The 84,689-nt window shown below is 71.1% G+C and carries 80 protein-coding genes, 2 pseudogenes and 1 riboswitch; of the genes and pseudogenes, 32 read left to right on the forward strand and 50 right to left on the reverse strand.

Annotated features, from left to right (window positions below; all coding sequences use genetic code 11):
* Positions 1-82: 82 nt before the first annotated feature.
* From Ade02nite_RS44580 to Ade02nite_RS44605, 6 genes are all read right to left on the reverse strand, one after another.
* The gene (locus Ade02nite_RS44580) at positions 83-292 is read right to left on the reverse strand and encodes a helix-turn-helix domain-containing protein (RefSeq protein ID WP_203777398.1); all 210 of its coding nucleotides are present in this window, start codon (positions 290-292) and stop codon (positions 83-85) included.
* On the reverse strand, positions 292-768 hold the full coding sequence (locus Ade02nite_RS44585; protein ID WP_203777400.1) for a DUF2975 domain-containing protein: 477 nt from the start codon (positions 766-768) through the stop codon (positions 292-294). Before Ade02nite_RS44585 ends, Ade02nite_RS44580 begins: the two co-directional genes overlap by 1 nt.
* A 175-nt stretch (positions 769-943) precedes the next feature.
* Positions 944-2,116, reverse strand: coding sequence for an MFS transporter (locus Ade02nite_RS44590; protein ID WP_239169510.1), 1,173 nt, complete (start codon positions 2,114-2,116; stop codon positions 944-946).
* Between the two features lie 45 nt (positions 2,117-2,161).
* Entirely contained in the window at positions 2,162-3,595 is a 1,434-nt protein-coding gene (locus Ade02nite_RS50020; protein WP_275409998.1) for an aminotransferase class I/II-fold pyridoxal phosphate-dependent enzyme, read from the reverse strand.
* 18 nt (positions 3,596-3,613) lie between these two features.
* Positions 3,614-4,510, reverse strand: a complete 897-nt coding sequence (locus Ade02nite_RS44600; RefSeq protein WP_239169511.1) for an NAD-dependent epimerase/dehydratase family protein — start codon at positions 4,508-4,510, stop codon at positions 3,614-3,616.
* Between the two features lie 86 nt (positions 4,511-4,596).
* Entirely contained in the window at positions 4,597-6,588 is a 1,992-nt protein-coding gene (locus tag Ade02nite_RS44605; RefSeq protein WP_203777402.1) for a glycosyl hydrolase family 28-related protein, read from the reverse strand.
* Positions 6,589-6,792: 204 nt separating this feature from the next.
* Here Ade02nite_RS44605 and Ade02nite_RS44610 point away from each other — a divergent pair, with 204 nt between their 5' ends.
* The 4 genes from Ade02nite_RS44610 (at position 6,793) to Ade02nite_RS44625 (ending at position 10,913) form a co-directional block, all read left to right on the forward strand.
* Positions 6,793-8,004 carry a CehA/McbA family metallohydrolase gene (locus Ade02nite_RS44610; protein WP_203777404.1) on the forward strand — a complete coding sequence of 404 codons (1,212 nt, stop codon included), beginning with the start codon at positions 6,793-6,795 and terminating at the stop codon, positions 8,002-8,004.
* 41 nt (positions 8,005-8,045) lie between these two features.
* A complete protein-coding gene (locus Ade02nite_RS44615; protein ID WP_203777406.1) occupies positions 8,046-9,242 on the forward strand; it encodes a CehA/McbA family metallohydrolase in 1,197 nt (398 codons plus the stop codon).
* A gap of 37 nt (positions 9,243-9,279) precedes the next feature.
* A complete protein-coding gene (locus Ade02nite_RS44620; RefSeq protein ID WP_203777408.1) occupies positions 9,280-10,506 on the forward strand; it encodes an EAL and HDOD domain-containing protein in 1,227 nt (408 codons plus the stop codon).
* Between the two features lie 68 nt (positions 10,507-10,574).
* The gene (locus Ade02nite_RS44625) at positions 10,575-10,913 is read left to right on the forward strand and encodes an SDR family oxidoreductase (protein WP_203777410.1); all 339 of its coding nucleotides are present in this window, start codon (positions 10,575-10,577) and stop codon (positions 10,911-10,913) included.
* Here the strand turns inward: Ade02nite_RS44625 and Ade02nite_RS44630 are convergent.
* The 4 genes from Ade02nite_RS44630 to Ade02nite_RS44645 form a co-directional block, all read right to left on the reverse strand.
* Entirely contained in the window at positions 10,882-12,033 is a 1,152-nt protein-coding gene (locus Ade02nite_RS44630) for an RNA polymerase sigma factor (RefSeq protein WP_203777412.1), read from the reverse strand. The two genes, Ade02nite_RS44625 and Ade02nite_RS44630, sit on opposite strands and share 32 nt — an antisense overlap.
* Positions 12,034-12,036: 3 nt before the next feature.
* Positions 12,037-12,369: a YciI family protein gene (locus Ade02nite_RS44635; RefSeq protein ID WP_203777414.1), complete on the reverse strand. Its 333-nt coding sequence runs from the start codon at positions 12,367-12,369 to the stop codon at positions 12,037-12,039.
* A 67-nt stretch (positions 12,370-12,436) separates the two neighbouring features.
* On the reverse strand, positions 12,437-13,345 hold the full coding sequence (locus Ade02nite_RS44640) for a LacI family DNA-binding transcriptional regulator (RefSeq protein WP_203777416.1): 909 nt from the start codon (positions 13,343-13,345) through the stop codon (positions 12,437-12,439).
* A 73-nt stretch (positions 13,346-13,418) separates the two neighbouring features.
* Positions 13,419-14,381, reverse strand: a complete 963-nt coding sequence (locus tag Ade02nite_RS44645; RefSeq protein WP_203777418.1) for a HAMP domain-containing protein — start codon at positions 14,379-14,381, stop codon at positions 13,419-13,421.
* A gap of 159 nt (positions 14,382-14,540) precedes the next feature.
* Here Ade02nite_RS44645 and ahcY point away from each other — a divergent pair, with 159 nt between their 5' ends.
* The 6 genes from ahcY to Ade02nite_RS44675 are packed head-to-tail and all read left to right on the forward strand — an operon-like array spanning position 14,541 to position 21,181.
* Entirely contained in the window at positions 14,541-16,001 is a 1,461-nt protein-coding gene (gene ahcY / locus Ade02nite_RS44650) for an adenosylhomocysteinase (protein ID WP_239169512.1), read from the forward strand.
* A 50-nt stretch (positions 16,002-16,051) separates the two neighbouring features.
* Positions 16,052-17,680 carry a Na+/H+ antiporter gene (locus Ade02nite_RS44655; RefSeq protein ID WP_203777422.1) on the forward strand — a complete coding sequence of 543 codons (1,629 nt, stop codon included), beginning with the start codon at positions 16,052-16,054 and terminating at the stop codon, positions 17,678-17,680.
* Between the two features lie 45 nt (positions 17,681-17,725).
* Positions 17,726-18,328, forward strand: a complete 603-nt coding sequence (locus tag Ade02nite_RS50540) for a TetR/AcrR family transcriptional regulator (protein ID WP_203777424.1) — start codon at positions 17,726-17,728, stop codon at positions 18,326-18,328.
* On the forward strand, positions 18,325-19,218 hold the full coding sequence (locus Ade02nite_RS44665; protein WP_203777426.1) for an ABC transporter ATP-binding protein: 894 nt from the start codon (positions 18,325-18,327) through the stop codon (positions 19,216-19,218). The genes Ade02nite_RS50540 and Ade02nite_RS44665 overlap by 4 nt, the downstream gene beginning before the upstream one ends.
* A complete protein-coding gene (locus Ade02nite_RS44670; RefSeq protein WP_203777428.1) occupies positions 19,215-20,786 on the forward strand; it encodes an ABC transporter permease in 1,572 nt (523 codons plus the stop codon). The genes Ade02nite_RS44665 and Ade02nite_RS44670 overlap by 4 nt, the downstream gene beginning before the upstream one ends.
* A gap of 26 nt (positions 20,787-20,812) precedes the next feature.
* The gene (locus tag Ade02nite_RS44675; protein ID WP_203777430.1) at positions 20,813-21,181 is read left to right on the forward strand and encodes an NUDIX domain-containing protein; all 369 of its coding nucleotides are present in this window, start codon (positions 20,813-20,815) and stop codon (positions 21,179-21,181) included.
* Here the strand turns inward: Ade02nite_RS44675 and Ade02nite_RS44680 are convergent.
* The 3 genes from Ade02nite_RS44680 to Ade02nite_RS50030 form a co-directional block, all read right to left on the reverse strand.
* On the reverse strand, positions 21,167-21,562 hold the full coding sequence (locus Ade02nite_RS44680) for a VOC family protein (RefSeq protein WP_203777432.1): 396 nt from the start codon (positions 21,560-21,562) through the stop codon (positions 21,167-21,169). The genes Ade02nite_RS44675 and Ade02nite_RS44680 overlap by 15 nt on opposite strands.
* On the reverse strand, positions 21,559-21,900 hold the full coding sequence (locus Ade02nite_RS44685) for a nuclear transport factor 2 family protein (protein ID WP_203777434.1): 342 nt from the start codon (positions 21,898-21,900) through the stop codon (positions 21,559-21,561). The genes Ade02nite_RS44680 and Ade02nite_RS44685 overlap by 4 nt, the downstream gene beginning before the upstream one ends.
* 253 nt (positions 21,901-22,153) lie before the next feature.
* Complete coding sequence (locus Ade02nite_RS50030) at positions 22,154-22,312, reverse strand: hypothetical protein (RefSeq protein ID WP_239169514.1); 159 nt, start codon at positions 22,310-22,312, stop codon at positions 22,154-22,156.
* 1 nt (position 22,313) lies between these two features.
* Here Ade02nite_RS50030 and Ade02nite_RS44695 point away from each other — a divergent pair, with 1 nt between their 5' ends.
* Positions 22,314-22,625 carry a hypothetical protein gene (locus Ade02nite_RS44695; protein ID WP_203777436.1) on the forward strand — a complete coding sequence of 104 codons (312 nt, stop codon included), beginning with the start codon at positions 22,314-22,316 and terminating at the stop codon, positions 22,623-22,625.
* A 30-nt stretch (positions 22,626-22,655) separates the two neighbouring features.
* Here Ade02nite_RS44695 and Ade02nite_RS44700 read toward each other — a convergent pair whose 3' ends face one another.
* Both Ade02nite_RS44700 and Ade02nite_RS44705 read right to left on the reverse strand, forming a co-directional pair.
* Complete coding sequence (locus tag Ade02nite_RS44700; protein ID WP_203777438.1) at positions 22,656-22,856, reverse strand: hypothetical protein; 201 nt, start codon at positions 22,854-22,856, stop codon at positions 22,656-22,658.
* 33 nt (positions 22,857-22,889) lie between these two features.
* The gene (locus Ade02nite_RS44705; protein WP_203777440.1) at positions 22,890-23,561 is read right to left on the reverse strand and encodes an SDR family NAD(P)-dependent oxidoreductase; all 672 of its coding nucleotides are present in this window, start codon (positions 23,559-23,561) and stop codon (positions 22,890-22,892) included.
* Positions 23,562-23,631: 70 nt separating this feature from the next.
* Here Ade02nite_RS44705 and Ade02nite_RS44710 point away from each other — a divergent pair, with 70 nt between their 5' ends.
* The gene (locus tag Ade02nite_RS44710) at positions 23,632-24,483 is read left to right on the forward strand and encodes a LysR family transcriptional regulator (protein WP_203777442.1); all 852 of its coding nucleotides are present in this window, start codon (positions 23,632-23,634) and stop codon (positions 24,481-24,483) included.
* Here the strand turns inward: Ade02nite_RS44710 and Ade02nite_RS44715 are convergent.
* Entirely contained in the window at positions 24,434-25,765 is a 1,332-nt protein-coding gene (locus Ade02nite_RS44715; protein WP_203777444.1) for a M20/M25/M40 family metallo-hydrolase, read from the reverse strand. The genes Ade02nite_RS44710 and Ade02nite_RS44715 overlap by 50 nt on opposite strands.
* Positions 25,766-25,769: 4 nt before the next feature.
* Positions 25,770-27,683 carry an APC family permease gene (locus Ade02nite_RS44720; RefSeq protein ID WP_438871021.1) on the reverse strand — a complete coding sequence of 638 codons (1,914 nt, stop codon included), beginning with the start codon at positions 27,681-27,683 and terminating at the stop codon, positions 25,770-25,772.
* 143 nt (positions 27,684-27,826) lie between these two features.
* On the opposite strand from Ade02nite_RS44720, the gene Ade02nite_RS44725 reads away from it, so the two are divergent.
* Entirely contained in the window at positions 27,827-28,495 is a 669-nt protein-coding gene (locus Ade02nite_RS44725; RefSeq protein ID WP_239169515.1) for a LamG-like jellyroll fold domain-containing protein, read from the forward strand.
* 60 nt (positions 28,496-28,555) lie between these two features.
* Here the strand turns inward: Ade02nite_RS44725 and Ade02nite_RS50035 are convergent, their stop codons facing one another.
* Together Ade02nite_RS50035 and Ade02nite_RS44735 are read right to left on the reverse strand one after the other, a co-directional pair.
* The gene (locus Ade02nite_RS50035; RefSeq protein WP_239169516.1) at positions 28,556-28,783 is read right to left on the reverse strand and encodes a hypothetical protein; all 228 of its coding nucleotides are present in this window, start codon (positions 28,781-28,783) and stop codon (positions 28,556-28,558) included.
* Between the two features lie 219 nt (positions 28,784-29,002).
* A complete protein-coding gene (locus Ade02nite_RS44735) occupies positions 29,003-29,782 on the reverse strand; it encodes an inositol monophosphatase family protein (protein WP_203777448.1) in 780 nt (259 codons plus the stop codon).
* A 112-nt stretch (positions 29,783-29,894) separates the two neighbouring features.
* Between Ade02nite_RS44735 and Ade02nite_RS44740 the strand changes: the two genes are divergently transcribed.
* Positions 29,895-31,802 carry an MDR family MFS transporter gene (locus Ade02nite_RS44740; protein ID WP_239169517.1) on the forward strand — a complete coding sequence of 636 codons (1,908 nt, stop codon included), beginning with the start codon at positions 29,895-29,897 and terminating at the stop codon, positions 31,800-31,802.
* Between the two features lie 54 nt (positions 31,803-31,856).
* Here the strand turns inward: Ade02nite_RS44740 and Ade02nite_RS44745 are convergent, their stop codons facing one another.
* From Ade02nite_RS44745 to Ade02nite_RS44780, 8 genes are all read right to left on the reverse strand, one after another.
* The gene (locus tag Ade02nite_RS44745) at positions 31,857-32,843 is read right to left on the reverse strand and encodes a hypothetical protein (protein ID WP_203777450.1); all 987 of its coding nucleotides are present in this window, start codon (positions 32,841-32,843) and stop codon (positions 31,857-31,859) included.
* Positions 32,844-32,845: 2 nt separating this feature from the next.
* Positions 32,846-33,355: a SigE family RNA polymerase sigma factor gene (locus Ade02nite_RS44750; protein WP_203777452.1), complete on the reverse strand. Its 510-nt coding sequence runs from the start codon at positions 33,353-33,355 to the stop codon at positions 32,846-32,848.
* Between the two features lie 74 nt (positions 33,356-33,429).
* Positions 33,430-33,990 (reverse strand): DUF1707 SHOCT-like domain-containing protein, encoded by a 561-nt coding sequence (locus Ade02nite_RS44755; RefSeq protein WP_239169518.1) that lies wholly within the window; start codon positions 33,988-33,990, stop codon positions 33,430-33,432.
* Positions 33,991-34,072: 82 nt separating this feature from the next.
* Positions 34,073-34,642, reverse strand: coding sequence for a LutC/YkgG family protein (locus Ade02nite_RS44760; RefSeq protein ID WP_203777454.1), 570 nt, complete (start codon positions 34,640-34,642; stop codon positions 34,073-34,075).
* Positions 34,639-36,069 carry a lactate utilization protein B gene (locus Ade02nite_RS44765; RefSeq protein WP_203777456.1) on the reverse strand — a complete coding sequence of 477 codons (1,431 nt, stop codon included), beginning with the start codon at positions 36,067-36,069 and terminating at the stop codon, positions 34,639-34,641. The genes Ade02nite_RS44760 and Ade02nite_RS44765 overlap by 4 nt, the downstream gene beginning before the upstream one ends.
* The gene (locus Ade02nite_RS44770) at positions 36,066-36,806 is read right to left on the reverse strand and encodes a (Fe-S)-binding protein (protein ID WP_203777458.1); all 741 of its coding nucleotides are present in this window, start codon (positions 36,804-36,806) and stop codon (positions 36,066-36,068) included. Before Ade02nite_RS44770 ends, Ade02nite_RS44765 begins: the two co-directional genes overlap by 4 nt.
* A gap of 11 nt (positions 36,807-36,817) precedes the next feature.
* Positions 36,818-38,170 (reverse strand): rhamnulokinase, encoded by a 1,353-nt coding sequence (locus Ade02nite_RS44775; RefSeq protein WP_203777460.1) that lies wholly within the window; start codon positions 38,168-38,170, stop codon positions 36,818-36,820.
* A gap of 5 nt (positions 38,171-38,175) precedes the next feature.
* Positions 38,176-40,206: a bifunctional aldolase/short-chain dehydrogenase gene (locus tag Ade02nite_RS44780; protein WP_203777462.1), complete on the reverse strand. Its 2,031-nt coding sequence runs from the start codon at positions 40,204-40,206 to the stop codon at positions 38,176-38,178.
* A 383-nt stretch (positions 40,207-40,589) separates the two neighbouring features.
* Here Ade02nite_RS44780 and Ade02nite_RS44785 point away from each other — a divergent pair, with 383 nt between their 5' ends.
* Positions 40,590-41,366: a polysaccharide deacetylase family protein gene (locus Ade02nite_RS44785; RefSeq protein WP_203777464.1), complete on the forward strand. Its 777-nt coding sequence runs from the start codon at positions 40,590-40,592 to the stop codon at positions 41,364-41,366.
* Between the two features lie 1,046 nt (positions 41,367-42,412).
* Here Ade02nite_RS44785 and Ade02nite_RS44790 read toward each other — a convergent pair.
* Positions 42,413-43,447, reverse strand: a complete 1,035-nt coding sequence (locus tag Ade02nite_RS44790) for a LacI family DNA-binding transcriptional regulator (RefSeq protein ID WP_203777466.1) — start codon at positions 43,445-43,447, stop codon at positions 42,413-42,415.
* Positions 43,448-43,707: 260 nt separating this feature from the next.
* Between Ade02nite_RS44790 and Ade02nite_RS44795 the strand changes: the two genes are divergently transcribed.
* Genes Ade02nite_RS44795 through Ade02nite_RS44825 form a run of 7 tightly spaced genes read left to right on the forward strand, consistent with a single transcriptional unit; the run spans position 43,708 to position 50,192 of the window.
* Complete coding sequence (locus tag Ade02nite_RS44795) at positions 43,708-45,249, forward strand: sugar ABC transporter ATP-binding protein (RefSeq protein ID WP_203777468.1); 1,542 nt, start codon at positions 43,708-43,710, stop codon at positions 45,247-45,249.
* The gene (locus tag Ade02nite_RS44800) at positions 45,246-46,268 is read left to right on the forward strand and encodes an ABC transporter permease (RefSeq protein ID WP_203777470.1); all 1,023 of its coding nucleotides are present in this window, start codon (positions 45,246-45,248) and stop codon (positions 46,266-46,268) included. Before Ade02nite_RS44795 ends, Ade02nite_RS44800 begins: the two co-directional genes overlap by 4 nt.
* On the forward strand, positions 46,261-47,295 hold the full coding sequence (locus Ade02nite_RS44805; protein WP_203777472.1) for an ABC transporter permease: 1,035 nt from the start codon (positions 46,261-46,263) through the stop codon (positions 47,293-47,295). Before Ade02nite_RS44800 ends, Ade02nite_RS44805 begins: the two co-directional genes overlap by 8 nt.
* Positions 47,296-47,323: 28 nt before the next feature.
* Positions 47,324-48,397, forward strand: coding sequence for a rhamnose ABC transporter substrate-binding protein (rhaS, locus tag Ade02nite_RS44810; RefSeq protein WP_239169519.1), 1,074 nt, complete (start codon positions 47,324-47,326; stop codon positions 48,395-48,397).
* Between the two features lie 14 nt (positions 48,398-48,411).
* Entirely contained in the window at positions 48,412-48,747 is a 336-nt protein-coding gene (locus Ade02nite_RS44815; RefSeq protein WP_203777477.1) for an L-rhamnose mutarotase, read from the forward strand.
* The gene (gene rhaI, locus Ade02nite_RS44820; protein ID WP_203777479.1) at positions 48,740-49,906 is read left to right on the forward strand and encodes an L-rhamnose isomerase; all 1,167 of its coding nucleotides are present in this window, start codon (positions 48,740-48,742) and stop codon (positions 49,904-49,906) included. The genes Ade02nite_RS44815 and rhaI overlap by 8 nt, the downstream gene beginning before the upstream one ends.
* Positions 49,907-49,964: 58 nt before the next feature.
* A complete protein-coding gene (locus Ade02nite_RS44825; RefSeq protein ID WP_203777481.1) occupies positions 49,965-50,192 on the forward strand; it encodes a hypothetical protein in 228 nt (75 codons plus the stop codon).
* Positions 50,193-50,196: 4 nt separating this feature from the next.
* Here the strand turns inward: Ade02nite_RS44825 and Ade02nite_RS44830 are convergent, their stop codons facing one another.
* The 6 genes from Ade02nite_RS44830 to Ade02nite_RS44855 all read right to left on the reverse strand — a co-directional run bounded on the left by Ade02nite_RS44830 (position 50,197) and on the right by Ade02nite_RS44855 (position 55,329).
* The gene (locus Ade02nite_RS44830) at positions 50,197-50,640 is read right to left on the reverse strand and encodes a hypothetical protein (RefSeq protein ID WP_203777483.1); all 444 of its coding nucleotides are present in this window, start codon (positions 50,638-50,640) and stop codon (positions 50,197-50,199) included.
* A gap of 561 nt (positions 50,641-51,201) precedes the next feature.
* The gene (locus Ade02nite_RS44835) at positions 51,202-51,513 is read right to left on the reverse strand and encodes a hypothetical protein (RefSeq protein WP_203777485.1); all 312 of its coding nucleotides are present in this window, start codon (positions 51,511-51,513) and stop codon (positions 51,202-51,204) included.
* Positions 51,514-51,560: 47 nt separating this feature from the next.
* Entirely contained in the window at positions 51,561-52,502 is a 942-nt protein-coding gene (locus tag Ade02nite_RS44840; protein ID WP_203777487.1) for a hypothetical protein, read from the reverse strand.
* 7 nt (positions 52,503-52,509) lie between these two features.
* On the reverse strand, positions 52,510-53,280 hold the full coding sequence (locus Ade02nite_RS44845; protein ID WP_203777489.1) for an ATP-binding cassette domain-containing protein: 771 nt from the start codon (positions 53,278-53,280) through the stop codon (positions 52,510-52,512).
* Positions 53,277-54,293: an ABC transporter permease gene (locus Ade02nite_RS44850; protein ID WP_203777491.1), complete on the reverse strand. Its 1,017-nt coding sequence runs from the start codon at positions 54,291-54,293 to the stop codon at positions 53,277-53,279. The genes Ade02nite_RS44845 and Ade02nite_RS44850 overlap by 4 nt, the downstream gene beginning before the upstream one ends.
* A gap of 1 nt (position 54,294) precedes the next feature.
* Complete coding sequence (locus tag Ade02nite_RS44855; protein WP_203777493.1) at positions 54,295-55,329, reverse strand: substrate-binding domain-containing protein; 1,035 nt, start codon at positions 55,327-55,329, stop codon at positions 54,295-54,297.
* A gap of 130 nt (positions 55,330-55,459) precedes the next feature.
* Between Ade02nite_RS44855 and Ade02nite_RS44860 the strand changes: the two genes are divergently transcribed.
* From Ade02nite_RS44860 to Ade02nite_RS50655, 4 genes and pseudogenes are all read left to right on the forward strand, one after another.
* The gene (locus Ade02nite_RS44860) at positions 55,460-56,194 is read left to right on the forward strand and encodes a substrate-binding domain-containing protein (RefSeq protein WP_203777495.1); all 735 of its coding nucleotides are present in this window, start codon (positions 55,460-55,462) and stop codon (positions 56,192-56,194) included.
* 38 nt (positions 56,195-56,232) lie between these two features.
* Positions 56,233-57,039 (forward strand): SDR family NAD(P)-dependent oxidoreductase, encoded by an 807-nt coding sequence (locus Ade02nite_RS44865; protein ID WP_203777497.1) that lies wholly within the window; start codon positions 56,233-56,235, stop codon positions 57,037-57,039.
* On the forward strand, positions 57,026-57,661 hold the full coding sequence (locus Ade02nite_RS44870) for a TetR family transcriptional regulator (RefSeq protein WP_203777499.1): 636 nt from the start codon (positions 57,026-57,028) through the stop codon (positions 57,659-57,661). The genes Ade02nite_RS44865 and Ade02nite_RS44870 overlap by 14 nt, the downstream gene beginning before the upstream one ends.
* A 45-nt stretch (positions 57,662-57,706) precedes the next feature.
* Positions 57,707-58,412: pseudogene (locus Ade02nite_RS50655) on the forward strand (ATP-binding protein); the annotation flags it as partial.
* Positions 58,413-58,463: 51 nt separating this feature from the next.
* Here Ade02nite_RS50655 and Ade02nite_RS44880 read toward each other — a convergent pair.
* A complete protein-coding gene (locus tag Ade02nite_RS44880; RefSeq protein WP_203777502.1) occupies positions 58,464-60,638 on the reverse strand; it encodes a discoidin domain-containing protein in 2,175 nt (724 codons plus the stop codon).
* 358 nt (positions 60,639-60,996) lie between these two features.
* On the opposite strand from Ade02nite_RS44880, the gene Ade02nite_RS44885 reads away from it, so the two are divergent.
* On the forward strand, positions 60,997-61,500 hold the full coding sequence (locus Ade02nite_RS44885; protein WP_203777504.1) for a metallophosphoesterase family protein: 504 nt from the start codon (positions 60,997-60,999) through the stop codon (positions 61,498-61,500).
* On the opposite strand, the gene Ade02nite_RS44890 is transcribed toward Ade02nite_RS44885, so the two are convergent.
* Entirely contained in the window at positions 61,445-64,531 is a 3,087-nt protein-coding gene (locus Ade02nite_RS44890) for an AAA domain-containing protein (protein ID WP_203777506.1), read from the reverse strand. The genes Ade02nite_RS44885 and Ade02nite_RS44890 overlap by 56 nt on opposite strands.
* Positions 64,532-64,599: 68 nt before the next feature.
* On the opposite strand from Ade02nite_RS44890, the gene Ade02nite_RS44895 reads away from it, so the two are divergent.
* A complete protein-coding gene (locus Ade02nite_RS44895; RefSeq protein ID WP_203777508.1) occupies positions 64,600-65,100 on the forward strand; it encodes a DUF2199 domain-containing protein in 501 nt (166 codons plus the stop codon).
* A 12-nt stretch (positions 65,101-65,112) separates the two neighbouring features.
* Here the strand turns inward: Ade02nite_RS44895 and Ade02nite_RS44900 are convergent, their stop codons facing one another.
* Both Ade02nite_RS44900 and Ade02nite_RS44905 read right to left on the reverse strand, forming a co-directional pair.
* A complete protein-coding gene (locus Ade02nite_RS44900; RefSeq protein ID WP_239169521.1) occupies positions 65,113-66,204 on the reverse strand; it encodes an L-dopachrome tautomerase-related protein in 1,092 nt (363 codons plus the stop codon).
* 89 nt (positions 66,205-66,293) lie between these two features.
* Positions 66,294-67,718 carry a glycine hydroxymethyltransferase gene (locus tag Ade02nite_RS44905; protein ID WP_203777510.1) on the reverse strand — a complete coding sequence of 475 codons (1,425 nt, stop codon included), beginning with the start codon at positions 67,716-67,718 and terminating at the stop codon, positions 66,294-66,296.
* A 20-nt stretch (positions 67,719-67,738) separates the two neighbouring features.
* A riboswitch (ZMP/ZTP riboswitch) is annotated at positions 67,739-67,822 on the reverse strand.
* 139 nt (positions 67,823-67,961) lie between these two features.
* Between Ade02nite_RS44905 and Ade02nite_RS44910 the strand changes: the two genes are divergently transcribed.
* Positions 67,962-68,702, forward strand: coding sequence for an SAM-dependent methyltransferase (locus Ade02nite_RS44910; protein ID WP_203777512.1), 741 nt, complete (start codon positions 67,962-67,964; stop codon positions 68,700-68,702).
* 118 nt (positions 68,703-68,820) lie between these two features.
* Positions 68,821-70,368: a cation:proton antiporter gene (locus Ade02nite_RS44915; protein WP_203777514.1), complete on the forward strand. Its 1,548-nt coding sequence runs from the start codon at positions 68,821-68,823 to the stop codon at positions 70,366-70,368.
* Here Ade02nite_RS44915 and Ade02nite_RS44920 read toward each other — a convergent pair.
* Genes Ade02nite_RS44920 through Ade02nite_RS44955 form a run of 8 tightly spaced genes read right to left on the reverse strand, consistent with a single transcriptional unit; the run spans position 70,340 to position 80,004 of the window.
* Complete coding sequence (locus Ade02nite_RS44920; protein ID WP_203777516.1) at positions 70,340-72,529, reverse strand: glycoside hydrolase family 43 protein; 2,190 nt, start codon at positions 72,527-72,529, stop codon at positions 70,340-70,342. The two genes, Ade02nite_RS44915 and Ade02nite_RS44920, sit on opposite strands and share 29 nt — an antisense overlap.
* 45 nt (positions 72,530-72,574) lie before the next feature.
* Positions 72,575-73,489, reverse strand: a complete 915-nt coding sequence (locus Ade02nite_RS44925) for a formylglycine-generating enzyme family protein (RefSeq protein WP_203777518.1) — start codon at positions 73,487-73,489, stop codon at positions 72,575-72,577.
* Positions 73,486-74,886: a sulfatase family protein gene (locus Ade02nite_RS44930; RefSeq protein ID WP_203777520.1), complete on the reverse strand. Its 1,401-nt coding sequence runs from the start codon at positions 74,884-74,886 to the stop codon at positions 73,486-73,488. Before Ade02nite_RS44930 ends, Ade02nite_RS44925 begins: the two co-directional genes overlap by 4 nt.
* Positions 74,883-76,349 (reverse strand): sulfatase family protein, encoded by a 1,467-nt coding sequence (locus tag Ade02nite_RS44935; RefSeq protein ID WP_203777521.1) that lies wholly within the window; start codon positions 76,347-76,349, stop codon positions 74,883-74,885. The genes Ade02nite_RS44930 and Ade02nite_RS44935 overlap by 4 nt, the downstream gene beginning before the upstream one ends.
* Positions 76,346-77,323, reverse strand: coding sequence for an aliphatic sulfonate ABC transporter substrate-binding protein (locus Ade02nite_RS44940; protein WP_203777523.1), 978 nt, complete (start codon positions 77,321-77,323; stop codon positions 76,346-76,348). The genes Ade02nite_RS44935 and Ade02nite_RS44940 overlap by 4 nt, the downstream gene beginning before the upstream one ends.
* Positions 77,320-78,075: an ABC transporter ATP-binding protein gene (locus Ade02nite_RS44945; protein ID WP_203777525.1), complete on the reverse strand. Its 756-nt coding sequence runs from the start codon at positions 78,073-78,075 to the stop codon at positions 77,320-77,322. The genes Ade02nite_RS44940 and Ade02nite_RS44945 overlap by 4 nt, the downstream gene beginning before the upstream one ends.
* Entirely contained in the window at positions 78,072-78,878 is an 807-nt protein-coding gene (locus Ade02nite_RS44950; protein ID WP_203777527.1) for an ABC transporter permease, read from the reverse strand. Before Ade02nite_RS44950 ends, Ade02nite_RS44945 begins: the two co-directional genes overlap by 4 nt.
* Before the next feature lie 37 nt (positions 78,879-78,915).
* Positions 78,916-80,004 (reverse strand): ROK family transcriptional regulator, encoded by a 1,089-nt coding sequence (locus Ade02nite_RS44955; protein WP_203777549.1) that lies wholly within the window; start codon positions 80,002-80,004, stop codon positions 78,916-78,918.
* A 230-nt stretch (positions 80,005-80,234) separates the two neighbouring features.
* Between Ade02nite_RS44955 and Ade02nite_RS44960 the strand changes: the two genes are divergently transcribed.
* Positions 80,235-81,125 carry an intradiol ring-cleavage dioxygenase gene (locus Ade02nite_RS44960; protein ID WP_203777528.1) on the forward strand — a complete coding sequence of 297 codons (891 nt, stop codon included), beginning with the start codon at positions 80,235-80,237 and terminating at the stop codon, positions 81,123-81,125.
* 222 nt (positions 81,126-81,347) lie between these two features.
* Here Ade02nite_RS44960 and Ade02nite_RS44965 read toward each other — a convergent pair whose 3' ends face one another.
* The 4 genes from Ade02nite_RS44965 to Ade02nite_RS44980 all read right to left on the reverse strand — a co-directional run bounded on the left by Ade02nite_RS44965 (position 81,348) and on the right by Ade02nite_RS44980 (position 84,204).
* Positions 81,348-82,577, reverse strand: a complete 1,230-nt coding sequence (locus Ade02nite_RS44965) for an SLC13 family permease (RefSeq protein ID WP_203777530.1) — start codon at positions 82,575-82,577, stop codon at positions 81,348-81,350.
* Between the two features lie 9 nt (positions 82,578-82,586).
* Complete coding sequence (locus Ade02nite_RS44970) at positions 82,587-82,898, reverse strand: STAS domain-containing protein (protein ID WP_203777532.1); 312 nt, start codon at positions 82,896-82,898, stop codon at positions 82,587-82,589.
* Positions 82,899-82,926: 28 nt separating this feature from the next.
* The gene (locus tag Ade02nite_RS44975; RefSeq protein WP_203777534.1) at positions 82,927-83,343 is read right to left on the reverse strand and encodes an ATP-binding protein; all 417 of its coding nucleotides are present in this window, start codon (positions 83,341-83,343) and stop codon (positions 82,927-82,929) included.
* A gap of 69 nt (positions 83,344-83,412) precedes the next feature.
* Positions 83,413-84,204 (reverse strand): SDR family NAD(P)-dependent oxidoreductase, encoded by a 792-nt coding sequence (locus Ade02nite_RS44980; protein ID WP_203777536.1) that lies wholly within the window; start codon positions 84,202-84,204, stop codon positions 83,413-83,415.
* A gap of 266 nt (positions 84,205-84,470) precedes the next feature.
* Here Ade02nite_RS44980 and Ade02nite_RS44985 point away from each other — a divergent pair.
* A pseudogene (locus tag Ade02nite_RS44985) lies at positions 84,471-84,689 on the forward strand (RNA polymerase sigma factor SigF); the annotation flags it as partial.

Consider the following 84,689-nt stretch of genomic DNA (forward strand, 5'->3'; position numbering starts at 1 on the left):
AGCGCGAACATCAGCGCAGGCCACGCCGGCGCGGAAGTGGGGCCGGGCCGGCTCGGGGCGCGACCGGCGGCGGGCTTTGGGGCTATTCGTCGTCGGTGTATTCGAGTAGGTCGCCTGGCTGGCAGCCCAGGACTCGGCACATGGCTTCCAAGGTGCTGAAGCGGACTGCCTTCGCTCGGCCGTTCTTGAGGACGGCTACGTTGGCGGGGGTCAGGCCTACCTTTTCGGCGAACTCGCCGACGCTCATTTTGCGTTTGGCCAGTTCTACGTCTATGCGGACCACGATGGGCATCAGATGACTGCTTCCATGTCGGTTCGCAGCGTAGTGGCCTGGCGCAGAAGGGCGCGCAGCACGGCCACCAAGAGGCCGATCACGGTGACGCCGACGGTGGCGAGGAAGAGCAGCAGGGGCAGGCCGGGGTCCTGGGCCTTGAAGCCTACGAAGAGGAAGACGCCTACCAAGGTCACCCAGCCGGCGCCGATGGCGTAGAGGATCACGTCTACCCAGATCAGGGACGCGGGGGTGAAGATGCGGTCCTTCTTGACCATGGTGAGCAGTTTCCAGATCGCCACGAGGACGGCCTGGACGCAGAGCACCCAGAAGATCGTGACGATCGTGGCGGGCCATCGGAGGTAGGCGCCGGAAGGGTCCTCCCGGGCCATGTGCGCGAACTGGCCCGGGAGGGAGAAGGTCTGGAAGAAGATCAGCACGGCGAAGAGGAGGGCGAGGAAGACACGGAGAGGCGCGACGGCCCGCTGCTCGAACATGCATCGAGTTTCGCGCGAAAACTATCGAAAATCAATAGGTGACGTGAAGGGTTGGGGGCGTCAAGGGGACTGGGAGGCGACAGAGGGCTGGGGCGACAGAGGGCTGGGGCGACAGAGGGCTGGGGCTGCAGAGGGGCGGGGAGGGGCAAGGAGGCTGGGGACGGCGGCAAGAGGCTCAGGCTTGGGCGGCGGCCGGGTGGCGGGTCGAGCGGAGGCCCGTGGCCCACACGGCCAGGCCGATCAGGGCCAAGGTGGCTCCGAGGACGCAGGCGCCCGTCCAGCCGTAGCGGTTGTGCAGGGCGCCGGTCAGGGCCGAGGCGATGGCGCCGCCCGAGAACACCGTGGTCATGAAGACCGTGTTGATGCGGGCTCGGGCGTTCTCGCGCAGCGCGTAGATCTCGTGCTGGCTCATCACCTGGTGGGCCTGGACGGCGAAGTCGAGCAGGATGCCTGCCAGCGCAAGCACGATCACGCTGCCGTGGCCGACCGCCGCGAGGACGAGCATCAGGGCCGCGAGCAGGAGGGCCCCGCCGCTGGCCGCCTTGCCGTGGCCCCGGTCGGCCAGCTTGCCGGCTACGGGGGCGGCCAGCGCGCCGCCCGCGCCGATCAGGGCGAAGACCGCGATGGCACCCTGGCTGAAGCCGTGCTCGTCGATGAGCTCGTAGCCGATCGCCGTCCAGAAGGCCGTGAACGCGCCGAACATGGTGGCCTGGCTCAGGGCTCGGCGGCGCAGGGCCGGCTCCTCGCGCACCAGCGTGCCGACCGAGCGCAGCAGGGATCCGTAGCCGGCCGTGTGGTCCGCGGGACGCACCGGGAGCATGCGGCGCAGGACCAGCGCGAGGACCACCATCAGGCCCGCCGAGATGAAGTAGATCGCGCGCCAGCCCCACACCTCGGCGACCAGGCTCGAGAACGTGCGGGCCAGCAGGATGCCGAGCAGCAGGCCGCTCATCACCTTGCCCACCAGCGCCCCGCGCTGCTCCGGCGGGGCCAGGTGGGCCGCGAGCGGCACCAGGATCTGCGCCACCACCGAGGTCACCCCGACCAGGACCGAGACGATCAAAAAGATGCTGTACGCCGGGGAGAGCGCCGCCAGCAGCAGCGCGAGCGCCGTTCCGGCCAGCATGCGCGTGGTCAGCTTGCGGTTCTCGACGAGGTCGCCGAGGGGCAGCAGGAAGAGCAGCCCGGCCGCGTACCCGATCTGGGTGAGGGTCACCACGACGGTGGCCGCGCCCTGGCTCACGTGGAACGAGCCGGCGATCAGGTCGAGGAGGGGCTGCGAGTAGTAGAGGTTGGCCACGGTGAGACCGCAGGCCACGGCCAGAACGAAAACGAGGGAACGTCGCACGTCCCTAGAGCTACCCGCTCCGTGTTGCGGCGAGGCGGTTCCGCTCTAGTGAGGACCGTCTCGCACGACCCGAAAAGTTGCCAATTCCGGATCGGCGGCGTCGGGGATTACCATGCCGGCCGCCAGCCCGGCCCGCAGGTAGCGCACCACGGCCTCGTTGAAGCGCTCGCCCGGCAGGATCGCCGGGACGCCCGGCGGGTACGGGCTGATCATCTCGGCGGCGATGCGGCCGACCGGGTCGGCGACCTGCTCGGTCTCGGCGAAGAACGCGTCCCGCGGGTTCATCACCTGGTCGAGGTCGAGCTCGTGCAGCGGGGGCACGTCCGGCGCGGGCCGGTCGGGCTTGGGCGGGTTCACCACCAGCTGCTCGAAGGCGACGGCGAGCCGGTCCAGGGCGACCGCCGTGTCGGAGTAGGTCAGCGAGCAGATCACCCGGCGGGAGTCGCCGAGCTGCACGGCCAGCCGGTGGTTCTGCTCCATCCAGTCCTTGACCTGATAGCCGGTGAGGCCGAGGGCGGAGACGTCGACGGAGAGCTTCATCGGGTCCCACTCGGCGACGCTGTCGTGCCCGATGATCGTCTCGTCCATCACCGCCAGGCTGGGCAGCTTGGACAGCCGGGCGCGCAGGTGGTTGACCCGCTGGAGGGCGTCGTCCAGCAGCTGCCGGCCGTCGGCGACCATGCGGCGGCGGAAGCCGTCGATCGAGCCGTAGAGCAGGGCGGACGGGCTGGTCGTCGTGATCAGATCGAGGCGCAGCCGCAGGTCGACGGGGTTGACCCGGTCGCCGCAGAGCTGGATCACCGATGCCTGGCTGAGGCCGCCGTCGGCCTTGTGCAGGCTCTGGATGACGATGTCCGCGCCCGCCTGGATCGCCGCGGTGGGCAGATCGGGATGGAACGGGAAGTGGGCGCCCCACGCCTCGTCGACCAGCAGCGGGATGCCGCGCTTGTGGCAGATGCGGGCGATGCCGCGCACGTCGGCGCCCGTGCCGTACTCGGTCGGCGTGATCATCAGGACGGCGGAGACGTCCGGTTCGCGTTTCAGCGCCGCGGCGACGTCGTCCGCGCTCGCCGGGTGGGCGATCTGGTTCTCCTCGTCCCAGCGCGGGCGCAGCCAGACCGGCTCGGCGCCGGCCAGGATCAGCGAGGCCACCACCGACTTGTGCACGTTGCGGTCGACCAGCACCTTTCTGCCGGGGCCGGTGACGGTCAGCATCGCCGTGTGGATCGAGATGCTCGAACCGCACGTCGTGAAGATCGCCTGCTTCGCGCCGACCGCGTCGGCGAACAGGTCCTCGGCCTCCGAGACCGCGCTCTTCGCGAAGATGACGTCCGCTTCGAAGGCCCCGCGCGAGAGCACCGAGGCGGTGCGGTCGTCGATGCCGAGCCCGAAACGGTGGCCGGGGAGCGCGAAGGAGTACTGGTCGTTGCGCCGGAACTGCTCAATCGCGTCCAGAACCGGTGTTCGCCGCTGATCCATGCGGCGCGCGTTCCCCGATCAGCGATCCTTAAACGGGTGGGCGGCGACGAACGCGGCGATGTACGTGTCGAGCCGGTGCTCGGGGCGCCAGCCCAGCTCGGCGGCCTTGGTGTTGTCGGCCTGACCGCGGACGCGCTCGCCGCGCAGGGCCGGGACCAGCTCGTACGGCGCGCCGAACATCTCCGCCACCTCGATGATCGGCCATTCGCGGCCGGCGCCGAGCAGGTATCCGTCGCCGCTGCCCTTCTGGGCCACCAGGACGATGCCGCGCACGATGTCGTCGATGTGGGTGAAGTCGCGGGTCTGCGTGCCCGGCGACACCACCGGCAGCGGCTCGCCGCGCAGGTAGCGGTCCTCGAAGATGCCGATCACCGTCGCGTACTTGCCGCTGGTGATCTGGCCGGGGCCGTACACGTTGTAGAAGTAGGTGATGGCGTAGTCGAGGCCGAACCAGTCCGCGTAGTTCTTGATGTACTCGATGTTCTTGGCCTTGGTCCACGCGTACGGGTTGAGGTTTTCGTCCTGGCCGTCGTTGCCGAACTTCGAGCTCGAGCCCGCGTAGATCAGCTTGGCGCCGGCGGCCGAGGCGAACTTGACCACCTCCTTGGTCCCGTGGAGGTTGAACTCCCAGGTCAGGTCGTGGTCGTCGAACGACTGGACGATGCGCGAGTATTCGCCGAGGTGGAAGACGATCTCGGGGTGCGGCAGGCCGCGCTCGGCCCAGATCTTCGCGAGGTCGACGGTCGAGCCGTCGAGGTAGGTCACCCGGGGATCGTTGACGTGATTTTCCGGCACGCCGGTGAAGTAATTGTCGAGGGACACGATCGTGGCCGCGGGGAAGTCGGTCAGCAGGGACTTGATCAGAGCGGACCCGACAAATCCGGCACCACCGGTGACCAGCAACGTTTGACTCAAAACTTCCTCCGTCCGGGCTTCGAGGCGAGGCTACCAAGCAAAGACCGCCCCGCCCGAATCGATCGAGCGGGGCGGTGATCCAAGTGTTACCAGGGAGAAGGTGCCGGTGGCGCCACCACCGGCGGGCGATCGTCGCAGGTGATGGTGTTCGGCAGCATCCACGGGGCCAGCCAGCCGCCGTCGTTGCCGCCGAGGTCCGACAGCGAGAACTCCGAGCCCGCCGGCGTGAAGTGGAACGTGCCGCAGTTGTTGACCCCGACCGCGCCGACGTTGCGGGCGTCCACGTTCTCGAAGGTCGCGCCGCCGGCGACGCGGGCGCTGAGCACGCTCGTACCCGTACCGTCGACCCTGATGTCCTTGAAGTGGACGTTGGTGATCGAGTAGAGGTCCTTCACCGGCCAGTCGGCGACCAGCATGATCGCGTTGTAGGTGCTGTCCAGGAAGTGGTCGCCGGTCACCCGGATGTCGGCGTCGATGTCGCGCTCCAGCGCGTACAGCCAGATGGCGCCCAGGCCGATGTTCCAGTTCAGCTCGTACGTGCCGGCGCGCACCGTGGTGTTGTCGGTGATCCGCAGCGAGCCGGTGAACGGCTCGGCCCCGAACCGCGACCCGGCGTGGATGGCGCTGCCCTCGCGGATCGGGTCGGCGACCAGGTTGTTCGACACCGTGATGTCGTCGCCGCCGTAGATGGCGATGCCGTTGGCCAGCGTCGGCGTCTGCACCGTGTTGTGGTCGAACGTGTTGCCGGAGTTCGTCACCTTCTCGGCCCACATCGCCAGCGCGTCGTCGCCGGTGTTGCGGACGAAGTTGTTGCGCACCAGCGAGCCGGTGACGCCGGTGTGGAAGTTCAGGCCGTCGGCGATCTGGTCGACGATGATGTTGTTGGTGACCTTGGTGTTGGCCATCGGGCCGTCGAACCAGAGGCCCACCTTGGTGTGGTGGATGTAGAGGCCGTCGATCGTCGAGTCGCTCATCGCGCCGCCGACGCCGTTGACCTGGTCGGTGTCGATGCGCTCGCGGACGTCGCCCTCGATCGCGAAGCCGGACAGGTGCACGTTGCGGCTGCCGCCGTCCTTCGCGTCCTTGCCGTAGAAGCCGACGCCGGTGTGCACCGAGCCGTCCGGCGCGGGTGCCGGCAGCGCGACCTCGCGGCCCCTGATGATCGTGTACCAGTTGCCGGCGCCCTCGATCGTCACGTCGTCGACGATGAGGTGCCGGTTGACCTGGAAGACGCCCGGCGGCACGTACACCTTGAGCTTGGCCTTGCGGGCGAAGGCGATGGCCCGGTCGAACGCGGGCGCGGAGTCGCGACGGCCGGTCGGGTCGGCGCCGAAGGCGAGGACGTTCGCCGCGACGAGGCTGACCTTCGGCGGGGCGACCAGCTCGGAGTCGAGCAGGTCGATGACGGTCCACGCGGCCTTGTCCGAGGCGGTCAGGCGTACCCGCTCGCCGGCCTTGACGGTCTTGCCGAGCAGGAGGCGCTGCTCGTCGTAGAAGTGCATGGGCCGGAACGGCTTGGCGATCGCCGGCGCCGGCGTGGTGGCGGCCGGCACGCAGGCGCACTCGGTGATCCACCAGTCGGGGTGCAGCAGGTCGGCGTTGGGGTCGTTGGTGAACTGATATTGGTTGTAGAGCCACGAGTACCGCGAGGTCAGCGTCATCGTGCGGGCGAGGCCGCCGGCTCGTACGGCCAGCGGCGCGGTGATGCCGCCGCCGGTCGGCGCGTCCGGCAGGCTGTAGCGGACGGTGATCGCGTTGGCCGCCTTGGGCAGGGTGAACTCGACCCACTGACCCGGGGTGAGCCGCACGGCGGAGCGGCCGGACGCCTCGGCGGGCAGCGTGTAGGCCGTGCGGTCGGGGCCGATGACGGTGCCGGTGGTGCGGGCCTTCTCGGCCTCCTGCTCGACGAAGGCGACACTGGCGCCGCGGCCGGCCACGAGGGCGGGGTCGAGGCCGGCGCGGGTGACCACGGGAGCCGGTGACGCGGGAGCCGCTTGGGCGGCGCCTGCGCTGAGGACGGTGCCCAGGGCTGCGGCGGCTGCGATGGCCCAGCCGCCGCGTCTCAGTTCCAGGAACATCGACGGACTCTTCTCTGCTGAGAGGGAGCGATGCCGGTGACCCTAGGTCGGGTGTGACGCAGTCCACAAGGTCCTGTCGGCTCTTTTCGGCACATTGCTCATTGCTTGCATGAGTCGAGTCTCTTCTTGCGATGCGTGATCACCTGCGGCGTGGGAACGGGCGAACCCGAGCGCGGGTCGATCGTGTCTTGGCATGCTGCACGCATGTCATCGGACGAACACCCCCATAACCACCATTTCGCCCGACGCTCCCTGCTGGCCGCCGCCGGCGGGATGCTCATGCTCGCGGCCACCCCGGGCAGCGCCCGGGCCACGGCCACCGGCCTGCACGCCGAACGCCGCAGCCGCGGCGCCGCCCGCCGCTCCCGGATCAGCCACCGCACCAGGCTGGTCCACGCCGACCTGCACAACCACACCCTCATGTCGGACGGCTTCGGCGACCCGGAGGCCGCGTTCGACTCGATGCGCTGGGCCGGGCTCGACGTGGCGGCGCTGACCGACCACTCCACGCTGTTCGGCATCGGCGGGCTGAACGACAAGGAGTGGGCCCGCACCGGCGAGCTGGCCGACAAGGCGAACGAGCCCGGCGTCTACACGGCGCTGCGCGGCTTCGAGTGGTCCGACTCGGCGATGGGCCACATCAACGTCTGGTACACCGACGACTACATCGAGCCCAGCGTGACCGGCAGCGTGCACAAACTCTACGACTGGATCGCCGGGCGGGCCGGGGTCAGCGGGTTCAACCATCCCGGGCGTCAGGTGCTGCGGTTCGACGAGTTCGCGTACCACGAGTCGATGCGCCACCACATGGTCGGCCTGGAGATGTTCAACAACCGCGACGACTTCCTCTTCGACGGCTGGCCGCTGCAGAGCTCGCCGCTGAACGCCTGCCTCAACGCGGGCTGGCGCACGGGCATCACGGGCGTCACCGACGAGCACGGCGGCGACTGGGGCATGGACGAGGGCAAGGGCCGTACCGGCATCTGGGTCGAGGAGAACACCCGCGACGGCGTGCTGGCCGCGATGCGGCGGCGCCGCTTCTTCGCCACCAGGGTGAGCGGGCTGCGGCTGGACGCGCGCGCCGACGGCGTACGGATGGGAAGGCGCCTGCCCATCGCCAAGGGTGACGTGAAGTTCGAGCTCGACCTCGACCGCGGCACCCACTGGGAGGGCCGCGAGCTGCTGGTGCAGGTGCTGCGGCCCGGCAGCCGGGCGCCGGAGGTGGTCGACGTGATCGACGCCGAGGTCGGCCGGGTCACCACGTTCACCGTGCCGCTGGACGCCGAGGACGGCGACTGGGTGCTGCTGCGCGTCTCGGACCCCGGCCAGGAGAACGACTCACCCGGCCCGGCCGGGCACCCCTGCAACGACTGGGGCGTCGCGTACTCCAGCCCGTGGTGGCTCACCGTTCATTAGCGATACATGCACATGTGTCACTGCTTTGCGATGCTGCGGGCATGACCGATGAGCTCACCCGCCGCTCCCTCCTCGCCGCCAGTGGTGGTCTGCTGGTGCTCGCCGCCGCGCCCGGCACCGCGCAGGCCGCCACCACGGGCGTCGCCGTCAACGGCACGCCGGTGCGCGCCACCGGCGCCGCCCGTGCGTCGGCCGTCACCCAGGGCACCACCCTCGTCCACGCCGACCTGCACAACCACACCCTCATGTCGGACGGCGACGGCGACCCCGCCCTCGCCTTCGAGTCGATGCGCTCGGCCGGCCTCGACGTGGCCGCGCTGACCGACCACACCACGCTCTTCGCGATCAACGGCCTCTCGTCGAGCGAGTGGAACCGCACCGGGCAGCTCGCCGACGCGGCCAACACCCCGGGCGTCTACACCGCCATCCGCGGCTTCGAGTGGTCCCACCCGCTGCTCGGGCACGTCAACGTCTGGTACACCGGCGGCTTCACCGACCTGGGCGGCTCGTCCAGCATGGGCCGGCTCTACGACTGGATCACCGGCACCTCCGGCATCAGCGGCTTCAACCACCCCGGGCGCGAGGCGCTGCGCTTCAACGACTTCTCGTACGACGCGAGCATGGCCCAGCAGATGGTCGGCCTCGAGATGTTCAACCGGGGCGACGACTACCTCTTCGACGGCTGGTCGAGCGGGCAGAGCTCGCCGCTCAACGCGTGCCTGAACGCCGGCTGGCGCACCGGGCTCACCGGCGTCACCGACGAGCACGGCACCGACTGGGGCTACCCGGAGGGCAAGGGCCGCACCGGGCTCTGGGTCGCCGAGAACACCCGCAACGGCGTGCTCGAGGCGATGCGGGCGCGGCGCTTCTTCGCCACGCGCGTCAGCGGGCTGCGGCTCGACGCGGTCGCGAACGGCGTACAGATGGGCGGAAGCCTGCCCCTCACCAAGGGTGACGTGCGCTTCGCGGTCGACCTCGACCGCGGCCCGGAATGGGCCGGCAAGCCGCTGCACCTCCAGGTGCTGCGCCCCGGCACGCGCGCGCCCGAGGTCGTCGACGTGATCGAGACGACGGCCGGCGTGACCACGCAGTTCACCGTGCCGCTCGACCGCGAGGACGGCACCTGGGTGGTCCTGCGGGTCGCCGACCCCACCCAGGCGAACGCGTCACCCGGCCCCAGCGGGCACCCCTGCAACGACTGGGGCGTCGCGTACTCCAGTCCGTGGTGGTTGAGCTAGATCTCAAGTCGCCTGCCGAGCGGCCGATAGCAGCGGTGTGACATCCACGGCCTCCTCGGCAGGCACCCAGCTCGTTCACGTGGGGCGCCAGCCGATCTTCGACGAGCAGGGCGACGTGTTCGCCTACGAACTGCTCTTCCGCGGCAGCATGGCGGCGGTCGCGGCAGGCCGCCAGGACACGTACGCAACGAGCACGGTGATCGTCAACGCGTTCACCGAGTTCGGCATCCGCGAGGTGGCCGGCGACCGCCTCTGCTTCATCAACCTCACCCGGGAGTTCCTCACCGGGCAGCTCGCCCTCCCGTTCGGCCCGGCACAGGTGGTGCTGGAGGTGCTGGAGACGGTGGAGATGGACGACGAGGTCGTCGCCGGCATCACCCGGCTCGCCGAGGCCGGCTACAAGATCGCGCTGGACGACTTCGTCTGGGGCTCGGGCCACGAGCAGCTGTTCGGCATCGCCTCCTACGTGAAACTCGACCTGCTCGACGGCGACCTGAGCAACCTCGACGAGATCGTGGCCGCCTGCCGCGAACACCCGAATATCAAGATCGTCGCGGAGCGCCTGGAGACCCAGGAACAAGTCGCCATCGCCGACCGCTACGGCATGGAGCTGCGCCAGGGGTACGCCCTGAGCCACCCCCAGGTGCTGACGGTGGCGAGCCTGTCCCCCTCCCGCCTGCGCCGCCTGGAACTGGTCTCGGCGCTCAGCGCACCCGACGCCGACCTCCCCCGCATCGTCTCGATCATCGCGAGCGACCCGGCCCTGTCCCTGCGCGTGCTGCGGGCCAGCAACTCGGTGGCGGCCGGGCACGCCAACCGGGTGTCCTCGGTGCAGCAGGCGGTCGTGATGGTGGGCCTGCCGCACATCCGGCAGTGGGCGATGCTGATGGTGCTCGACGAGGTCGGCGGCGCGACGGAGGAGCACATGCTCGACGTGCTGACCCGGGCGAGGCTCTGCGAGAACGTGGCCCACTCGTTCGGGGCGCCGTCCGACGCGGCGTTCATGGCCGGAGTGATCACGGGAGTGGCGGGCGTGCTGGGCATGCCGCCGGCCGCGATGGCCGACCAGTTCCCGCTGCATCCGCAGGTGGCGGCGGCGCTGACCAGCGGCACGGGGTCGCTGGGGCAGGTGCTCCAGGCGGTGGACGCGTACGAGCACGGCGAATGCGGGCCCGCGGACGCCAACCTGGTCGGCGAGTACATGGACGCGGTGCGGTGGTCCACGAAGGCGCTGGACGCCACCAACCGGCTGGCGGCCGCGTAACGTCCAGCCATGGATCTCGATGGGACCGTCGCCGTCGTCACCGGGGCGGGCACCCCGTGCGCTGCGACGTGACCGAACCCGGCGACCGCGAACGGCTGATCGCCCTGGCCACCGCCGCCGGCGGACCCCACGTGCTGGTCAACAACGCGGGCGGATGGACACCGGGAGCGCAATATCCGGCCGCGGCGGCCGCGGACTGGCAGCGCACGCTCTCGCTCAACCTGGGCGGGCCGATGCACCTCACCCAGCTGGCCCTCGAACCGATGGCGGCGCTGGGCGGCGGGGCGGTGCTGAACATCGCGTCCTCGGCCGGGCTGGGCGCCGAGCCGTACGACTCGCCCGAATACGGGGCGGCGAAGGCGGGGCTGATCCGCTTCACGGCGACGCTGGGGGCTGGGCCCGCTTGAGCAGGGCGCGCCTCTCCGGGCCGTCCGGGACAGCGGCCGCCGCCCTCATAAACAGCTCGGCGGCGCGCCCCTCCTCCCCCGCCCGCGCCCGCAGATCGCCCTCGACCGCGAGCACATACCCCTCCGGCGCCCCCTCGACCTTCGCCAGCATCCCCAGCCCCACCTCCGGCCCGTAGGCGTACCCGTGCGCCACCGCCCGGTTCAGCTCCACCACCGGCGTCGGCTGCACCCGCGCCAGCTCGTCGTACCACCGCGCCGCCCGCACCCAGTCCGTCCTCTCCCCCGCGTGGCAGGCCGCTATGTGCGCCTGGATCGCGTACGCCCCTTCGACCGGCGTCCGCGCCAGGATCTCCACCGCCTCCTCGATCGCCGCGTGATCCCAGCGGGCCCGGTCCTGCCTCTCCAGCGGCACCAGCTCCCCGGCCTCGTCCCGGCGAGCGGCCCGCCGCGAGTGCTGCAACAGACACAGCGCGAGCAGCCCGGACACCTCCGGCTCGGCGGGCATCAGCGCGGCGAGGAGCCGGGCCAGCCGGATCGCCTCGTCCGCGAAGGCCGGCTCGCCGTCGGCGTCGTAGCCGCGGGTGAACAGCAGGTAGAGCACCGCCAGCACGCCGGGCAGGCGCTCGGCGAGCGCTTCCCCGGCGGGCACGCGGTACGGGATCCGCGCCGCCGCGATCTTCGACTTGGCTCGGGTGAGGCGGCGGGTCATGGTCGCCTCCGAGACGAGGAACGCCCGGGCTATGCCGGCGGTGGGCACACCGGCGACGGTGCGCAGCGTCAGCGCGACGCGGGCCTCCAGCGACAGCGCGGGATGGCAGCACGTGAAGATCAGGCGTAGCCGGTCGTCGGGTGGTGCGGGCTCCCACAGCATGGCCACCTCGCGCAGCTTGCTCTCCTCCACGGCGGCGCGCCGCAGCACGTCGACGGCGCGGTTGCGGGCGACGGTCGTCAGCCAGCCGCCCGGGTTCGCGGGCACGCCGTCGCGCGGCCAGCGTTCCAGGGCGGCGGTCAGCGCGTCCTGCGCGCAGTCCTCGGCCAGCGTCCAGTCGCCCGTCACCCGGATCAGGGTCGCGACGATCCGGGTGTACGAGTCCCTGGCGGCCTCGGCGACCTCTTGCATCGATCAGATCTCGGCAGCAAAGGGGCGCAGCTCGATGCGGCCGTTGTACGCCATCGGATGTGCCGCGGCCACGGCCAGCGCCTCGTCCAGGTCGGCGCACTCCAGGATGTCGAAGCCCACGATCACCTCCTTGGTCTCGGTGAACGGGCCGTCGGTGAGCAGCACCTCGCCGCCGCGCACCCGCACCGTGGTGGCCGCGGTGGGCGGGGCGAGGACGCTGCCGGTGACCCGGCGGCCGGAAGCGTCGTTGTCGGCCACCCAGACCTCGATGTCGGGCACCCGCGACTCGTCGGTCTCGGGCTCGGTGTCGCTGCAGACGAACATCATGTACTTCATCGCTGTCACTCCCTCGCGAAACGTTGTCACCAGGGTGACGAACGGGGGCACCCCCGATCGGACAGCGTCAGCCGGGAATGTTCATCGGAGTTGTCACCCGCACCGTCGACGAGGCGTCCCGGACCGGGCCGGGCAGCACGCCGAGGGCCTTCAGCAGCGCCCGGCAGGCCAGCCGCAGCTGGGCGCGCACGTCGTGGTGCAGCACCGCGGAGACCTTCCCCTGGCGCAGCAGGCCGGTGTTCGCCGCGTCGAGATCGTGCGCGACGAAGACGTCGTACTTGCGGCGCTCGGCGGCGAAAGCCTCGACCACGGCGGTGTTCTCGTCGCCCGCCGCCGTGGAGTAGACGGCACGCACCGCGGGGTTCGCGGCCAGCGCCTGCCGTACCTCGCCGGTCCCGGCCGCGAGCAGCCGCCTGTGCGGCGCGCGGGACCGCATCTCCGCGTGGAAGCCCCGGGCCGCCTCGCCCACGATCAGCACGTCGCCGGCGCGGTCGGCGAGCAACTGCTCCACCAGGTACGCGGCGGTCGCGCCCGCCTCGGCCTCGTCCCCGCCGACGTGGGCGACCCGCTTGCTGGCCGGCAGGTCGGAGCCGAGCGTGACCACCGGGATGTCGAGCCGGCCGACCGCCTCGACCACCTCGGGGGTGTCCGGCGCGTCGAGGATGAGCCCGCGCGCCCGCGACCGCGCCACCCGGGAGAGGTCAGCGGCGAAGCGGGGACGCACCACGATCGGCAGCAGGCCGGGCAACTCGGCGGCGAGCGCGGCGCGCACCTGGCGCTGCCGGGGCACGACGACGTCGATCGCGACGGTGTGCTCGAACGGCGGTTCCCGCTGGTCCAGGGCGGCGATGGCGCGGTGGACGCGGCGGGCGGTGCTCTCCCGTACGCCGCCCCGGTCGTGCAGCACGCGGTCCACTGTCGCCTGACTCAGGCCGGCGCGCTCGGCGATCTCGCGGATGCGGTGCGGGTGCTTCACGCCGTACAGGATGAGGGGTTTTTGAGGTCTTATGGAAGGTCTTTGATGTTTGTTCCACCCCTTGCGGGACTGGTCACTTGTCAGCTTGCTCCGCGATCAGGGCGACCATGCGGCGGTGCTCGTCGGCCATCGCGGCGAGGATGAGGTGACGCTGCGTGGCAGGCATGTCGGGGTTGTCGAGCAGGGCGTCGAGGTTGGCGCCGAGCCCCGCCAGCGGCGAGCTCAGGTCGGGCCCCTCCTGCTTGACGATGATCTTGGGGATCTCGACGGTCTCGGCGGCAAAAGCGGGCGGCTGCGAAACGGGCGGCTGCGAAACGGGCGGCGGCGAAACGGGCGGCGGCGAAACGGGCGGCGGCGAAACGGGCGGCGGCGAAACGGGCGGCGGCGAAACGGGCGGCGGCTCGGTCAAGGGAGCCGAGCCGCGCGCCCGGTCGAGCAGCCCGTTGAGCGTCGACGTCAGCTCGGCCACCTCGCGCGGGCTGCTCACCTCGGGCAGGCGCTGCGACGGGTCGGCCGGGTCGAGCTCTCGCGCCGACGTCAGCAGCCGCTGGAACGGGCGCAGCATGTACCCCGTCGCGAACCAGACACCGGCCGCGCTGAGAAGGGCCGCGAGCACCACGAGCAGAACCACGATGCGCACGTTACTGCGGTGCTGCACGTCGAGGTCGCGCTGACTCATCAAAACCTGGAGTTGTACGCCGGAAGGCAGCGTCTCGCCGAGCGAGCGCCACTGCTCGTCACCGGCGCGCACCGTCGCGTAGCCCTCGGGCACCGGCAGCGGGAAGCCGGCCGGCGATCCGATCTGCTTGACCAGCTGACCGCCCCGGACCAGCCGGGCCACGAAAGAGCCGTCCGAGGCGAAGGTGCCGTCGGTCGACGCGGTGACCCGCACCCGGTCGGCGCGCGCGGAGATCTCGCGGTCGAGCGCCTCCGCGTCGCGGTTGTCGATGCGGACCACGACAAACAGCCCGGCCACGGCCACGATGAGGGCGACCACCGCCGTGACGACGAGTGCAAGCTGGTTGCGAAGCCGCATGAGTCCTACCCTGCCAGACCGGCATTCGGTAAAGTTGTGGAGCCCGCGTCCGAGAGGCGCTGCGACGGACCACTGGCCTCCACCGGCAGCGGATCCGCCACGCTCGGCACGGGTTCCTGGACTCAAGGGCGCCTCCTGATGAGGGAGGAGACCCTCTTCATGAGTGACAAACTGCAGAGCCGCAACGGTCTCGAGTTCGCGATCGCGGACATCACGCTGGCCGAGGCGGGCCGTCACCAGCTGCGTCTGGCCGAGCACGAGATGCCGGGCCTGATGGCGCTGCGCAAGGAGTACGGCGAGTCCCAGCCGCTGCGCGGCGCGCGCATCGCCGGCTCGCTGCACATGACCGTGCAGACCGCCGTGCTGATCGAGACGCTGGTCGCGCTCGGCGCCGAGGTGCGCTGGGTGTCCTGCAACATCTTCTCGACGCAGGACGAGGCGGCGGCCGCGGTCGTCGTCGGCCCGTCGGGCACCGTCGACGCCCCCACCGGCGTCCCGGTCTTCGCCTGGAAGGGCGAGACGCTGGACGAGTACTGGTGGGCCACCATGCGGCTGTTCGACTTCGGCAACGGCCAGGGCCCCAACATGATCCTGGACGACGGCGGCGACGCCACCCTGCTGGTGCACAAGGGCGCCGAGTTCGAGGCGGCCGGCGCGGTGCCGCAGGCGACCGAGGACGACAACCACGAGTACCGCATCATCCTCGAGACGCTGCGCGGCTCGCTCGCCGCCGACCCGCAGAAGTTCACCCGGGTCGCCGCCGACATCCGCGGTGTCACCGAGGAGACGACCACCGGCGTGGCGCGGCTCTACAAGCTCGCCAAGGAGGGCACGCTGCTCTTCCCGGCGATCAACGTCAACGACGCGGTCACCAAGAGCAAGTTCGACAACAAGTACGGCATCCGCCACTCGCTGGTCGACGGCCTCAACCGGGCCACCGACGTGATGCTGGGCGGCAAGCTCGCCGTCGTCTGCGGCTACGGCGACGTCGGCAAGGGCGCGGCCGAGACGCTGCGCGGCCAGGGTGCCCGCGTCATCGTCACCGAGATCGACCCGATCTGCGCGCTCCAGGCGGCCATGGACGGCATGCAGGTCGCGCGCCTCGAGGACGTCGTCGGCGAGGCGGACGTCTTCATCACCACCACGGGCGGCACGGACATCATCCGGGTCGAGCACCTGCAGGCGATGAAGCACAACGCGATCGTCGGCAACGTCGGCCACTTCGACGACGAGATCGACATGGCCGGCCTCGCCAAGGTGCCGGGCGTCGAGAAGGTCGAGATCAAGCCGCAGGTGCACGAGTGGCGCTTCCCGGACGGCCACTCGGTGATCGTGCTCTCCGAGGGCCGCCTGATGAACCTGGGCAACGCCACCGGCCACCCCAGCTTCGTCATGTCCAACTCGTTCACCAACCAGGTGATGGCCCAGATCGAGCTCTGGACCAAGCCGGGTGAGTACGACAAGCAGGTGTACGTGCTGCCGAAGCACCTGGACGAGAAGGTGGCGCGCCTGCACCTCGACGCCCTCGGCGTGCGGCTGACGACCCTCACCAAGAAGCAGGCCGAGTACCTCGGCGTCGACGTCGACGGCCCGTACAAGCCCGAGCACTACCGGTACTGACGTCACATCTTTCCCGGCCAGCGCCCTTAGCACGGGCCTGGCCGGGAAAGATGAACGACGTGCATGCCGAGACCACACTTCTGCTGATCCTGGGCGGCGTCGCGCTCATCGTCGCCGTCCGGCTGATCGCCGAGAAGACGGGCCTCCCGGCCGCCGCCCTGCTGACGATCGCGGGCATCACATACGCCCTGCTGCCGGGCCCCAACGTCGAGCTCGAGCCCGAGCTCGTCATGACGTACGTGATCCCGCCCCTGCTCTACAACGCGGCTCTCGACTCGTCACTGCTCGACATCCGGCGCCACATCCGCACCGTCATCAGCCTCTCCGTGCTGCTGGTGCTGGTCACCGCCCTGCTCATCGGCTACGGCATCGACCTCTGGGTGAGCGGCGCGACCCTGGCCGCCGGTGTCGCCCTGGGCGCCGCGGTGGCACCGCCCGACCCGGTCGCCGCGCTGGCGGTCGGCCGCCGCGCCGGGCTGCCCGGCAAGCTCATCACGCTGATCCAGGGCGAGGGCCTGCTCAACGACGCGACAGCGCTGACCATCCTCACGGTCGCCATCGCGGCCGCCGAGGGCGGCGACTTCTCCGTGCCGTCGGCGGCCGGCCAGTTCTTCCTGATGGCGATCGGCGGTGTGGTCGCCGGTCTCGTGGTCGCCTTCCTCCTGCGGCAGCTGCGCCACATCCGGCAGGACCCGCTGACCGCGAACGCGCTCTCGCTGGCCACGCCGCTCGCGGCGTACATCCTGGCCGAGTCGGTGCACGTCTCCGGTGTGCTCGCCGTGGTGGTGGCCGGCCTGATCATCGGGCACGACTCGCCGCGCTACAGCGGCGCGGCCAGCCGCCTGCAGACCAGCGCGGTCTGGCGGCTCGTCGACTTCCTGCTCGAGGGCGTCGTCTTCCTGCTGATCGGCCAGCAGGTGCCGGCCGTGGTCCGGGAGCTGGCCAACTACGACATGTCCACGATCGTGACCGCGGTGGCGGTGACCGTCGGCGTGACGCTGATCGTCCGCCCGCTGTGGCTGATCCTCACCCAGCTCCTGCCGCGCTCGCTGCACGCCCGGCTGGGCGGCGAGGACATCGACGGCAAGCACAGCGAGCGGGCGCTGACCGGCCGCGAGGTGACCGCCCTGAGCTGGGCCGGCACCCGCGGCGTGATCAGCCTGGCGGCCATCTTCACGCTGCCCGCGTCGGTGCCCCACCGCGACCTGCTGCACTTCTGCGCGCTGGTGGTGGTGCTGGTGACGCTGCTCGGCCAGGGTCTGACCTTCGCGCCGCTGGTGCGCATGCTGGGCCTGCGCGCCAACCACGCCGACCTGGCACGGGAGCGCAACGAGGCCCGGGCCGCGTCGGTGCGTGCCGCCCTCGACCGGCTCGACGACATCCAGGAGGAGCAGCACGACCACGTCGAGGACCGGGCGATCGGGCACATGCGCAAGCAGCTGGAGGTCCGGCTCGAGCGCTACAGCCGGCGGCTCGACCTGCTGGAGAAGTCCGACTCCGACGAGGTGCCGACCTCGCCGGAGTACGAGGCGGCGCTCATGGTCCGGCGCAAGGTGATCGAGGCGCAGCGCGAGGAGCTGCTGCGATGGCGCGACGCCGGCAACCTGAACGACGAGAGCCTGCGGATCCTGGAGCGCGAGCTCGACCACGAGGAGCGCCTGCTGCCCGACCGGAAGTGAAATAGACGCTAGTCGCGCTACACACTTGTGCAGTAACCTACACACGTGAGTAACGATCTGACCGCACGAGCGCGTATCCGCGACGCCGCCATCGAGCTCTTCGCCGAGCGCGGCATCGAGGGCGCCACCATCCGCGACATCGCGCAGGCGGCCGGGGTCTCCTCCGGCCTGCTGCGCCACCACTTCGGCTCCAAGGAGGGCCTGCGCGACGCCTGCGACGAGCACGCGCTCAGCGAGCTCCTCCAGGTGAACGCGCACTTCACCGAGTTCCGCTCGCTCGACCGGCTGACGCCGAAGATTCTCCTGCTCCAGCGCTATTTCATGCGCTCCACCATGGACGGCTCGCCGGCCGGCACCGCCATGTTCGACCGCATCATCGACTACGGCGAGGAGTGGCTCGCCCGGACCGACCTCAAGGTGTCCGACCCGCGCGCGTTCGTCGGCCTGCTGACCGTCATGAAAATGTCGATGTTCACCATGCGCGACCTGCTGTCGCGGGCCGCCGGCACCGACGTCGGGTCGGTGGAGGGCTGGCGGCGGGTGCTGGACGCGTCCCTCGACCTGTTCTCCCAGCCCCTCATCACCCCGGTCCAGGCCGATCAGGCGCGGGCCCAGCTCGACAAGATCTTCGGGGAGGTCCAGCCATGACGCAGGCCATCGAGGCCACCGGGCTGATCAAGCGGTTCGGCAAGGTCACCGCCCTCGACGGGCTCGACCTGCACGTCGACACCGGCGAGGTGCACGGGTTCCTCGGCCCGAACGGCGCCGGCAAGACCACCACCATCCGCGTGCTGCTCGGCCTCATGCGGCACGACGGGGGCAGCGTGCGCCTGCTCGGCGGCGACCCGTGGGGCTCGGCGACCGAGCTGCACAAGCGCCTCGCGTACGTGCCGGGCGATGTCACCCTCTGGCCCAACCTGACCGGCGGCGAGGTGATCGACCTGCTCGGCCGGCTGCGCGGCGGGCTCGACGCCCGGCGCCGCGCCGAGCTCCTCGATCGATTCGAGCTCGACCCGCGCAAGAAGGGCCGCACCTATTCGAAGGGCAACCGGCAAAAGGTGGCGCTGGTCGCAGCGCTCGCCTCCGACGTCGAGCTGCTGATCCTCGACGAGCCGACCTCCGGGCTGGACCCGCTGATGGAGGAGGCGTTCAGCGAGGTCATCCTCGAGGAGAAGCGGCGCGGCGACCGCACGGTGCTGCTCTCCAGCCACATCCTCGCCGAGGTCGAGAAGCTCTGCGACCGGCTCACCATCATCCGCGACGGCCGCACGGTCGAGACCGGCACCCTCGCCGATCTGCGCCATCTCACCCGCACCTCGATCCAGGCCGACCTGGCCGGGCCGCCCGACGGGCTCGCCACCCTGGCCGGCGTGCACGACTTCAGCCTCGACAACGGCCGGGTGCGCTTCGACGTCGACGCCGACGCCCTCGCCCCGGCGCTGCAGACGCTGGTCAAGGTCGGGGTGACGTCGCTGGTCAGCCAGCCGCCGTCGCTGGAGGAGCTGTTCCTCCGGCAATACCAGCGGCCGGGCTCGTGACCGGGACCGGCCGGCTCGTCCGGCTCCTCCTGCGCCGCGACCGCGTCGTCCTGCCGCTCTGGGTGATCGTGCTCGCGCTCGTGCCCGCCGGCTACGTGGCCTCCTTCGAGGGCCTGTTCCCCACCCTTCAAGATCGCATCGAGTACGCCTCCGTGAGCGCCTCGAACGCCGGGTTCGTCGCCCTGTACGGGCTGCTGAAGGGCTCGTCCCTGGGCGAGCTGGTGGCCTGGCGCGCGGGCTTCCTCCCGGTGCTGGCCGGCCTCTTCGCGGCGCTCACAGTCATCCGGCACACCCGCGCCGACGAGGAGGCCGGCCGCACCGAACTGGTGGCGGCGGGCGCCGTCGGCCGGCACGCCCAGCTCGCCGCGGCGCTGATCACGACGTGCGTGGCGAGCCTGGTGCTCGGCGCCCTGCTGACCGCGGCCATGATCGCCCAGGACATGCCGGCCGAGGGCTCGCTCGCCTTCGGCGCCGAGATGGCGCTCAGCGGCTGCGCCTTCGCCGCCGTGGGAGCCGTCGCCGCGCAGCTCACGCCGAGCGCCCGCAGCGCGCGCACGATCGCCGTCGTCGCGCTCGGCGCCGCCTACGCGCTGCGGCTCGCGGGCGACATCTCGGCGCTCGGCGACGGCGCCGTCTCGTGGCTGAGCTGGCTGTCCCCGATCGGCTGGGTGCAGCACATCTTCCCGTACGGCGCGAACGACTGGTGGCCCGCCCTGCTCACCCTGGTGTTCGTCCTCGCGGTGGGCGCGGTCGCCGCTGTCCTGCTCGCCCGCCGCGACTTCGGCGCCGGCCTGTTCCCCGCCCGGCTCGGCCCGGCCACTTCCCCGATGGCTACGCCGCCGGCACTGGCCTGGCGCCTGCACCGCGGTCCGCTGCTCGGCTGGACCGTCGGCTTCGCCCTGCTCGGCCTGATCTTCGGCGGCGTGGGCGGCAGCGTCGTCGACCTCATCGAGGACAACGACGGCCTCGGCGACATCTTCGCCCGCCTCGGCGGCACCACCAGCCTGGTCGACAACTACTTCGCCGGCATCGCCGGGCTCGTCGGCCTGATCGCCTCCTGCTACGCCGTGCAGGCCGCCCTGCGCCTGCGCGACGAGGAGCAGTCCGGCCACGCCGAGCCGCTGCTCGCCACCGCGGTCTCCCGCCCCGCCTGGGCCGCCTCCCACCTGCTCTTCGCCCTGCTCGGCCCGGCCGTGGCTCTGCTGGCCGAGGGCCTGACCGCCGGCCTCACCTACACCGACGGCGACCTCGGGGCCATCCTCGCGAGCACGCTGATCCAGCTGCCCGCGGTGTGGGTCCTGGCCGCCGTGGCGTTCCTGCTGTTCGGCCTCGCTCCCCGGCTCTCCGCCGCGGCGTGGGGCGCCCCCGCGCTGTGCCTGCTGATCCTTCTGGTCGGCCAGACCCTCCAGCTCGACCAGTGGCTGCTCGACCTCTCCCCCTTCACCCACATCCCCCACCTGCCCGGCGGCACGGTGGCGGCGACCCCGCTCGTGGCCCTGGTCGCCGTCGCCGCGGTGCTCACCGCCGCCGGCCTGACCGGCTTCCGCCGGCGCAACGTCCCCGACTGATTGCCGGCACCCCCTACGGTGCCGTCATGCCGATCCCCGACTTCGTCCTCGCCCTGCGCTCGAAAATCGGGCACGACCCGCTGCCGCTCCCCGGCGTCATCGCGGTCGTGCTCGACGAGCGCGGCCGTGTGCTCCTGGTCCGCCGCTCGGACACCCACGACTGGGCCCTGACCACGGGCTGCCTCGACCCCGGCGAGCAGCCCGCCGCCGGCGCCGTCCGCGAGGTCCGGGAGGAGACCGGCGTCGAGGTCGTCGCCGAACGGCTGCTGGCGGTGGAGGTCGGCTGGTTCGACCCGGCCGAGGTCCCGCCGCTCCCGCCCCACCAGGCCCGCTGCCTCGCGACAGCCCTCGACCCCGGGGCCGCACCCTGGTTCGCGCCGTCACCCGCGCGCTGAAGCGATCTCCGCGTCACTGCGCAAGATGCAGAACTCGTTGCCCTCCGGATCGGCCAGCACCACCCACCCCGTGCCGTCCACCTTGCGGCGGTCGTCCACCACCGTCGCGCCGAGACCGAGCAGGCGGGCAAGCTCCGCATCCCGCGTGCCGTCGGCCGGCCGCAGGTCGAAGTGAATCCGGTTCTTGCCCTGCTTCCCCTCCGGCACCTCGATGAAGAGCAGCCGGTGCCCCCGATCGGCCGAGAAGATCAGGCACTCCTCGTGACCGGGCTCGTTCGGATCGTCGGGGTCCTGGCTGTAGCCGAGGACCTCCTCCCACCAGCGAGACAGCGCATAGGCGTCCGAGCAGTCCACAGTGGTGTGCGACACATATGAGGTCATCGCCGGATCATCGCAGAGCCGGGCTCGGGCCGCTCTCCCTCCCACCACGCCAGGTTGGCGGTCGCCTGTGCCACCGGCTCGATGAGCTCCCCGCCCTCGGCGATCAGCCCGTCCTCGACGCACCAGATGTCGACGACCTCGATCTCCGGTCCGGCGCCGGGCAGCCGCCGCCGCGTGTGCACGACCACGTGCGCGCCGTCGGCCAGCACGTGGCCGATCTCGACCCGCATGCCGGCGAGCGGCACGAGGGCGGCCCGCACCGCGGCGAGCCATGCGCTTTGGGTTGAGCTGACGCCGCCCAAGCGCCGCCATGATTGCGACTGGCGGGCCACCTGCACGTGCCGCTACGGGAACGCAACCGGCTGCTGGTCTTCGACCGCCGGTGGAACATCGTGATGACCAACCGTGCCGTCGACCCGTTCTTCGCGCGCGTGGCACCGGATGCTGCGGCCACCCGTCAATCTGGTGCGCCTCGGGCTGGAACCGCGCGGGCTGGCCCGGCTGGTCGTCAACCTCGACGACGTACGCGCGGTGTTCCGCACCCGCCTCTCGCGCCGGCTCGCCGCCTCGCCTGCTTCATCAGATAGGGCGTCAGCCGATCTCCACCCACACCTCGTCGAGGACTCCCTGAAACTGGTCGTTGTCGGCGAAGGAGCCCTTGCCGGCGATGCTGAACGCGGCCGGACGGCTCGAAGCCGCCCGGCCGGCACTCAGCTCGCGCGGACCGGGCGCGATGTGATCTCCTGCCATCGTGAACACCGACGACGTCGGCCGCTGCGTCTCGCTCCCGCTCGGCCAGGCTGTTCAAACCGCCCGGCTTCTGGAGAGCATCGTCGTCTCGCTGGACCGAATCGGCTCCCGGATGGCCGGCGGAGACGCCGATGCTCACACCGTTGACCAGTTCATCACCGAATGGTCCGTCGGGCCGCGTCTTTCCCGGGCGCGCGTCGAGCTCTGGGACGCGATCGCACAGGTGATCGGCGAAGAGGCGGTCGAAGAGATCGCGGAGACCACGCCGCGCTTCCCCGACCCTGTTCCCGACGAGGTCCGCGCGCGGATCTGACCGCCGAGGGTCTCGCCGGGGCGGGCGGGCTCAGTCGGGCGGGCCGATCGGGCTGCCCTGGGTGGCCGGGCTGTCCGGGGCCTGGCCCGGCACGCCGGGCTGCGAGCGGGCGCGGTCCGCCTCGTCGTGGGTGAGGTCGCCGGGGTTGCCGTTGTCGGGCTCGGTCATCGTGTCGGGGTTCATCGAGCCCGGGTCGGCGATGCTGGACAGGTCGTCGTTCGGATCAGTCATGCGTGCGGGGTTACCCCGTGGACGGCGATCGACTCACCACGGGACCGGGCCGTCGTCCTGGAGGAAGGCGCCCGTCGGCGGATTGTCCATGGTGGCCAGGCGGACGGCGATGGCGGCGCCCTCGGCGGCGGTGCGGTCGAGGGACAGGCCCAGGTCCTTGGCGAAGTCGGTGCCGCACGCGCCGGGGGCCACGGCGTTGACCGAGAAGTCGGGCAGGGCCTTGGCGTACTGCACCGTCAGCATGTTGAGGGCGGCCTTCGAGGTGGGGTAGGCGACCGGGGTGCCGCCGGCTGCGAAAGCGTGCGCCGGGTCGGTGTTCCAGTGCAGGGACGCCGTACCGCTGGAGATGTTGATGATGCGGGGGTCGGGTGACCGGCGCAGCAGCGGGAGGAACGCCTCGGTGACGCGCAGGACGCCGAAGAGGTTGGTCTCGTAGACGGCCCGGACCACCGCCAGGTCGACGGCACCGGGGGATTGGCCGGCCTGGCCGCCGGAGATGCCGGCGTTGTTGACCAGGACGTCGAGGCGGCCGTAGCGGTTCGTCACGTCGGCCGCCGCCCGGCCGACCGAGGCGTCGTCGGTGACGTCCAGGTCGGCGCGGGTGGCCGCGACGACGGTCATTCCTTGTGCGGTGAGGGCCGCGGCGATTGCCTGCCCGATGCCCCGGCTCGCGCCCGTGACCAGGGCGATCTTCGTGTCTGCCATGGCTCCATCGGACCACCGGGCGGCGGCGTGAGCCAAGATCGATCGGGTACGCGGGCGATACCCTGCGGGTATGGAGGACGTCGAGACCCGGGAGCTGCGGTACTTCGTCGCCGTGGCCGAGGAGCTGCACTTCGGGCGGGCGGCCGAGCGGCTGGGGATCGCGCAGCCGCCGCTGTCGCGGGCCATCCGCCGGCTCGAGCATCGTCTCGGCGTCGCGCTTCTCGACCGTACGAGTCACGGCAGCCGGCTGACCCCGGCGGGCGAGGTGCTGCTGGCCGAGGGGCGGACGGCGCTCGACGCGGTGGCGGCCGCCACGCGCCGGGCGCAGCGGGCCGGTCCGCGGGCGCGCCTGGTGCTGGCGATGAAGCCGGGTGGGGACGCGGGACTGCTGCCGCGCATCCTGGCCTCGTACGAGGAAAGGCCCGATGCCCTGCCGGTCGAGTTGGCCTTCTCGTTGGGCGACCGCGCGGCGATGCTGCGGGACGGCCGCGCCGACGTCGGGCTGCTGCACCACCCGCAGAACGACCTGCGCGGGCTCGCCACCGAGGAGCTCGCCGTCGAGCGCCGCGTGCTCGCGATCGCCGACACCCACCCGCTGGCCGCGCGCGACGCCTTGCGGCTGGCCGATCTGGCCGGCGTACCCGTGCCGCAGTTTCCCGAAGCCGCTCACCGCGAGCCCGGCCCCGTGGTGGGGGACGTGGCGGAGTTGATGCAGCTGGTGGCGCTGGGGCGGGCCGTCGCGCTGGTCACCGAGTCGGCGGCGCAGCGACCGGCCCGGGGCGTCACCTACCGGCCGGTGCTCGACGCCGCACCCGCGACCCTCGTGCTGGCGTGGCCGGAGAGCAGCCGGTCGCGGGAGGTCGCGGCCTTTGTCACCGCGGCCCGGCGGGCAGTCGCTCCACCAGCGACCGGTACCACGTGATGCCGGCCAGGTAGGCGCCGACCGTGATGTGCTCGTCGTACGAGTGGATCGCCTCGCGCTGCTTCTTGGTCATCTCGAACGGCGTGAAGCGGTAGACACGCTCGCAGATCTCGGTGAAGCGCCGGGCGTCGGTGGCGGCCATCATCACGTACGGCGTGGTGACCGCCCTCGGGAAATGCTCGGCCGTGACCGCCTCGATCAGCTCGAACGCGTCGTCGAGCGGCGACTCCGGTGACGGCTCGCCGTCGTGCACCACGGTGACGCGCACCTTGTCGTCGCGGATCACCCTGCGGACGTGGGCGATCGCGCCGGCCATCGTGTCGCCGACCAGGATCCGGATGTTGACGCCCGCGGTGGCGTTCGAGGCGACCACGTTGAGCGCGGGCGAGCCGCTCAGCGTGGTCACCGCGAACGTCGTACGGACCATCGCCGCCGCCTCGGGGCCGGCCGCCAGCAGCAGCCGGGTGAGCAGCGGGCGGGACCGCACCGCGACCCGCAGCGCGACCCCGACCGGCCCGGTCGCGTGCGGGGCGGCGCGGCGCAGGAACTCCACCGCCGCGTCCGGCATGGTGGCGCGCATCGGCGAGCGGTCGAGCCGGGTGATGGCCCGGGCCAGCCGGGCGGTCGGGCCCATCGGTGCGGGAGTCGACGCGTGCCCGCCGCGGCCCTCGACGCTGAGCTCGATCGAGGCGACGCCCTTCTCGGTCACGCCGATCGCGGCCATGGGCACCTGCACGCCCGGCAGCACCTCGTGAGCGATGGCACCGCCCTCGTCGAGCACGAACCACGGCCGCACGTCCCGCTTGCGCAGCTCGTCGACCGCGAGGGCGGCCGTGACACCGGCGATCTCCTCGTCGCAGCCGAACGAGAGCCACACGTCCTGCGCGGGCGTGTGCCCGCCGGCGAGCAGGTCCTCGACCGCCTGGCAGATCGCGGTGAGGCTGGCCTTGCAGTCGAGGGTGCCCCGGCCCCAGACAACGCCGTCCTCGACCACGGCGCCGAACGGCGGATGCCGCCAATCGCCCTCGACCGGCACCACGTCGATGTGGGCCATCAGCACCACGGGACGGTCGGCGGAGGCGCCGCGCCAGTGGAAGAGCACGGCGTGCGTGCCGATCGGGATGCGCTCGAGTCGCTCGTGCAGCAGCGGGAAGTGCCGGCGCAGCGCGTCGTGGAAGGCCGCGAACGCGTCGTCGTCCCAGCGGCCGGCCTCGCGGCTCGAGACGGTCGGGATGCGCAGCAGGTCGCGGAACGCCTCGAGCTGGTCCTGCTGGTCCGTCACCGATTCAGCCTACGTGCACGTGGGGCCGCCGGTTGCGGTCCGGCTCGGCCCGCCGCAGCATCTCGCGCGTCACCGGTGCCACCTCGCCCTGCCCGAAGGCGAGGTAGCGCACGAAGTTGGCGACCGGGTTGCCCTCGGTCCACTCGAAGTAGATGTGCGGCCGCCGCCCGGTGGTGTCCCGGATCCAGAGCAGCAGCGCGGCCAGCGCGCTCGGCACCGAGGAGCTGGTCACCCGCATCACCTTGTAGCGGTGGTGCAGCAGCTCGCCGGTCACCCGCAGCTCCGTCTCGAAGTCCGAGGCGTCCTTGACGGTCACCTCGACGAAGATGACGTCCCGGTCGTCGGCCATGTCGTTGTCCGCGAGGATCTGCGCGATCTTGTCGCTGTACTCGCGGCTGTCCCGGCGGTCCGGCTCGTTCGCGATCAGCCGGATCTGCCGGCGCCGGCAGTCGCGCAGGAAGCCCAGCGCGGTCTCGTCCGCCTCGATGTCGGTGACCCGCAGGTCGAACGCCCGGAACAGCCGGGACAGGAACGAGACGACCAGGATCCCGGCGATGAAGCACGCGGCGATCTTCACGCCGTCGGGCCGCTCCACGATGTTCGCGATGGTCGTGTAGACGAACAGCACCGCGATGATCCCGAACGCGATCGTGCGCTTGCGCTGCCGCCGGCGGCGCGCCGAGAGGGTCACCGCGACCGCCGCCGACGTGATCAGCACCAGGACGCCGGTCGCGTAGGCGCCGCCCTGCGCGTCCACGTCCGCGTCGAAGATCCACGTGATGAGGAACGCCGTGCCGGTGAAGACCAGCACCAGCGGGCGCACGGCCCGGGCCCAGCCGGGCGCCATGCCGAACCGGGGCAGGTAGCGCGGCACGAGGTTGAGCAGGCCGGCCATCGCGGACGCGCCGGCGAACCAGAGGATCGCGATCGTCGACAGGTCGTAGACGGTGCCGAACGCGTTGCCCAGGTTCTCGTGCGCCAGATAGGCCAGCGCCCGCCCGTTCGCGTCGCCGCCCGACTCGAACTGCGCCTGCGGGATCAGCACCGTGGTCACGACGCTGCTCGTGATCAGGAACGCGCTCATGATGACCGCGGCCGTGGTGAGCAGCCGCTTCGCGCCCTGGATGCGGCCGCGCAGGTCACCCTTGATGTGCGGCATCACCGCCACGCCGGTCTCGAAGCCGGACAGGCCGAGCGCCAGCTTCGGGAAGACCAGCAGCGCGATGCCGACGACCGCCAGCGGGTTGCCGTGCTGGGTGGTCAGCGCCGTGGTCCAGTCGGTCACCGAGTGCGGGTGGGTGAGCACCCGCCACAACCCGTCGCCGATGACCACCACGTTGAGCAGCAGATAGACGCCGACCAGGCCGACCGCGATGCCGATCGCCTCGGTGAAGCCCTTGAGGAAGACCCCGCCCAGAAGCGCCACCAGCAGCAGCGTCACGATCACCTCGTGACCGTGCAGGGCCTCGGGCAGGTACGGGTTCTCGTCGATGTGCGCCGTCGCGTCCGCCGCCGACAGCGTGATCGTGATGATGAAGTCGGTCGCCGCGAAGCCGAGCAGCACCAGGACGAAGAGCTTGCCCTTCCAGAACGAGAGCAGCTTCATCAGCATCGCGATGGAGCCCTCGCCGTTCGGGCTGTCCGACGCCACCCGGCGGTAGATCGGCAGCGCGCCGAGCAGCGTCACCAGCACGAGCACCAGCGTCGCGATCGGCGACAGCACCCCGGCGGCCAGCGCCGCGATGCCCGGTTGATAGCCCAGCGTGGAGAAATAGTCCACACCGGTCAGACACATCACCTTCCACCACGAGTGCGGCTTCTCGTCCGGATCGGCCGGTACGCCGTGCGGGCCCTCGTGATGCTTCGCGGTGTCGTTCAATCCGGAGAGCATCCAGTCCCGGAACCCCGTGGTCGTCACCGGAAAATCGTTCCACCGGGTAAGCGGCTCCTCCCACGGTCACGCGTTAACAACGCGTCAAAAACGCGGCGCATCCTTCCTGGTACGACGTGCGTTAGGTCGGCGTGCGATTCTCCGCGCCGCGCGTTGCCCTGTGCGCCCTCGTGCTCGCAGTTGCGGCCGTCACACCCGCAGCCGCCTTCTCCCCCAAGGTCACCGTGCGGTACACGTTCGACGGCCCCTCACCGCTCGCCGACGCCACCGGCCGCGGCTACGACCTCAGCCCGGTGAGCCGGTACGGCGGCACCTTCACCACGGTCGCCCACAACGGCGGCCGGGCGCTCGCCTTCCCGCCGCCCTGCCACACCGAGCCGTGCCCGCGCATCGCCCTGCGCGCCGTCGCCACCGACCTCAACCCCGGCCGCCGCCCCATCCGCTACGGCGCCGCGGTGCGCCTCGCCGCCGACGAGACCACCAAGGGCGAGAACGTGCTGCAGAAGGGCTACTCGGCCAGCGGCAGCCAGTACAAACTCCAGATCGACGGCCTGGCCGGCCGCCCCAGCTGCGTCTTCGTCGACGACCGCCGCCCACAGATCCACACCGCGATCGCCGCCACCGGCGTCGCCGACAACCGCTGGCACACCCTCGAATGCCGCCGCGCCGGCCCCCACCTCACCATCCTGGTCGACGGCACCCCACGAGGGCAGACGGTTCTCCCCGCCGACCTGTCGGTCACCAACCACCTGCCGTTCAGCATCGGCGGCAAGGGCTCCTTCGCCGACAACGACCAGTTCCAGGGCGTCCTCGACGAGGTGTGGGTGGAGATCGGCTGACGCTGCCGAACGTGGTGATGGTCGAGAAGAGCCGCGGTTCGCGCCCGTCGACGCGCACGATCATCGGGATCGCCACGTTCGTGCCGGCCGGCGGGTGGGTGGGTCGCCGGGGCGCGGTGACAGCAGTTCCTCGTAGAGGGCGGCGGGCTCAGGGTCGGGCGCGGCGGCGAGCCGGCGTGAGAGGCGGGTGCGGAACACCGCGCGTACGTCGTCGAGGTTGACGACCAGCCGGGCCAGCCCGCGCGGTTCCAGCCCGAGGCGCACCAGATTGACGGGTGGCCGCAGCATCCGGTGCCACGCGCGCGAAGAACGGGTCGACGGCACGGTTGGTCATCACGATGTTCCACCGGCGGTCGAAGACCAGCAGCCGGTTGCGTTCCCGTAGCGGCACGTGCAGGTGGCCCGCCAGCCGCAGAATCATGCCGGCGCTGAGCGAGCGGCTTGCTCGGTGGTTGCCGACGAAAATCAGCAACCGCACCGCTACAAGGCGTCCGGGTGGAGCGGTCGTCAGGCGTCGGCCGTGCGGATCAGCTCGGCGAGGGCCGGCCACAGCGACGGGGCCGCGCCGATCGTCAGCTCGGTGGTGAACTCCGCCTCCCGGCCGCCGAGGATCACTCCCGCTTCGCGGGCGATCAGGGCGCCCGCCGCGATGTCCCACAGGTTCGTGTCCAGGGCCAGGCCCCCGTCCAACCGGCCGGCGGCCTGGTAGGCCAGGTTGAGCGCCGCCGGCAGGCGCCTGATGTCGCCGACCTGGGGAAGCAGGGCGTCGATCACGCGGCCGGCGCGGGTCTTCGTCGCGACGTTGGGCTGGAAGCTCACGCCGATCAGGGATGAGGTCAGCGGCGGGCCGTCCGGCACCTCGAGCGGGGTGCCGTTCAGCAGGGCGCCGCCGCCCGCGACGGCGCTGAAGGTCTCGCCGGCCACGGGCTCGTGCACGACCGCCGCGCGGGGCTCGTCGCCCTGGTAGAGGGCTATGCACACGGACCACGGGCCGGTGCGGCTGATGTAGTTGCGGGTGCCGTCGAGCGGGTCGACGACCCAGGTCCAGCCGGTCGTGCCGGGGCGGCCGTGGCCCTCCTCGGCCTGCACCGCGTCGCCGGGCCAGGCCTCGGTGAGGCCGTCGACGATGAGGCGCTCGCTGGCGATGTCGACGTCGGAGACGACGTCGTTGGCGTGGGCCTTGGGCGCGCCGACGCGCAGGGTGTCGCGGCGTTCGAGCTGGAGCCGGCCGGCGGCTGCGGCGAGCGTGGCCGCGAGGTCGCGGGCTGCGGAGAGGTCTCGATCCATCACCGGCCAGGCTACCGGTGACGGGCGTCGCAGGTGACCGCGCTCTCCTGAACGCATCGGCACCGGATGCGTGGGGGTAGTCGGAGACGTCGGCCTACCAGGGGAGATCCGCATGAGCGCCACAACCACCACCGCGCCGGGGCCGCCGGGCGCCGACCTCAGCCACCGTCAGGTCCTGCAGGTTCTCGGCGGGCTCATGCTGGGTCTGCTGCTGGCCTCGCTGGATCAGACGATCGTCGCCTCGGCGATCCGGACGATCGGCGACGACCTGCACGGGCTCAGCGCGCAGGCGTGGGTCACCACGGCGTACCTGATCACCTCGACGATCTCGACGCCGCTGTACGGGAAGCTCTCCGACATCTACGGGCGCAAGCGGTTCTTCCTCGCCGCGATCACGATCTTCGTGGTGGGCTCGGCGGCGTGCTCGTTCGCGCAGTCGATGTACGAGCTCGCCGCGTACCGGGCCTTCCAGGGTCTCGGCGCGGGTGGCCTGTTCTCGCTGGCGCTGGCGATCATCGGCGACATCGTCCCGGCCCGGGAACGGGCCCGCTACCAAGGTTACTTCCTCGCCGTGTTCGGCACGTCGAGCGTGCTCGGCCCGGTGATCGGCGGGTTCTTCGCGGGCGCCGACCAGATCCTCGGCATCACCGGCTGGCGCTGGGTGTTCCTGGTGAACGTGCCGATCGGCGTGGTGGCGCTGATCGTGGTGGCCCGGGTGCTGCGCTTCCGGCAGGAGCGGCGCGAGCACCGCATCGACTGGTGGGGCGCCGCCTGGCTGTGTGTCGCGCTGGTGCCGCTGCTGACCATCGCCGAGCAGGGCCGCTCGTGGGGCTGGGACTCGGCGCGGGCGTTCGCCTGCTACGGCATCGGCGCGGCCGGCCTGGTGCTCTTCGTGCTGGCCGAGTGGCGCATGCGGGAGGACGCGCTGATCCCGCTGCGGTTCTTCCGCAACAAGACGTTCAGCCTCACCGCGATCGGCGGCTTCATCGTGGGCCTGGGCATGTTCGGCGGTCTCGCCGTGCTTCCGCTCTACCTGCAGATCGTGCGGGGTGCCACGCCGACCGAGTCGGGTCTGCAACTGCTGCCGCTGACGCTCGGTCTCATGGTCGGCTCGATCATCTCGGGTCAGCTGATCAGCCGTACGGGGCGCTACAAGGTCTTCCCGGTGGTGGGCAGCGTGCTCGCCGCGATCGGCATGTGGCTGCTGCACACGGTCGGGGTGGAGACGCCGTTCTGGCGTACCGGCGTCTTCATGGCCGTGCTGGGCCTGGGCCTCGGCCTGATCCTCCAGCCGATCACGCTGGCGGTGCAGAACGCGATGTCGGCGCGGGAGATCGGCGTGGCGACCTCGTCGGCGACGTTCTTCCGCCAGATGGGCGCCACGGCCGGCACCGCGCTCTTCCTGTCGCTGCTCTTCTCGACCGTCGGCGACAAGATCCAGGATGCCGTACGGGCGGCAGGCCCCGGTTTCCAGCAGGCGCTCGCCGAGCCGGCGAACCGCGCGGCCGCCGAGGCCCTGCACGCCGGGGCCGCCCTGAACGACACGTCGTTCCTGAACGGGGTCAGCGCCGTCGTCGCGTACCCGTTCAAGGACGGCTTCTCCCGGTCGATGGACATGATCTTCCTGGCCGCGGCCGCGATCATCCTGGTGGCGCTGGTCGTCTTCGCCTTCCTGCCGCAGATCCCGCTGCGCACCCAGTCGGGCCTGGCCGCCCGCGCCGCCGAGGAGCAGCCGGCCGGCCTGCCCGCGGCCACACCGGCAGCGGCGGAACTGCCCGCGGCCACACCGGCAGCGGCGGAACTGCCCGCGGCCGCGCCGGTGGCGGCGACGGAGGTGACCACCGAGGGCCGGCACTCGGCCGACGCCCACCCCGGCGGCAACCACGTCGCGGTGGCCCCGCACGACGGCAACCACGAAGTGGGCGTCCACCGCGAGGAGAACCCCGCGGCCGGCACCCACCACGACGAGAACCGCGTGGCGGGCGCCCACCGCGCGCCGCCCGGCCCGGAGGAGAGCTGACGGGAAACGCCAGGGCCGGCGGACGGACCGGCCCTGGCGGGTTTCATCCCCGGATCAGAAGGTGCCCTTCTTCACGTCGGCCAGCTTGACGCGGGTGACGACGTAGGTCGTCTCGTTGTCGCCGGGGCCGTTGGAGAGCTTCAGCGGGACGCCCGACTGCGCGTCGATGGTGAGGGTCTGCGCGGCGCCCTCGAGCGCCGGCATGCCGACGGTCAGGTTGAGCACCTTCTTGCCGGCGAGCGTGCCCTCGACCGTCTTGACCTCGGGCATCTGGTTGAGCAGGCGCAGCGCACCGGCCCGCACGGCCGGGTCGCCGGCGCCGGCGTGCAGCGCGTCCATCACGTTGTTCCAGACCCGGTTGTCGGCGATGTTGGTGCGCATGCCCTCGCGGATCGCCGCGGGGATCTTGGTGTTCGTCGGGGCCGGGTGGCTGAAGCCGGGCGCCTCGGTCGGCACCGGCGCGCCCTTGGGCGCCCCGGCCACGATCATCCGCTTGCGGGCGGCGTTCAGGTCGCCCTGCGCCGCGGCCTTCGCCGCCGCGACGTACTGCCGGTAGCTGTCCCCGCCGCGGATGTTGCCGGCCTTCACCTGCGCCGGCAGGCCGTCGCGGGTCTTGGCGAAGTAGTAGCCGCCGCTGTCGGCCCACAGGTCCCACACCTTGACCCGCGTGCCGTCGTAGAGCTTCTGGTCGCGCAGCACGAGCGTCGCGTCGCCCTCGGGCTTCGCCGTCGTGTTGAGGTAGCCGACCAGCTGGAGCAGTGGCGGCTGCGCGGCGGCGGCGCTCGCGGACGCCGTCGTCGCGGGGGCGGCGATGTTCCGGGCCGGCGCCGTGCCGGTGCCGCCGGCGCCGGTGGTGGCCACCGCGACCGCGGCGATCGCGGCGACGGCGAAGCCACCGGCGGCGGTCGTGCGCCAGGCCAGGCGGCGGCTGCGCAGCCGCCGGCCGCGGCTCTCGATGCGCTCCAGGTCGGGGGTGTACTGCCGGTCGCCGACGGCGGCCTTGAGGGTCGCGCTGAGGCGCTGCTCGGTGTCGTACGACATGGTCAGAGGTCTCCTCGGTTCAGGACGGACTTGAGCTTGGTCAACGCCCGGCTCGTCTGGCTCTTGACGGTGCCCTCGCTGCACTTCAGGGCCACGGCGGTCTCCCGCTCGCTGAGCCCTTCGAGGTAGCGCAGGACGACCGTCGCCCGCTGCCGCATCGGCAGGGACACAAGTGCCTGGAGCAGGTCGGCCCGGGTCACCACGCCGTCGGAGAGGTCGGGAAGGGCGATGTCGGGAACATCGGACACGTCGGCCCGCGGACTCCGGCGCCACTGGCGTCGCGCCTCGTTGATCAGGATGCGCCGCACGTACGCGGGTGGGTTCTCGGCCTTCTGGACCTTGCGCCAGTGGCTGTAGGCCTTGGCCAGCGCCTCCTGCACGAGGTCGTCGGCCAGGTGCCAGTCCCCGCACAGCAGATAGGCCGTGCGATGCAGCGATGCGGCCATCCCCTGGACGAAAACCCGGAACTCCTGCTCCGCGCCGCTCGCCGTCCCGGCGGGTCGGTGCTTCATTACGGTCGTCACAGAGGAGAAGACACTTCCGTGCCCCGGTTCGTTGTCACGAGATCCGGAGCTTTTTCGCGCAACTACTGCGGCAGCGCGTACCTCTTGGAGACCACCTCGACGGAGGCGAACCACGCGGTGACGTGGACACGGACCTCGGGGGTGCCGGGCACCCGCGGCACGCGGGCGAGATGCAGCTGGCGAGAGGAGAAGACCGCCGCGCCGGTGAGGTCGACCTCGACGCCCTCCGGCACGATCACCTTGAGCTCGCCGAACGTGACGCTGCCGGAGATCTCGATGACCGCCTGATCGGTGGCGACCTCGCGCAGGTCGAGCACGGTGGAGCCGAAGAGCGTGCGCACCGAGACCCCGGCGTCGCGCAGCCGCCACCGGCCGCGGCGCTTGTTCTCGCTGAAGATGGTGATGACCCGGTCGACAGTGCGCGAGGAGCCGACGATCGGGGTGACCGCCACGCCCTCGGTCGCCCGGGCCAGCTCGTCGGCGTCCTCGGCGGCCCAGACGGCGCCGACCCGCGCGCTGAACTCCTCGAGGGTCAGCCGCCCGTCGCCGCAGGCACGCTGGAGCAGCTCGGCGGCGCGCTCACGCTCCGGTTCGGACGGTGGCACGCGCATCGGTGTGGTCACGGGCGCATCTTAGGGCTTGCGGGCCAGCCGCCGTCGATGGCGACGGGTCGGCGAGGTGGGTGACGGCACGCGGAGGCCCGTGTCAGACCTCGAGCAGGATGACGTGCAGGTTGCGGGGCCCGTGCACGCCCTCGACGCGGTTGAGCTCGATGTCGCTGGTCGCCGACGGGCCGCTGATCCAGGTGAGCGGCCGGGTGGGGTCGAGGCGGGCGACGGCCTCGGGCACCGACGCGACGACCTGCTCCGGGCGGAGCACGCAGATGTGCAGGTCGGGCAGGAGGGTGAGGAGGCGCCGGCCCTGGTCGGGCGAGCCGTCGAGCACGATCGTGCCGGTCTCGGCGATCGCCACGGCCGCGCCGGTCACCACGCCGTCGGCCTCGTCGACGTCGACGAGCAGGGCCTCCGGCGGCAGCCATTCAGGGGGCAGGCCCGGCGGTACGACGAGCGTGCCCGCACCGATGATGTCGCCCACGATGGCCGCCACGTCGGCGCCGCGGTGCACCACGGCCTTGTAGTCGACGAGCCGCTCGATGAGCACGTCCAGGTCGGCCGGCGGGAAGTCGCGGCGGTAGGAGCGCGGGATCTCCGGCGCCGCCGGGTGGCCGCCGAGCGCCGAGCGCACCCGTCCGAGGATCAGGTCCTTGCTGCTCATCGGCCTCGCCACCAGTCGCGGAAGGTCTCCGCGGGCGGCGTCGGCAGATCGCGCGCCGCCGACCAGCCGTTCAGCGGCGGGGGCAGGCCGCGCCCGCGCTTGCCGACGAGCTTGGCGAACTTCGCGGCACGCTGCGCGCGGGCGTAGAGGCGGGGACGGTCCATCGTGTACGCGGCCGCGGCCATCACCGCCTTCTCCCCGGCCGGGTGGGGCACCTGGTTGCGCAGGTGCACCAGGATCGACGGGATGTCGATCTTCACGGGGCAGGCGTCGAAGCACGCACCGCACAGCGACGACGCGTACGGCAGCGAGGCGTTGTCCTCGACCCCGGTGAGCTGCGGCGACAGCACCGCGCCGATCGGGCCGGGATAGACCGAGCCGTACGCGTGCCCGCCCGTGCGCTCGTAGACCGGGCACACGTTGAGGCAGGCCGAGCAGCGGATGCAGTGCAGCGCCTGGCGGCCCACCTCGTCGGCGAGCACCGCCGAGCGCCCGTTGTCGAGCAGCACCAGGTGGAAGTTCTGCGGCCCGTCGCCCGGGGTCACGCCGTGCCACATCGACGTGTACGGGTTCATCCGCTCGCCGGTCGACGCGCGCGGCAGCAGCTGGAGGAAGACCTCGAGGTCCTGCCACGTGGGCACGACCTTCTCGATACCCATCACGGTGATCAGCGTGTCCGGCAGGGTCAGGCACATGCGGCCGTTCCCCTCCGACTCGACGACCGTGAGCGTGCCCGTCTCGGCGATGCCGAAGTTGGCGCCGGAGACCGCCACCTTTGTCGTCAGGAACGTCTCGCGCAGGTAGCGGCGCGCGGCCGCGGCCAGCGCCGGCGGGTCGTCGGTGAGGGCCGGGTCGACGCCGGGCATGGCGCGCAGGAAGATCTCGCGGATCTCCGAGCGGTTGCGGTGGATCGCCGGCACCAGGATGTGGCTCGGCTTGTCGTCGCCGAGCTGCACGATCAGCTCGGCGAGGTCGGTCTCGACCGGCGTGATGCCGGCGTCCTCCAGCGCCTCGTTGAGCCCGATCTCCTGGGTCGCCATCGACTTGATCTTGATGACCCGCTGCTCGCCGGTGGCGCGCACCAGGCCGGTGACGATCCGGTTGGCCTCGGCCGCGTCCGCCGCCCAGTGCACGACCCCGCCCGCCGCGGTCACCTTCTCCTCGAGCTGCTCGAGGAGCCGGGGCAGGTTCGCCATGGTGTACGCCTTGAGCGCCGACCCGGCCGCCCGCAGCTCCTGCCAGTCGGGCAGCTCGGCGATGACCCGGCCGGACTTGCCGCGGATGGTGGTCGTGGCGTGTTGCAGGTTGCGCCGCAGCTGCGGGTTCGCCAGCGCGGTGCGGGCCGCCGCCGGGAACGGCTCGTCGCCGCGCAGGTGGCCGACCCCGCGCGGCGCGTGCGCCACCGGCATCCCCAGGAAGGTGCTCATACCGTTGCCGCCTCCGTCGAAGCCAGGATCTCGGCGAGATGCACGGTCTTCACGCCGGTGCGCAGGCGCGACAGCCCGCCGCCGATGTGCATGAGGCAGGACGTGTCGCCGGCCGTGCAGACGTCGGCGCCCGTGTCGAGCACGTGCCGCATCTTGTCGGCCAGCATCGCCGTCGACGTGTCCGCGTTCTTCACCGCGAACGTGCCGCCGAAGCCGCAGCACTGCTCCGCCGCGGGCAGCTCGACCAGGTCGAGGCCGCGCACGTGGCGCAGCAGCCGCAGCGGCCGGTCGCCCACGCGCAGCATCCGCAGCGAGTGGCAGGTCGGGTGGTACGTGACCCGGTGCGGGTAGTACGCGCCCACGTCCTCGACCTTCAGCACGTCGATGAGCAGCTCGGACAGCTCGTACGTGCGGGTCGCGACCTGCTCCGCCCCGGCCGCCAGGCCGCTGTCCCCCGCGGCGTTCGCCACCATCTTGTGCTGGTGGCGGATCGAGCCGGTGCAGCTGCCGGACGGCGCGACGATGACGTCGTACGGCTCGAAGGTGCGGACGTACCTGCGTACCAAAGGCAGTGCCTCTTTTTGGTAGCCCGTGTTGATGTGCATCTGGCCGCAGCACGTCTGTGCCTCGGGGAAGACGACCTCGTGGCCCAGCCGCTCCAGCAGCCGCACCGTCGCCTTCGCCGCGGCGGGGAACATCGTGTCCGCCAGGCAGGTGGCGAACAAGGCGATCCGCACCGGATGCCTCCTTATCTCGGCTCGTACCGCACGATCTGCTGAGTTGCCCGCAGCACCGATCGGAGAGCCGTCAGATCTCCCTCGATCACCCCGGCCGCGCGGGCCTGCACCAGCAGGTTGCCCAGCGCGGTCGCCTCGACCGGCCCGGCCAGCACCGGCAGCCCGCAGGCGTCCGCGGTGAGCTGGCAGAGCAGCTCGTTGCGGGCGCCGCCGCCGACGATGTGCACCGCGTCGACGTGCCGGCCGGAGAGCTCCTGGGCCTGCTCGATCGCGCGCTTGTGCGCCAGCGCCAGACTGTCCACGATGCACCGGGTCAGCACCGCGTGGCTCGCGTCCGCCGGCAGGCCGGCCGCCTTGATCAGCCGCCCGGCCATGTCGCCCGGCGGCAGGAAGACCGGGTCGTCGAGGTCCACGACGGCACCGAACGGCTTCTCCCGCGACGCGGCGCGCAGCAGCTCGACGATGTCCGGCGAGCCCCATTCGCGCATGCACTCCTGGAGCGGCCAGAGCCCCATCACGTTGCGCAGGTAGCGGATCGTGCCGTCGACGCCGCCCTCGTTCGTGAAGTTCGCCGCCCGCGACGCGGCGCTGAGCACCGGCGCGGGCAGCTCCAACCCGACCAGGGACCAGGTGCCACAGGAGATGTACGCGAAATGCGCGCCCGCCGCCGGCACGCCCACCACGGCGGAGGCGGTGTCGTGCGAGCCGACGGCGACCACCCTCGTACCGCCGAAGTCGCCGATGACCGACCCGGGGTGACGGATGGCGGGGAAGAGCGAAGGCCGCAGGCCGAGCTGGTCGATCAGCGGCGCCGACCAGTCGCGGGTGCGGACGTCGACGAGCTCGGTGGTGGAGGCGTTCGTGTATTCGGCGCCGGTCTCGCCGGTCAGCCAGTACGCGAGCAGGTCGGGGACGAGCAGCAGCTGTTTCGCGGCCGCGTACTGCGGGGTGTCCTTCGCGGCGGCGAGCTGGTAGATCGTGTTGAACGGCAGCTTCTGCAGACCGGTGATCTCGTAAAGCCGCTCGTCGGCGATCTTTTGTGCCAGCCGCTCGGGCACGCCGTCGGTGCGGGCGTCGCGGTAGTGCACCGGGTTGCCGAGCAGCTCGCCGGTCGCGTCGAGGAGGCCGTAGTCGACCGCCCACGAGTCGATGCCGATGCTTTCCACCTGACCGGCCCGCTTCAGCCCCTCGAGGACGCCGCGGTAGAGGCCCAGGATGTCCCAGTAGAGGGTTTTCTGGGTTTTCACCGGGACATTGTGGAAACGATGCGCCTCGGTGAGCTTGATCTCGCTGGGGCCGACGCGGCCGACCATGACGCGTCCGGACGACGCGCCGAGGTCGACCGCGGCGAACTCTTTGCTCATCTTCGTCACCGAAGGAAAGCTGCGGCGACGCCCGCGTCCACCGGGATGTGCAGGCCGGTCGTGTGGGTCAGGTCGCCGCCGGTCAGCACGAAGACCGCGTTGGCGACGTGCTCCGGCAGCACCTCGCGCTTGAGCAGGGTGCGCTGCGCGTAGTACTCGCCGAGCTTCTCCTCGGGCACGCCGTAGACGGCGGCGCGCTGGGCGCCCCAGCCGCCGGCGAAGATGCCGGAGCCGCGGACCACACCGTCGGGGTTGATGCCGTTGACGCGTACGCCGTAGGCACCGAGCTCGGCCGCGAGCAGCCGCACCTGGTGGGCCTGGTCGGCCTTGGTGGCGCCGTAGGCGACGTTGTTCGGGCCGGCGAACAACGAGTTCTTGCTGGAGATGTAGACGATGTCGCCGCCCATGCCCTGCGCGATCAGGATGCGCGCGGCCTCGCGGGAGACCAGGAACGAGCCCTTCGCCATCACGTCGTGCTGGAGGTCCCAGTCGGCCTCGGTGGTCTCCAGCAGCGGCTTCGAGATGCTCAGGCCGGCGTTGTTGACGACCAGGTCGACGCCGCCGAAGGCGAGCACGCTGTCGCGCAGCGAGGCGGCGATCGCGTCGGCGCTGGTCACGTCGGCCGCGACGGCGATCGCGGCGTCGGTCCCGCCGATCTCGGCGGCCACGTTCTTGGCCGCCTCGAAGTCACGGTCGGCGACGACCACGACGGCGCCCTCGGCGGCGAGGCGCAGCGCGATGGCGCGGCCGATGCCCGAGCCACCACCGGTGACGTACGCGATGCGGGTCGCGAGCGGCTTCGGCTTGGGCATGCGCTGAAGCTTGGCCTCCTCGAGCGCCCAGTACTCGATGCGGAACTTCTCGGACTCGTCGATCGGCGCGTAGGCCGACACCGACTCGGCGCCGCGCATCACGTTGATGGCGTTGACGTAGAACTCACCGGCGACGCGCGCGGTCTGCTTGTTGGCGCCGAAGGAGAACATGCCGACGCCGGGCACCAGGACGATCGCCGGGTCGGCGCCGCGGATGGCCGGGCTCTCCGCGGTGGCGTGGCGGTCGTAGTAGGCCTGGTAGTCCTCGCGGTAGGCGGCGTGCAGTTCCTTGGCCCTCTCGATCACCTGCTCCAGCGGCGCGTCCGGCGCGGTGTCCAGGATGAGCGGCTTGACCTTCGTCCGCAGGAAGTGGTCGGGGCACGAGGTGCCCTTCGCGCCGAGCTCTTCGAGCCGCTCGCTGTTGACGAAGTCGAGGACGACGTCGCTGTCGGTGTAGTGGCCGACCTGGGGCCGGTCGGTGGAGGCGAGACCGCGGAGGTACGGGAAGATCTCGGCGGCCCTCCGGTGGCGGGCCTCGTCGGGCAGGGACGTGACCTTCCGGGCGCCGAACGGGTCGGGGCGGCCGTGCTCGGCGAGGTAGCGCTCGGCGGTCTTGATGATCTCGAGGGAGTTGGCCTCGCACTCCGCGCTGGTGGCGCCCCACGCGGTGATGCCGTGCCCGCCGAGGATGACGCCGATCGCCTGCGGGTTGGCCCGCTGCACGGCGGCGATGTCGAGGCCGAGCTGGAAGCCCGGGCGGCGCCACGGCACCCAGAGCACCCGGTCGCCGAAGATCTCCTTGGTGAGGGCGGGCCCGTCGGCGGCGGTGGCGATCGCGATGCCCGAGTCGGGGTGCAGGTGGTCGACGTGCGGTGCCTCGACGAGACCGTGCATGGCGGTGTCGATCGAGGGGGCGGCCCCACCGCGGCCGTGCAGGCAGTAGTCGAAGGCGGCGACCATCTCGTCCTCGCGCTCGACACCCGGGTAGGTGCGGGTGAGCGCGCGCAGCCGGTCGAGCCGCAGCACGGCGAGGCCCTTCTCGGTCAGGGTGCCGAGGTCGCCGCCGGAGCCCTTGACCCAGACCAGCTCGGTCGGCTCACCGGTGACCGGGTCGGTCTCGGAGCCCTTGGCCGAGGTGTTTCCCCCGGCGTAGTTGGTGTTGCGCGGGTCGGCGCCGAGCCGATTGCTGCGCTCCAGAAGCTCACGCACTGCGGGATTAGTCATGGTGTCCTTCGCCGTTGTCTGCGCCGCGTTTTCGGGGTTTGGGAGATCGCGTGAAACGTTTCAGACGTTGCGGACACATTACGGCCCTGTAGCGCTCCCGGTCAAGACACCGATCACAGTTGAAACGTTCCGCATCCTGCGCCGGCCGGCTCCCTCTCCGAGCCGCACGGCATCGCCGTCCTGGCCGGCCCGCCCATTGACGAACGCGACAGGCATCACACACACCGGCCAGCCAGCCGCCACCGGCCTCTGACCTGCGGAAACTCCGCCATCTGCGACCAATGGCCGATGCCTGGACCCGATGAACCAGTCGGGTGGCCGAGGCGCCACCCACCCATGATCAACCAGGCTGCTAGGCCGGAAACGTTCATGGGGGGAAACAGATGGTCACGCGTCGCGCGATCCTACGAGGCGCTCTGCTCGCCGGCGGCGGCGCCGCCACGGCCTTCGCCGGCGCCGGCCACGTCCAACACTGGCTCGGCTGGGACCGGCCACCACTGGGCGGCGGCTACGCCTCGGCCGCCGACAACCTCGGCGCGGTAGCCCACGGCGGCGTGCACATCCACTACTTCCGCCCGACCACCGAGAAGCTGGTCGCCCTCACCTTCGACGACGGCCCGCTGCCCGACTACACGCCCCGCTTCCTCGACGCCCTCGACGACGCCGGCGTGCCCGCGACCTTCTTCCTGGTCGGCCGCCACCTGGAAAAACACGCCGACCTGGTCCGCAACCGCCTGGACCGGCACGAACTCGGCAACCACTCCTGGTCACACGACGACCTGGCCACCCTGGACCTGACCGCCGCCCGCCGCGAACTGGAACGCGCCCACGACGCCATCAAACGCCACACCGGCCGCGAACCCACCTTGCTGCGCCCGCCGTACGGCCACCTCGGCGGCTCCACCGTCCTGGCCGCCGACGCCATGGGCTACGACATCGCCCTGTGGTCCCACCAGATGCGCGAACGCAGATATGCCGGCGACCCCGCCGCCCAGGCCCGCGACCTGACCGACACGATGCGCCCCGGCTCGATAGTCCTGGCCCACGACGCCGGCGACAAACGGCGGCTGGTCGCCCTGGACGCCTTGCCCACGCTGATCGCGGGCCTGCGCCATCGCGGGTACCGCTTCGTCACGGTCTCGGAGCTCCTGCACAGCTGACGCACGGGCCCTCCCATGCCGGCCCGGGTCACCGGCCGCGGATAGGCGGTGATCGGCGCCGCCCGCTACGCCCGTCCGGCCGAGGCCCGCAGTCCGCGGGTGCGGCGGGCGGGCTCACGGTCAGATTCCGCTTACGGGCCGGGCCAGTGGCTCTCGCTCACAGACCCGGCCCGCGCGTAGCCCGGACCACAACCTCAGGGATTCGCCCACGGGGCCGCCCACAGATTCGACCCGGTGCAGGAGCGTGCACAGGGGAGTTGGGCCGTGAGGGGCGCGGCGGCGGGTCCGGCCTCCACGCGGCCCGCAAGTGCTTGCCCACAAGCGCTCGTTTACAGAAACCCGCCCACAGATCTCGCTCACAGACCAGACGCCATAGGCCCTGCCTTGTAGGCCCCGCCCCACAGAACCCGGAGCAAAGGCCCCGCCCCATAAACCCTGGCGCAAAGGCCCCCGCCCATAGCCCTGGCGCACAAGCCCCGGCCCACAAACCCTGGCGCCCCAGCCCCGACCCATAAACCCTGGCGCGCACAAGCCCCGGCCCCACAGACCCTGGCGCCCCAACCCTGGCCCACAGACCCCGCCCTCCCAAGGGGGCCCCCGACCCGACCCATTGTGGCGGAGAACCGCGAGATCACGTTGGTGCCCTGTGGACAGCAGGCGGGCCTGTGGACAAAGTCGGCGGCCCGCGAGACCAGCTGGGACGATTGTTCACAGCCAGTCGGCCCTTCGGCCGGATCGCCATCAGGTGGCCTGACGGCACAAGCGGAGGGCAAACGCGAGATGGCCCGACAAGGTCCGGTGTCGCCGACCGGAAGACAGACACCACGGGAGCATCTGGACGTCGTGATCAGGCGAGAAAGGGGGCGAACAACTGCCCGGCCAGCCGACCGCGTGACGACCCGGGCAACCGCCGCCCTTTGATCACGTCGTGGCCGGCCGGGGCCGGCAGGGCAGCTCGGAGGGATGGGCGAGCGGCGGAAACCGGAACGCGGCAACAGAAAGGCGCCAACAAGAGCGACGTTCCGCCGACGCCAGGAGCGCTGGCGTCAGACCGTGCGGGAGCGGGAAACCGTCGAGGCCCGGGCAACAAGCTCCGGCGTGAACTGGAGCTGCCTGTGCTTGTGCTCCGGGTTCGTGGCCTCGTCGAGCACCAGCTGCGCCGCCGCGCGGCCGAGTTCCTGGCGGGGCTGGCGCACGGACGTCAGCGGGACGGCGGCCGCGGCGGCGAACTCGATGTCGTCGAAGCCGACGATGGCGAGGTCGTCGGGGACTCGGAGGCCCGCGCCGATGCTCTGCTGGAGCAGGCCCAGGGCCAGCAGGTCGTTGGCGCAGAAGGCCGCGGTGGGCCGGCGGCGTGCGGGCAGGCCGGCCAGGCGTTCGCCGGCCGAGCGTCCGTCCGCGACGGTCATCGCGTCGGTGGGCAGGTAGATCAGGTCGTCGGGTGAGCGGCCCAGGGACGACCAGATCTCGCGGGCGCCCTGGAGGCGCTCGCCGACCTGGCCCAGGGAGTCGGGGCCGCCGATGAAGGCCACCCGTTCGTGGCCCTGCTCGGCCAGGTGCTCGACGGCTATGCGGCCGCCGAGGATGTCGTCGACCGCCACCGAGCAGCAGTTGTCGACGCCTCGCACGCGGTCGACCACGACCAGGGGTACGCCGCGGCGGGTCAGCTCGTCGAGGTGCGGGGCGGCCGGGTCGACCGGGGTGATCAGGATGCCCTGCACGCGCTGTTGGAGCAGGCGGTCGAGGTGCAGCTCCTCGCGCGACGAGCGGCTGTTGCTGTTGCAGATGAACAGCGACAGGTCGGCGTCCTCGGCGGCCATCTCGATGCCCTGGGCGACGTCGTGGAAGAACGGGTTGGTGCCGTCGAGCATCACGTACGCCAGGGTGCGGCTGGTGCCGGCGCGCAGCTGGCGGGCCGACTCGTTGCGGACGAAACCGAGCTCGGTCATGGCGCGCTCGACCCGTTCGCGGGTGCGGGCGCTGACCACTTCGGGGCGGTTCATCACGTTGGAGACCGTGCCCAGCGAGACGCCGGCGGCGGCGGCAACGTCCTTCACGGACGGCGTCCTGCCGTTCAGCACCGCTACCTCCTCGACCTGCCGGTCAACCGGCGGTGATCGGAACCGGCTCACCGTACCCCGCGTGGGGCGTGACTGAGGGTTCCGGCGTCCTGCGCGGGACGGCCGTTGAAACGTTGAAGTTGCATCTTACGGTACAGGTCGAACTCACAACGGCCGTGTTTCCGCAACGTTTCGATCGAATGCTTGACACGTGTGATCGGGGCCACCTACGTTGACTCCACGTTCTCTGAAACATTTCAAAGTCCGACGTGGAGGTGGCTGTGGCGGAGTCTCCGGCCAAGCCAGGCAACCGCGCCGGTGACCCGGGGCCGGCGCGGCTCGAGGTCGCCGACGTGACGAAATCGTTCGGCGCGGTCGCGGCCGTCCAGGGCGTCAGTTTCCCACTCTTCCCGGGTGAGGCGCACGCTCTCGTCGGCGAGAACGGCGCCGGCAAGTCGACCATCGTCAAGATGCTCGCCGGCGTGCACCGGCCCGACACCGGCACGCTGCGGGTGGACGGCGCGGACGTGGAGTTCGCCGGGCCGGCGGACGCCAAGGCGGCCGGCATCGCCGTGATCTACCAGGAGCCCACCCTCTTCCCCGACCTGTCGGTCGCCGAGAACATCGCGATGGGCAACCAGCCGCTGAGCAAGCTGCGGCAGATCGACCGCAGGACGATGCACGACAACGCCGAGAAGCTGTTCCGCCGCCTCGGCGTGCCGCTCGACCCGACCCGGCCGGCGCGTGGCCTCTCCATCGCCGACCAGCAGCTGGTCGAGATCGCCAAGGCGCTCTCCGCCGAGGCGCGGGTGCTCATCATGGACGAGCCGACCGCGGCGCTGTCGGGCGTCGAGGTCGAGCGACTCTTCTCGGTGGTGCGCTCGCTGCGCGACGAGGGCGCGGCGATCATGTTCATCTCGCACCGCTTCGAGGAGATCACCGCGCTCTGCCAGCGGGTGACGATCATGCGGGACGGCAGGCACGTCGCCACCGAGCTGGTCGCCGAGCTGAGCATCGACGACATGATCCGCAAGATGGTCGGCCGCGACCTGAGCGCGCTCTTCCCCAAGCAGGAGGTCGAGCCGGGCGAGGTGCTGCTCGAGGTCGAGGGCCTGAGCCGGGAGGGCGTCTTCCGGGACATCACGTTCAACGTGCGAGCGGGCGAGATCGTCGCGCTCGCGGGCCTGGTCGGGGCCGGCCGCTCCGAGGTGATGCAGGCCGTCTTCGGCGTCGACCCGTACGACTCGGGCACGGTGCGCTTCGCCGGGCGCAAGCTCAAGGCCGGCTCGCCGCGCGCCGCGATGGCCGCCGGGCTGGCGCTGGTCCCCGAGGACCGGCGGCAACAGGGCCTGGTGATGGACCTGTCGATCGAGCGCAACGTGACGCTGCCGCGGGCCCGCAAGCTGGCGCGGCTCGGCCTGCTCTTCGGCGGCACCGAGCGCCGGTCGGCACAGACGTGGACCGAGAAGCTGCAGACCAAGCTCGGCAGGCTGAGCGACGCGGTCGGCACGCTCTCCGGCGGCAACCAGCAAAAGGTGGTGCTGGCCAAGTGGCTCGCCACCGGGCCGCGGCTGCTCATCGTCGACGAGCCGACCCGCGGCATCGACGTCGGCACCAAGGCCGAGGTGCACCGGCTCCTGTCGTCGCTCGCCAAGGACGGCATGGGTGTCGTGATGGTCTCGTCCGAGCTGCCCGAGGTGCTGGGCATGGCCGACCGGGTCGTGGTCCTGCGCGAGGGCAAGATCGCGGCCGAGCTCACTCGGGCCGAGGCGACCGAGGAATCCGTTATGTACGCCGCCATGGGACAGAAGGTTTCGGCATGACCACGTCCACGCTCGGCGCGCCCGCGCCGCACCGGAGCTTCGTGGGCGGGCTGCTCAAGACCCGCGAGCTCGGCATCGTGCTCGCCCTCGCGCTGCTGGTCGCCTACACCGCGATCGACAACCCGCGCTTCCTGTCCGGGCAGAGCATCCGCGACAACCTGCTCAACACGGCGATCCTCGCGGTGATGGCGGCCGGCCAGGCGGTCGTCGTCATCACCCGCAACATCGACCTGAGCGTCGGCTCGGTGCTCGCCATCAGCGCCTTCACCGTGGCGACCATGATGAGCGCCAACCAGGACCTCCCGATGATCGTGCCGATCGTCGTGGGCATCCTGGTCGGCGCGGTCGCCGGCCTGATCAACGGCGTGCTGGTGCGCTACGGCAAGGTGCCGGCCCTGGTGGTCACCCTCGGCACGATGTACATCTTCCGCGGCCTGGTCTATTCGTGGGCCGGCGGCGATCAGGTCAACGCCGACGAGCTGCCCGGGCCCTTCCTCGACTTCGCCAATGACAGCGTCCTCGGCATCCCGTGGCTGGTGCTGATCGCGCTCGTGGTGGTCGGCGGTGTCTCGCTGATGATGCGCAACTACCGGATCGGCCGCGAGATGTACGCGATCGGCTCGAGCCCGCAGGCCGCCGAGCTCGCCGGCATCAAGGTCGCCCGCAACCTGATCGTCGCCTTCGTGCTCAGCGGCGCGGCCGCGGGCCTGGCCGGTGTCCTGTTCGCCTCCCGGTTCGGCACGATCGACGCCTCGGCGGGCACCGGCTACGAGCTGAACGTGGTCGCCGCGGTCGTGGTCGGCGGCGTGGCGGTCTTCGGCGGCAGCGGCACGGTTTGGGGCGCCGGCCTCGGCGCCCTGCTGCTGACCGTGATCAGCAGCGCCCTCGCCGTTCTCGACATCAACCAGTTCTGGCAGCAGGCGATCGTCGGCTCCCTGATCATCCTGGCCATCTGCGCCGACCGCCTGGTCGCGGTGCGGATCGCACGCTCTCTCCGTAAGCGAGACGCCCATGTCTGACTCTTCATCGAAGTTGCATCGGTTTTCCGCCGCGGGCGGGCTGAGTAAGAGGCTGACCAGCTGGGACAGCATCATCATCGTGCTGACCGTGATCGTGCTGATCATCGCGTCGGCGGCCGTGGACAACTTCGGCACCAGCCGGAACTTCACGTTCATGGTGCTCGACCTGCTGCCGATCATCCTGATCGCGCTGCCGATGACGATGATCATCGTGACCGGCGAGATCGACCTGTCGGTCGCCAGCGTCCTGGGCTTCACCAGCGCGCTGATGGGCTGGTTCTGGAACAACGGCCTGTCGATCGAGACGATCATCCCGCTCTGCATCGTGATCGGCGCGGTCTGCGGCGTGCTCAACGGCTTCCTGATCACGGTGCTCGGGCTGCCCTCGCTGGCGGTCACGATCGGCACGCTCGCGCTGTTCCGGGGTCTCGCGTTCGTGGTGCTGGGCGACGGCGCGGTGGCTGACTTCCCGTTCAGCTACACCGAGTGGGTCACCGGAACGATCGGCTCCTCCCCCGTACCGAACGTCCTGATCCTGATCGCGGTCCTCGCCCTGATCTTCGGGATCGTGCAGCACGCCACGCCGGTCGGCCGGGCGCTCTACGCGATCGGCGCGAACGACAAGGCCGCGCATTTCTCCGGCATCCGGGTGGCCAGGACCAAGTTCTGGCTGTACGTCGTGAGCGGTGCCGTCGCCGGCCTGGTCGGCGTGCTCTGGACCCTGCGCTACTCCAGCGCCCGCGCCGACAACGGCTCGGGCCTCGAACTCGCCGTCGTCGCGGCCGTCCTCCTGGGCGGCGTGTCGATCTTCGGCGGAAAGGGCAGCCTGCCCGGCGTCCTGGCCGGTGTCGTGCTGCTTGCCGCGCTGCAGAACGCGCTGCGCCTGGAGGACGTCTCCGGGCAGGCGCTCAACATCGTCACGGGCGCGCTGCTCGTGCTCTCCGTCCTGCTTCCCAACATCGCCACCGCCGTCCGCGGCAACTGGCACCGCCGGCGCCTGCGGCAAGCCGCAGCCTCCGCCCGATAACCCCGAACGAGAAAGAATGGAGTACGCCGTGCTTCGCTCCCCCCGCACACTACTTTCCGTAACGACAGCAGCGCTCCTCGTCGTGGGGCTCGGCGCCTGCGGCGGCACCACGAAGGACAGCAACGACAACGCGAGCAGCGGGTCGCAGGCCAACGCGGCCGCCGACCCGAACGCCGCGCTCAAGGAGGGCCTCAAGATCGCCTTCCTGCCGAAGCAGCTGAACAACCCGTACTCCGATGTGGAGACCAGCGGCGGCGAGGCGGCCGTCAAGGAGCTCAAGGGCGAGTACAAGAAGGTCGGCCCGAACGACGCCTCCGCCTCGTCGCAGGTCAGCTACATCAACACGCTGATCCAGCAGCAGCAGGACGTGATCGTGGTCGCCGCGAACGACCCGAACGCCGTCTGCCCGTCGCTCAACCAGGCCCGCGCCGCGAAGATCAAGGTGATCACCTTCGACTCGGACGCGGCGAAGGAGTGCCGCGACGCGTTCATCAACCAGGCCACCACCCAGGGCATCGGTGAGTCGCTGGCGAAGATGGCGCTCGAGCAGGCCGGCGGCGAGGGCGAGATCGCGGTGCTCTCCGCGACCCCGAACGCCACGAACCAGAACGCCTGGATCGACGTCATGAAGAAGGAGCTGGCCAAGCCGGAGTACGCCAAGCTCAAGCTGGTCAAGGTGGCCTACGGCAACGACGACGACCAGAAGTCGTTCCAGGAGGCCCAGGGCCTGCTCCAGTCGTACCCGAACCTGAAGGCGATCGTCGCCCCGACCACCGTGGGCATCGCGGCAGCCGCCCGCTACATCTCCTCGTCGAGCTACAAGGGCAAGGTCCAGGTGACCGGCCTCGGCCTGCCCAACCAGATGCGCGAGTACGTCAAGAACGGCACCGCCAAGAAGTTCGCCCTGTGGAACCCGGCCGACATCGGCTACCTCGCCGCCTACGCGGGCGCCGCGATGGCCTCGGGCCAGATCACGGGCAAGGAAGGCGAGAAGTTCAAGGCCGGCAAGCTCGGCGAGTACACCATCGGCGCGGACGGTGAGATCGTCCTCGGCCCGCCGCTGGAGTTCACCGCCGAGAACATCGACCAGTTCAACTTCTGATCCGCGGTAGCGACATGCGTTACTGCTTCAACCTCCAGGTCCGTCCCGAGCGGATGGCGGAGTACGTGGAGCGGCACCAGGCCGTGTGGCCCGAGATGCAGCAAGCACTTCGGGCCACCGGCTGGCGCAACTACTCCCTGTTCCTTCGCGAGGACGGCCTCCTGATCGGCTACGTGGAGGCCGACGATCTCGCGGCGTCCCAGGCGGCAATGGCGGCGCTGGACGTCAACACCCGGTGGCAGGCGGAGATGGCCCCCTTCTTCGCCGGCACCTCACCCACCGACGGTTTCCCGTTGCTGACCGAGGTGTTCCACCTTTCCGATGAGCCTTTGGAGGCTACCCATGACTGACCTCGCCGCAGTCAAGCGCGCCCTGGCGGCGCAGCGCATCGAGACCCCGTCGTGGGCCTTCGGCAACTCCGGCACGCGTTTCAAGGTGTTCCCCCAGCAGGGCGTGCCGCGCACCCCCGAGGAGAAGATCGCCGACGCCGCGGTCGTGCACCGCTTCACCGGTGTCGCGCCGACCGTCGCCCTGCACATCCCGTGGGACAAGGTCGACGACTACGCCGCCCTCTCGGCGTACGCGAAGTCCGAGGGTGTCGAGATCGGCGCGATCAACACCAACGTCTTCCAGGACAACGACTACAAGCTCGGCTCGGTCACCAACCCCGACGCGGGCATCCGGCGCAAGGCCACCGATCACCTGCTCGAGGCGATCGACATCATGGACCAGACCGGGTCGCGCGACCTGAAGCTCTGGTTCTCCGACGGCATCAACTACCCGGGCCAGGACGACCTGCGCCTGCGGCAGGACCGGCTGCACGCGGCCCTGAAGGAGACGTACGACCGGCTCGGCGACAACCAGCGGTTCCTGCTCGAGTACAAGCTGTTCGAGCCGGCCTTCTACGCCACCGACATCCCGGACTGGGGCACCTCGTACGCGCACTGCGTCGAGCTCGGCGAGAAGGCCACCGTCTGCATCGACACCGGCCACCACGCACCGGGCACGAACATCGAGTTCATCGTGGCGTTCCTGCTGCGCCAGGGGAAGCTCGGCGCGTTCGACTTCAACAGCCGGTTCTACGCCGACGACGACTTGATGGCGGGCGCCGCCGACCCGTTCCAGCTCTTCCGGATCATGTACGAGATCGTCCGGGCGGACGCGCTGGACCCGTCGTACGGCATCAACTTCATGCTCGACCAGTGCCACAACATCGAGGCGAAGATCCCGGCGATCATCCGCTCGGTGCTCAACATCCAGGAGGCGACCGCCAAAGCGCTGCTGGTCGACCGGGACGCGCTGTTCAAGGCGCAGGCCGAGGGCGACGTGCTCGAGGCGAACGCCGTGCTGATGGACGCGTACAACACCGACGTCCGCCCGCTGCTGGCCGAGGTCCGCGCGGACGCCGGCCTCGACCCCGACCCGGTGCGCGCGTACAAGGCGAGCGGCTACCAGGAGAAGATCGTCGCCGAGCGCGTCGGCGGCCGGCAGGCCGGCTGGGGCGCCTGACGTCCGGGCCCGCCGGGATTCCTCAACTCGGCGGGCCGGACAGCCGATCCTTGCGGCCATGGAGCAGTTCATCAACGATGCCAGCGACGTGACGAGTCAGCTGTTCGGGCCCGAGTCCGGCATCCCGTGGTGGGCCTGGGTCGTCGTGGTCGCGGCAGTCTTCTGGAAGGTGGCCGTCCGCGAGCCCAAGACGGCCGACGAGCTTGCCCACGAACGGGACGAAGTGATGCTGGGCGAGATGTTCGAGGGCAGCAAGGGCAAAAAGGGCAAAAAGAAGAAGAAGTAGCAGATCATCCCGTCGGCGGCCGGAACCGTGCCACATCGGTGCCGGTCCCCACGATCAGATCCCGCCGACCGGCCACCGCCATGTCCCGGGCCGGCGCCGGCAACTGCAGAGCCGGGCACAGCGGGTCGCCCGACTCAAGGTCGACCAGCGACACCGTGCCGTCGGCGCGCGCGATGAAGACCGCCGGCCAGGCGCCGATCGCCACAGAGGTGATCGGCGCGCCGGTGACCGCGGGCCCGGCGCGCTTGCCCGCCAGGTCGAACGCCCACACCGTCCGCCACGCGTCCCGCCCCTCCGCGTAGCTCCCGCCGACCAGACGATCGCCGTCCACGGCGACGACGAAGCGCCCGTCGAGAGCCGGCACCGGCGTGGCCGGCGCCGCCAGATCCTCCAGCCGGTAGATCTCCGGCGGCACCTCCGCGCCCGCCACCAGGTCCCACCGCTGCAACCAGGGATACGACGCACGTCGGGAGCCGGCTCCGGTCGCCGCGCGCACGGTTCCCTCCGCCCACGGCACCAGGGTCACGATCCCCCGGACGCTGTCGACCGGGATCCCACAGGACGACCAGGCCGTCCTCCGCCGACCCGGTCAGCAGCCAGTGCCGCCCTTTCCACCGCAGCGTCTCCAGCGCCGGCCTGCGCACCGGTCCCCGCAGCGGTGGGCCGGCCGGGGCCGAGGCGGGCAGGTCCCACAGATGTACGCGCCACCGCGTCGGCACCACCAGCGTCCGACCCACCACGACCGGCTTCGGACGGCTGCGCCGGCCGCCCCACACGCGCCCGCGGAACGGCGGCAGGTCGTCGGTGTGGGCGTCGATCCGCTCGCCCACCCGCTCCCCGGTCGCGACGTCGAAACTGAGCAGCCCACGCGACTCGGTCACCACGGTCAGCACCTCGCGTCCGGCCAACTCCGACAGCGTCACGGCCACGACGCGTTCGTCCACCGAGACCGGCAACGGCAGCCGGCCGCCACTGTCCACATCCCACATCGCGAGGCCGCGGCCGGCCGTCACCACCACAGACCGCCCGTCGCCCAGCCGCCCACCGCAGACGGCACGCGTCTCCAGCCCGCCTCCCCACTCGCCGTCACACATCGCGCCGGCGGTACGGGCACCGCGGCCACCTGCCCCGTGGCCACGTGCCAGACCCGCAGGTGATCGCCCTCGTCGTCCGTGTGCCCCGGCGCCGAGAGGACCGCCACCAGCGGGCGCTCCCCGCTGCCACCCGCCGCCATCGCGAGGACCGCGCCGGTGCGCATGACGCCGCCCACGCGCGGCAGGTCCCGCCCGGCGGCCCAGACGGTTTCCCACAGTCCCGGCATGCCCCTTCTATACGGGGTCCGGGGGTGATTCCGCAGCCCCGGCCGGTCTAAGGGGACGGCGGCCGGAACCGAGCCACTTCGAGACCGAATCCCACGACCACGTCCGGGCGCTCGCGTGAGCCGGCCGCGTCGGCCATCACCGCGAGGGACCGGGCCCTCGCCGGCAAGCGCAGGGCCGGGCACAGCTCGGCGCCCGACTCCATGTCGATCAGCGACACCGTGCGGTCGGCGCGGGCGATGTAGACCGCGGGCCACTCGGCTATCGCCACGGCGGTGATCACCTCGCCGGTGACCTCGGGGCCGAGACGGTTGCCGGACAGGTCGCGTGCCCAGGCGGTTCGCCAGGCGTCCCACGGCTCCGCATAGCTGCCGCAGAGCAGTCGGGTGCCGGCCATGGCGTCGACGAACTCGCCGTCGCGACCGGCGGGCAGTCGCTCGGGGGCCACCAGATCCGCCAGCCGGAACAGCTGCGCGTGCCGTTCGTGCGACGAGCTGATCGCGATCGGCTCACCGTCGACGGAGCCGAGCACGACGCGCGACGTCTCCCGATGCTTGACCACCTCGGCCGCCACCGACCCGTCGGTGACCCGCCGGATCGCGAGCACCCCGCGGTGGACCACGACCAGGACCTGTTCGCCACCGACCACCGCCGAGTAGATGTGCTTCACCCGCATGGAGTTGAAATCGATCGCGGGCTGGATCTCCTCGCGGGCGACGAGGTCCCACCGTTGCAGCCACCGGTGCGACTTGTGCCGGGAACCCGCCCCGGTCGCCACTCGCACGGCCGCCCCGTCGCGCCACGCCGCCAAGCCGACGATGCCCGGGATCCCGGTGTAGGTCGGCGCAGCCACCGGCGAGCCATCACCGGCCCGCCGCGCCTGGATCGCTCCGCCCTTGTCGGCGACGACCACCACGTCGGGACCGGCCACGGCGAGGCGGGCGACGCGCTCGTCGCTCTCGCACGCCGCCCACACCGTCTGCCATCGCACGGCTCTTCTATACCGGCTCCGGGGGTGGTTCCGCAGCCCCGGTCATGATGGCCACCGCCTCCGACATCGAGTGGGACTTCGGGGTGATCACCGTGGCGCGGCGGCCCAGGCGCTGGATGTGGATGCGGTCGGCCACCTCGAAGACGTGCGGCATGTTGTGGCTGATCAGGATCACCGGCAGGCCGCGGTCGCGGACGTCGCGGATCAGTTGCAGCACGCGGTTGCCCTCCTTGACGCCGAGCGCGGCGGTCGGCTCGTCGAGGATCACGACCTTGCTGCCGAACGCGGCCGAGCGCGCCACGGCCACCGCCTGCCGCTGACCGCCGGAGAGCGACTCGACGGGCTGCCCGATGTTCTGGAGGGTGGCGACGCCCAGCTCGGACATGTGCCTTTTCGCCTCGGAGCGCATGCGGCCGCGGTCGAGCATCCGGAAGACCGAGCCGAGCGGGCCGGGTTTGCGCTGTTCCCGGCCGAGGAACAGGTTGTCGGCGATGTCCAGGCCGGGCGCCACCGCGAGGGTCTGGTAGACGGTCTCGATGCCGGCGGCGCGCGCGTCCATCGGCGTACGGAAATGGACCTGCCTGCCGTCGAGGTAGATCTCGCCCTCGTCGGGGACCAGGGCGCCGGACAGTGCCTTGATCAGGCTCGACTTGCCGGCGCCGTTGTCGCCGATGACCGCGAGGATCTCGCCCGGGTACAGCTCGAGGTCGCTGCCGTTGATGGCGACCACCCGCCCGTACCGCTTGGTCAGGCCCTTGGCTTGCAGAACGGGCGTCACGTCTTCACCTTCCTGATCCACTGGTCGAGGGAGACCGCGACGAGCACGAGCAGGCCGATCGCGAAGCCCTGCCACACCACCTCGACGCCGCCGAGCTGGAGCCCGTTGCGGAACACGCCGACGATGAGCGCGCCGATCAGCGTGCCGATCACGCTGCCGCGCCCGCCGAACAGGCTGGTGCCGCCGAGCACGACCGCGGTGATCGAGTCGAGGTTGTACTCGACGCCCACGTTGGGGCTGGCCGAGGCGAGGCGGCCGATCAGGATCCAGCCGCCGATCGCGTAGAGCAGGCCGGCGACCGTGTAGACCGAGAAGAGCACCCGGCCGGTCTGGATGCCGGCGAGCCGCGCCGCCTCCGCGTCGTCGCCCGTCGCGTACACGTGCTTGCCCCACGCGGTGCGCGAGAGCGCGTAGAAGAAGTAGGCGAAGAGCAGGAGCATGATGATCGACCCGTACGTCAGCCGGAAGTTGCCGATCGGGATCGAGTTGCCCGTCCACGTCATGAGCGACGGCATGTCCGTGCCGCGCACCGTCTCGCTGTTGCTGACCACCGAGTTGAGCGAGAAGAAGATGGTCAGCGTGCCGAGCGTGACGATGAACGGCGGCAGTTTGAGGCGGGTGACCAGGAAGCCGTTGATCGCGCCCATCGCCGTGCCGCACGCGAAGCCGAGCAGCAGCGCGACGATGCCCGGCATGCCCGCGTCGACGCAGAAGGTGGCCGTCAGGATCGACGAGAAGACGGCGATCGCGCCGGCCGACAGGTCGATGCCGGCGGTCAGGATGATCAGCGTCTGCCCGAGCGCGAGCGTGGCGATGACCGTGACCTGCTGAAGCACCAGCGACAGGTTGGTGGCGGTGAGGAAGCGGCCGTTGACGATCGAGAAGGCGATGATCGCGACGACCAGCACGGCGAGCGGCCCGAGGACCGGGTTGGCGTGCAGGATGTGCTGAACCCGCAGCCCGAGCGAGTCGTTCTTGCGTACGTCGAAGTCGGCAGTGGCAGTTGTCGCCATGTCAGCCCCAGCAGTTCTGCTTGCCCCACGCCGAGTCCTTGGACTCCACGCCGGCCTGCGGATCGTCGGTGATCAGTTCGGTACCGGTGTCGTAGAAGTCCTTCCCGGGCGTCGCCTGCGGCTTGGTGCCGTCCTTGGCGTACGCGGCGATGGCGTCCACGCCCAGCTGCGCCATCTTGAGCGGGAACTGCATGCTCGTCGCGCCGATGATCCCCTTGGACACGTTGTCCACGCCCGGGCAGCCGCCGTCGATCGAGACGATGACGGTGTCCTTGTCGCGCCCGGCCGACTTGAGCGCCTGGTACGCGCCGGCCGCCGCGGGCTCGTTGATCGTGTAGACCAGGTTGATCGACGGGTCCTTCTGGAGCAGGTTCTCCATCGCCGTGCGGCCGCCGTCCTCGGCGCCGTCGGTGACGTCGTGCCCGGCGATCCGGGGGTCGTTCTCGTCGCCGATCCGGTTGGGGTCGCCGATCTCGATGCCGAAGCCGTCGAGGAAGCCCTGATCGCGCTTGACGTCGACGGAGACCTGGTTGGCGTTCAGGTCGAGCATCGCGATCTTCGCCTGCTTGCCGTCCTGGGCGAACTTCTCCTTGGCCCACTGCCCGATCAGCTTGCCGGCCTGGTAGTTGTCGGTGGCGAAGGTGGCGTCCGCGGCGTCCGGCGGGTCGACCGGGGTGTCCAGCGCGATCACCAGCATGTCCTGCTCGTGCGCCTTGTCGATCGAGGGCACGATCGCCTTCGAGTCGTTCGGGGTGATCAGGAAGCCCTTGGCGCCGAAGGACATCAGGTTCTCGATGGCCTGCACCTGGGCCTCGTTGTCGCCGTCCTGCTTGCCGGCGAAGCTCTGCAGCTCGACGGCCTGCGCCTCGGCCGCTTCCTCGGCGCCTTTCTTCATCTGCACGAAGAAGGGATTCGTATCAGTCTTCGTGATCAGCCCGACGACGTCCTCGCCCGAGCCTCTGTTGCACGCGGCGGCCGGCACGAGAGCCAACGTCATCACGCAGCCGGCGGCCACTGCCCTTCGATTCCGAGACATGCCTCCTCCACCGATTTAGCAGCTGCTCGCGCAGCAATCGAGAGTTGACGTTGCCTCGCAGTACACGCCCGATGTTGACTACATGTCAACGATGCGTTGCGTTCAGTGATCGACATCGACGGAGGTCCATATGCCTGGGACCATCGGCGTCCTCTTCGACGACGTCTCCCACCCGTTCTCCGCGGCCTTGCACCGGGCGATCGAGGACGAGGCCCGCACCCGCGACATCCACGTGCTCACCGGCCGGCCCCGCGACTCGCTCAGCACGGCCTTCGACGGCCTGATCCTGGCCTCGGCCGCCCTGGTCGCCACCGAGCGCCGCATGCCGGTCGTCGCCCTCGAGGCCACCGGCGCCCCCGTCGACACGGTCGTCTCCACCACCATCTCCGGCGCCGCCACCGCGGTCCGCCACCTCGTCGCCCAGGGCCACCGCCGCATCGCCTACCTGGGCGACGGCCTCGCCCAGGACCGGTACCGCGGATATCTGCGCGCGCTGGGCGGCCGCCCCGGCCCCGTCGTGCACGATCTGCACGATCCGGCCGCCGCCGAACGCGCGGTCGTCGCGCTGATGCGCGGCCCCACCCCGCCCACGGCCCTGTTCGCCGCCCACAGCCAGGCCACCGTCGGCGCGGTCCGGGCGCTGCGCCGCCTCGGCCGCCAGCACTGCGTCGCCCTGGTCGGCTTCGACGACTTCCCGCTGGCCGACCTCCTCGACCCGGGCGTCACCGTCGTGGCCCAGGACCCGGCCCGCATGGGCCGCACGGCCGCCGCCGCCCTCTTCGATCGCCTGGACGGCCACGACGGCCCACCCCGCGAGATCCGCATCCCCACCACCCTCATCCAGCGCGGCTCGGGCGAGCTCTAGTTTTTGGAAGTTCTGTCATCTGGCAGTACTGTCAAAATATGAAGATCATGCTGACCGGCGCCACCAGCGGCCTCGGCGAGATCGCCGCGCTCGACCTCGCGGCGCGGGGACACGACCTGATCCTGGTCGCCCGCGACCCCGGCCGGGCGTCACGGATCGCGCCCGCCACCCAGGTCGACGTCGTGATCGCGGACCTCGCCGACCTCAGTCAGGTGCGGCGGGCGGCGGCGGAGATCCGCGCGCGGCACCCGAAGATCGACGTGCTGATCAACAACGCCGGCCTGCACGCGTTCACGGCCCGCACGACGGCGGCCGGCCTGCCCGAGATGGTCACGGTCAACTACCTCGCTCCGTGGCTGCTGACCCGGGAACTGCTCGAGACGTCACCCGAGCGGATCGTGACGGTGGCGTCGGAGGCCTCCCGGCGGCACGGCACGTTCTCGCTGCCGTCGGCGCTGACCGACACCTCGCCCTTCACCCGGCGCGGGTCGTCGGCCGTCTACGGGCGCACCAAGCTGCTCGACATCATGTTCAACAACGAGCTGGCCCGGCGCACCAGCGCGGTCTGCCTCGCCCTCGACCCGGGCTTCAACACGACCGGCCTGGGACGCGAGCTGCCCGGCGCCGCCGTACTGGAGAAGGTTCTGAAAGCCCTGCACGTCGGCGACCCTCGGCGCGGCGCGGGCGGCATCGTGCGTCTCGCTACCGACCCGGTGCTGACCGGGGGATACTTCTCCGCACGCACCGGCAGGCCGATCACCCCGGTGGCACCGGCCGGCGACGCCGCGCTGGAACGCCGGCTGTGGGAGATGACCGAGGAGATCGTCGACAGTGTCCGCGCCTGACACCAAGAACGGCCTCCGCGAGCGCAAGAAGGCCCGCGTCCGCGCCGAGATCCGCGCCCAGGCCATGCGCCTGTTCGCCGAGCAGGGCTACGCGGCCACCACCACCGAGCAGATCGCGGCCGCCGCCGACGTCTCGCCGAGCACCTTCTTCCGCTACTTCCCCACCAAGGAGCGTCTGGTCCTCGCCGACGACCTGGAGGAGACCATGCTGGCCGCCCTCGCCGAGCAGCCCGCGGACCTGCCGCTGCTGACCGCCTTCTCGCGCGCGGTCCGCACCGGCCTCGACCGCACGGGCCGAGAGTTCGAGGCGCAGCGACGGGCCCTCATCGACGAGATTCCCGCGGTCCGCCAGGCCCAGGCCGACGAGCTCCATCGCGTGATCGAGTCGCTGGCCCGAGCCGCACTCGCCCGAGCCGGCGCACCCGAGGCCGACTTCGAAGCGCACATCTTCCTGGGCGCCCTCACCGGGACGCTGCGCGCCGCTCTCGAGCTTCGGTCACCGACCGCCGCGTCCATCGATCGCGCCTTGGCGTACCTGACGGCCGGCTTCCCGATCGCCACCATGCCGCCCCCCGAACACGAGAAGCGCCGCAGAACAAACTCGCGTAACCCCGCAGAATGAAGGCCTGGAGCCCCGCGAATCGAAAGGGTATGCCCCCGCAAATCGAAGCTCTGGCCGTTCTCTCAGGGCGAGATCGGCGGCGAGCCGGACGGTTTCATCGACGCTGTCTTCACGCTCGGGCCCGGCTTACGGCACGAGTCGGCCGTGACGCGCGCCGACTACACCGCCAGGATCGTCCGTGGCGGTCTGCCGGAGGCGGCGTCTCGGGACGATGCTCGTCGCCGAGGGCGCTTCCTCGACGGATATGTGCAGGCACTCATCGACCGCGACGTCCGGCAACTCTCCGACATCCAGCACAAGGGCGAGCTTCGGCACGCGGGCCACGGCGGCGCCCAAGATGGTGTTCGTCGACTCGGGCATCGCCGCGAACGAGGTCGCCATGGACGCCCGCACGCTGCTCCGGCCGGGTGCGCCCTTCGGGCCGTTGCTGGAGTCGTTCGTCCTCTCCGAGTTGTCACGCCAGCTCACGTGGTCCGAACAGCAGGTGGAGCTCTCCCATTACCGCGACCGCGACACATACGAGGTCGACGCGGTGCTCGAGAACAGGTCGGGTCAGGTTGTCGGCGTCGAGGTCAAGGCCGCTTCGACCGTCGGGCCCGACGACTTCCGTGGGCTGCGCCGGCTGGCCGGCCGGCTCGGGGACGACTTCGTCGCCGGGGTGGTCCTCTACACCGGCACCTCGACGCTTCCCTTCGGCGAGAAGCTGCGCGCCGTGCCGGTCAGCGCCCTGTGGCAGGTGGCCGCGCCATAAGAGGCGGCGCCGCGGAAGGACCGCGGCGCCGCACTCAGGACAACGACGGGATCAGGGGAAGTTCGTCACCGTGGAGGGGATGACGTTGCTCGCCTGGGCCGGTGCGCCGATGTTGTTGACGACGTGGTCGATCGTGCCGGACGCCAGGGAGATGGTGAAGATGTTGTGGAACTTCACGCCGCCGTGGGTGGGTGCCTGGAAGCCGTTGGCGGAGTGGACGGCCGGGTTGACGTTGAAGAAGGCGTAGCTGCCCATGGCCCACGCCTCGTGGGTGCTGACCGAGTCGGCGACCTTGTAGGCGGGGTAGCCGAGCGCGTCGCTGCGCCACGCGGCGTTCGACGGCGGGTCGTACGGCTGCTCGTTCTGGAGGAAGTAGGTGCGGCCGCCGTTGCCGTTCCAGAGGACCTCGGTCTTCTGGTAGTGCTCGACGAAGAGGCCGTACGCGGTGACGTTGTTGCCGTTGACGATCAGGCCGCTGTCGGCGGTGTTGATCGTCCACCCGTAGGTGCCGGCGTTGCCGTGGTCGGCGCGCCACGCCCAGATGTGGTCGATGATGACGTTGTTGCTGTTGATCAGCAGGCTGTTGGTGGCCTTGCCCGCGATGTAGCCGCCGATCCGGAAGAAGACGTCCTGGATGGTGGTCGGGTTGGCGGCGTGCGACGCGGAGCTTCCGGACGGGCCGACGACCAGCAGGTTCGGCGAGTTCGTCGTGCCGGCGTCGAAGAGCACGCCGGCGATCTTCACGCCGTCCACATCGGCCACCTGCATCGCGGTGACGCCGTTGTCCGGGATGATCGTGGCGTAGCCGAGGCCGAGCACCACGGTGTTCGCCCGGGTCACGTTGATCGTCTCGTTGATGTGGTAGATGCCGGGCTGGAAGATCAGGTTGAGGCCCTGGGCGAGCGCCTGGTTGATCCGGGCCGCCGTGTCACCGGGCTTCGCGACGTAGAACTGCGACAGCGGGATCGACGTGCCGGGGGTGTTGCCGTTGACCCAGGTGGCGCCGGAGGCGTTGCTCTGGAGGTTGGGCACGAAGACCGCGTAGTCGCTGCCGCTCTGGTAGAGGTACGGCTTCTCGCGGATCACCGGGGTGCTCGGGATGACCGTGTACGGCGGCGTCGGGTAGCTGGCCGGGGGTGCGCCCTGCACGCCGACGAAGGTCTGGTTCCACACCGCGTTGGTGTTCGAGCCGATCTGGCTGTTGCGGGTGAACCACTGCTGCTGCGAGTACTGCCCCTCGCTGCCGCTGATCCGCGAGTCGGCGATGTAGCCGCCGGACGCCCAGCCGTAGCCGTTCGGGGCCAGGTTCAGGTCACCGTGAATGTCCATGCGGCGGAACGGCGCGGCCTGCGAGACGGCCCAGCGGTTGGCGCCGTTCACCGGATAGACCGAGACGTTCTCGGTGGAGCGCCAGAAGTTCTGGGTCGCGTTGCCCTGGAACCAGCCGGCGTCGACGGTGATGTCACCGTTGATCCGCACGTCCTGCGGGTTCTGGCCGAGGCCCACCACCGACGTGTAGAAGCCGACCTGGATGTTCAGGTTGTTGTAGGTGCCCGGCTTGAACGCGAGCACGTAGCGCCCGGTGCCGAACTGCGCCGACTCCTGCTGACGGAAGATCTCGTCGGCCCGCGCCTGGATGGTGGCCGAGGACATCGACGGGTCGAAGACGACGACGTTCGCGCCGAGGCTGCCGCCGCCCGGGATCGGGTCGGGGTTGGTGGTGCCGCCGCCGCCGAAGACCTTGAACTCCCAGAGCGAGTAGCCGTAGCCGGTGGTGCGCTGCGTGCCGTACATCCGCACGTAGCGACCGGTGCCGGTGACCGGGATCGACTGCACGCCGCCGGTCGCCGTGGTGGTCGAGTAGACCGAGGTCCAGGTGCTCGCGTTGTCCGACACCTGGATCTGGAACGCCTTCGCCGCCGCCGTCTCCCAGTTGAGCTCCACCCGGGAAATCGCCTGCGAGCTGCCGAGGTCGACCTGCAGCCACTGCGGGTCGGAGAAGGCCGACGACCACCGGGTGCCGGTGTTGCCGTCGACGGCCTCGGCGGCCGAGTAGGCGCCGGCCGCCTCGGTGGACGACGCGGTCGCCGGCTTCCCCTGCGAGAGCAGGGTCTCGGCGGCACTCGCGCCGACGGTGGTCGCGGTGGCGTAGCCGGCGATGACGGCGGCCACCATGCCACCGGCGGCGGCGAGGCGCCAGGGGGAGCGTCTCCGCAGTTTGGTCATTGCTTCTCCTTGGAGCGGGGATGGCGCAAGGGGGACTGCTTGCGCTTGGCGGGGAAGAAGACCTCTCCACTTGTACGGGGAGAGCGCTCCCCCGCATCGACGCTAAGGAGGCGTTCATGTGGTGTCCAGAGTCGCGACAGGTTCCGGAACATCGACGGTCTTGCGGGCGAAACGAAGACCCGCGATGGCGCTCTGCCCCTTCGGGCAACGGCCCAGCTCAATGACGTACGTCGATTGCCCTTTCGGGTATTCACGGCTCGATAACAGAGACGTCGGAACCGGTTCCGGCGCGCATCGGTAAAAACGGCAAATCAGCCGATCATGGATCGGAAAGCGCTTCCCGCCTACGCTGGCTGTCGTGCGACTGGTGCTCACGAGCGACACCCACCTGCCCAAGCGGGCCCGCGACCTGCCGGCCGAGCTGTGGGCCGCGGTCGACGAGGCCGACGTGGTGGTGCACGCCGGCGACTGGGTGGACGAGGCGGCGCTGGACGCCCTGGCGGCCCGGGCGGCCACGCTGATCGCCTGCTACGGCAACAACGACGGCCCGGGGCTGCGCGCGCGACTGCCGGAGATCGCGTACGCGACGCTGGACGGCCTGCGGCTCGCCGTGGTGCACGAGACCGGGCCGTCGCAGGGCCGCGAACAGCGGTGCGCGGCGCGGTTCCCCGACGTCGACCTGCTCGTCTTCGGGCACTCGCACATCCCGTGGGACACCACCGCGGCGAACGGGCTGCGGCTGCTCAATCCGGGCTCGCCCACGGACCGCCGGCGCCAGCCGTACTGCACCTACATGACCGCCACCGTCACGGGCGGCCACCTGAAGGACGTCGAGCTGCATCGGCTGCCACCGCGGCGCTGATCTCCAGGGCGGCCCGGCGCGGATCGCCCTGCCAGCGGCTGGCGAAGGCGTCCATCAACCGCCACCCGGCCCGGTGCAGCGCCGCCTGGCGTTCGAGATGCTTCTGCGCGCCGCCCGGATGCGGCCCGCAGAGGACGCCGAGCTCGCCGGCGCAGAGGTCGATCACCCAGGGCCCGACCTCGTAGCCGGGCCGCACCTCCACGCCGAGGCGTTCCAGCTCGGCCGCGAGCTCGCCGGCCCAATCCGTCCGATCCGCCGGCTTCGCCGCGCCCGGCAGGCCGCCCGACGCGTACGCGAAGAACTCCCCGAGCAGACCGTCCGAGGTGTCCAAGGCGGTCACCACGACCAACCGCCGCCGAGCCCGGGTGATCATCACGTTGAACAGGTGCGGATCGGCGACGAACCGGCGCCGGGCGGGCGGATCGCCGGCCGACAGCCCGAGCGAGACGACCACGATGTCCGCCTCGCTGCCCTGGAACGCGTGCACGGTGCCGGCCCGCAGGCCCAGCGTCTCGATCTGTTCCACGGTGTACGCGTCGACGAGCGCCGCCTCCAGCGCGTCCGCCTGCGGCCGGAACGGCGAGATCACCCCGATCGAGCCCCGCCCCTGATGCTCCTCGACGACCTTCAGGACCGCGCCGACCTCGTCGCCCTCCACCCGCACGACGTCGATCGCGTCCGCGCTCTCGGTGGCCGGACTCCGCGTCATCACCGACAGCCGATCGCCGTAGAACCGCCGCGCCGAGAACCCGATCAGGTGCGGCACGCTGCGATGATGCTCCTCGAGCCAGGTGGTCGGCGCCGCGCCCGCGGCCAGGTCGAAGGCGCTCACCCGCCGTACGTCCAACCGCTCGTCCGCCTCGTGCCGCTCCAGCACGTCGGCCACGTCGACGTCGCTGACGAACGAGACGAAGCGCAACTGGCGCGGATCGCCGACCACGAGCGCGCGCCGCGCACGGGCCAGCACCGGAGCCGCCCGCACCTGGTCCACATGGGACGCCTCGTCGAGCACCACCAGGTCGAACGTCCCCGGCGCCGCCGGCAGCAGGTCCTCCACGTCCGCCACCGTGCCGATCCACAGCGGCAGCGCCCGCACCAGAGGGCCCGCGTCCAGCTTGGCGAGCAGCTCCCGGCGCCTGTTCCGGCCCGCGCGCAGGGCCGTCGCCAGCGCCGCCGCCGCACGCCGGGCCTCGCGGTCCCACCGCTTCTCGCTGCGCGCGGCGTCGCGCATCGCCGTGCCCACCGCCTCGGCGAGCGCGGCCTCGGCCGCGTGCAGCGCCGCCCACCTCGGCGCCAGCTCCGTCCCGCCGATCGCCGCGAGCCTCGCCGCGGCACGCTGCGCGGTGGCCGCTCTGACGGCTTCTGTCACCCTTTCATCCGGTACGCCGGAGCGCACGCCCAACCGCCAACGCGTCCACCACCGCGACACCCTGCCCCGCGCCAGCTTCGCGGCCACCCGATCGGCCGGCCCGTTCCCGCCCGCGACGTTCACCCCCGCGTTGTTCACGCCCGCGTTGTTCACGCCCGCGTTGTTCACGCCCGCGTTGTTCACGCCCGCGTTGTTCACGCCCGCGTTGTTCACGCCCGCGACGTTCAGGCCCGCGACGTTCGCGTCCATGTCGTTCAGGCCCGCGACGTTCACGCCCGCGACGTTCGCGCCCATGTCGTTCACGCCCGCGCCGTTCACGCCCATGTCGTTAACGCCCATGTCGTTCAGGCCCGCGACGTTCAGGCCCGGGACGTTCGCGCCCACGTCGTTCACGCCCGCCACGTTCACGCCTACGTCGTTCAGGCCGGCCACGTTCACGTCGCGGAAGGCGCCCGGCACGTCCGCCGCGAGCGCGGGGAGCAGCGGCTGCCAATCGGGCAGCTCGGCGGCGCGCATCTCCAGCTCCAGCGCACTCGTGATCAGGGAGCGCTCACGGCGTACCGCCTCGAGGGTCCTCTGCACGGCCTCGGCGTCCGCACGCAGCTGCCTTTCGCCCACCCCCTGCTCGGCGCCCGCGGCGAGCTCGGCCGCGAGCCGCTCGCGCCCGCCGGCGTCGCCGAACAGCACCGGCACCGGGCCCGGATAGCGATCGAGCAGCCCCGCCAGCACCTCCGCCGCGTGCGGCGACTGGGTCGCGATCAGCACCGACCCGCCCCGATGCACCACCTCGAGCGCGGCCGCCACCACCGTGTGGCTCTTGCCGTTGCCCGGCGGACCGGACACCACCGTGATCGGCGCGGTGCGGGCCCGCGCCACCACCTCGGCCTGCGCCCGCGTCAACGGCAGCGGTGAGAGCACCGGCTCGGCGCGACCCTCGTCCGGCTGACCGGCCCGACCGGCCGCCACCCGACCAGCCTGACCAGCGGCCGCCTGATCGGCGCGGCTCCCCGCGAGCTGATCGGTTCGTTCGTCGGCATAGACGGCGGCCAGGGCGGTGCCCCTCAGGTCGCGCCCCGCCCAGCTGCGCAGGCTGTCCGCCAGCCCGGCGCCGTAGACGTCGCGCACCACATAGAGGGCGGCCGACGGGATCAGCACCACCCGGTCGCCCGGCGCCCGCCGCCCCGTGGCCATCGCGTCGACCGTCAGCCCGGTGGCGCGCGCCGCCGACCACAGCCACGCCTTGGTGCCGATCGCCTCCAGCCAGCCCGGCCCGCCCACACCGGGCGCCGCCTCCAGCGCCGCGGCCAGCTCCCGGTCCGCGATCAGCGGCGTGATCTCGAGGTCGCCGGCCGGCGCGACCGTGTATCCGGTCAGGCCCCGGACCAGCTGCACCGGCTGGCTGAGCAACGGGACCCGGATCTTCGTACGCCTGCCGTCGATCTCGGCCCGGCCGGCCAGGAACCCCCAGCCCACCCGCAGCGGCCGCTCCTCCTTGTGCAGGGCGCCCAGCGCCGCCAGCCGGTTGACCTCGGCCTTGCGCGGCGCCTTCTGCGCCGAGTCGAGCCACACGAACGGCAGCCCGCCCCGGGTCACGTCCAGCACGCGATCGGCACCCGCCGGCGCCAGCTCGGCGAGGGCGGCGAGAACGCGGGAGGGCACCATCGCGCCGACGCTACCGCCCCGGGGCACGCCGCCCCCACGGACGGGGTGCCGTGCGGCATGATCGCGCGATGACTGATCAGGGTTTTGTGTGCCGGGGCTGCGGCGAGCGCCACGACGGGCTGCCGTTCTCGTACGGATCGGACGCGCCCGCCTACTGGCACGACGGGCTCGCCGGCGACGAGAGCAGCGTCCTGGAGCAGGAGATCTGCGTCATCGGCGGCGAGCACTACTTCGTCCGGGCACGGATCGTCATCCCGGTGCTCGACGCCGGCCGCGACTTCGAGTGGGGTGTCTGGGCGTCGCTGAGCCGCCCGAACTTCAAGCGCACGCTCGACACCTGGGAGACGCCGGGCCGCGAGCACGAGCCCTCGTCGTTCGGCTGGCTGTCGACGGAGCTGCCCGTCTACCCGTCGACCATCAACCTCAAGACCCACGTGCACCCGGAGCCGGTCGGCACCCGCCCGCACCTGGAGCTGGAGCCCACCGACCATCCGCTCGCCGTGGAGCAGCGCACCGGCATCACGGTCGCCCGCGTCCAGGAGATCGCCGAGCGCCTGCTCCACCCGTGACGTGACCGGCGGTCAGCGCAGCCGCACCGGCCCGGCGTCGATCGGGATGCGGAAGAGCGAGTACGGGTAGCGGCGCTTGTCCTCGCCGTTCTGGTAGTTCGCCTGGCGGTGCAGCTGGTTCGCGGTCACGTAGAGATAGCCCTCGGCCACCGACATCGTGTCCGGCCAGAGCAGCCGGGAGTCGTGCGCCAGCGTCTCGAACGTGCCGTCCGGCAGCCGCCGCAGCACCGCGTTGTGCTCCCAGTTCGTGAGGTAGAAGCGGCCCCGGTCGTCGGTCTCCAGCCCGTCGGCGGCGCCGCCCTTGTCGCCCTCGTCGACGACCGTCGCGGCCACGTCGGCGTCGCTCAGCCCTCGGTCGAAGAGCGCCTCGGCCGACACGCTGTGCCACCGGCGCGACATGAGCGGGCAGTAGTAGACGCGCGAGCCGTCCGCGGCGATCGCGATGCCGTCCGCGCCCATCCGCACCGGCTGCGGTGGCCCGTCCTCGGGGCGCTCCAGGAACGGCCGCCCCTCGACGACCGGCAGGAACTCCGACAGCGGCAGCGCCTTGGTGGACGGGTGGTCGTGCAGCCGCCGCCAGGCCTCGCCGTTCGCCAGGTCGACGACGATCAGGCCGTTCGGTCCCTGGTCGGACGAGTCGGTGATGTAGGCGGCGTTCCGGCGCAGATCGAAGCGCACGTCGTTGAGGTACGTCGTCGGCAGCGCCACGTCCGGCGGGAACGTGATCGTCCGGACGACCGTGTCGGTCTCGAGGTCGACGCAGACCAGCTTGGGGCCGCCGGGCTTGGTGGGCTGGAACATCGGGCTGCCGGTGTCGAGGATCCACAGCCGGTCGGCCGGATCCACGACGATGCTCTGCACCGAGACCAGCGCCTCCGGGTCGGCGTCGTCCCGCGGCTGGTTCCGGTCGAGGTCGGGAAAGGGCACGACCTGCCCGTCCCGGATCTCCGCCACCGTGAAGGGAACGTCGTCCCCCCACTTCGGGAAGTTGACGAAGACACGGCCCGCGCGGGAGACACTGACGCCGGTGGGCATCGGCCCCGACTCGAAGGTGTGGACGGTTTCCAGGGTTCCGAGTGCGGTGTCACGTGGTTGCTCAGTCACGCCAGACGGATACCCGCCCCGGCGTCACGTAAGCGAACGCCCCGGTCGCGGATTGTGCCGTCGACCGGGGCGCAGCGAACGACGGGGTGTCAGCCGAGGTCGACCGACGGGTAGAGCGGGAAGCCGGCGAGCAGCTCGTTGGCCTGCTTGCTGACGCTGTCGGAGACGGCCGGGTCGAGGTGGAACTTGGCCTTGGAGCCCTCGGCCGGCTTGGTGCTGCTCAGGACCGTGTGGATCAGCTCGGCGATGGTGTCCATCTCGGCGGTGCCGAGGCCGCGGCTGGTCAGGGCCGGGGTGCCGATGCGGATGCCGGAGGTGTACCAGGCGCCGTTCGGGTCCTGCGGGATGGCGTTGCGGTTGGTGACCACGCCGCTGTCGAGCAGGGCCTGCTCGGCCTGGCGGCCGGTGAGGCCGAACGGGTGCACGTCGATCAGCACGAGGTGGTTCTCGGTGCCGCCGCTGACGAGCTGGACGCCGCGCTTGAGCAGGCCCTCGGCGAGCGCCTGGCTGTTGGTGACGATCTGCTGGGCGTACGTGGCGAAGGACGGCCGGCGGGCCTCGGCGAAGGCGATCGCCTTGGCGGCCATGACGTGGGCCAGCGGGCCGCCGAGCACCATCGGGCAGCCGCGGTCGACCTGGTCGGCGAGGGCGGCCGTGGCGAAGACGGCGCCACCGCGCGGGCCGCGCAGCGACTTGTGGGTGGTCGTGGTGACGATGTGCGCGTGCTCGATCGGGTTGAAGTCGCCGGTGAAGACCTTGCCCGCGACGAGACCGGCGAAGTGCGCCATGTCGACCATGAACGTCGCGCCGACCTCGTCGGCGATCTCGCGCAGCGTCGCGAAGTTCACCTTGCGGGGGTACGCCGAGTAGCCGCCCACGATGATCAGCGGCTTGAACTCGCGCGCCGTCTCACGCAGCGCCGCGTAGTCGATCTGGCCGGTGGCCGGGTCGACGCCGTAGCTGCGCTGGTCGAACATCTTGCCGGAGATGTTGGGGCGGAAGCCGTGGGTGAGGTGGCCGCCGGCGTCGAGCGACATGCCCAGCATGCGCTGGTTGCCGAAGGCGGCGCGCAGCTCGGCCCACTCGGCGTCGGTCAGGTCGTTGACCTGGCGCTTCTCGAACTTCCTGAGGTGCGGGACCTCGACCCGGTCGGCGAGGATCGCCCAGTACGCGACCAGGTTGGCGTCGATGCCGGAGTGCGGCTGCACGTACGCGTATTCGGCGCCGAACAGGGCCTTCGCGTGCTCGACGGCGACCGCCTCGACGGTGTCGACGTTCTGGCAGCCGGCGTAGAAGCGGCGGCCGATGGTGCCCTCGGCGTACTTGTCGGAGAGCCAGTTGCCCATCGCCAGCAGGACGGCGGGGGACGCGTAGTTCTCGCTCGCGATCAGCTTGAGCGACTCGCGCTGGTCGTGCAGCTCCTTGGCGATCGCGTCGGCGATGCGGGGCTCGACGGACCGGACCACCTCGAGGGCGGCGCGGAAGGCGGTGGATTCGGGATTGAGCTCAGACACAGGGACCTCCCTATCACGGATGAAGAGGCCCAGGCGCACGGCAAGTCTGAGGAGCCGCTCCCCGATGGTTGGCCCATCCGAACGCGCCAGTCACGGCCCGGAGCCAGCATACCGGTCGGAAAACCCGTTGCGCTCGCCGTGAGCGGGTTCATATCGTCGGCGGCCAACCCTGTGGAGGTGCTTGTATGACTGCCCGGAGCGTTCCCGTCTCTCCTTTCCGTTCGACTGACAGGACGCACCGACATGGATATCCCACGGCAGTTCCTCATCCGCGAGGGTGACCTCCGGATCCTCAACCCGTTCTCCCCTGCCAAGCTGGCCGCCCTCGGCCGGGCGCTGAAGCTGACGCCCGGCACGACGCTGGTGGACCTCTGCTCCGGCAAGGGCGAGATGCTCTGCACCTGGGCCCGCGACCACGGCATCACCGGCATCGGCGTCGACCTGGCGGCGGACTGGGTCGCGGTGGCGCGGCAGCGTGCCGCCGAGCTCGGCGTCGACGTCGAGTTCCGGCACGGCGACGCGGCCCGGTTCACCGCGCCCGACAGGGCCGACGTCGCCGCGTGCATCGGCGCCACCTGGATCGGCGACGGCGTCGAGGGCACCATCACGATCCTCGAGCGCAGCCTCCGGCCCGGCGGCATGCTCCTGATCGGCGAGCCGTACTGGCGGCTCGACCCGCCCGGCCAGGAGACCGTCACCGGCTGTCACATGACGTCGAAGGACGACCTGCGCGACCTGCCCGGCCTGCTCGCGCACTTCGGCGAGCTCGGCTACGACGTGGTCGAGATGATGCTCTCGAACGCCGACGACTGGGACCGCTACGAGGCGGCGCACTGGCTGAACGTCCGGCGCTGGCTCGACGCCAACCCGGACGACCCGATGCACGCCGAGATGCGCGCCGAGCTCGACACGGCTCCCGTGCGTCACGTCCGCTACCAGCGCGACTACCTGGGCTGGGGAGTCTTCGCCCTGATCCGGCGCTGACCGCTCAGGGGCCGGCCGTGGCGGCGGCCGGCCACCGCACCCCCGTCAGCCTCGGATGATCGAGATTGTCACCGCGGGGTTGCGTCCAGGAGAAACGATCTCTGCTTAGCCTGATCAGGTGAACGGCGTACAGATCCTGCTGATCATCGGCTGTGGCATCGCGGTGTCGTCGGTCGCCAAGCGGAAGGGCGTCGAACCCGGCTGGATCATCGTGGTGCTGGCGGCCGCCGCCTCGTTCATCCCCGGGGTGCCGCGGCTCGAGCTGGAGAGCGAGGTGATCCTCGCGCTGGTGGTGCCGCCGCTGCTCTACTCGGCGACCAGGGGCGCGTCGTTCTCCTCGTTCGGGGCGAACCTCCGCCCGATCATCAACCTCGGCGTGATCCTCGTGGTGCTGACCGCCGGCGTGCTCGGCTACGTCACGTCGTGGATCCTGCCGACGATCGGGCTGGCCGCGGCGTTCGTGCTCGGCTCGGTGCTGGCGCCGCCCGACACGATCACCACGGTGTCGCACGGCGAGGAGATGGGGCTGCCCAAGCGAGCCACCTCGGTGCTGACCGGCGAGAGCCTGGTCAACGACGCCACCGCGCTGACCCTCTTCGCGATCGCGGTGGGCGCGGTGAACGGCGAGCACGCCAGCTTCGGGGACGGCGTCGCCGAGTTCTTCCGCAACGCGCTCCTCGGGCTGCTCATCGGCGGCGCGCTCGCGATGCTCGCCCTGATCATCCGCAAGCGGCTGCGCAATCACACGCTCGAGACGTCGCTGGTGCTGCTGGTGCCGTTCACCGCGTTCCTGGCCGCCGAGGAGGCGCACGCCTCGGGCATCCTCGCCGTGGTGGCGGCCGCCTTCGCGATCACCCTGAACCTGTCGCTCGACCCGAACTTCCAGTACCCGGGCGGCTACCTGACCCGGGTGCAGGAGAACAACGTCTGGCCGGTGCTCGACTTCCTGCTGGAGACGTTCGTCTTCGCGTACATCGGCCTGCAGTTGAAGTTCGTCCTGCAGGACCTGGCCCACGCGGAGGACCCGGGACTGGCCCGCACGCTGCTCGCGGCGGGCGTGCTGCTGGTGACGGCGATCGCCTTCCGGCTGCTCGGGGTGTACGTGCTGTTCGAGCGCTACCGGCGGCGCGATCAGCGCCGCAAGCGCCGGGTCCGGGAGGACGTCTACTACCGGGCCCGCTGGCGGATGCGCGAGGAGGAGTTGCGCAAGCGGGGCGCCAAGCCGCAGGAGCCGCCGACCCGCAAGGAGATCCTGCTGGTCGGCTGGACGGGCATGCGCGGCATCCTCACGCTCGCCGCCGCGGCCGGTATCCCCGAGCACACGGCGTCGGGCGCGCCGTTCCCCGGCCGCGACGCGATCCAGGCCATCGCGCTGATCGTCACCCTCGGCACCCTGCTGATCCAGGGCACCACGATCGGCTGGCTGGCCCGCAGGCTGAAGTTCGACCTGGCCGCCGAGCACGCCGAGGCCCGCGCCGAGCGCGAGACGGCCGACCAGATCGTCGCCGAGGCCGCCGCCCGGCCGGCGGCGGACCTCGACGCGAGCTTCGACGCCCAGCGGCTCGCCCTGGCCACGGCGGTCCGCGACCACAAGATCGGCCAGGACGTCGCCCGCGAGCTCATCGACGAGCTCGACCTCAGGCAGGCCGCACGGCATACGTCCTGACGTAGTCGAAGCGGGCCGTCGCGCCCGTTCCGCCCATGGCGATCACGCCGATCTTCAGGGCGGCCGGGCGGGTGAGGGTCCAGGCGCCGCCCCAGTCCCAGGTGATGCCGTCGCGGCTGGTCGCCATGCGGGCCACGCCGTCGCGATGGAGCAGGCGCAGCCACATCGTGGCGGGCGCCGGGCCGCCGAAGGCCGGGCCCGAGGTGACCGCGTTGGTCGAGGCCCGGGTGTCCTCCTTGGTGAACTCGGTCTGCTGGAGGAACGAGCCGGCGATGCCGGCGAGCGGCAGCACCGAGTGCGCCAGCTTCACGAACCGGTTGTCGTTGTCGTAGAGGACGAGCCCGGCCTGCTGGTTGCCGCGCACGCCGTCGAACTGGAGCCTGGTCTCCACCACGAACGAGCCGGGCGGCGCGTCGCGCACCAGCACGCCGGCGCTGTTGCTGCCGAGCGCGATGTCGCCGGCCTGGGTGGGGCGCACCAGCTCGCCGCCGGTCACGGTCGCGGCGGGGTCCTGCCGGACCCAGCTCCAGCCGCCGTTCGGGGCAGTCCCGTCGAACTCGTCGGAATACTGAGCCAGCGGCCTGCCGGCGGCCGGGTCGTCGACGCGCCGGGCCACCGGCGTGTGCAGCGGTGCCGCGCCCAGGTTGTCCACCTCGGCGGCACCCGACCGGGAGACCGCGCCGATCCGGCCGCCGCCGAAGCCGGACGGGAGCGTGAGCGGCACGGTGGCGACGTCGTCGTGCAGCCGGTCGGCCGAGACCGAGACGGTCAGCGCGGCGCCCCGCCGGGTGAGCACGAGCGTGTGCCACGACTGGTAGTTGAAGGTCGCCGGCAACGGCGCCGAGCCCGAGACCGCGCCGTCCACGACGAGCCGCCGGGAGGCGCTGTCCAGCCAGGCCGTCACCGGGCCGTACGAGATGCCGGCCGCCTCGCCGCGCACATCGCCTTCGACACGGACGTCTCCGGAGACGGACCGGGCGGAGGACGACGCCGCGCCGGAGGACGCGACCAGCCGGCCGGAAGACCAGGAGAAACCTCCGGTGAAGCCGTCGGCCGAGGAGGAGAAGGTGCTGCCCACGGTCCACCGCGTCACCGGCGCGGCCTGGGAGCCCGCGGAAGGCCCGGCGCCGGCCCGGACGACCGGCCACCCGGCGATCCAGTCCAGCCGGTCGATCATCAGAGGCCGCTTGGTGAGGTTGAGCGTCGCGCCGTTGGCGCCGGTGACCGGCGGAAAGTCCGGGTCGTTCTGCGGGATCGCGTGATAGACGAGCCAGTCCTGCCCCGCCAGGTCGGTGACGATCGCGTTGTGCCCGGGCCCCACCCAGCCGTTGCCGCTGCCCGCCAGCACGATGCCGTCCTTGCTGGTGAGGTCGGTCAGCGCGACCCCGGTCGGCGTGGTGAACGGCCCGAGCGGCGAGGTCGAGCGCCCCACCTTCACGGTGTAGCCGCTGAACGCCCCGTCGCAGCAGCCGCCGTCGGAGTAGAAGAGATAGTAGAAGCCGTCCCGGTGGACGACGAAACCGCCCTCCATCCGCCGGCCGTGCCCGACGCGCGTGACCGGCCCGGCGAGCGCGGTGCCGTCGGCGTTCATCCTCGCCGCGCAGATGGTGTCGTAGCTGCCCCAGTAGAGGTAGTGCGAGCCGTCGGTGTCGGTGAACATCGCCTGGTCGATCGTGCCGCTCGGGCAGCCGTTGGAGGTGGGCACGATCAGCCCGCGGTCGGTCCACGGCCCGGCCGGGCTGTCGCTGGTGGCGAGCGCGATGCCGCCGACCGACAGCGAGTAGGTCAGGTGGTAGGTGTTGTTGTCATACCGGATGTCGGGGGCCCACGGCCGCGTGCCGGCCGGCCACCACGAAGGCTTGGCGCTCAGCGCGAAGACGTCACCGGCGTAGCTCCAGTGCACGAGGTCGGTCGAGGTCAGGGTGGGCAGGATGTGCTCGCCCGTCTCGCCCTTGCTGTTGAGGATCGGGTTCGTGGTGCCGTAGGCGTACCACTTGCCGTCCTTGGCCTTGATGATCGCCGGGTCGGGGAACGTGTCGACGGTTCCGGCGCTGACCGGATTCGTGTACGTCGCCGGCGCGGCGTGAGCTTGCGCCGGTGCTGCGGCGAATGCCGCGATTATCAGGACAAAAGCCCAGAGCGAGGTACGGCTGCGTGCCATCCGTGGCTTCCTTCGATGAAAGGCCGAGGGGAGGAGTGCGGGGGTTCAGCGGGCGACAGTGCGGAACCCGGTGTTTCCCGTCGAGGAGTCGGGGGTGTTCGACGACCGGGCGGCGTTGCGATAGCGATTGCAGGAGGAGTCGTGACAGAGATAGGACCCGCCGCGGATGACCCGGGCCGCGCCGATCGGCGGACCCGGCGGGTCATCCCGTGGGGACACCGCGTAATAGGTGGGCGAGAACCAGTCCGCACACCATTCCCAGACGTTGCCGACCGGCTGGTAGAGGCCGTACGCGTTGGGCTCGAAGAAGCGGGCGGGCGCGGTGGTGAGCCACCCGTCCTCTTCCGTGTTCACCGCCGGAAAGGTGCCCTGCCAGATGTTGCAGGCCCATTCCGCGGGCAGGTCGTCGCCCCACGGGTAGCGCAGCGACGGCGCGCCTCCGCGGGCTGCGCACTCCCATTCGGCCTCGGTGGGCAGCCGGCGGCCGGCCCAGGCGCAGTACGCCCGCGCGTCGTTCCAGCTGACGTGCACCACCGGGTGGTCGCCGGCGGCCGACGAGGACGGGCCGCCGGGGTGTGCCCAGTCGGCGCCCGAGACGCCCACCCACCAGGGCGTGCCGGCCATCGTCCCCACGATCGCGGACTCGTCGGTGACGGCCAGGTGGAAGACGGCCGACCAGCCGTACGTCTCGGCCTCGGTGCGATACCCGGTCGCCTCCACGAAGGCCCGGAAGTCGGCAACGGTCACCGCGGTCACGTCGATGTCGAACGCCGCCAGCCGCACCGGATGCACCGGCCGCTCGCCGTCGGGATGCGCACCGTCGCCGTGCGCGTCGCCCATGGCGAAGGTCTGCGCCGGGATCGACGCCTGCGGCACCCGGTGCCGTCCCCGCGCGGGCAGAAAGGCCGGCGCCGCGACACCGGGCCGGCCGGCGGACGGACTGCAACAGGCGGCGCTCACGCGTCCACCGGCTTCGGCTGGCTCGGATGCGGCTCGTCACCGAGACGGGCCTGCTCCCGCCACATGGCGGCCTTCAGTTCCTCGCGGACGACCGCATACGCCGGGTCGTCGTACACGTTGCGCACCTCGGCCGGGTCCGCCACCAGGTCGTACAGCTCCCACTCCGGCGGATAGGCCCCCCAGCCGCAGCCCGGGAGTCCCATCCCGTCGTTGTAGAAGTAGATGAGCTTGTATCGCCCGGTGCGATAGCCGTAATGAGCCGGCGCCTTGTGGAAGACGTCGTCGTGCTCCCAATAGCGGTAGTAGACGCCGTCGGCCGCCGCGTAGGCGGAGTCCGTCAGCAGAGGCCAGAAGCTGCGGCCCTGCATCCGCGGGTGCGGCGGCACGCCGGCCGCCTCCAGGATTGTCTGCGCCCAGTCCACATTGGTGACCATCTCGTCCACCACGCCCGGCGACACACGGCTCGGGCACGACAGGACGAGCGGCATCCGCAGCGACTCCTCGTACATGAAGCGCTTGTCGAACCAGCCGTGATCGCCGAGGAAGAAGCCCTGGTCCGAGGCGTAAAAGAGAAGGGTGTCGTCGAACTCGCCGCGGGCGCGGAGGAAATCGACGACCCGGCCGACGTTGTCGTCCACCGAGGCGACGCAGCGCAGGTAGTCCCGCATGAACCGCTGGTATTTCCAGAGCGCCTCCTCGTCGTAGGAGAGCCCGGCGGGCGGCGCCTCCTTGAGGTCTTCAAGCGTGAGGTGCTCGGCGATCCGCATGGCCGCGCGGCGGGCCGACGACGTGCGGGTGGCGTAGTCGTCGCCGAAGGTGGCCGGGAGCGGGATCGGATCCTCGTACAGGTGCCGGTGGGCCGGCGACGGGATCCACGGCCGGTGCGGTGCCTTGTGGTAGATCAGCACGCAGTAGGGCTCGCCGGCGCCGAGCGACGAGATCCAGGCCAGCGCCAGGTCGGTGATGATGTCGGTGGCGTACCCCGGGATCGTGCGGAGGCCGGAGGGTGAGAGGAACCGTGGGTCTACGTACTCCCCCTGGTCGATCAGCACGTCCCAGTAGTCGAAGCCCTGCGGGTCGTGGCCCGGCCCGTCCCCCATGTGCCACTTGCCGATCATGGCAGTGCGGTAGCCGGCCTCCCGCAGCTGCGACACGAACGTCGGCTGCGCGGCGTCGATCGGGGTGACCAGCGTGGTCACCCCGTTGACGTGGCTGTAGGTGCCGGTCAGGATGCTGGCCCGCGACGGCGAGCAGAGCGAGTTTGTCGCGAAGCAGTTGTCGAAGCGCCGGCCGAGCGCGGCGATCTCGTCTATCCGTGGCGTCGCGGCGACGGCCGACCCGTACGCGGAGATCGCATGCGCGGCGTGGTCGTCCGTCAGGATCATGACGATGTTCACCGGTACGACGATTCGTCCAGCCCACTGAGCGTGGGGTCGTGGTCGACCTCGCCGACGTCGTACATCGAGGTCATCCAGTGGTAGAAGCGGTCGTCGCGCTCCTTGAGGAGGGCGTAGAGCCGCCGCGTCATGCGCTTTCGCACGGGTGCCATCTCCGGATGCCGGTAGACGTTGATCAGCTCGTCCGGGTCGCGCTCCAGGTCGTAGAGCTCGTTTGTCGAGTCGGGGTTGACGACCAGCTTGTAGCGGTCCTCCCGGAGCATCCGCTGCGGGTACGGGAAGTGGTGCCCATGGAACTCGCCGAGAATGTCGGGCTGCCATTCGGGACGTTCTCCACGAATCAGCGGAACCAGGCTGCGCGAGTCCACAGCGCCCGACGTGTCCAGCCCCGCCAGGTCCAGGATCGTCGCGGTGCAGTCGAGGAGGCTCACGAACTCCCGGCGCACCTGCGGCCTCTCGCCGGGAATCCGGATCATCCCTGGCGTCCGATAGATGTCCTCATACATGGCGGGACCCTTGTCGTGCAGCCGATGCGAGCCCGTGAACTCGCCATGGTCACACGTGAAGAAGACGGTGGTCCGGTCGGTGAGACCGAGCGCGTCGAGCTCGGCGAGGATCCGCCCCACCTGCTCGTCGATCAGCGTCACGTAACCCCGGTAGACCGCGATCAGCTTGCGCGTGACCTCGATCGGCATGGTGTCGAACGTCCAGTGCGCGCTGTAGTTGGCCTGCACCGGCGGCTTGCCCTCGAACGTCTCCGCGATCGACTTCGGCAGCTCCACCTGGGCCGGGTCGATCAGGTCGAAGTACTCGTCCGGGACGATGTACGGCAGGTGGGGCCCGAAGAAGTGCGTGGCGAGGTAGAAAGGCGCGCCCGAAAAGGCGTACGAGCGCAACATCTCGATCGTCCGCGTCGCCATGTAGTACTCGAACGTCGCCTCGACCGGCTGCCGCAACCGCGCGGCAAGCAGGTTGCCCGGGCCGCCGTTCGGCAGCGTCCCCCGGATCCGATCCGTGATCTCGTACGGGGGAAGGTCGTGCTCCTTCAGGTAGGCCAGGTAGTCCTCGTGCTCGACCGGATTGTGCCAGCCCGGCAGGTGTGGCCCGTCGAACCCGTAGTCGGCGGGCACCTTCTCGGTGCCCGCATGCCACTTGCCGATCAGGCCCACGTTGTAGCCGCGTTCGCGCAACGCCTGCGGGAACGTGAACGTGCCGTCCGGCAGGTCTTCGAGATAGCCGACGTTGCGCTCGTGGTTGGCGAGCACCTTGTGCCGGAACGGCGCCTGGCCGGTGAGCAGGCTGGCCCGCGCCGGCGTGCAGATCGCCGTCGGCGTGTACCACCGGTCGAACCGCGTCCCCGTGGCCGCGAGGCGGTCCAGGTTCGGCGTGCAGACCCGGGTGTTGCCGTAGGCCCCGAGCGTGTCGACCCGGTGCTGGTCGGTCATGAGGAAGAGAAAGTTCATCCCGTGAACACGTCGCCCAGGTAGTAGGTCTTCGGGTCCGGGTTGGACGGCAGCTTCTTGGCGTCGACGAAGTAGTCGCCGAGCGCCGTCAGCCACTTGTCGATCGTGCCGTCCGCCGTGTAGCCGTCGAGCGTCTTCGAGTCGAGCATCTTGCTGTTCGCCGCGTCCGCCCTCACCGCGTCGACCGGCTGCTTGAGCAGCGCCGCGGTCAGCTCGATGGTCTTGTCGGGGTTGGCCGCCCGGTAGTCCATCGCCTCGCGCAGCACCTGCACGACCCTGGTGACCGTGTCCTTCTTCTTCTCGGCCACGTCGTTCGAGGCCACGAAGGCGGTCGGGAACGAGAACTCGCCCTCGAAGTCGCTGTCCTTCGCCAGCTCGACCAGGCCCGGCTTCTTCTGCTTGATGTTGTTGAGCAGCGGATACCAGATGCCGGCCGCGTCGATCTGGCCGGCGGCGAACGCCGAGACGATGGTGGCGGCGTCCATCGGCACGCGCTGGATGTCGTCGTTGGTGAGCCCGGCCTTCTTCAGCGCCAGGGTCAGGATCATGTCGCCCGAGGTGCCCTCCGGCACGCCGACCTTCTTACCCTTGAGCTGCGCCAGGTCGGTGATGCCGGGCTGGGCGATCACCCGGTCCGCGTTGCCGAGCGAGTTCGCCGCGACGATCTTCGCCTTGCCCGAGGCGGGCAGCCAGATCGCACCGGGGCCGATGTAGCCGAAGTCGAGGTCGCCGGCGTTGAGGGCGGTGATCTGGAGCGGGCCGTTCGTGAAGACCTTGATGCTCACCTCGACGTCGTGCTTGGCCCAGAGCTTCTGGTCGTCGGCGACCGCGAGCAGGCTGCTCCCGTTGTAGTCGGCGATGTACCCAAAGTTGACCTTCACGGCGCCGCCGGCCGACGAGTTGTCATCGGCTGATCCGCACGCCGAAAGCAGGAGGAGGGAGGCGGCCGCGAGGGCCGCGAGGACGCGTTTCATGCAACGGTCTCCTGGTGATAGACGGCGCTCCACACGCGATTGCGCAGCGCCGTGAAGGCGGGACTGAGCCGCATCTCTTCGGTACGGGGGTAGGGCAGATCGACGTCGACGACCTCGACGATCCGGCCCGGGCGGGCCGCCATCACGACGACCCGGTTGGCGAGGAAGACGGCTTCGTCGACGTCGTGGGTGATGAAGACGACGGTGCGCTTCTCCTGGCTCCAGGTGCGGAGCAGCTGTTCCTGGAGGCGCACGCGGGTGAGCGCGTCGACCGCGCCGAACGGCTCGTCCATGAGCAGGATCGAGGGGTTGACCGCGTAGGCGCGCGCGATCGCGCAGCGCTGCTTCATGCCCCCGGACAGGGTGCGGGGCAGCGCGTCGGCGAAGTCGCTCAAGCCGACCAGGTCGATGAAGTGCTCGGCGGTGCGGCGGCGCTCGGCCCGCGGCACGCCGGCCGTGCGCAGCCCGAACTCGACGTTCTTGCGCACGGTGAGCCACGGGAAGAGGGCGTACTGCTGGAAGATCACGCCGCGGTCGGGGCCGGGTCCGGAGATTGTCTCCCCGTCGACCAGGGCCTGCCCTCCCGTCGGGAAGTCGAGCCCGGCCAGGATGTTCATGACCGTGGTCTTGCCACAGCCCGACGGCCCCACCACGGTGACGAACTCATTGTCCGAAATGTCGAGCGAGACGTCGCCGAGGGCGGTGAAATTGGCGTCGGCGAAGACTTTCCGGACATGCTGCAACTTGATCATCGGCGCTCCTGCCAATGGGTGAGACGCCGTTCGGCGAACAGGAGGATCCGGTCCATCAGCAGGCCGAGCACGCCGATGCTGATCAGTCCGACGAAGATGGTCGGCAGGTCGTAGTAGAGCTGCGCGCTCTGCATGCGGTAGCCGAGGCCCTGCTGCGCCGCGATCAGCTCGGCCGCGACCAGGGTGGCCCACGACGAGCCGAGCCCGACCCGCATGCCGACCAGGATGAACGGCGTCGACGCCGGCACCACGACCCGCGCGAAGATCGTGCCGTCCCTGGCGCCGAGCACCCGAGCCGCGTTGATCAGCGTCTTGTCCACCCCGACCACACCCTGGAACGTGGCGATCACGCAGGCCAAGAACGAGGCGAGGAAGATGACGAAGATCTTCGGAGTCTCGCCGATGCCCAGGAGAACGACCGCGAGCGGGATGATCGCGAGCGGCGGGATGGTGCGGAAGAACTGCACCCACGGCTCGATCAGGCCGCGCACCATGCCGTACCAGCCCATCAGGAAGCCGACCGGCACGGCGAGGGCGACACCGAGCACGAAGCCGGCGAGCACCCGGCCGAGGCTGGCCAGCACGTCGTCGAGCAGGGTGCCGTCGGCGACCAACTCCCGCCCACGGCTCAGCACCTCGGGCGGCGCCGGAATGTCATGGCCGGCCAGCGAGAAGCCCCACCAGATCGCGATGCCGAGACCAACAGAGATCAAGTTCAGAACCGCTTTGGGTACGCCGCGGCGGCGCCCGGGCGCGGGCGCGCTCGCGGTCGCCACCTCGGCGTCGGCCTGCACGACGGTCACGAGCGGCTCCCGGGGAGAAGAAAGATGTGGGCGGCGGTCATGAAGGGTTTCCGGAGAGGGACGGGTAGTCGTCGAGCAGCGGGGACTGCCGGCAGCAGGCGGCGATCGCGCCGCGGGCGCCGTCGTCGTCGCCGAGGCGGGCGGCACGGATCAGGGGGCCCGGACCGCCGGCCGGGACGAGCTCGGCCGCGATCACCTCGCCGGCCCGCTCGACGATCGCCGGGACCGCGTGCGGCAGCGGACCGCCGATCACGATCTGCTCGGGGTCGAGGACCAGCGCGGCGTCGGCCAGCACCCGGCCCAGCGCGCCGGCGACCCGGTCCATCGCGGCGCGCACCCGGGGCTCGTCGCGCCGGGCAGCCAGCTCCTCCAGATCGCGGACGCCGGCGGCGGCCAGCGCCGGCGGCACGGACGCGACCGTCTCGAGGCAGCCGCGTTTGCCGCAGCGGCAGAGGCCGCCCTCGGGGTCGATCTTGACGTGCCCCAACTCGCCGGCGGCCCCGCGCGCGCCCGGCACCAGCCGGCCGCCGACCACGAGCCCGCCACCGATGCCGTCGGCGAGCCGCACGTAGAGCACGTCGCTCGCCCCGATGGTGTCGCCGGACTCGGCGAGCGCGGCGAAGCGGGTGTTGTTGTCGACGATCACCGGCGCGGAGAACCGCTCGGCGAACGCGGCGAGCACGTCGGCCCGGGAGCCATCGGCCGGACAGGGACCGGCGACGCCGACACCGATGCCCTGGAGCGCGGCGAGCGTGATGCCCTGCTCGCGGGAGAGCCGTTCGACGAGCTCCACACCGGCGGCCAGCCGCCGCGGCCACGGGCTGTCCGGCGGATAGGCGACCGCCTCGCTCGCGATGACCTCGTGCGCGGCATCGGCGACCGCGACGCGGGCCCGGCTGTGCCCGAGGTCGACGCCGAGGAACTGTCCCGAGCGGGGGTCGAGCGCGAGGAGCTCGGCGGGGCGCCCGCTGCCGGCGCGCTCCCGGGCGTCGGTGGTGACGACGACGATCGCGCCGCGGGCGAGCAGGTCGCCGGTTATCTCGCTGAGCGTCGTGCGCGACAGACCGCAGCGGGCGGCGATCTGTGCCCGGCTCAGGCCGCCACGCTCGCGCAGGATCGACAGCACGCGCTCTTCGTGAGCGCGCCTGACCAGCGCATGTACTCCTCCGGACCCGGACACGTCGCCACCGTAGGGCGGGCCGAATTTTTCCGTCAACAGTCCGGCAGAATTATCTCTTCAAAACCGGTAGGAAAACATCCTCGGTCGGGCAACGGACAGGACAATCACATCGTTTCCACAAAAAATCGCCCTAGGGTCTTCTCGACGGGTGCGGCACCACGACGAGGAGCGAGCCAATGACGCAACGGTACGAGGGAAGGCGACTCCCCCGCCCCGACGAGGAGGTCGTCGACCAGGGGCTCGGGTTCGACCTGGGCACCCTGATGAGCCGGCGGATGATGCTGCGCGGCCTCGGCGTCGGCGCGGCGGTCCTCGGGCTGGCCGCCTGCGGCGACTCGACGTCGTCGACCAGCACCTCCGCCACGACCACCGCCGCCGCCACCACCACCAGCGGCGAGATCCCGGACGAGACCGCCGGGCCCTACCCGGGCGACGGGTCGAACGGGCCGGACGTGCTCGAGCAGAGCGGCGTGATCCGCAGCGACATCCGGTCGAGCTTCGGCACGGCGAGCGGCACCGCCGAGGGTGTCGCCATGACGCTCGAGCTGACGATCTCGGACATGGCGAACGACGACAAGCCGTTCGCCGATGTCGCCGTCTACGTGTGGCACTGCGACCGGGACGGCAAGTACTCGATGTACTCCGACGGCGTCACCGATCAGAACTACCTGCGCGGCGTCCAGGTGGCCGACGGCTCGGGCAAGGTGACCTTCACCAGCATCTTCCCGGCCTGCTACAGCGGGCGGTGGCCGCACATCCACTTCGAGGTCTACCCCGGCAAGGCGGACATCACCGACGCCACCAAGGCGATCGCGACCTCGCAGGTGGCGCTCCCCAAGGCGACCTGCGAGGCCGTCTACGCGACCACCGGCTACTCGGCGTCGGTCCCCAATCTGGCCCAGGTCAGCCTGTCGAGCGACAACGTCTTCGGCGACGACTCGGGCGTGCTGCAACTGGCCACGGTCTCGGGCGACGTGACGAACGGCTATCGGGTCGCGCTCACCGCGAAGGTGGACACCACCACCACGCCGGCGGGCGGCGGTGGAGCTCCTCCGGCGAGCCGGTAGTTCCGCAACTCGGTTTACTTGCCTGTAACACGTTTCATCGATAAGACTGACTGCGTTGGACGCACCCCCGCCGGCGAATCCCCCACCGGATCACCTCGGCCGTTCCCCGGGCCGATCCCGGCCGCGACGGCAGGGGTGCGCCCCTGAGCTCCCGTCCGGCCACTCTGGACGGCCGCCGTGCGGCTGCCCGGCCGATGCCCGGCGGCGCGCGACGCGCCTGGCTCAGTGCCCCGTGACGCGCAGCGCGGCCCACAGGGCCAGCACCCCCGAGACCAGCGCGATCGGCACGGTCGCGAGGCCGAGCCGCAGGAAGTCGCGCGCGGCCGGCGCCGCGTCCTGCTCGTGCAGGATCTGCCGCCACAGCAGCGTGGCCAGCGAGCCCACATAGGTGAGGTTCGGGCCGACGTTGACCCCGATCAGCATCGCCAGCAGCAGCCCCGGCGACGACTCCACCCCGGGCAGCAGCACCAGCGTCGCCGGCAGGTTGTTGAGCAGGTTGGCGAGCAGCGCCGCGAGCCCCGCCATCGCGAGCATCTCGCCCAGTCCCGCGCCGTCCGGCACCAGATGCTCCACGAGCCCGCCGAGCCCGTGCGCCCGCACCGCCGCGACCACCACACCGAGCGCCAGGACGAACGCGCAGAACGCGGGATTGGCTTCGCGCAGCAGGGTCAAGGGCGACGACCGCAGCGGTACGGCGAGAGCGACGGCACCCGCGACCGCCACCCACGCCGGGTGCACGCCGAGCGGCTGGGCCACCGCGAAGCCGGTCAGCGTCAACCCCAGCACGGCCAGCGCGTAGCCGGGCGCCGGCCCGTCCCCGCCGCCGGCACGCGGCTCCACGCGCTCGCGCAGGCCGGCGCGGAAGAACCAGCGGAAGACCAGGTATTCGACGGCGACCACGACGATCCACGGGAGCGCCATCACCGCCGCGAAGCCGAGGAACGTGAGGCCGCTGGCCGCGAAGGCGAGCAGGTTGGTCAGGTTGGAGACGGGCAGCAGCAGCGACGCGGAGTTGGCGAGGTGCGCCGACGCGTACGCGGGCGGCCGTGACCGCACCCCGGCGCGCGCCGCGGTCACCAGCACGACCGGGGTGAGCAGCACCACCGTCGCGTCCAGGCTGAGCACCGCGGTCGTCAGCGCCGCCGCCACGAAGACCGCGCCGAGCAGCCGCACCGGGCTGCCGCGGCTGATCCGGGCGGCGACGCGCCCGGCGTACCGGAAGACGCCGTGCTCGTCCGCGAGATGCGCGACCACCAGGACCGCGGCGAGGAAGCCGACCGTCGGGCCGAGCTCGCGCAGCTCGGCCGTGGCGTCCCGCAGCGGCACCAGGCCGGCGCCGACCGCGATCACGGCCGCGGGCACCGCCGCCACCGCCTCCGGCAACCCGCGCGGGCGCACCACCGCGAAGGCCAGGACCCCGGCGAGCAGGAGCGCCGAAATGATCAAGTACACCGCGGGAGACTACGAGGCGAACAGCTCTCCCGCACCCGAGACGGCGAGAACGCGGGCGACCACGCCGGTGGCTCCGACCACGCGGAAGCCGGTGCCGGCGGCCGTCGCCGCGTTGTATCCGTCGATCAGCGCGCCGAGCGCCTCGGAGTCGAGGAAGGTCACGCCGCCGAGGTCGACGACGAGGTCGCCGCGGCCGACCGCGCCGAGAATCGCCTCGCGCAGGTCGTCGCGGGCGTTGATGTCCAGTTCGCCGCCGATGCTCAGGACCGTGGCCGTACCGTCGGCCGTCCGGTCCTGGCCGATCGCGTAGGAGTCCGTCACGGGCCTTTTCTACCAGCAGTTGAGCGAATCAGCCCGGGAAGCTGGCCCAGACGTGCTTGGCGTCCTCCGTCATGTACCAGCCGACGTCGATCGCGAAGGTCCGGGTGAGCTGGAGCCCGAGGCCGCCGGCGCCGAGCGGGCGGCCCTCGGCCAGCCGGGGCACGGCCTCGAGGTCATGGTCGGCGACGTCGATGATCAGCCGGTCGTCCTGCCGCAGCAGGCGCACCTCGGTCGGGGGCAGCCCGTGCCGCAGAGCGTTGGTCGCCAGCTCGGTGGCGACCACGGCGACCTTGTCGGTGAGGTCGTCCTGCGCGGCCGCGGGCACCTGCGCGATCGCCTCGCGCAGGGCCGCCCGCAAACCGCGCAGTTCGCCGAACCTGTCCAATGTCCAGCAGCGCAGCTCCGAGGCCGCCGGGAACGGCGTCGAGACGCGGAGCGAAGTCATGACGTCCATCTTGCCCGTTCTGCGCCTCCTGACACTGGCCCGAGCAGACCACTCGCGCCGACGTACGGACTAATCCGTTTTTGCACTGCCCGGCTCGGCCATCTTGCGGTGCATCTCCGCCTTGGCCTTGTCCGGCATCACCTTGGAGGCCGCGCCCTGCACCTTGGTCATGAGCGATCCGGCGACGACCTTCTCCTCGCCCTTCATGAGCGCCTTGAAGCCCTGCTCGGCCACCTCGGCGGGATCGTCCTTCTTGCTCGTGCCGACGCGCGTGTCCATCATCTCGGCGCGCTCGAAGAACTGCGTGTCCGTCGGGCCGGGCATCAGCGAGGTCACGGTGACCCCGGTGTCCTTGAGCTCGGCGCGCACCGCCTCGGCGAACGACTGCACGAACGACTTCGACGCGTTGTAGACGGCCTGGTAGGTGCCGGGCATCATCGACGCGATCGACGAGGTGAACAGCACCCGCCCCGCGCCGCGGGCGACCATGTCGGGCAGGACCCGCTTGGCGAGGTGCACTGTCGACGTCACGTTGACGGCGATGACGTCGAGCTCGTCCTCCAGATCGGTCTCCCGGGCGAAGTCGCCGCCGATGCCGCGGCCCGCGTTCAGCGCGATGGCGTCGACCGGGCGGCCGGCCGCGCGGATCGCCGCGTACGCCTGCTCCACTCCCTCGAAAGTGGCGAGGTCGGCGCGGACCGCTGTCACCTCACGCTCGCCGTCGCGGCGCAGGTCGGCGGCCGCCTGCTCGATGTCGGCGTCCTCGGCCACGACCAGCAGATCGAAGCCGTTCTGTGCGAATTGACGTGCCAGCTCATATCCGATGCCGCTCGAGGCACCGGTCACTACCGCGAAAGTCATGTTTCCTGGCGTGCCCGGAACGCGCCCATCCATTCACGCTCGGCAAGATCCGCTGCGTATACTTGCTATCACGCAAAGTAACTCATACTTTCGGCTAGTCTTTTCTCGACCTCTCGGCTAAGGTCGTCATATCCGAACGGCCACGTGTGCGGGTCGATGGAGACCGGATAGATCACCGTCGACCTGTAGATAGGGACACCCGACCGAACGGGTCCTGCCACCGAGCAGGACCGGCTCTCCGGACAGGTGCCAGGGAGGACCACAGCATGACCGTCACCGAGACGACCGCCGCTTCCGCCGCCGAGGCGACCGAGGCCGAGGCGATCCCCGCCGGTGCCGAGGCGCCCGCCGACAGCGCCGCCGAGCTGCTGAACGCGATGGCCGCCATGCCGGCGGGTCACCCGTCCCGGGCCGCCCTGCGCGACCGGGCGATCGAGGCGTGGCTGCCGCTGGCCCGCCACCTCGCCCACCGCTACTCCGGCCGC

The sequence above is a fragment of the Paractinoplanes deccanensis genome, assembly GCF_016862115.1.
GTDB lineage: Bacteria > Actinomycetota > Actinomycetes > Mycobacteriales > Micromonosporaceae > Actinoplanes > Actinoplanes deccanensis.

Bases quoted from the DNA above. Each gene is read 5' to 3' on its own strand.
- Ade02nite_RS44960 (WP_203777528.1), top strand. From the start codon at position 80,235: ATGACGCAACGGTACGAGGGAAGGCGACTCCCCCGCCCCGACGAGGAG.
- Ade02nite_RS44630 (WP_203777412.1), bottom strand. From the start codon at position 12,033: ATGCAAGAGGTCGCCGAGGCCGCCAGGGACTCGTACACCCGGATCGTC.
- Ade02nite_RS44700 (WP_203777438.1), bottom strand. From the start codon at position 22,856: ATGACTGATCCGAACGACGACCTGTCCAGCATCGCCGACCCGGGCTCG.
- Ade02nite_RS44655 (WP_203777422.1), top strand. From the start codon at position 16,052: ATGAACGACGTGCATGCCGAGACCACACTTCTGCTGATCCTGGGCGGC.
- Ade02nite_RS44605 (WP_203777402.1), bottom strand. From the start codon at position 6,588: ATGTTCCTGGAACTGAGACGCGGCGGCTGGGCCATCGCAGCCGCCGCA.
- Ade02nite_RS44765 (WP_203777456.1), bottom strand. From the start codon at position 36,069: ATGAGCACCTTCCTGGGGATGCCGGTGGCGCACGCGCCGCGCGGGGTC.
- Ade02nite_RS44645 (WP_203777418.1), bottom strand. From the start codon at position 14,381: ATGCGGCTTCGCAACCAGCTTGCACTCGTCGTCACGGCGGTGGTCGCC.
- Ade02nite_RS44665 (WP_203777426.1), top strand. From the start codon at position 18,325: ATGACGCAGGCCATCGAGGCCACCGGGCTGATCAAGCGGTTCGGCAAG.
- Ade02nite_RS44880 (WP_203777502.1), bottom strand. From the start codon at position 60,638: ATGACCAAACTGCGGAGACGCTCCCCCTGGCGCCTCGCCGCCGCCGGT.
- Ade02nite_RS44835 (WP_203777485.1), bottom strand. From the start codon at position 51,513: ATGCCGGGACTGTGGGAAACCGTCTGGGCCGCCGGGCGGGACCTGCCG.
- Ade02nite_RS44580 (WP_203777398.1), bottom strand. From the start codon at position 292: ATGCCCATCGTGGTCCGCATAGACGTAGAACTGGCCAAACGCAAAATG.
- Ade02nite_RS44815 (WP_203777477.1), top strand. From the start codon at position 48,412: ATGCGTTACTGCTTCAACCTCCAGGTCCGTCCCGAGCGGATGGCGGAG.
- Ade02nite_RS50020 (WP_275409998.1), bottom strand. From the start codon at position 3,595: ATGGATCAGCGGCGAACACCGGTTCTGGACGCGATTGAGCAGTTCCGG.
- Ade02nite_RS44895 (WP_203777508.1), top strand. From the start codon at position 64,600: ATGACTGATCAGGGTTTTGTGTGCCGGGGCTGCGGCGAGCGCCACGAC.
- Ade02nite_RS44805 (WP_203777472.1), top strand. From the start codon at position 46,261: ATGTCTGACTCTTCATCGAAGTTGCATCGGTTTTCCGCCGCGGGCGGG.
- Ade02nite_RS44680 (WP_203777432.1), bottom strand. From the start codon at position 21,562: ATGACCTCATATGTGTCGCACACCACTGTGGACTGCTCGGACGCCTAT.
- Ade02nite_RS44910 (WP_203777512.1), top strand. From the start codon at position 67,962: ATGGATATCCCACGGCAGTTCCTCATCCGCGAGGGTGACCTCCGGATC.
- Ade02nite_RS44935 (WP_203777521.1), bottom strand. From the start codon at position 76,349: ATGAACTTTCTCTTCCTCATGACCGACCAGCACCGGGTCGACACGCTC.
- Ade02nite_RS44740 (WP_239169517.1), top strand. From the start codon at position 29,895: ATGAGCGCCACAACCACCACCGCGCCGGGGCCGCCGGGCGCCGACCTC.
- Ade02nite_RS44865 (WP_203777497.1), top strand. From the start codon at position 56,233: ATGAAGATCATGCTGACCGGCGCCACCAGCGGCCTCGGCGAGATCGCC.
- Ade02nite_RS44855 (WP_203777493.1), bottom strand. From the start codon at position 55,329: ATGTCTCGGAATCGAAGGGCAGTGGCCGCCGGCTGCGTGATGACGTTG.
- Ade02nite_RS44780 (WP_203777462.1), bottom strand. From the start codon at position 40,206: ATGACTAATCCCGCAGTGCGTGAGCTTCTGGAGCGCAGCAATCGGCTC.
- Ade02nite_RS44710 (WP_203777442.1), top strand. From the start codon at position 23,632: ATGGAGGACGTCGAGACCCGGGAGCTGCGGTACTTCGTCGCCGTGGCC.
- Ade02nite_RS44675 (WP_203777430.1), top strand. From the start codon at position 20,813: ATGCCGATCCCCGACTTCGTCCTCGCCCTGCGCTCGAAAATCGGGCAC.
- Ade02nite_RS44635 (WP_203777414.1), bottom strand. From the start codon at position 12,369: ATGAAGTACATGATGTTCGTCTGCAGCGACACCGAGCCCGAGACCGAC.
- Ade02nite_RS44940 (WP_203777523.1), bottom strand. From the start codon at position 77,323: ATGAAACGCGTCCTCGCGGCCCTCGCGGCCGCCTCCCTCCTCCTGCTT.
- Ade02nite_RS44785 (WP_203777464.1), top strand. From the start codon at position 40,590: ATGGTCACGCGTCGCGCGATCCTACGAGGCGCTCTGCTCGCCGGCGGC.
- Ade02nite_RS50030 (WP_239169514.1), bottom strand. From the start codon at position 22,312: ATGGCAGGAGATCACATCGCGCCCGGTCCGCGCGAGCTGAGTGCCGGC.
- Ade02nite_RS44860 (WP_203777495.1), top strand. From the start codon at position 55,460: ATGCCTGGGACCATCGGCGTCCTCTTCGACGACGTCTCCCACCCGTTC.
- Ade02nite_RS44615 (WP_203777406.1), top strand. From the start codon at position 8,046: ATGACCGATGAGCTCACCCGCCGCTCCCTCCTCGCCGCCAGTGGTGGT.
- Ade02nite_RS44775 (WP_203777460.1), bottom strand. From the start codon at position 38,170: ATGAGCAAAGAGTTCGCCGCGGTCGACCTCGGCGCGTCGTCCGGACGC.
- rhaI (WP_203777479.1), top strand. From the start codon at position 48,740: ATGACTGACCTCGCCGCAGTCAAGCGCGCCCTGGCGGCGCAGCGCATC.
- Ade02nite_RS44745 (WP_203777450.1), bottom strand. From the start codon at position 32,843: ATGTCGTACGACACCGAGCAGCGCCTCAGCGCGACCCTCAAGGCCGCC.
- Ade02nite_RS44980 (WP_203777536.1), bottom strand. From the start codon at position 84,204: ATGACTTTCGCGGTAGTGACCGGTGCCTCGAGCGGCATCGGATATGAG.
- Ade02nite_RS44850 (WP_203777491.1), bottom strand. From the start codon at position 54,293: ATGGCGACAACTGCCACTGCCGACTTCGACGTACGCAAGAACGACTCG.
- ahcY (WP_239169512.1), top strand. From the start codon at position 14,541: ATGAGTGACAAACTGCAGAGCCGCAACGGTCTCGAGTTCGCGATCGCG.
- Ade02nite_RS44890 (WP_203777506.1), bottom strand. From the start codon at position 64,531: ATGGTGCCCTCCCGCGTTCTCGCCGCCCTCGCCGAGCTGGCGCCGGCG.
- Ade02nite_RS50035 (WP_239169516.1), bottom strand. From the start codon at position 28,783: ATGCTGCGGCCACCCGTCAATCTGGTGCGCCTCGGGCTGGAACCGCGC.
- Ade02nite_RS44825 (WP_203777481.1), top strand. From the start codon at position 49,965: ATGGAGCAGTTCATCAACGATGCCAGCGACGTGACGAGTCAGCTGTTC.
- Ade02nite_RS44800 (WP_203777470.1), top strand. From the start codon at position 45,246: ATGACCACGTCCACGCTCGGCGCGCCCGCGCCGCACCGGAGCTTCGTG.
- Ade02nite_RS44945 (WP_203777525.1), bottom strand. From the start codon at position 78,075: ATGATCAAGTTGCAGCATGTCCGGAAAGTCTTCGCCGACGCCAATTTC.
- Ade02nite_RS44610 (WP_203777404.1), top strand. From the start codon at position 6,793: ATGTCATCGGACGAACACCCCCATAACCACCATTTCGCCCGACGCTCC.
- Ade02nite_RS44750 (WP_203777452.1), bottom strand. From the start codon at position 33,355: ATGAAGCACCGACCCGCCGGGACGGCGAGCGGCGCGGAGCAGGAGTTC.
- Ade02nite_RS44760 (WP_203777454.1), bottom strand. From the start codon at position 34,642: ATGAGCAGCAAGGACCTGATCCTCGGACGGGTGCGCTCGGCGCTCGGC.
- Ade02nite_RS44735 (WP_203777448.1), bottom strand. From the start codon at position 29,782: ATGGATCGAGACCTCTCCGCAGCCCGCGACCTCGCGGCCACGCTCGCC.
- Ade02nite_RS44975 (WP_203777534.1), bottom strand. From the start codon at position 83,343: ATGACTTCGCTCCGCGTCTCGACGCCGTTCCCGGCGGCCTCGGAGCTG.
- Ade02nite_RS44920 (WP_203777516.1), bottom strand. From the start codon at position 72,529: ATGGCACGCAGCCGTACCTCGCTCTGGGCTTTTGTCCTGATAATCGCG.
- Ade02nite_RS44705 (WP_203777440.1), bottom strand. From the start codon at position 23,561: ATGGCAGACACGAAGATCGCCCTGGTCACGGGCGCGAGCCGGGGCATC.
- Ade02nite_RS44585 (WP_203777400.1), bottom strand. From the start codon at position 768: ATGTTCGAGCAGCGGGCCGTCGCGCCTCTCCGTGTCTTCCTCGCCCTC.